The sequence below is a fragment of the Sphingomonas sp. genome (assembly GCF_965200135.1).
In the GTDB taxonomy this organism is placed as follows: Bacteria; Pseudomonadota; Alphaproteobacteria; order Sphingomonadales; family Sphingomonadaceae; genus Sphingomonas.
In genome coordinates, this window is the sequence record NZ_CBDATK010000009.1 from 1 (window position 1) to 110637 (window position 110637).

The 110637-nt window shown below is 67.8% G+C and carries 115 protein-coding genes, 2 tRNA genes and 3 pseudogenes; 81 read left to right on the forward strand and 39 right to left on the reverse strand.

What is annotated here, in order from left to right; genetic code table 11:
• Window positions 1-113: 113 nt before the first annotated feature.
• Window positions 114-1214, reverse strand: a complete 1101-nt coding sequence (gene proB, locus ACOFKS_RS11475) for a glutamate 5-kinase (protein ID WP_419809386.1) — start codon at window positions 1212-1214, stop codon at window positions 114-116.
• 159 nt (window positions 1215-1373) lie between these two features.
• Between proB and ACOFKS_RS11480 the strand changes: the two genes are divergently transcribed.
• On the forward strand, window positions 1374-1532 hold the full coding sequence (locus tag ACOFKS_RS11480; RefSeq protein WP_419809387.1) for a hypothetical protein: 159 nt from the start codon (window positions 1374-1376) through the stop codon (window positions 1530-1532).
• A 3-nt stretch (window positions 1533-1535) separates the two neighbouring features.
• On the opposite strand, the gene ACOFKS_RS11485 is transcribed toward ACOFKS_RS11480, so the two are convergent.
• The 7 genes from ACOFKS_RS11485 to rplU all read right to left on the reverse strand — a co-directional run bounded on the left by ACOFKS_RS11485 (window position 1536) and on the right by rplU (window position 5939).
• Window positions 1536-2090, reverse strand: a complete 555-nt coding sequence (locus ACOFKS_RS11485) for a Uma2 family endonuclease (RefSeq protein WP_419809388.1) — start codon at window positions 2088-2090, stop codon at window positions 1536-1538.
• A gap of 15 nt (window positions 2091-2105) precedes the next feature.
• A complete protein-coding gene (gene obgE, locus ACOFKS_RS11490) occupies window positions 2106-3158 on the reverse strand; it encodes a GTPase ObgE (RefSeq protein WP_419809389.1) in 1053 nt (350 codons plus the stop codon).
• A 50-nt stretch (window positions 3159-3208) separates the two neighbouring features.
• A complete protein-coding gene (locus ACOFKS_RS11495; RefSeq protein WP_419809390.1) occupies window positions 3209-3829 on the reverse strand; it encodes an alpha/beta hydrolase in 621 nt (206 codons plus the stop codon).
• Window positions 3830-3834: 5 nt separating this feature from the next.
• A complete protein-coding gene (locus ACOFKS_RS11500; protein WP_419809391.1) occupies window positions 3835-4422 on the reverse strand; it encodes a TetR/AcrR family transcriptional regulator in 588 nt (195 codons plus the stop codon).
• Window positions 4423-4564: 142 nt separating this feature from the next.
• Complete coding sequence (locus ACOFKS_RS11505; protein ID WP_419809392.1) at window positions 4565-5086, reverse strand: GNAT family N-acetyltransferase; 522 nt, start codon at window positions 5084-5086, stop codon at window positions 4565-4567.
• Window positions 5087-5247: 161 nt separating this feature from the next.
• Window positions 5248-5544 (reverse strand): 50S ribosomal protein L27, encoded by a 297-nt coding sequence (gene rpmA, locus ACOFKS_RS11510; RefSeq protein WP_419809393.1) that lies wholly within the window; start codon window positions 5542-5544, stop codon window positions 5248-5250.
• Between the two features lie 14 nt (window positions 5545-5558).
• A complete protein-coding gene (gene rplU / locus ACOFKS_RS11515; RefSeq protein ID WP_419809394.1) occupies window positions 5559-5939 on the reverse strand; it encodes a 50S ribosomal protein L21 in 381 nt (126 codons plus the stop codon).
• A 325-nt stretch (window positions 5940-6264) separates the two neighbouring features.
• Here rplU and ACOFKS_RS11520 point away from each other — a divergent pair, with 325 nt between their 5' ends.
• Window positions 6265-8931, forward strand: coding sequence for a TonB-dependent receptor plug domain-containing protein (locus ACOFKS_RS11520; RefSeq protein WP_419809395.1), 2667 nt, complete (start codon window positions 6265-6267; stop codon window positions 8929-8931).
• A gap of 44 nt (window positions 8932-8975) precedes the next feature.
• On the opposite strand, the gene hspQ is transcribed toward ACOFKS_RS11520, so the two are convergent.
• Entirely contained in the window at window positions 8976-9356 is a 381-nt protein-coding gene (gene hspQ / locus ACOFKS_RS11525; RefSeq protein ID WP_419809396.1) for a heat shock protein HspQ, read from the reverse strand.
• 179 nt (window positions 9357-9535) lie between these two features.
• Here hspQ and ACOFKS_RS11530 point away from each other — a divergent pair.
• Window positions 9536-9625, forward strand: a tRNA-Ser gene (locus ACOFKS_RS11530).
• A gap of 522 nt (window positions 9626-10147) precedes the next feature.
• Here the strand turns inward: ACOFKS_RS11530 and ACOFKS_RS11535 are convergent.
• Window positions 10148-11437, reverse strand: coding sequence for a chloride channel protein (locus ACOFKS_RS11535; RefSeq protein ID WP_419809660.1), 1290 nt, complete (start codon window positions 11435-11437; stop codon window positions 10148-10150).
• A 366-nt stretch (window positions 11438-11803) separates the two neighbouring features.
• A complete protein-coding gene (locus ACOFKS_RS11540) occupies window positions 11804-13669 on the reverse strand; it encodes an ABC-F family ATP-binding cassette domain-containing protein (protein WP_419809397.1) in 1866 nt (621 codons plus the stop codon).
• A 142-nt stretch (window positions 13670-13811) separates the two neighbouring features.
• On the opposite strand from ACOFKS_RS11540, the gene ACOFKS_RS11545 reads away from it, so the two are divergent.
• From ACOFKS_RS11545 to ACOFKS_RS11555, 3 genes are all read left to right on the forward strand, one after another.
• Window positions 13812-14792: an MBL fold metallo-hydrolase gene (locus tag ACOFKS_RS11545; protein ID WP_419809398.1), complete on the forward strand. Its 981-nt coding sequence runs from the start codon at window positions 13812-13814 to the stop codon at window positions 14790-14792.
• Window positions 14793-14929: 137 nt separating this feature from the next.
• A complete protein-coding gene (locus ACOFKS_RS11550; protein ID WP_419809399.1) occupies window positions 14930-16222 on the forward strand; it encodes an MFS transporter in 1293 nt (430 codons plus the stop codon).
• A 53-nt stretch (window positions 16223-16275) separates the two neighbouring features.
• On the forward strand, window positions 16276-16524 hold the full coding sequence (locus ACOFKS_RS11555; protein ID WP_419809400.1) for a glutaredoxin domain-containing protein: 249 nt from the start codon (window positions 16276-16278) through the stop codon (window positions 16522-16524).
• A 52-nt stretch (window positions 16525-16576) separates the two neighbouring features.
• Here ACOFKS_RS11555 and ACOFKS_RS11560 read toward each other — a convergent pair whose 3' ends face one another.
• Complete coding sequence (locus ACOFKS_RS11560) at window positions 16577-18142, reverse strand: Na+/H+ antiporter (RefSeq protein WP_419809401.1); 1566 nt, start codon at window positions 18140-18142, stop codon at window positions 16577-16579.
• Between the two features lie 154 nt (window positions 18143-18296).
• Between ACOFKS_RS11560 and ACOFKS_RS11565 the strand changes: the two genes are divergently transcribed.
• Window positions 18297-18512, forward strand: a complete 216-nt coding sequence (locus ACOFKS_RS11565) for a hypothetical protein (RefSeq protein WP_419809402.1) — start codon at window positions 18297-18299, stop codon at window positions 18510-18512.
• Window positions 18513-18518: 6 nt separating this feature from the next.
• Here the strand turns inward: ACOFKS_RS11565 and ACOFKS_RS11570 are convergent, their stop codons facing one another.
• The 8 genes from ACOFKS_RS11570 to ACOFKS_RS11605 all read right to left on the reverse strand — a co-directional run bounded on the left by ACOFKS_RS11570 (window position 18519) and on the right by ACOFKS_RS11605 (window position 28183).
• Entirely contained in the window at window positions 18519-18911 is a 393-nt protein-coding gene (locus ACOFKS_RS11570; RefSeq protein ID WP_419809403.1) for a response regulator, read from the reverse strand.
• A 57-nt stretch (window positions 18912-18968) separates the two neighbouring features.
• Window positions 18969-21308, reverse strand: coding sequence for an ATP-binding protein (locus tag ACOFKS_RS11575; RefSeq protein WP_419809404.1), 2340 nt, complete (start codon window positions 21306-21308; stop codon window positions 18969-18971).
• Window positions 21309-21440: 132 nt separating this feature from the next.
• On the reverse strand, window positions 21441-24500 hold the full coding sequence (locus ACOFKS_RS11580; protein WP_419809405.1) for a S8 family serine peptidase: 3060 nt from the start codon (window positions 24498-24500) through the stop codon (window positions 21441-21443).
• A gap of 91 nt (window positions 24501-24591) precedes the next feature.
• Window positions 24592-25860, reverse strand: a complete 1269-nt coding sequence (locus tag ACOFKS_RS11585; protein ID WP_419809406.1) for an EAL domain-containing protein — start codon at window positions 25858-25860, stop codon at window positions 24592-24594.
• 80 nt (window positions 25861-25940) lie between these two features.
• The gene (locus ACOFKS_RS11590; protein WP_419809407.1) at window positions 25941-26225 is read right to left on the reverse strand and encodes a hypothetical protein; all 285 of its coding nucleotides are present in this window, start codon (window positions 26223-26225) and stop codon (window positions 25941-25943) included.
• A gap of 66 nt (window positions 26226-26291) precedes the next feature.
• Complete coding sequence (locus tag ACOFKS_RS11595; protein WP_419809408.1) at window positions 26292-26846, reverse strand: fasciclin domain-containing protein; 555 nt, start codon at window positions 26844-26846, stop codon at window positions 26292-26294.
• A 99-nt stretch (window positions 26847-26945) separates the two neighbouring features.
• Window positions 26946-27653 carry an anti-sigma factor gene (locus tag ACOFKS_RS11600; RefSeq protein WP_419809409.1) on the reverse strand — a complete coding sequence of 236 codons (708 nt, stop codon included), beginning with the start codon at window positions 27651-27653 and terminating at the stop codon, window positions 26946-26948.
• Window positions 27650-28183, reverse strand: coding sequence for a sigma-70 family RNA polymerase sigma factor (locus tag ACOFKS_RS11605; RefSeq protein ID WP_419809661.1), 534 nt, complete (start codon window positions 28181-28183; stop codon window positions 27650-27652). The genes ACOFKS_RS11600 and ACOFKS_RS11605 overlap by 4 nt, the downstream gene beginning before the upstream one ends.
• Window positions 28184-28373: 190 nt before the next feature.
• On the opposite strand from ACOFKS_RS11605, the gene ACOFKS_RS11610 reads away from it, so the two are divergent.
• From ACOFKS_RS11610 to ACOFKS_RS11625, 4 genes are all read left to right on the forward strand, one after another.
• Window positions 28374-29459, forward strand: a complete 1086-nt coding sequence (locus ACOFKS_RS11610) for an alpha/beta hydrolase (RefSeq protein ID WP_419809410.1) — start codon at window positions 28374-28376, stop codon at window positions 29457-29459.
• A 14-nt stretch (window positions 29460-29473) separates the two neighbouring features.
• A complete protein-coding gene (locus ACOFKS_RS11615) occupies window positions 29474-29953 on the forward strand; it encodes a DUF4142 domain-containing protein (protein ID WP_419809411.1) in 480 nt (159 codons plus the stop codon).
• A 347-nt stretch (window positions 29954-30300) separates the two neighbouring features.
• Window positions 30301-31140 (forward strand): DUF2171 domain-containing protein, encoded by an 840-nt coding sequence (locus ACOFKS_RS11620; protein ID WP_419809412.1) that lies wholly within the window; start codon window positions 30301-30303, stop codon window positions 31138-31140.
• A 72-nt stretch (window positions 31141-31212) separates the two neighbouring features.
• The gene (locus ACOFKS_RS11625) at window positions 31213-31788 is read left to right on the forward strand and encodes a PRC-barrel domain-containing protein (RefSeq protein WP_419809413.1); all 576 of its coding nucleotides are present in this window, start codon (window positions 31213-31215) and stop codon (window positions 31786-31788) included.
• Window positions 31789-31801: 13 nt separating this feature from the next.
• On the opposite strand, the gene ACOFKS_RS11630 is transcribed toward ACOFKS_RS11625, so the two are convergent.
• Window positions 31802-32143: a DUF6496 domain-containing protein gene (locus ACOFKS_RS11630; protein WP_419809414.1), complete on the reverse strand. Its 342-nt coding sequence runs from the start codon at window positions 32141-32143 to the stop codon at window positions 31802-31804.
• A 48-nt stretch (window positions 32144-32191) separates the two neighbouring features.
• On the opposite strand from ACOFKS_RS11630, the gene ACOFKS_RS11635 reads away from it, so the two are divergent.
• The 18 genes from ACOFKS_RS11635 (at window position 32192) to ACOFKS_RS11720 (ending at window position 51284) form a co-directional block, all read left to right on the forward strand.
• A complete protein-coding gene (locus tag ACOFKS_RS11635; protein ID WP_419809415.1) occupies window positions 32192-33316 on the forward strand; it encodes a DUF47 family protein in 1125 nt (374 codons plus the stop codon).
• Window positions 33317-33332: 16 nt separating this feature from the next.
• On the forward strand, window positions 33333-34331 hold the full coding sequence (locus tag ACOFKS_RS11640) for an anion permease (RefSeq protein ID WP_419809416.1): 999 nt from the start codon (window positions 33333-33335) through the stop codon (window positions 34329-34331).
• Between the two features lie 10 nt (window positions 34332-34341).
• On the forward strand, window positions 34342-35739 hold the full coding sequence (locus ACOFKS_RS11645) for an RNB domain-containing ribonuclease (protein ID WP_419809417.1): 1398 nt from the start codon (window positions 34342-34344) through the stop codon (window positions 35737-35739).
• A gap of 44 nt (window positions 35740-35783) precedes the next feature.
• On the forward strand, window positions 35784-37607 hold the full coding sequence (locus ACOFKS_RS11650) for an alkyl/aryl-sulfatase (RefSeq protein WP_419809418.1): 1824 nt from the start codon (window positions 35784-35786) through the stop codon (window positions 37605-37607).
• 84 nt (window positions 37608-37691) lie between these two features.
• A complete protein-coding gene (locus ACOFKS_RS11655; protein WP_419809419.1) occupies window positions 37692-38774 on the forward strand; it encodes a CgeB family protein in 1083 nt (360 codons plus the stop codon).
• Window positions 38775-39512 (forward strand): sugar phosphate nucleotidyltransferase, encoded by a 738-nt coding sequence (locus ACOFKS_RS11660; RefSeq protein ID WP_419809420.1) that lies wholly within the window; start codon window positions 38775-38777, stop codon window positions 39510-39512.
• A complete protein-coding gene (locus ACOFKS_RS11665; RefSeq protein ID WP_419809421.1) occupies window positions 39509-40294 on the forward strand; it encodes a PIG-L deacetylase family protein in 786 nt (261 codons plus the stop codon). Before ACOFKS_RS11660 ends, ACOFKS_RS11665 begins: the two co-directional genes overlap by 4 nt.
• Before the next feature lie 165 nt (window positions 40295-40459).
• A complete protein-coding gene (locus ACOFKS_RS11670; protein ID WP_419809422.1) occupies window positions 40460-42184 on the forward strand; it encodes a DUF1800 domain-containing protein in 1725 nt (574 codons plus the stop codon).
• A gap of 1 nt (window position 42185) precedes the next feature.
• Complete coding sequence (locus ACOFKS_RS11675; protein WP_419809423.1) at window positions 42186-43571, forward strand: DUF1501 domain-containing protein; 1386 nt, start codon at window positions 42186-42188, stop codon at window positions 43569-43571.
• 64 nt (window positions 43572-43635) lie between these two features.
• A complete protein-coding gene (locus tag ACOFKS_RS11680) occupies window positions 43636-44724 on the forward strand; it encodes a catalase family protein (protein ID WP_419809424.1) in 1089 nt (362 codons plus the stop codon).
• Window positions 44725-44865: 141 nt separating this feature from the next.
• A complete protein-coding gene (locus tag ACOFKS_RS11685; RefSeq protein WP_419809425.1) occupies window positions 44866-45645 on the forward strand; it encodes a metallophosphoesterase family protein in 780 nt (259 codons plus the stop codon).
• A gap of 35 nt (window positions 45646-45680) precedes the next feature.
• On the forward strand, window positions 45681-46952 hold the full coding sequence (locus ACOFKS_RS11690) for a glycosyltransferase 87 family protein (RefSeq protein ID WP_419809426.1): 1272 nt from the start codon (window positions 45681-45683) through the stop codon (window positions 46950-46952).
• Window positions 46952-47866, forward strand: coding sequence for a UbiA family prenyltransferase (locus tag ACOFKS_RS11695; protein WP_419809427.1), 915 nt, complete (start codon window positions 46952-46954; stop codon window positions 47864-47866). Before ACOFKS_RS11690 ends, ACOFKS_RS11695 begins: the two co-directional genes overlap by 1 nt.
• Window positions 47867-47936: 70 nt before the next feature.
• On the forward strand, window positions 47937-49223 hold the full coding sequence (locus ACOFKS_RS11700; RefSeq protein ID WP_419809428.1) for a hypothetical protein: 1287 nt from the start codon (window positions 47937-47939) through the stop codon (window positions 49221-49223).
• Window positions 49220-49930 (forward strand): lysozyme inhibitor LprI family protein, encoded by a 711-nt coding sequence (locus ACOFKS_RS11705; protein ID WP_419809429.1) that lies wholly within the window; start codon window positions 49220-49222, stop codon window positions 49928-49930. The genes ACOFKS_RS11700 and ACOFKS_RS11705 overlap by 4 nt, the downstream gene beginning before the upstream one ends.
• A gap of 41 nt (window positions 49931-49971) precedes the next feature.
• Window positions 49972-50463, forward strand: a complete 492-nt coding sequence (locus tag ACOFKS_RS11710; RefSeq protein ID WP_419809430.1) for a PaaI family thioesterase — start codon at window positions 49972-49974, stop codon at window positions 50461-50463.
• Window positions 50464-50613: 150 nt separating this feature from the next.
• A complete protein-coding gene (locus tag ACOFKS_RS11715; protein WP_419809431.1) occupies window positions 50614-50826 on the forward strand; it encodes a hypothetical protein in 213 nt (70 codons plus the stop codon).
• Between the two features lie 2 nt (window positions 50827-50828).
• Window positions 50829-51284, forward strand: coding sequence for an SH3 domain-containing protein (locus ACOFKS_RS11720; protein ID WP_419809432.1), 456 nt, complete (start codon window positions 50829-50831; stop codon window positions 51282-51284).
• A 58-nt stretch (window positions 51285-51342) separates the two neighbouring features.
• Here ACOFKS_RS11720 and ACOFKS_RS11725 read toward each other — a convergent pair whose 3' ends face one another.
• The 3 genes from ACOFKS_RS11725 to rpoB all read right to left on the reverse strand — a co-directional run bounded on the left by ACOFKS_RS11725 (window position 51343) and on the right by rpoB (window position 61167).
• Window positions 51343-52284 carry a PEPxxWA-CTERM sorting domain-containing protein gene (locus ACOFKS_RS11725; protein WP_419809433.1) on the reverse strand — a complete coding sequence of 314 codons (942 nt, stop codon included), beginning with the start codon at window positions 52282-52284 and terminating at the stop codon, window positions 51343-51345.
• Between the two features lie 312 nt (window positions 52285-52596).
• Window positions 52597-56898, reverse strand: coding sequence for a DNA-directed RNA polymerase subunit beta' (gene rpoC, locus ACOFKS_RS11730; protein WP_419809434.1), 4302 nt, complete (start codon window positions 56896-56898; stop codon window positions 52597-52599).
• 87 nt (window positions 56899-56985) lie between these two features.
• Complete coding sequence (gene rpoB, locus ACOFKS_RS11735; protein ID WP_419809435.1) at window positions 56986-61167, reverse strand: DNA-directed RNA polymerase subunit beta; 4182 nt, start codon at window positions 61165-61167, stop codon at window positions 56986-56988.
• Window positions 61168-61766: 599 nt separating this feature from the next.
• Here rpoB and ACOFKS_RS11740 point away from each other — a divergent pair.
• Complete coding sequence (locus ACOFKS_RS11740) at window positions 61767-62561, forward strand: hypothetical protein (RefSeq protein ID WP_419809436.1); 795 nt, start codon at window positions 61767-61769, stop codon at window positions 62559-62561.
• Window positions 62562-62798: 237 nt separating this feature from the next.
• On the opposite strand, the gene ACOFKS_RS11745 is transcribed toward ACOFKS_RS11740, so the two are convergent.
• The 3 genes from ACOFKS_RS11745 to rplJ all read right to left on the reverse strand — a co-directional run bounded on the left by ACOFKS_RS11745 (window position 62799) and on the right by rplJ (window position 64349).
• Window positions 62799-63167 (reverse strand): hypothetical protein, encoded by a 369-nt coding sequence (locus ACOFKS_RS11745; protein ID WP_419809437.1) that lies wholly within the window; start codon window positions 63165-63167, stop codon window positions 62799-62801.
• Window positions 63168-63406: 239 nt separating this feature from the next.
• Window positions 63407-63784: a 50S ribosomal protein L7/L12 gene (gene rplL, locus ACOFKS_RS11750; RefSeq protein ID WP_419809438.1), complete on the reverse strand. Its 378-nt coding sequence runs from the start codon at window positions 63782-63784 to the stop codon at window positions 63407-63409.
• Window positions 63785-63833: 49 nt separating this feature from the next.
• Window positions 63834-64349, reverse strand: a complete 516-nt coding sequence (gene rplJ / locus ACOFKS_RS11755) for a 50S ribosomal protein L10 (RefSeq protein ID WP_419809439.1) — start codon at window positions 64347-64349, stop codon at window positions 63834-63836.
• Window positions 64350-64732: 383 nt separating this feature from the next.
• Here rplJ and ACOFKS_RS11760 point away from each other — a divergent pair, with 383 nt between their 5' ends.
• From ACOFKS_RS11760 to ACOFKS_RS11785, 6 genes are all read left to right on the forward strand, one after another.
• Window positions 64733-67276: an alkaline phosphatase PhoX gene (locus ACOFKS_RS11760; RefSeq protein ID WP_419809440.1), complete on the forward strand. Its 2544-nt coding sequence runs from the start codon at window positions 64733-64735 to the stop codon at window positions 67274-67276.
• Between the two features lie 147 nt (window positions 67277-67423).
• Window positions 67424-67909, forward strand: a complete 486-nt coding sequence (locus ACOFKS_RS11765; RefSeq protein ID WP_419809441.1) for a hypothetical protein — start codon at window positions 67424-67426, stop codon at window positions 67907-67909.
• Window positions 67906-68292: a hypothetical protein gene (locus ACOFKS_RS11770; RefSeq protein ID WP_419809442.1), complete on the forward strand. Its 387-nt coding sequence runs from the start codon at window positions 67906-67908 to the stop codon at window positions 68290-68292. The genes ACOFKS_RS11765 and ACOFKS_RS11770 overlap by 4 nt, the downstream gene beginning before the upstream one ends.
• A gap of 149 nt (window positions 68293-68441) precedes the next feature.
• On the forward strand, window positions 68442-68639 hold the full coding sequence (gene secE, locus ACOFKS_RS11775; RefSeq protein ID WP_419809443.1) for a preprotein translocase subunit SecE: 198 nt from the start codon (window positions 68442-68444) through the stop codon (window positions 68637-68639).
• A gap of 22 nt (window positions 68640-68661) precedes the next feature.
• On the forward strand, window positions 68662-69201 hold the full coding sequence (gene nusG / locus ACOFKS_RS11780) for a transcription termination/antitermination protein NusG (RefSeq protein ID WP_419809444.1): 540 nt from the start codon (window positions 68662-68664) through the stop codon (window positions 69199-69201).
• 190 nt (window positions 69202-69391) lie between these two features.
• A complete protein-coding gene (locus tag ACOFKS_RS11785) occupies window positions 69392-70681 on the forward strand; it encodes a glycoside hydrolase family 130 protein (RefSeq protein ID WP_419809445.1) in 1290 nt (429 codons plus the stop codon).
• Here ACOFKS_RS11785 and ACOFKS_RS11790 read toward each other — a convergent pair.
• Window positions 70678-72708: an HAD-IIIC family phosphatase gene (locus tag ACOFKS_RS11790; RefSeq protein WP_419809446.1), complete on the reverse strand. Its 2031-nt coding sequence runs from the start codon at window positions 72706-72708 to the stop codon at window positions 70678-70680. The two genes, ACOFKS_RS11785 and ACOFKS_RS11790, sit on opposite strands and share 4 nt — an antisense overlap.
• Window positions 72709-72992: 284 nt before the next feature.
• Here ACOFKS_RS11790 and rplK point away from each other — a divergent pair, with 284 nt between their 5' ends.
• Both rplK and rplA read left to right on the forward strand, forming a co-directional pair.
• On the forward strand, window positions 72993-73424 hold the full coding sequence (gene rplK / locus ACOFKS_RS11795) for a 50S ribosomal protein L11 (protein ID WP_419809447.1): 432 nt from the start codon (window positions 72993-72995) through the stop codon (window positions 73422-73424).
• A 2-nt stretch (window positions 73425-73426) separates the two neighbouring features.
• Window positions 73427-74113, forward strand: a complete 687-nt coding sequence (rplA, locus tag ACOFKS_RS11800) for a 50S ribosomal protein L1 (RefSeq protein ID WP_419809448.1) — start codon at window positions 73427-73429, stop codon at window positions 74111-74113.
• 87 nt (window positions 74114-74200) lie between these two features.
• Here rplA and ACOFKS_RS11805 read toward each other — a convergent pair whose 3' ends face one another.
• Window positions 74201-74896, reverse strand: a complete 696-nt coding sequence (locus ACOFKS_RS11805) for a hypothetical protein (RefSeq protein ID WP_419809449.1) — start codon at window positions 74894-74896, stop codon at window positions 74201-74203.
• 33 nt (window positions 74897-74929) lie between these two features.
• Window positions 74930-75006: transfer RNA gene (locus ACOFKS_RS11810), tRNA-Trp, on the reverse strand.
• Window positions 75007-75223: 217 nt separating this feature from the next.
• Between ACOFKS_RS11810 and rpsL the strand changes: the two genes are divergently transcribed.
• The 32 genes from rpsL to ACOFKS_RS11970 all read left to right on the forward strand — a co-directional run bounded on the left by rpsL (window position 75224) and on the right by ACOFKS_RS11970 (window position 95144).
• Window positions 75224-75595, forward strand: coding sequence for a 30S ribosomal protein S12 (rpsL, locus tag ACOFKS_RS11815; RefSeq protein WP_029936467.1), 372 nt, complete (start codon window positions 75224-75226; stop codon window positions 75593-75595).
• 44 nt (window positions 75596-75639) lie between these two features.
• On the forward strand, window positions 75640-76110 hold the full coding sequence (gene rpsG / locus ACOFKS_RS11820) for a 30S ribosomal protein S7 (RefSeq protein WP_419809450.1): 471 nt from the start codon (window positions 75640-75642) through the stop codon (window positions 76108-76110).
• 83 nt (window positions 76111-76193) lie between these two features.
• A complete protein-coding gene (gene fusA / locus ACOFKS_RS11825; protein WP_419809451.1) occupies window positions 76194-78290 on the forward strand; it encodes an elongation factor G in 2097 nt (698 codons plus the stop codon).
• Window positions 78291-78366: 76 nt separating this feature from the next.
• Window positions 78367-79560, forward strand: coding sequence for an elongation factor Tu (tuf, locus tag ACOFKS_RS11830; RefSeq protein WP_419809452.1), 1194 nt, complete (start codon window positions 78367-78369; stop codon window positions 79558-79560).
• A gap of 153 nt (window positions 79561-79713) precedes the next feature.
• Window positions 79714-80022, forward strand: a complete 309-nt coding sequence (rpsJ, locus tag ACOFKS_RS11835) for a 30S ribosomal protein S10 (protein ID WP_033921125.1) — start codon at window positions 79714-79716, stop codon at window positions 80020-80022.
• Between the two features lie 275 nt (window positions 80023-80297).
• Window positions 80298-81047 (forward strand): 50S ribosomal protein L3, encoded by a 750-nt coding sequence (rplC, locus tag ACOFKS_RS11840; RefSeq protein WP_419809453.1) that lies wholly within the window; start codon window positions 80298-80300, stop codon window positions 81045-81047.
• Between the two features lie 2 nt (window positions 81048-81049).
• Window positions 81050-81667 carry a 50S ribosomal protein L4 gene (rplD, locus tag ACOFKS_RS11845; protein ID WP_419809454.1) on the forward strand — a complete coding sequence of 206 codons (618 nt, stop codon included), beginning with the start codon at window positions 81050-81052 and terminating at the stop codon, window positions 81665-81667.
• On the forward strand, window positions 81660-81977 hold the full coding sequence (locus ACOFKS_RS11850; RefSeq protein WP_419809455.1) for a 50S ribosomal protein L23: 318 nt from the start codon (window positions 81660-81662) through the stop codon (window positions 81975-81977). Before rplD ends, ACOFKS_RS11850 begins: the two co-directional genes overlap by 8 nt.
• Window positions 81977-82816: a 50S ribosomal protein L2 gene (rplB, locus tag ACOFKS_RS11855; protein ID WP_419809456.1), complete on the forward strand. Its 840-nt coding sequence runs from the start codon at window positions 81977-81979 to the stop codon at window positions 82814-82816. Before ACOFKS_RS11850 ends, rplB begins: the two co-directional genes overlap by 1 nt.
• Window positions 82817-83092: a 30S ribosomal protein S19 gene (gene rpsS / locus ACOFKS_RS11860; protein WP_419809457.1), complete on the forward strand. Its 276-nt coding sequence runs from the start codon at window positions 82817-82819 to the stop codon at window positions 83090-83092.
• Window positions 83092-83469: a 50S ribosomal protein L22 gene (gene rplV / locus ACOFKS_RS11865; RefSeq protein WP_419809458.1), complete on the forward strand. Its 378-nt coding sequence runs from the start codon at window positions 83092-83094 to the stop codon at window positions 83467-83469. Before rpsS ends, rplV begins: the two co-directional genes overlap by 1 nt.
• Complete coding sequence (rpsC, locus tag ACOFKS_RS11870; protein WP_419809459.1) at window positions 83469-84182, forward strand: 30S ribosomal protein S3; 714 nt, start codon at window positions 83469-83471, stop codon at window positions 84180-84182. The genes rplV and rpsC overlap by 1 nt, the downstream gene beginning before the upstream one ends.
• A 10-nt stretch (window positions 84183-84192) precedes the next feature.
• Window positions 84193-84627, forward strand: a complete 435-nt coding sequence (gene rplP / locus ACOFKS_RS11875) for a 50S ribosomal protein L16 (protein ID WP_419809460.1) — start codon at window positions 84193-84195, stop codon at window positions 84625-84627.
• A 1-nt stretch (window position 84628) separates the two neighbouring features.
• The gene (gene rpmC, locus ACOFKS_RS11880; protein WP_419809461.1) at window positions 84629-84838 is read left to right on the forward strand and encodes a 50S ribosomal protein L29; all 210 of its coding nucleotides are present in this window, start codon (window positions 84629-84631) and stop codon (window positions 84836-84838) included.
• Window positions 84839-84850: 12 nt separating this feature from the next.
• Window positions 84851-85141 carry a 30S ribosomal protein S17 gene (gene rpsQ / locus ACOFKS_RS11885; protein WP_419809462.1) on the forward strand — a complete coding sequence of 97 codons (291 nt, stop codon included), beginning with the start codon at window positions 84851-84853 and terminating at the stop codon, window positions 85139-85141.
• Window positions 85142-85221: 80 nt separating this feature from the next.
• The gene (gene rplN, locus ACOFKS_RS11890; protein WP_174291909.1) at window positions 85222-85590 is read left to right on the forward strand and encodes a 50S ribosomal protein L14; all 369 of its coding nucleotides are present in this window, start codon (window positions 85222-85224) and stop codon (window positions 85588-85590) included.
• Complete coding sequence (gene rplX / locus ACOFKS_RS11895) at window positions 85590-85907, forward strand: 50S ribosomal protein L24 (protein ID WP_419809463.1); 318 nt, start codon at window positions 85590-85592, stop codon at window positions 85905-85907. The genes rplN and rplX overlap by 1 nt, the downstream gene beginning before the upstream one ends.
• A 13-nt stretch (window positions 85908-85920) precedes the next feature.
• Window positions 85921-86487: a 50S ribosomal protein L5 gene (rplE, locus tag ACOFKS_RS11900; RefSeq protein WP_419809662.1), complete on the forward strand. Its 567-nt coding sequence runs from the start codon at window positions 85921-85923 to the stop codon at window positions 86485-86487.
• A gap of 26 nt (window positions 86488-86513) precedes the next feature.
• Complete coding sequence (gene rpsN / locus ACOFKS_RS11905; protein ID WP_419809464.1) at window positions 86514-86819, forward strand: 30S ribosomal protein S14; 306 nt, start codon at window positions 86514-86516, stop codon at window positions 86817-86819.
• A 10-nt stretch (window positions 86820-86829) separates the two neighbouring features.
• Window positions 86830-87225 carry a 30S ribosomal protein S8 gene (gene rpsH / locus ACOFKS_RS11910; RefSeq protein WP_419809465.1) on the forward strand — a complete coding sequence of 132 codons (396 nt, stop codon included), beginning with the start codon at window positions 86830-86832 and terminating at the stop codon, window positions 87223-87225.
• Window positions 87225-87758, forward strand: coding sequence for a 50S ribosomal protein L6 (rplF, locus tag ACOFKS_RS11915; RefSeq protein WP_419809466.1), 534 nt, complete (start codon window positions 87225-87227; stop codon window positions 87756-87758). Before rpsH ends, rplF begins: the two co-directional genes overlap by 1 nt.
• Window positions 87755-88105, forward strand: coding sequence for a 50S ribosomal protein L18 (gene rplR / locus ACOFKS_RS11920; RefSeq protein ID WP_419809467.1), 351 nt, complete (start codon window positions 87755-87757; stop codon window positions 88103-88105). The genes rplF and rplR overlap by 4 nt, the downstream gene beginning before the upstream one ends.
• A 4-nt stretch (window positions 88106-88109) precedes the next feature.
• Complete coding sequence (gene rpsE, locus ACOFKS_RS11925; protein WP_419809468.1) at window positions 88110-88925, forward strand: 30S ribosomal protein S5; 816 nt, start codon at window positions 88110-88112, stop codon at window positions 88923-88925.
• Window positions 88926-88930: 5 nt separating this feature from the next.
• The gene (rpmD, locus tag ACOFKS_RS11930; RefSeq protein ID WP_419809469.1) at window positions 88931-89110 is read left to right on the forward strand and encodes a 50S ribosomal protein L30; all 180 of its coding nucleotides are present in this window, start codon (window positions 88931-88933) and stop codon (window positions 89108-89110) included.
• A gap of 91 nt (window positions 89111-89201) precedes the next feature.
• On the forward strand, window positions 89202-89732 hold the full coding sequence (gene rplO / locus ACOFKS_RS11935) for a 50S ribosomal protein L15 (protein WP_419809470.1): 531 nt from the start codon (window positions 89202-89204) through the stop codon (window positions 89730-89732).
• 93 nt (window positions 89733-89825) lie between these two features.
• A complete protein-coding gene (secY, locus tag ACOFKS_RS11940; RefSeq protein ID WP_419809471.1) occupies window positions 89826-91196 on the forward strand; it encodes a preprotein translocase subunit SecY in 1371 nt (456 codons plus the stop codon).
• A gap of 31 nt (window positions 91197-91227) precedes the next feature.
• The gene (locus tag ACOFKS_RS11945; RefSeq protein WP_419809472.1) at window positions 91228-91893 is read left to right on the forward strand and encodes an adenylate kinase; all 666 of its coding nucleotides are present in this window, start codon (window positions 91228-91230) and stop codon (window positions 91891-91893) included.
• Between the two features lie 214 nt (window positions 91894-92107).
• Window positions 92108-92476, forward strand: coding sequence for a 30S ribosomal protein S13 (rpsM, locus tag ACOFKS_RS11950; RefSeq protein ID WP_419809473.1), 369 nt, complete (start codon window positions 92108-92110; stop codon window positions 92474-92476).
• Between the two features lie 59 nt (window positions 92477-92535).
• Window positions 92536-92925 carry a 30S ribosomal protein S11 gene (rpsK, locus tag ACOFKS_RS11955; RefSeq protein WP_419809474.1) on the forward strand — a complete coding sequence of 130 codons (390 nt, stop codon included), beginning with the start codon at window positions 92536-92538 and terminating at the stop codon, window positions 92923-92925.
• A gap of 89 nt (window positions 92926-93014) precedes the next feature.
• The gene (locus tag ACOFKS_RS11960) at window positions 93015-94082 is read left to right on the forward strand and encodes a DNA-directed RNA polymerase subunit alpha (protein ID WP_419809475.1); all 1068 of its coding nucleotides are present in this window, start codon (window positions 93015-93017) and stop codon (window positions 94080-94082) included.
• A gap of 391 nt (window positions 94083-94473) precedes the next feature.
• Window positions 94474-94899: a 50S ribosomal protein L17 gene (rplQ, locus tag ACOFKS_RS11965; RefSeq protein WP_419809476.1), complete on the forward strand. Its 426-nt coding sequence runs from the start codon at window positions 94474-94476 to the stop codon at window positions 94897-94899.
• Window positions 94900-94952: 53 nt separating this feature from the next.
• Window positions 94953-95144 carry a hypothetical protein gene (locus ACOFKS_RS11970; RefSeq protein ID WP_419809477.1) on the forward strand — a complete coding sequence of 64 codons (192 nt, stop codon included), beginning with the start codon at window positions 94953-94955 and terminating at the stop codon, window positions 95142-95144.
• Between the two features lie 12 nt (window positions 95145-95156).
• On the opposite strand, the pseudogene ACOFKS_RS11975 reads toward ACOFKS_RS11970, so the two are convergent.
• A pseudogene (locus tag ACOFKS_RS11975) lies at window positions 95157-96100 on the reverse strand (IS630 family transposase).
• A 320-nt stretch (window positions 96101-96420) separates the two neighbouring features.
• Here ACOFKS_RS11975 and guaA point away from each other — a divergent pair.
• On the forward strand, window positions 96421-97977 hold the full coding sequence (gene guaA, locus ACOFKS_RS11980; protein WP_419809478.1) for a glutamine-hydrolyzing GMP synthase: 1557 nt from the start codon (window positions 96421-96423) through the stop codon (window positions 97975-97977).
• A 313-nt stretch (window positions 97978-98290) separates the two neighbouring features.
• A pseudogene (locus tag ACOFKS_RS11985) lies at window positions 98291-99008 on the forward strand (integrase arm-type DNA-binding domain-containing protein).
• Here ACOFKS_RS11985 and ACOFKS_RS11990 read toward each other — a convergent pair.
• The 4 genes from ACOFKS_RS11990 to ACOFKS_RS12005 form a co-directional block, all read right to left on the reverse strand.
• The gene (locus tag ACOFKS_RS11990) at window positions 98986-99294 is read right to left on the reverse strand and encodes a helix-turn-helix transcriptional regulator (RefSeq protein WP_419809479.1); all 309 of its coding nucleotides are present in this window, start codon (window positions 99292-99294) and stop codon (window positions 98986-98988) included. The pseudogene ACOFKS_RS11985 and the gene ACOFKS_RS11990 overlap by 23 nt on opposite strands.
• An 89-nt stretch (window positions 99295-99383) precedes the next feature.
• Window positions 99384-99725, reverse strand: coding sequence for a hypothetical protein (locus ACOFKS_RS11995; RefSeq protein ID WP_419809480.1), 342 nt, complete (start codon window positions 99723-99725; stop codon window positions 99384-99386).
• Window positions 99722-100315 (reverse strand): SOS response-associated peptidase, encoded by a 594-nt coding sequence (locus tag ACOFKS_RS12000; RefSeq protein ID WP_419809481.1) that lies wholly within the window; start codon window positions 100313-100315, stop codon window positions 99722-99724. The genes ACOFKS_RS11995 and ACOFKS_RS12000 overlap by 4 nt, the downstream gene beginning before the upstream one ends.
• A gap of 187 nt (window positions 100316-100502) precedes the next feature.
• The gene (locus ACOFKS_RS12005) at window positions 100503-101420 is read right to left on the reverse strand and encodes a LysR family transcriptional regulator (RefSeq protein ID WP_419809482.1); all 918 of its coding nucleotides are present in this window, start codon (window positions 101418-101420) and stop codon (window positions 100503-100505) included.
• A gap of 135 nt (window positions 101421-101555) precedes the next feature.
• On the opposite strand from ACOFKS_RS12005, the gene ACOFKS_RS12010 reads away from it, so the two are divergent.
• From ACOFKS_RS12010 to ACOFKS_RS12030, 5 genes and pseudogenes are all read left to right on the forward strand, one after another.
• The gene (locus tag ACOFKS_RS12010) at window positions 101556-102539 is read left to right on the forward strand and encodes an aldo/keto reductase (protein ID WP_419809483.1); all 984 of its coding nucleotides are present in this window, start codon (window positions 101556-101558) and stop codon (window positions 102537-102539) included.
• Between the two features lie 18 nt (window positions 102540-102557).
• Complete coding sequence (locus ACOFKS_RS12015; protein WP_419809484.1) at window positions 102558-102956, forward strand: cupin domain-containing protein; 399 nt, start codon at window positions 102558-102560, stop codon at window positions 102954-102956.
• Window positions 102953-103822: an aldo/keto reductase gene (locus ACOFKS_RS12020; RefSeq protein WP_419809485.1), complete on the forward strand. Its 870-nt coding sequence runs from the start codon at window positions 102953-102955 to the stop codon at window positions 103820-103822. Before ACOFKS_RS12015 ends, ACOFKS_RS12020 begins: the two co-directional genes overlap by 4 nt.
• Before the next feature lie 235 nt (window positions 103823-104057).
• Window positions 104058-105013 (forward strand): annotated as a pseudogene (locus ACOFKS_RS12025) (aldo/keto reductase).
• Between the two features lie 101 nt (window positions 105014-105114).
• Complete coding sequence (locus ACOFKS_RS12030; protein ID WP_419809486.1) at window positions 105115-105597, forward strand: flavodoxin; 483 nt, start codon at window positions 105115-105117, stop codon at window positions 105595-105597.
• 159 nt (window positions 105598-105756) lie between these two features.
• Here the strand turns inward: ACOFKS_RS12030 and ACOFKS_RS12035 are convergent, their stop codons facing one another.
• The 4 genes from ACOFKS_RS12035 to ACOFKS_RS12050 form a co-directional block, all read right to left on the reverse strand.
• On the reverse strand, window positions 105757-105975 hold the full coding sequence (locus tag ACOFKS_RS12035; protein ID WP_419809487.1) for a DUF2842 domain-containing protein: 219 nt from the start codon (window positions 105973-105975) through the stop codon (window positions 105757-105759).
• Window positions 105972-106502, reverse strand: coding sequence for a 5-formyltetrahydrofolate cyclo-ligase (locus ACOFKS_RS12040; protein ID WP_419809488.1), 531 nt, complete (start codon window positions 106500-106502; stop codon window positions 105972-105974). Before ACOFKS_RS12040 ends, ACOFKS_RS12035 begins: the two co-directional genes overlap by 4 nt.
• Window positions 106503-106871: 369 nt before the next feature.
• Window positions 106872-107195: a cell division protein ZapA gene (locus tag ACOFKS_RS12045; RefSeq protein ID WP_419809489.1), complete on the reverse strand. Its 324-nt coding sequence runs from the start codon at window positions 107193-107195 to the stop codon at window positions 106872-106874.
• Window positions 107195-107371 (reverse strand): hypothetical protein, encoded by a 177-nt coding sequence (locus ACOFKS_RS12050; protein WP_419809490.1) that lies wholly within the window; start codon window positions 107369-107371, stop codon window positions 107195-107197. The genes ACOFKS_RS12045 and ACOFKS_RS12050 overlap by 1 nt, the downstream gene beginning before the upstream one ends.
• Window positions 107372-107551: 180 nt before the next feature.
• Here ACOFKS_RS12050 and gap point away from each other — a divergent pair, with 180 nt between their 5' ends.
• The 4 genes from gap (at window position 107552) to ACOFKS_RS12070 (ending at window position 110611) form a co-directional block, all read left to right on the forward strand.
• The gene (gap, locus tag ACOFKS_RS12055) at window positions 107552-108559 is read left to right on the forward strand and encodes a type I glyceraldehyde-3-phosphate dehydrogenase (protein ID WP_419809491.1); all 1008 of its coding nucleotides are present in this window, start codon (window positions 107552-107554) and stop codon (window positions 108557-108559) included.
• Between the two features lie 4 nt (window positions 108560-108563).
• On the forward strand, window positions 108564-109055 hold the full coding sequence (locus ACOFKS_RS12060) for an MOSC domain-containing protein (protein ID WP_419809492.1): 492 nt from the start codon (window positions 108564-108566) through the stop codon (window positions 109053-109055).
• Window positions 109052-110239: a phosphoglycerate kinase gene (locus tag ACOFKS_RS12065; protein WP_419809493.1), complete on the forward strand. Its 1188-nt coding sequence runs from the start codon at window positions 109052-109054 to the stop codon at window positions 110237-110239. Before ACOFKS_RS12060 ends, ACOFKS_RS12065 begins: the two co-directional genes overlap by 4 nt.
• A gap of 90 nt (window positions 110240-110329) precedes the next feature.
• Window positions 110330-110611 carry a ribbon-helix-helix protein, CopG family gene (locus tag ACOFKS_RS12070; RefSeq protein WP_419809494.1) on the forward strand — a complete coding sequence of 94 codons (282 nt, stop codon included), beginning with the start codon at window positions 110330-110332 and terminating at the stop codon, window positions 110609-110611.
• Window positions 110612-110637: the final 26 nt, after the last annotated feature.

Below are 110637 nucleotides of genomic sequence, written 5' to 3' on the forward strand. Positions count from 1 at the left end.
CTCGCGCGCTGGTTGCGGCCGGCGGACGAGCGCGCGCACCATGTGGCCCTGCGCGCGCAGCAGGTCGAGCGTGACGCGCCCGACGAAGCCCGTGGCGCCGGTGAGCGCGACGATCACAGCAGCGCCAGATGGTTGCGGTGGACCAGCGCGGCGCGGGGCGCGTAGCCGAGGATCGCGGCGTGTTCGTCGGAGCGGCGGCCGAGCAGCCGCCGCGCGTCGGCGGCGTCGTATTCGGCGAGACCGCGCGCGACGCTGCCCTCCGGTCCCTCGACCGTCACCAGGTCGCCGCGCATGAAGCCGCCCTCGGCCGCGGTCGCCCCGGCGGCGAGGAGGCTGCCGCCCTTTCGCAGCGCGGTCGCGGCGCCGGCATCGACGCGGATCACCCCCTTGGCGGTCAGTCCACCCGCCAGCCACGCCTTGCGCGCGGTCGCGGTGCGCTCGGCGGCGAAGAGCGTGTGGCGCGCCGTCGTCGACAGCGGCCGGTCGACGCGGCCGGAGGCAATCGCCAGCGGGATACCGGCGGCGGTGGCGATGCGCGCGGCGGCGAGTTTCGATACCATCCCGCCCGACCCCATGCCCGACGCGGAGCCCGCATCCGCCATCGCCAGCACGCCCGCGTCGATACGCTCGACGACGGCGAGGTGCGCCGCACCGGGCAGCGCGGGGTTGCGGTCGTAGAGGCCGTCGACGTCGGACAGCAGCACGACGCCGCTCGCGCCCGCCGCCTGCGCGACGCGGGCCGCGAGGCGATCGTTGTCGCCGAAGCGGATCTCGGCGGTGGCGACGCTGTCGTTCTCGTTGAGCACCGGCACCGCGCGCAACGACAGCAGCCGGTCGAGTGTCGCGGCGGCGTTGAGGTAGCGCCGCCGGTCCTCCAGATCGTCGAGCGTCACCAGCATCTGCGCGGCGGTCAGCCCCTGCGCGGCGAGCACCTCCGTCCACACCTGCGCCAGCGCGATCTGTCCGACCGCGGCGGCGGCCTGCGCGTCCTCCAGGCTGCCGCGGCCGCCCTTCGCCAGCGCCAGCCGTCGCGCACCGAGCGCGATCGCGCCGGAGGAGACGATCGCGATCTGCTGGCCGGCGCGGGCGCGGTCGGCGAGGTCGGCGGCGACGCCCTCAAGCCATGCCCGACGCACGCCGCCATTGGGATCGACAAGCAGCGCGGAGCCGATCTTGACGATCAGGCGGGGGCAGGAGGCGGGCGGAAACAGCACGGACACGGCCTTACCGCGGACAGGTCGAGAGGCCAAACCGGGTCGGGCTGTGGATGGAATCGGCGGGCGCTGTGGACAAGTTCGGCTGGTCGCAGACGAATCGCAGCTCACCGGGTCAAGGGCTGCTAACAGATAATTTACCGTCGTAACGCAACCGTCATGGACGACGCTCTTCTGCAGGTCAGGCGCGACATCGCGCGCGCACAACGGATCGCCGGCGGGCTGTCCGACGACCACAGCCGCCGCATCCTGCGCGCCTATATCCGCGAACTGGAAGCGAAGGTCGCGCAGGCGCAGGTGACCGGGCTCGCCGCCTGACGCTCAGCGGGCGAAGATTTCCGCGTGGGGCAGGGTGATGCCGAGCGCGGGCAGGGGCACGTCGAACGGATCGTCATGCTGGTCGTCGTCCCAGCGCTTGGGCCCGGTGCGCTGCACGACGCGCACGCGCTCGATGGCGGTGTCGACGAAGATCACGGTGTCGACGCTGGGTAATGCCTTATATTCGGGAAGCTTGACGCGGAGATCGGTGCGCGCGTTGCCCGCCGACAGGACCTCGATCAGAATACGCGGGTCGTCCCATGCCTTCAGGTCGTCGTTCTCCGGCCCGTCGCGGCCGCAGAAGACCGTCACGTCCGGGTAGCGGATCGACAGGTCGTGGGTGCGCGTCGCCATGTCGGAGTTGTAGGGTGTGCTGCCGGTGCCCTGAAGACGATTGCCCAGCGCCCGCATGATGTTGAAGGCGATGCGCGCATGTCGTCCCGATCCACCGGCCATCATCCGAATGACGCCGTTGTCCAGCTCCGCCTTGCGATCGCCGAAGTCGATCTGGAGGAACTCGTCGGCGGTCAGCAGCGGATAGTGTGGTTGCGTCGCCATCGGCGTCGCATACACCTAAATCGGCGACCACTCCACCGCGTCCTCCTCGCCCCAATCGTCCCTGGCGGCCGCGCCGGGGGCGGGGGGGAGGGCGTCGAGCAGGCGGTCGAGCACCCAGTCGACGCCGGTGCCGGCGGCGGACGACAGCGGGATGACGGGGTAGCCCGACGCCTCCTCCAGCTCGGCCGACAGTGCGGCGATCAGTTCGTCGTCCAGCGTGTCGATCTTGTTGAGCGCGAGGACGACCGGCTTGTCGGTCAGCCCCGCGCCGTAATTTTCCAGCTCGTCGCGGACGATGCGATAGCTCTCCGCGACGTCGTCGTCCTGCGCGTCGACCAGATGGAGCAGGACGCGGCAGCGCTCGATATGGCCCAGGAAGCGGTCGCCGATGCCCGCGCCGTCCGCCGCGCCCTCGATCAGGCCGGGGATATCCGCGACGACGAACTCGCGGCTGTGATGGCGCACGACGCCGAGCTGCGGGCGGGTGGTGGTGAAGGCATAGGCGCCGACCTTCGCCTGCGCGTTGGTGACGGCGTTGATGAAGGTCGACTTGCCGGCGTTGGGCAGACCGACCAGCCCGGCGTCGGCGAGCAGCTTGAGGCGCAGCCACACCCACGCCTCCTGCTCGGGCCAGCCGGTGCCGTGCTGGCGCGGTGCGCGGTTGGTTGAGGTCTTGTAGCTGGCATTGCCGCGCCCGCCGTCGCCGCCGCGCAGGAACATGACGCGCTGGCCGACCTCCGTCAGGTCGAGCAGCAGCGTTCGCTCGTCGTCGTCGGCAAGCACCTGCGTGCCCACCGGCACCTTGACGACGAGGTCGTCGCCACCGCCGCCGGTGCGGTTCGACCCGGACCCGCCGGAGCCACGCGGGGCGCGGAAATGCTGGGTGTAGCGAAAGTCGATCAGCGTGTTGAGCCCGGCGACGGCCTCGAACACGATGTCGCCCCCCTTGCCGCCGTTGCCGCCGTCGGGACCGCCATATTCGATGTATTTTTCGCGCCGGAAGGACACGGCGCCGGGGCCGCCGGTGCCGGAGCGGCAGAAGATCTTGGCTTGGTCTAGGAAGTGCATGGCGCGTGCAGTAACGCTTTAGCGCAACCAAGGCGACGCTTCAGAATCTGCTATCGCCTCGACCATGCCAGCGCGGGCGCGACCCAGTCGTCGAGCGGTCGATAGATCAGGCCGTGACCCAAGCCGGTGTGGAGCGCGACCTCCCGGAATCGCGTTACCGCCGGCGATCGTTCGACGAGCGGCCGGCAACTGCCGCCGATCTCGTCGGATGTCTCGTAGATCGACAGCACCTCGCCCGAGAGGTGCGGGTCGAACTCGCGGATCAGCCAGTCATTGCAATCGGCGACCAGAACGTACCGGATGCCTCGCCGCGCCAGCCGCGTCGACACCAAAGTCGCGATCACCGATCCTTTGGATGCGCCGATAACCGTGACATGGGACGGCGGCACTCCAGCCGCGAGCCGGGCACGGATCTCGTCGACCACCTTGTCGGCATAGGCGCGTGCGTCGGTGCCTGCCGGCCTGGCCTCGCTGACGACGGTAGCGCCGTCGCGTCCCAGCGCAGCGACGATGCCGGCATAATCATACGCGCCGAAGCGTGGGCTGATCCCGCGTGGACCGGCATCCTCCACGATCTTGCCATGGAGGTAATAGATAAAGCGCGGCGGCGGCTTAGTCGCTCCCAGCGCGATGCAGGCGGCGAGTACCAGCAGCGGTCGGAACGTCGGCATGCCGATCAGGTCCTACCCTGGAGCAACATCTCCCGCGCCAGCACCCGCGCCCGCTCGCGCGGCACGCCCAGCGCGCGCGCGAGTGCGCCGCCGAGGAGCGCGTCGCCCAGCGCCATCAGCACCAGCGTCAGCGTCTCGTCCGCCAGCGGCTTCGCGTCGCGGTGATCGGCGGCGAGGTCGTCGACCAGATCGTGGATCGCGGTCAGGATCGGGTCGAGCGCATCCTCGTTGCCCGACAGGATCATCCAGCTCGCCAGCGCGCCCGCGCCGCCGGTGTCGAACGCATCGAAGGCGAGGTCGACCACCTCGCCGGGGTTGGGATCGGGGGAGGCCCGCTGGCGCAGCACCGCCTCGCGGATGGTCGAGGTGATGAACCCCGCCATGCGTGCGATCAGCGCCTGTTGCAGACCATAGGCGGAGCCGAAATGGTGGAGCAGGTTGGCGTGGGTACGACCGATGCGCGCGGATACCGCCTTGAGCGTGACGGCCTGCGGGCCGCTCTCGACCAGCAGCGTCTGCGCCGCGTCGAGCGCGGCGTCGCGGGATTCGGTGGGCGACAGGCGGCGGCGGACGGGGAGGGGGGTGACGGACATGCGTGCCGCTTGTTGGACGGAATGGACGGGGAGGCAACCGACTTCCTACCCTCTCCCTGCAGGGGATAGGGACAGCCGCGCAGCGGCAGGGTGAGGGGCCGAAGCGGGCAGCCCCTCACCCTGGCTCGCAGCGCTCAGGCCGTCAGAGCGCCAGCTCGAACGTCGCGCAATCGACCTTTTCGCCGCGTGCGAGGCAGTCCCGCCGTCCCACGCCGGTCTGCGCGAAGCCGAGTTTCCTCAGGACGCGGCCCGACGCCGGATTGTCGAGGAAATGCCCGCTGACCAGCCGCTTCCGCCCGAGCGCGTGGCGCGCCATGTCGACGACCGCGCGCGCCGCCTCGGTCGCATAGCCGCGGCCCCAGGCGTCGGGGGTCAGCCAATAGCCGATCTCCAGCTCCCCTTCGTGATCCGGGCCCGCCGGGTGCAGACCCGCGCCGCCGACCAGCACCGGTTGGTCGCCGCGGTCGTGTGCGAAGATCAGCAGCGGGTGGTCGTCGCCACCGTGCGGAGTCTCCAGCCACCAGCGAGCATGGTCGATCGTGTAGGGCCAGGGCAGCCTGGCGAGCCGCATCGCCACGCATTCATGCGCGATCGCATGCGTCAGCGCAGGAGCGTCCTCGGGCCAGCCGGGGCGCAGCGTCAGTCGGGCGGTACGGGCGAACATGCTCCCTCCTCCTCGCCGCTTGCACGTCACTCATGACTTGGCGGCGACATTTCGCGTGGAGAGAGCAAGAAAAAAGGGAGCCGGGGCGGACCCGTCTCCCTTGTGTGGCTGGTCCTGCTGGACCCGGGTCGCCCTGGTGGGCAACCCGTCCGGTTACCCGATTATTCGGCCGCGATCGCCATCGGCTCGGTGGTCGTGTCGTTCGCCGGGGCCAGGACCGAACAGAACTTTCGGCCGAGCTTGCCTTGCGCGAACGTGACGCGACCGTCGACCAGCGCGAACAGCGTATGGTCCTTGCCCATGCCGACGTTCCGGCCGGCGTAGAACTTGGTGCCGCGCTGACGCACGATGATGTTGCCGGCGACGCACTCCTGCCCGCCGAACAGCTTTACGCCGAGGCGACGACCGGCCGAATCGCGACCGTTGCGCGAGGAGCCGCCTGCTTTCTTATGTGCCATGGTCCGTTAGCTCCTTACGCCTGAGCGACCGCAGGGGCGGTCTCGCTCGAAGTGTCGTTGACGGTCGCGTTCTGCGCCTGCGTCCGCTGCTCGGCGGTCTGGCCGCCGACCGACACGATCTTCAGGATCGTGTGCAGCTGACGATGGCCGTTGCGACGGCGATAGTTGTGCCGGCGACGCTTCTTGAAGACGATGACCTTGTCACCTTTCGCCTGCGCGATGATCTCGGCGGCGACGGTGACGCCGCCGGCGTCGCGCAGCTCGGAGCCTTCGCCCGCGAGCAGCACGTCGAGGGCGATCGAGGCACCTGCCTCGCCGTCCATGCGATCGACGACGATCTTGTCTCCGGCGGCGACGCGATATTGCTTGCCGCCCGTACGCACCACTGCGAACATGGCTGAGTTCTCTTCTTCAAACATTTGTGCCCGTCCGGGCAAGCCCGTCGGGAGAAGGGCCAGCTAAGGAAATGCGCCCGCCCTGTCAACCGTCGACCGCAACGGGGGGTGATCGCACCGCCCGCTAATTTACGTCCGATCCGGCTGTAGCATTTCGGCAACATAGCTTGTGAAATGCGGCGACGCAGCATTCCCATGCAATTGTCTTCTTGCCCAACTCGTGTCCTCTTCGCGCTGCACCCGAGCTGGGACGCGAGAGGCCGAAACGGCAATCGCGGCGACGGTTTCGGGCGCCTGGATCGGCAATGCCAAGGGGGCGTCAATAATGACCAAGACTTTCAGTTCGACGATCGCGATCGCAACGGCGCTGCTGGCGACGTCCGCCGTCCAGGCGCAAACGGTGCCGCAAGCCGAATCGACGACAGAACCGTCCGTCTCCGAACAGACCACCACCGATGCACAGGACGTGCTCGTGGTCGGCACCCGACGCACCGACCGCACCTCGGCCGATTCGGCCTCTCCGGTGGACGTGATCGGCGCCGAGGAGCTTCAGTCCCAGCCTGCGGCGAACATGCTGGATATCGTCCGCAACATCGTCCCCTCCTTCTTCGTGCCGCAGAACACGATCTCCGACGCCTCCACCTTCGTCCGTCCGCCGTCGCTGCGTGGTCTCGGCGCCGACCAGATCCTGGTGATGATCAACGGCAAGCGCTACAACCGCTCCGCGCTGGTCCAGGTCTATTCTGGCGCGGACACCGCGCTGTCCTATGGCTCGCAAGGGTCCGACATCGGCAACATCCCGGCGATCTCGGTGGGCAACCTGCAGGTGCTGCGCGACGGCGCGACGGCGCAGTACGGATCGGACGCGATCGCGGGCGTCATCAACTACCAGCTGCGCGAGGACCAGGGGTTCGAGATGCAGGCCAGCTATGGCCAGACCTATCGCAACGACGGCGACCGCTATCAGATCGCGGCGTTCGCAGGCGTCAAGCTCGGCGAGCGCGGCTTCGCGAACGTCTCGGGCGAATATTTCGACGAGGACGGCACCAGCCGTGGCGCGACGCGCCCGCTCGCCGTGGTATTGGCGCAGGTCCAGCCGGGCGTCGTCGGCCGCATCCCCAACTATCCCGGCCCGGTGCAGAACTGGGGTTCGTCGCCGTCGCACGGCTATAAGGTATTCGGCAACGCGGCCTACGAGGTCGCCGACGGCGTCAAGCTCTACGGCACGATCAACTATGCCCACACCAACGCCAACCAGAGCTTCAACTATCGCTCGCCGATCACCTCGCCGACCGCGCTGACCGTCGACCTGGGCAACGGCACGACCGGCACGCGCACGCCGGGGGCCAACGGCTCGTTCAACACCATCTACACGACGCCGTGCCCGGCCGGCACCGCCACCTGCCCGGCCGGCGGCTTCGTCCGCAACGGCGGCGGCACCTTCAACTTCACCTCCATCTATCCCGGCGGCTTCACCCCGCGCTTCCTCGGCGAGGTCCAGCAGCTCTATGGCACGGCGGGGGTCAAGGGCGATCTGGGCGGCTTCACCTACGACCTGTCGGGGACGCTGGCGCGCAACTCGCTGTCGCTGTCGATGTACGATTCGCTGAGCGCCTCGTTCGGGCCGCAGAGCCAGACGCGCTTTTTCTTCGGCGATCTCATCCAGCGCGAGCAGAACGCCAATCTGGACCTGACCTATCCGCTCAACGTCGGCTTCGCGAGCGTCGTCACGCTGTCGGCGGGCGCCGAGTTCCGGCGCGAGGAATACGAAACGACGGTCGGCGACCTGCAATCCTACGCCGCCGGACCCTATGCCCGGCAGCCGCTGTACGACCTGACCCCCGCCGGCTACGTTCCGGCGCTGAATGCGGCGGGCGCGCAGATCGTGGCCACCCAATCGCCTGCGGCAAGCGGCTATGGCGGCACCAGCCCGACTTTCGCGGGCAAGAACAGCCAGAAGAGCTATGGCGTCTATGTGGGCGCCGAGACCGATATCGTGGAAGCACTGTCGGTCGGCATCGCCGGGCGCTACGAACATTACGAGACGTTCGGCGGCCGTTTCGTCGGCAAGGCGAACTTCATCTACCACATCACCGATGCCATCGCGGTGCGCGGCACGGCGGGCACCGGCTTCCACGCGCCGTCGCCGGGGCAGAACAACACCCAGATCCTGACCACCAACTTCCTGGGCGGCAATCAGGTGCAGACCGGCACCTATCCGGTGACCAGCTCGATCGCGCAATTCTATGGCGCGACCCAGCTGCAGCCGGAGAAGTCGACCAACTTCGGCGCGGGCCTCGTCCTCGAACCCTTCCGAGGCCTGTCGCTTACGATCGACGGCTACACGATCAAGGTGCGCGACCGGATCGGCATCTCGCAGAACTTTACCGTCACCGCGGCCAACATCGCCGCGCTGCCGGCGCTCTCGACGGTCGGCGTCGGCGGCGTGGTGAACTATTTCACCAACGGGTTCGACACGCGCACCAGCGGTGTCGACGTGGTCACGACCTATCGCACCCGCGTCATGGACAATCCGTTCAGCGTGACGCTCGCATATAATTACAACAAGAGCACGGTCACCGATTTCGACCCGGCGGTCATCAGCCCGGAGCAACGCTTCAACATCTCGAACCTGCCGCCGAAACATCGCGCCAACCTGTCGGGCAACTATCAGGTCGCGGGCTTCACGCTCAACGCGCGCGAGAACTTCTACAGCAGCTGGGCCAACCAGCTCGAATATCCGGGCCAGCGGTTCGGGTCGAAGTTCCTGACCGACGTCGACATCAGCTATACGCTGGCGGAGCGCTATACGATCACGGTGGGCGCGAACAACGTCTTCAACACCTATCCGGACAAGATCGCCGCCAGCACCACCAACCCGATCTATGCGCTGACCAACAGCCTGGCCGACGGTCAGATCTATCCGCGCTCGGGTGGGCCGTTCGGCATCAACGGCGGCTTCTATTACGCACGGCTGCGCGTGAAATACTGACGGGACTGAAGGGGGCTGCGTCGCCGACGCGGCCCCCTTTCCACTCAGTGGCGGTGCTCGGCCTTCAGTCGGTAACGCCCGTCCTCATACCCCGTGAACAATCCGGCGATCGCGGGATGGTCCACCGGCTCGTCGCTGTCGTCGGGGATCAGGTTCTGCTGGCTGACATAGGCGGTGTAGCTCGACTCCGCGTTCTCGGCGAGAAGGTGATAGAAGGGCTGATCCTTGCGCGGGCGGATGCCCTCGGGGATCGCCTCATACCATTCGTCCGAATTGGCGAAGACCGGATCGACGTCGAAGATCACGCCGCGAAAGTCGAACATGCGGTGCTTTACGATCTCGCCGATGCCATAGCGCGCGGCGGCGATCGGGGGCGCGGCGGGATCTGAACGGGTCGGCTGACCGGCGGTCGGGTGACGAGGCATGGCTCCTATGTAAGCGGCGCCATGGGCGGGGCAAGCACGAGCTTGCGCGCGGCCGGGCGCTGGCGTGGGGGGAGGGCTGGTTCGGGTTCCCGATCTCGCGCTTGCGCGGCTGGCGACCATGCGATAGGGCGCGCGCTCGACCGGCCGGACGGCTCCTTCGGGGCCGAGACGTCCTCTGCGGAGAGGTGGCAGAGTGGTCGATTGTACCGCACTCGAAATGCGGCGTGCCCTCACGGGTACCGTGGGTTCGAATCCCACCCTCTCCGCCACTTACCCTACGTAAACCCGCCGAAAACAAGCTGAAGCCGCAGAAATCGTAAGGGGCAAGTTGGACAAGATATGCCCGGCTCCCCGGCAGGTGGCTGGCAAGGTCAAGCATCACGCCGCCCCGCCTTGGGCTGACGTCCCCGGCATCGTGGCCAAGCTGAGGGAGCGCGATAACATGTCGGCGCCGGTCCTCGGGTTCGGCGTTCTGACCGCCGCGCGATCTATGGAGGTGCGCGGCGCCGGATGGGGGGAGGTAGACCCAGAGCGCGCCCTTTGAGCCATTCGGGGTTGGTTCGGCTCCTACGCCATCCGCCCGGTCGACGCGCTCCTCGCCGGCCATTTTTTCACGGCGCTGCTGAACGCCGCTGGCGCGCTTCGCGATTGGGCGGATACCGACTCGATGTAACAAGTCGCGATGCATTTCATGCCGATGCTGCGGAGCGGCAACCCTAATCAGCCGCCTAGCGGCTGTGACCTGGGTCGCTCCATCGCTATCCAGATTCGTCTTCGCCGATCCAGTGACGCTAGTCCCGCTGCTCGCGGAGGAAGGGCTTGGCGAGGCCGTGATAAAGCCGCTCGGGACAGACCAGGGCGCTTACCAGATCCGCGATCAGGGCGGCCGCGAAAAGCGGGATGATGAGGCCGCGGCTCGCGGTCGTCTCGCTGATGATGATCACGGCGGTGAGCGGCGCCCGGACCACGCCGACGAAATAGGCGATCATCCCGAGCAGCACGATCGCGCCGGGTGAATCGTGCGGGAACAGGAGGGTGAGGAGATTGCCGATCCCGGCTCCCACCGACAGCGACGGCGCGAACACACCGCCCGGAGCGCCGCTCAGCGTCGTGGCGAGTGCGGCAACGAACTTCGTCGGGCCGAACCAAAACGGCTGGCCGTGACCTTCGACCAGCTGCCGCGTTGCCTCGTACCCAGTGCCCCAGGTAGCGCCCCCGCTGACCAGGCCGAGCACCGCGACGACCAGCCCACAGCCGGCCGCGAACGCAACGGGGCGGGTCTTCAATCGACCGAGCCAGGCGGGTGACGGTGCGGCGACGGCAAGAACTATCCGGCTAAACAGGCCGCCCGTCAGTCCGCCGATCACACCCGCGACCGGCGTCACGATCAGGATGGCGCGGAAGCCGAGCGACTCTCCCATCCGGCCGAAATAGATGTAGTCGCCTGCCACGCCGAGGCTGACCAAACCAGCGATCATCACCGCGGCCATGACGAGTACGGCCACTTTCTGTTCATAGGCGGCGGCAAGTTCCTCGATCGCGAAGGCGACGCCCGCAAGCGGCGTGTTGAAGGCGGCGGCGACACCGGCCGCGCCGCCGGCGATCAGGACGCCGGCGCTGATCGGCACGCGCAACAATCGATGAACCGCGACCATGATCGCGGCGCTCAGTTGCACGGTGGGGCCTTCCCGCCCGACCGAGCCGCCGCCCAGCAGCATCGCCAACGTCAGTCCGATCTTGGCCGAAGCGGTGCGAAGCGACACCAGCGGACCGACCCTCTCGAGTTCGGGGTCGCGCGCGGCGGCGATTACCTGCGGGATGCCCGACCCGCGCGCGGCGGGCGCCCAGCGGCTCGTCGCGAACACGACAGCGGCGAAGATCGCGGGCGTGAGCAGAAGGACTCCGTACGGCGAAATAGCGTCGAACCGCGCGAAGAGATGCTGCGCGAAGTCGCCGAGCTTGGCGAAGGCCAGCGCGGCCAGGCCGAGCGCGACCGCACCGACCCCCGTTGCGACCCGCCGTCGCCATAGTACCAGTGTCCGCGCGGCCTGCACCGGCAGCGCCTCGGCGGCGCCGGTCAGACGCGCGATCAGTCGATCAAGAAAGATAGCCACGCCTTCCTGTCGTCACGGAGCGTCCGCGATTGCAAGCATGACCTGAACCGGGGTCAAAGGCCGTTGGGGCTCTGTCGGCCCAGATGCACCGGCCGGTAACGGGCGGACGATAGCGGGACTGGATGTCCATATCGTGCGGTTCCGCTGCTTGGATGTCGGCGCCAGCCAAGCGTTGAACTGACAGCACCGCCACCGAATTGCTCGCATTTCCGTAGCGTAGCTGCGGTAAGGACGCGTCGGCGGGGCCGGCTCGGCTTCGACCGAGCGTCAACGACGTGGCGTTGCCGCGCCGCGCTGACTCGGGTTCGCTTAGGGCCGACCCACCAGCGACAGTCAGGCCGCGACCGCCTCCAGCGCCTCGCTCGCCTGAAGCCACGCCGCCTCCTGCACCTCGATTTGGCCCTGTAGATCGGCGCGCCGGGTCATCAGCTCGCTCATCGTCAGCGTCGCCAGTGCCCCCTCCGCGCCGGCCGGATCGAACATCGCGCGGTCGACCGCGCTGCGTTGCGCGGTCAGCTTGGCGAGATCGCCCTCGACCTGCTTGGCGCGTTTCGACAGCGCCTGGTACTTTTCGCGCGCGTCGGCCGCCGCCTTGCGCGCCGCCTTCTTGTCCTCGGGCGATTTCTTGGCGCCGCCCGGCTCCTTGGCGAGGATGAAGCCGACATAGTCGTCGACGGTGCCGTCGAACTCGCGCGCGCCGCCGGCGTCGACCAGCACCAGCCGGTCGGCGACGGTTTCGATCATGTGGCGATCGTGGCTGACGATCACCACCGCGCCCTCGAACCCCGCCAGCGCCTGGATCAGCGCCTCGCGCGTGTCGACGTCGAGGTGGTTCGTCGGCTCGTCCAGGATCAGCAGATGCGGCGCATCGCGGGTGATGAGCGCCAGCGCGAGCCGCGCGCGCTCGCCGCCCGACAGCTTGCCGACCTGCGTCGTCGCCTTGGCGCCCGAGAAGCCGAAGCGGCCGAGCTGCTCGCGCACCGCGGACTGGCTGGCGCCGCGCATCAGCGACGTCATGTGCTGGAGCGGGGTCTCGTCGCGGTCCAGCTCCTCGACCTGATACTGCGTGAAATAGCCGACGCGCATCTTGCCCGACGCCGCCATCGCGCCTTCCATCGGGGTCAGCTGCGCCGCGAGCAGGCGGGCGAGCGTGGTCTTGCCGTTGCCGTTGCGCCCGAGCAGCGCGATGCGATCGTCGGGGTCGAGCCGCAGGTTGAGCCGCCGCAGCACCGGCTTGGCGTCATACCCGACCGCCGCCATGTCGAGCGTGATGAGCGGCGGGCGCAGCGCGTCGGCGTTGGGAAAGTCGAACTGCAACGTCGGGTCGTCGACGATCTCCGCGATCGGCTTCATTCTCGCCAGCGCCTTGGCCCGGCTCTGCGCCTGCTTCGCGGTCGAGGCACGGGCGCTGTTGCGCGCGACGTAATCCTGCAACTTCTCGCGCTCGACGTCCTGCTTCGCCTTGGCGGACGCGAGCTGCGCCTGCCGTTCGGCGCGTTGGCGTTCGAAGGCGTCGTAGCCGCCGGGATAGAGCGTCAGCTTGCCCGAGCCGAGATGCAGGATGTGATCGACGACGTTGTTGAGGAAGTCGCGCTCGTGGCTGACCAGCACGATCGTCGCGGGATAGGCGCGGAGGAAATCCTCCAGCCACATCACCGCCTCCAGATCGAGGTGGTTCGACGGTTCGTCGAGCAGCAGCAGGTCGGGCTGCGAGAACAGGAGCGAGGCGAGCGCGACGCGCATACGCCAGCCGCCGGAGAAGCTTTCCAGCGGCCGGTGCTGCGCCGCCTCGTCGAAACCGAGACCGACCAGGATGCGCGCGGCGCGGGCGGGCGCGGAATGCGCGTCGATCGCGTTCAGCCGCTCGTGGACGGCGGCGAGGCGGTCGGGATCGTGGTTGGTTTCGCTCTCCGCCAGCAGCGCGGTCCGCTCCTCGTCGGCGGCGAGCACGGTCTCCAGCGGGGTCATCTGGCCGCCGGGCGCCTCCTGCGCGATATAGCCTAGGCGGCTGCCGCGCGGCATCTCGACCTTGCCGGTGTCGGGGTCGAGCATGCCGGCGATGACGCGCACCAGCGTCGTCTTGCCCGCGCCGTTGCGGCCGATCAGCCCGATGCGACCGCGCGGGGGCAGCTTCGCCGTCGCGGCGTCGAGGATGGTGCGGCCGCCGAGGCGCACGGTGATGTCGGTGAGATTGAGCACGGCGGGCGCCTAGCACCCTCCCGCGATCCCGTCAGCCGACTTCCGTTCGCCCTGAGCGAAGTCGAAAGGTGGTCCCGGTGCTTCGACTTCGCTCGGCACGAGCGGTAGGAGCGTGGGTCGCAGACGAGCCGCAGGGAAGCCGATGCCGAACAACCGCTATTATTCCGGACCACCGAGCGACCATTTCGACGGGACGCGCTTCTTCAACCCCGGCGAGCCCGATACCGACCGGTCGCTGCTGGAGGTGCTGCGCTGGAAGTGGACGAGCCGGGCAGCGACATGGCCGAAAGTGATGCCGGTCACGCCCGCCCGGCCCGAGCCGCGCGTCGCCGGGTTGAGGGTGGCGATGGTCGGGCATGCGACGCTGCTGATCCAGGCAGCGGGGTCGAACATTCTGACCGATCCGGTCTGGTCCGATCGCGCCAGCCCGCTGTCGTTCGCGGGGCCGAAGCGGGTCACGGCGCCGGGGATCGCGTTCGAGGACCTGCCGCCGATCGACGCGGTGCTGCTCAGCCACGGCCATTACGATCATCTCGACGTCGCGACGCTGCGGCGGTTGCAGGCGGCGCACGACCCGCTGATGGTGATGCCGCTCGGCAACGACGCGATCGTCCGGGGCGCCGTGCCGGGCGCGCGGATCGAGGTCGGCGACTGGCACGACCGGGTGGCGCTGGGTAGCGGCCTGAGCACGACGCTGACGCGGGCGAACCACTGGTCGGCGCGTGGGGTGAACGACCGGCGGATGGCGCTGTGGGCGGGGTTCTGGCTCGACACGCCGGCGGGCAGCGTCTGGTTCGCGGGCGATACGGGCTATGGCGACGGCGCGATCTTCCGCGACATCCGCGCCCGCCATGGCAGCCCCGACGTCGCGCTGATCCCGATCGGCGCCTATGCGCCACGCTGGTTCATGGCGGCGCAGCATGTCGACCCGGCGGAGGCGGTGCGGATCTTCGCCGATGTCGGGGCGGGTCGCGCGCTCGGCATCCATTGGGGCACTTTCCAGCTGACGGACGAGGCGCGGGAGGAGCCGGTCGAAGGGCTGGCGACGGCGCTGGCGGCGGCGGCGGGGATCGAGGCGAGCCGCTTCGTCGCGGCCGACCCAGGGAGCACCTACGACTTCTAGGCTCGCCGGTGCTCCTGCGGAGGCAGGAGCCCAGAGTGGCCAAGGGCGGTCTTTGCGGCTCCAGGCTCCTGCCTTCGCAGGAGCACCGGCAGGCGTGAGTCGCTTGCGGCCCGATGGTGTCCGCGCGACAAGGCCGCATGAATACGCCCGCCATCGCCGTCACCCTGACCACCGCCGCGCGGGTGCGGGCGATCGTCGCCGGGTCGCTCGGCAACCTGATCGAATGGTACGACTTCTACGCCTACGCCTTTACCGCGCTGTATTTCAGCGCGGCGTTCTTTCCCGCCGGCGATCGGACGGCGCAGCTGCTGGGCACGTCGGGCATCTTCGCGGTCGGCTTTCTGTTCCGGCCGCTGGGGGGGTGGTGGTTCGGGCGGCTGGCGGACCGCCACGGGCGGCGCCGCGCGACGGTGGTATCGGTGCTGATGATGGGCGTCGGCTCGGCGACGATCGCCGTGCTGCCGACCTATGCGACGCTGGGCGCCGCCGCGCCCGCGCTGCTGCTGGTCGCGCGGATGGTGCAGGGATTTTCGACCGGCGGGCAATATGGCACCGCGGCGACCTATCTCAGCGAGATCGCGTTCGACGGGCGGCGCGGGTTCTGGGCGTCGTTCCAGTATGTCACGCTGATCGGCGGGCAGCTGCTGGCGCTGGTCGTGGTGCTGATCCTTCAGCAGGCGCTGCCGACCGCCGCGCTGGAGGCGTGGGGCTGGCGCATCCCGTTCGCGATCGGCGCGCTGGCGGCGCTGACGGTGTTCTGGCTGGCGCGGGCGATGCACGAGACGGGCAGGGGCGGGCGCGACGCGGGCACCTTCGCGGCGTTGGTGCCGCACTGGCGCGCGTTCGTGACGGTGGTGATCCTCAGCGCGGGCGGATCGCTCTTCTTCTACGTCTTCACGACCTACATGCAGAAATACCTCGTCAACACCGCGCACATGGCGGCGGCGACCGCCAATTGGGTGATGATGGCCGTGCTGGTCCCCTTCGCGCTGTTGCAGCCGGTGTTCGGCGCGTTGTCCGACCGGTGGGGGCGCAAGACCAACATCGTCGCGTTCGCCGCACTGGCGACGGTCTGCACGGTGCCGCTGATGACGTGGCTGGGACGGGTGCAGAGCGCGGGCGCGGCGTTCGCGCTGGTGCTGGCGGCGCTGACGATCAACAGCGTCTACACGTCGGTCAGCGGCATCTTCAAGGCGGAGCTGTTCCCCGTCGAGGTGCGCGCGCTGGGCGTCGGGCTGGCCTATGGCATCGGCAATGCGCTGTTCGGCGGTACGGCGGAATATGTCGCGCTGTCGTTCAAGCAGGCGGGACGGGAGAGCGGCTTCTTTTGGTACGCCACCGCGATCTTCGCGCTGACACTGATCGCCGCGCTGCTGATGCGGAATACGCGCACGAACGACCCGCTGCGCGACGCGGCGCCGCGCGACTGAGGGGAACGCGCACGCCTGCCGTTCGCTCTAGCCATTCCAAGCCGGAGAGACCGATGCCCGATCAGAAGACCGCGACGCTGTACCGCATGGTGCTGCCCGACCACATCTGCCCCTTCGGCGTCCGCGCCAAGCAGATGCTTGAAGCCGCCGGCTACACGATCGACGAGCACATCCTCCGCAGCCGCGAAGAGGTCGACGCCTTCGAGGCGGAGCATGATGTTCAGACCACGCCGCAGGTGTTCATCGACGACGAACGCATCGGCGGCAGCGACGATCTGGAACGCTATCTCGCGGACGCGTGACGAAAAGCTGATCGACGACGGGGCGGGGTTGCTGGCCGCGTCCGGACCCGGTTCAGCCGCCGGCTTCGCCTAGCACGCGGCGGATCTGCTGTTCCTGCAGGTCCAGTTCCTCGCCCAGCGTCCGGTGCGCCTCGGCATCCATGTCGTCGGTGCGTTCATTGAGCTTGTTGCGCGCCGCGTCGATCGCGACCAGCCGCAGCCGCTGCTGCACCTCGAGTTCGGCGGCGCGGTGGTGCGGATGCTCGCCATCGGTCTGCGCGCGGTCGGCCTCCGCCCGGAACTGCTCGACCAGCTCGGCGGCGGCGTCGGCATGCTTGTCCTCGACATGTTCGTCGGCATGCGCCTGCACCGCGTCCAGCGAGGCGGTGGCGAGTTCGGCCCGCGCATGGGCCTCGTCCTCGTCGGACTCTCCTTCGGCTTCCTTGTCGAGGCCGAGACGGCGGATCAGCCAGCCCAGCGTCGTCCCCTGCAGCACCAGCGTTGCGAAGATCGCGCAGAACGCCAGGAAGACGATGATGTCGCGGCCGGGGAACTTGAGCGGCAGCGCCAGCGCGGCGGCGAGGCTGACGACGCCGCGCATCCCCGCCCAGCCGGTGATGAGCGTATGGCGCCAGGGCGGCAGCGGATCACGCTCGCGCAGCCCCGGAAACACGGCACGCGGCACCCAGGTGGCGGGGACGATCCACAGGAAACGGCTGACGATCAGCGTTGCCGCGATCGCCCCGCCGAGCAGCGCCAGGCCGCCGACATCATAGCCCTCCAGCCGCCCGACGATACCGCGCAGCTGCAACCCGATCAGCATGAAGACGAGCGCGGTGAGAATGAACTCGACGAAGCTCCACACCGCTTGCAGCCCGAGCCGCGACTCGCCGGTGAACTCGGCATGCTGCTTGCGCCCGAGGATCAGGCCGCAGGTCACCGCCGCCAGGACGCCTGAGGCATGGACCTGCTCGGCGGCGAGGTACGCCAGAAAGCCCGCGAGCAGGCTGGCGGTGATATCGAGCAGCGTGTCGTCGAGCCTTGCGAAGACCCAGATCGCGATCCGCCCGGCGAGCCAGCCCGCGACCACGCCGCCGATCGCGGCGCCGACGAACTGCAAAGCGCCCGCGCCGAAGCTGAAGGTGCCGGCCACGGTGGCGGTGACGGCGAGGCGATAGAGGACGAGGCTGGACGCGTCGTTGATGAGGCTCTCGCCCTCCAGCACCGTCACGACACGCTTGGGCAGGCGCACCTGCTTGAGCACGGCGGCGGCGGCGACCGCATCGGGTGGCGCCACGATCGCACCCAGCGTCACCGCCGCCCACCAGGGCAGCGACGGCACCAGCAGCTTGGCGACGATCGCGACGGCGGCGGCGGTGAAGAACACCAGCCCGATCGCGAGCAGCAGGATCGGGCGCAGGTTGAAGCGGAAGGCAGGCCAGTCGGTCCGGTACGCGCTCGCCTGCAACAGCGGCGGCAGGAACAGCGCCAGCGCCAGCTCCGGTTCCAGCTCGACCTCGCCGACGCCGGGCACGAAGGCGAGTGCCATGCCGCCGCAGACCAGCGCCACCGCCAGCGGCACCTTCAGCCGCTGCGCGAAATAGGCCAGCACCAATGCCGCCGCGACGACCAGCAGCAAAAGCTCGAAGATGTGCAGAAATCAGTCCTTTATGGTGCGATCGGCTCAACGGCGGGCTCCGTGTGGACGTTCCGTCGCGTCGACGGTCTGGACTTGCAAGCAGATGTTCCGGTAACGCCTGCGACTGCATCCGCGCGCATCCGGGCATCGTAGCTTGTCGCCAATCACCTCCGCATCAGATTTCGACGACCTGCGGGCCGAGGCGCAGGCGATCGTGCGGGCGCATGGCGACGCCGCGACGCGGTGGGTCGCGGAGCAGACGGTGGCGTCGAACCTCGCCGGGCACCTGGAGGGCGTTCACCGCTATCGCCGGATCGCGGCGTTGCTGGACGAGATGCGACCGGTCGCGGAACAGGAAACGCCGGAGTAGCGCAGCTCAGGCGAGGACGATGTCGTCGCCGGCGGTCCGGGCCATCATCCGCCCCATCGCGTCGAGCAGCGCGCCCATCGCGACCGGTTTCTGGATGACGTCGTCGGCCCCGCTGTCGAGGCAGCGCTGGCGCAGGTCGACGGCGGTGTCGGCGGTGACCACGATCACCGGCACGCGTGACTTGGCGTCGGTTCGCGCGCGGATGCGGCGGATCGCGGTGACGCCGTCCATCCCGGGCATCCGCAGGTCCATCAGCACGATGGCATAGTCCTCGCGGTCGATCATCCCGAGGCCGGTCTCCGCGTCGACCGCCTCCGCCATGTCGGCACCGACCACGCTCAGCATGTCGCGCACGACCCGCCGGTTCATCGCATCGTCTTCGACAAACAGGACTTGCATGGCTGGGCCGGGCTCCGCGTTCGCCCCGGCCATAACGGCCGGTGCTGAATCAATGGTTTAGGCGGCAGCGCGGGTCGCCGCCCCTTCGGCGGAAATGGATTGGGCGACGTCCAGGAACCCCAGCAGCCCGGCCCCGGTCACCGGCTTGAGCACCAGCTGATCCGCCCCCAGCGCCCGCACCGCGTCGACGTCGAGTTCGGCACAGGGGGCGAGGAGCACCAGGACGCGCATCCCCGCCGCGCGCCCGGCCGCGATCAGCGTCGCCAGCGAGGCGAGCGGTTCCCGGTCCGCCATCAGCGCCGACTTCGCCTCGATCAGCAATTGCCGCTCGTTGCCCGACGCGATCGCCGCCAGCGCGGAGTCGCCGCACGCCGCGATCGTCAACGTCGGAGAACGTCGCTCCAGCAGGCTCCGCAGCACGCCTTGCGTCAACGGATTGCCCTCGACCAGCAGCACGCCGTCGCGGCGTTCGCCCGGCGCCGGTGCCGGCCCCGCAACGGCATCGATCGCGATCAGCGGCAGACGCAGGGTGAACCGCGTCCCGTGGCCGACGTCGCTCGTCACGGCGATGTCGCCGCCCATCGCCGCGACGATGTTGCGGCAGATCGCCAGTCCCAGTCCGGTGCCGCCGAAGCGCCGCGTGGTGCCGCCGTCGACCTGATGGAACGGCTCGAAGATCAGATCGAGCTGGTCCGCCGGGATGCCGATGCCGGTGTCGGCGATCTCGATCGTCAGCGTGTCGCCGTCACCGTGCGCGGCGATGGCAACGGTGCCGCTGGCGGTGAACTTGACCGCGTTCGACACGAGATTGAACACCACCTGCCGCAGCCGCGTCGGATCGCAGCGGATCAGCGTCGGCACGTTCTGGACGGCGAGCGTCAACGTCAGCCCCTTGCCCTCGGCATGACCGCGCCACAGCCGCTCGGTTTCCTCCAGGATCGTGGCGACGCGGGTCGGCTCCCGCGCGACGACGATGTCGCCCGTCTCCATCTTGGCGATGTCGAGGATGTCGTCGACCAGCGCCTTCATCGTCTCGCCGGCGCCGTGGACGACCTCGATCTGGTCGCGCAGTTCGGGCGCGAGCTTGCGCCCGGCAAGCATGATCTGCGTCATGCCGAGAATTCCGTTCAGCGGCGTCCTGATCTCGTGGCTGGTGGTCGCGAGGAAATCGGTCTTCGCTTTCAGGGCGCGTTCCAGCTCGACGTTGGTGGCGCGGATCGCGTTTCGACTGCGCCGCAGCGACACGAAGCCGGCGCCGAGCAGCGCGGCGATGATCGCGACCGCGCTCAGCGCCAGGCTCTGCAACCGTCCGCGCCCCCGTTCCAGCTGCACCGCGCTTTCCAGCTGGCCCTGTTTCAACCGCGAGATCTTGTAGTTCTGGTTGGTGAAGTCGAACCGCGCCGCCGTCAGCTGCGAGGCGGCCGACGCGGTCAACGCCTGCGCCTCGCTGTCCAGCCGCTGGAACGCCTTCAGGTGCGCCAGCGCCTGCGCCTCGTCGCCGCGCAGTTCGTAGATGCGCGCGGCGGTGGCGTGATAGTCCCGGAACAGCATCTCGCTATGGGCCAGGTCGACGCCGGCGAAGGTCGTCGCGATCAGCTCGCCGGCGCGGTCGAGCCGGCCCTCGTCGAGTGCGATCCGCGCGGCGGCGCCATAGGCATAGGGTTTCCACCCCGCCGCCTCACCGTGCGCGGCAAGGCGCAATGCCTGGTCCGCCGCCGCCTGTGCAACCGTCAGATGCCCGGCTTCCGCCTCGCTGCCCGCCAGGTTGGTCAGGATGCGCGTCTGCAACAAGGGGCTTTGCAGCTTGCGCGCTTCGGTCAGCGCCGCGCGATAGGCGGCGGCGGCCTCCGGGTAGCGGTGCAGTTTGCGGAAGACCTCGGCCCGATTGTTGTGCGTGGTCAGGTTGAGGCTGGGGTCGCCTGAATAGACCTCCGCGGACTGTCCGTAATAGTCGAGCGCGCGCGGATAGTCGCCCGCGTCCCAATAGATCTGGCCAATGTCCTGCAGCGCCAGCGCCTGGCTGCGCTGAACGCCTGCCGCGCGGAATACCTCGTGCGCGCGCTGGTAGTCGCGCAGCGCCTGCAGCACCTGGCCCGAACTCGCCGCGATCGCGCCCTGCGAGCGGAGCAGGTCGCCGTGCAACTTCGTGTCGGGCGCGACTCGCTCGGCCTCGCGCAGCGTCCGTTCGACGATCGGGGTCGCTTCGGGCAGCTTGTTGAGGAACAGCAGCGCCTCGCCGTGCAGCCATTCGGCGGTTACCAACGCCACCTGCGCCTCGTGCGACGGCGGCAACCGCCGCGCGATCGCGACCGCCGCCAGCGCGGAGGCGAGCGCATGCTCGGGATCGGCCATCATCCGCTGCTTGGTCGCGTCGACCGTCGCGGTGAATGCGGCCATCGAGGCGGGTTCGGCGGCCCCGACGGGGGTAGCCGCCAGCAGCAGAAATAGGGCGAACAGCTGCTTAGGTGAGGTCCGGGCCGACATGGCGGAACGCTACATCACGCTGGTTAAGGGGGCGCCAAGACCGGATCAGAAACTGAGACGGAAGCTGCTGCCCGCGGTCAGCGCCGCCTCGCCGACGTTGCGCGCGCCCATGACGTTGACGCGCCCGAACAGGTTCACCCCGGCCGCCCCGCCCATCAGGTCGCGGCCATACAGCAACTCGCCCAGCAGTCGTCGCTCGCGGCCCTGAAGCTGGAAGGTCTGCACCACGGTGCCGAGTTCGCCGGTTCGGCGGTCGATCACCTGGACGTTCGCGACGTCGATCGACCCGTGCTCCAGATGCAGCGGCTGCGCCAGCGTCAGGCGAATGCGGTCGCCGCCGAGCACCCCGATCTTGGTCACCGCCGCCTGATAGGCACTGCTCCACAGGCCGCCGTCGGCGACTGCGATCGCCTGATGATCGAGCCCGCCCGCGCGCGTCCGGCCCCAGGTCGCGACGCCCGACAGCGCCAGAGTCGGCGTCACCGCGAGATCGACCGAGGCTGTGCCCGCGTCGGAGCGGCTGCCGCGCACGAGGTCGTTGCGGTCGACCGATTGCATGCCCAGCAGCCCCGTGCCCTCGTCGAGCAGCGTGTAGCCGAACGTCGCCGACAGCGCCGCGGAGGGCCGAAACCGCATCGATACGGTGGTCGCGCTGGCCCGGTAGGGGCTGAGCCGGCCCAGTGTCGCCAACCCGTCGAGGCCCATGCGGGTCAGGTCGCGGCGGGCGTCCTGCCGGGCGGTGCCGGTCGACAGCGTCAGGTGCGGCGTCACCGCCACGTCGACCGCCGCATAGCCGCTGCCTGACGCGAAGCCGAGGAACGGATTGGCCCCGCCCGTCGCCGGGTCGTAGTCGGACTGCATCGCGAAGCCGGCGCTGCCCAGCGCCGCGCCGCCCCGGCCGGTGCCGAAACGCAGCGTGTAGCCCCCGTCGGCGCTGGCGAGCGCGACCCCGCTTTCGTACGGCACGCCGTCCTGGCGGAAGCCGGGGCGATACGCTTTCGGCGACGCGGTCATGGTCGCGACGAAACCGCCCGGCACGGCCAGTGCGGCGCTGTAGCGCGCCGACCCGAAGGCGGCGGTCAGCCCCTTGCCGGTGCCGTACGACCCGCCGGCGACGTACCAGTCGAGGAAGCGGCCGGTCAGGTAGCTGTTGAACTGCTCGCTCGAATTGCCGACCGTCTGCCCCGCCAGCTTGGTCGACAGCGGAATGGCGAAATCGCGGTACGACGTCAGCGTGTCGTCGAACACCGTGACATAGGCGTTGTTGGCCTGCCAATAGCTGACCATGGCCGCGCGCTGGCTGGCCGTGAGGGGCAGGGCGATCGCGGTGGCCGGCGCGCCGCCGTTGATGCTGACCTTGTATTTCAGCGCCGATAGGCTGGCCGGCGACAGCGCGGCGGTCACGTCCAGCATGCCGCGGCCATAGACCGGGTCGGTGCCGGGCGCGCCGACGTCGCGCGCGGAGGAAAGGATCAGCTCGGCGGTGTCGGCCGGCCGATCGCGCAGCCAGGGCCAGCGGTCGTGGATCAACGCCACCGTGCCCGAGACCAGCGGCGCGGCGAACGACGTGCCCGACATCCGCGTGACGCCACCGGCGCCGTCCGACACCAGGATGAACTCGCCCGGCGCGACGATGAAGCGGCTCGCCAGCGTCTGGTGCTTGTCGTCGGCGCAGCTCCCGTCCTTGGCCGCCTTGCCGTCCTGCATCAGGCAGGCGGTGCCCGGCCGGTTCGAGAAATCCGAGATCGCGCCGTTCGGGTCGACGGAGCCGACGACGATGATCGCGGGGTTCTTGTCGAATGCCCAGGTCACGTTCTGCGTCTGGGTGATGCCGTCGTTGCCGGCGGCGAGCACGAACACGCGCTTCTTCGCGTCCGGCCCGACCACCGGATCGCTGAAGACGGTGTTCCAGCCGCCGTTGAGCGTCCAGCCGGGCACGCCCAGCGACATGTTGATGATGGTCGCGCCGTTCTTGACCAGATTGGCGACGCCGGCGGTGATGTCGGCCCAACCGGCGGTATAGGTCGCGTCGAACGGATTGTAGCTGACCACCGACGCACCCGGCGCGATGCCCATCACGCCGCGTCCGTCGTGCGCGGCGGTCATCAGGCTGAGCACAGCCGAGCCGTGGATGCCCGCGACCGTCGAGACGCCGCTCGCCTTGACCAGGTTGCTGGTGCCCTCGCCGGTGACGGTAAAATCGAGCAGGCCGATGCGGCTGTCGCGACCGGAGCCCAGGTCCTGGGTGACCCGCGGGGTCCAGTTCACCGCCCGCATCCAGTGATCGACCTCGTCCGCGCCCGAATAGAGCATCAGATTGTCGTACCAGTCCATCAGGAACAGCTCGTACCCGACCTCGTCCATCCCGACGAGCGACTGGGGATCGGCGAGATCGATACCGTATTTGCCGAGCATCCGGTCGGCGAAGCCCGCCTCGAACGTCTTGCCGGTCTGGGTCGTCACCGCCGCGCCCCACGCCGTCTTCGACCCCGCGACCAGCGTCGCGATCTGCTGGTTCAGCGAGGTGTAGGTCGGCGCGCCGGCCGACCAGTCGAGCAGCTGGCCGTCGAAGGTGCGGATGTTGCCGGCAAAGGTGCGGATGTTCCCCGCCATTCCCTCGAACTGCCCGGCGAAGGTGCGGATGTTGCCGGCACTGGCGCTGAGGCTCCCGCGCGCCGGATAGGCATTGCCCCAGAAGGCGGGGTCCGGCCCGCTTGCCGGCAATGTCGTCACCGAAAAGGTGCGGATGTTGCCCGCGAAGGTGCGGATGTTGCCGGCGAAGGTGCGGATGTTGCCGGCGCTGGCCGTCGTGTCACCGGAAAAGGTGCGGATGTTGCCCGCACTGCCCGACACCGACCCCGCAAAGGTGCGGATATTGCCCGCATACGGCAGAATGCCGCCGCCGAACGGCCTGATGATCCCCCCGCCGGCAAGCGGGACGAGGCGATCCTCGGCCGGAGCGGCGTCCGTCGCCGTCGCATCAGTCGCGGTCGCGGCGGGCGGCGCATCGGCGGGGGTCGTCTGCGCCCGCGCGGTCGCCGCAAATAGCATCGGCAGCGCCGTCGTGGCGAACAGCAGCCGGCCGGTGATGATGACGTTCTTCATGTAAGGCCCCTTGCGGACTTACCGCCCGCTATGGATGCCGGTTAGCCGCGTGTGGCTGAAGCGAGTCCCACCATGGCTCCCTAAAATCCGGTTAGGCTTCTTTTCTGATCCTTGCCGACGGTTGCCTTGGAAACATCGGGGTTGCGGCCCCGAACGCGCGCTGATGCTCGTCGTCGGCGAGCAGCGCGATCAACGCGGGGAGCGGGACGGGCGGCGAGATCAGGTAGCCCTGCAGCAGATCGCAGCCCATCACCCGCAGCAGCGAAAGCGCGACCGGATCGTCGACACCCTCCGCCGTCACTTCCATCTCCAGCGCGTGGGCAAGGTCGATCGAGGAGCGGACCAGCAGCGGGTCGCGCTGGCTGTTGACCAGTCCCGACACGAACATGCGGTCGATCTTCAGCTCGTGGGCGGGCAGCTGTTTCAGGTAGGCGAGGCTCGACAGGCCTGAGCCATAGTCGTCGATCGCGATGCGGATGCCGGCCGCGCGCAGGGCGTGGAGGTTGGCGAGGGCGGCGTCGGGGTCGGCAATGACGGCGGTCTCGGTGATCTCGAACCCGATCGGTGCGGCGCTGCCGGCGACGGCGGCGAGCGCGCGGGCGATGAAGGCGTCGTCGGCGAGTAGTTGGCCCGACAGGTTGATGTAGATCTCCAGCCGGTGGCCCGCCGCGGACAGGGTCGCCTGATCGGCCAAGGCGCGTGCCAACACCCAGTCCGTCAGGCGGCCGATGATGCCCGCCTGCTCCGCCAGTGCGATGAAGCGGTCGGTAGGAACGGTGCCGAAGCGCGGATGGTGCCAGCGCAGCAGCGCTTCGGCGGAGGTGAAGCGGTTCTCGCGCGCGCGTAGCTTCGGCTGATAGAGCAGCTGCAGCTCACCGCGATCGGCGGCATGGCGCAGATGGCGGAGCAGGACGACGTCGGCCGCCGTGCGATCGCCGCGATCGTCGCCGGGCGCCGCGAAGGCGACCGGGCAGCGCCGCGCGCGTGCCTCGACCAATGCGCGCGCGGCATCGTCGACCAGCTCGTCGCAGATCGACCGGCCACTCGCATCGACCGCGCCGATCAGCACGGTGACGTCGTATGCCGTGCCGTCCAGCGCGACCGGTGCCTGCACCGGCGCGACCGCAGCGCGCAGCAGCCGGTCGGCCTCGTCTTGCCCCGTCGCCATGAACGCGAACTCGATCGTCGTGCGCCCGATCCGGCCGATCTCGCCGGCCGGCAGGTGCGCGACGAGCCGCTCACCCAGCTGGTGCATCAGCGCGTCGGCCTGGCCATAGCCGATCAGCCGCCGCAACGGCGCGAACCGCACCACCTCCAGCACCGCGACGAAAGCGCCCGGCTCGCCAGGCGCGTCGCGCAATCGCGCGAAAGTCCTGGAAGGGGGCAAGGCTGCGGCCATCATCGACGCCTACGGGCACAGCCTTTAACGAACTGCCACCGTCAGGCGCGTTGGGCACGCATCCGAGCCAGGAAGTCGAAGGCACCGGGTCGATCGAGCCGTCCGAGCAGCGCGTGGATGCCGTCGCCGTCGAACCGGTACGGTGCCGCACGGCGATCGGGCAACGTGATGAAATGCTGGCTGAGCTCTGCCGGCGAGAAGTCGCTGACCATTTGAACCAGCCGGTGCAGCGGCGCTTCCGCGACGATGCTGCGGCCGCCGTCATGGATGCTCGCGTCGGTGGTGCGGATCAGCGTGGCCTGATCGTGCCAGGGAATGGGGGACACGGGAACGACCCTTGTTCGAGACGGAAGGGACGGGAGGGGAGCCGCCTCGGCGCCCCTCCCTTGCGATCACGGCATCAGGACCGTGTCGACAACGTGGATGACGCCGTTCGACTGCATCACGTCCTTGATCGTCACCATCGAGGTGCCGCCCTTGGCGTCGGTCAGCATCAGCCGGCCGCCCATCATGCGCGCCGTCAGCGGCTCGCCCTGGACAGTGGTCAGCGTCGCGGTGCCGTGCCCGGCGCGGATCGCACGCGCGATGTCGGCGGACGTCATGCGCCCGGCGACGACGTGATAGGTCAGGATGCCGGTCAGCGTCGCCTTGTTCTCCGGCATGACCAGCGTGTCGACGGTGCCGGCCGGCAGCTTCGCGAAGGCGGCGTTGGTCGGCGCGAAGACGGTGAAGGGGCCGGGGCCGCTCAGCGTGTCGACCAGCCCGGCGGCCTTGACGGCGGCGACCAGCGTGGTGTGGTCGCGCGAATTGATCGCGTTCTCGACGATCGTCTTGGTCGGGTACATCGCCGCGCCGCCCACCATCGGGTTCTGCTTGGCGAGGGCGATCGAGCTGCCGCCGGCGAGCAACATGGCTGCGGCAAGGGCGGCACGGAATGGCTTGGACATCGTCTTCTCCTCAGGCGCCGCGATGGGCGTCGAGGAAGCTACGGAGACGGACGCCTGCCGGATGCACCGGCAAGTTGATCGAGGTTATTCCGACGGGGATCAGGTAGTGGCGAGCGTGCCCTTGGCGACGACCGGCCCGGTCGGCGCACCGGTAGGCGAGCCGCCGACCGGCTCGATCGACACCGCCAGCACCGCCGCCGCCGCCAGCCGGGCACGATTGGCGGACGAGATCGCGATCGCGGTGCGGTCGCCGACGCGCAGCAACCCCAGCGAATGGGGCACACCGTCGCCGCCGATCACCCACAACTGCGCCGAGTGACGGGCGTCGGCGAGCGACACGACCGGCAGGCGCAGCGTGCCCGCGGCCGGGTCGAACACCGCCGTCAGCGGTTCGCCCGTTGCCGCAGGCACGATCGCGGCGGCCAGCAGGACGGGGTTGGTCGGCGCACGCTGGACCACCACCGGCACCGGCGCGGGTTCGGGCCGCGTGACCAGTACCGTCAGCAGCACGGCGGCCGCGATGCTGGTCAGTCCCGCCACCGACGGCCAGAACCGACCGGGCCGCACCACCGCCGCCGTCGCCGCCGGTGCATCCAGGCTCGCTTCGACCCGCGCCAGCAGGTCGGCGGGCGGCGCTACCTCGGGCACCAGCGGGAACAACAGGGCGAAGCGGGTGCGCCAGTCCTCTACCTCGCCGGCGAAACCGGGCTCGGCGAGCAGGCGGCGCAACGCGCCGGCACGCTCTTCGCCGTCGAGCAGCCCCAGCGCCAGTTCGGCGGCGGCGGTATCGTCGCGCGCGTCGGTCATGCGTCCAGGCACCGCTTCAGCGCGATCAACCCGCGCCGCACCCAGCTCTTCAACGTACCCAGCGGCACGTCCTGCCGCTGGGCCAGCTCGGCATAGGTGACGCCGTCGAAAAAGGCGGTGCGGATCGCGACCTGCTGCCGTTCCTCCAGCGCGCCGAGGCACCCGTGCAGGCGGTCGCGTTCGCCCGCCGCCTCCAGCAGGTCGCTGGCGAGCGGTGCAGTATCGACGATATCGGGCAGGTCGTCGATCGGCGCGAACTGACGGCCACCCTGCGCGCGACGCCAATCGATCGCCCGGTTGCGCGCGATCGTCGCCAGCCAGGTGATCGGGCTCGCACGGCCGGGCTCATACGCACCGGCCCGCCGCCACACCGTCAGATAAACCTCGTGCAACACGTCTTCCGCTGCCTGCCTTTCGCCACAGATACGCAGGCAGATACCGAAAAGCTTCGCAGCGGTAAGAAGATACAGCGACCGGAACGCCTCGCGATCCTCGGCACCGGTTCGCACCAACGCCTCGGTCAATCGCATTCGTGCATCGTCGGCCGTCGCGGTCACCCGGCAGAGCTAGCAAAGCGCCACGCCAGCGGCAATGCCGCCGCCGCCGTTCCGATCGGTCCGACAGCTTGATCTAGAGCAACATACGGAGATTTAAGCGGAACGTCTGACCGTTGGCGCGGTTGAGCGATGTAACAGAACGTTGCTAAATCGAGATAAATACATGCCATCCTGCAAGCTTCTCGGCGTCGCCCTTCTGCTGGGGGCCGCCGCACCGGCTGTGGCGCAGTCGTCCAATTCGCTCAACGCCGCGCCGCCGCCGCCCACGCCGATGCGCGCGCCGCTGCCACCGCGTGCCGCCCCCGACATGCAGGGAGTGCTCGACCAGCTTGCGGTTCTAGGAGCAAAGCCGATCGAGACGCTCACCCCCGTGCAGGCGCGCATCCAGCCAAGCCCCGCCGACGCCGCACGGGCGGTGATGCGCCGTCGTGGCATGTCGACCGCGCCCGATCCCGCCGTATCGACGCAGGACCTGCCCTACGGCGCCGATCCGATGCAGTTCGCGCGCATCTACAAGCCGGTGGGCGCGGGCAACGAGCCCATGCCGGTCATCGTCTATTACCACGGCGGTGGCTGGGTGATCGCCGACGTCAACACCTATGACGCGACGCCGCGCGCAATGGCCAAGCAGCTGAACGCGATCGTCGTGTCGGTCGAATATCGCCACGCGCCCGAAGCCAAGTTCCCTGCACAGCACGAGGACGCCAGCGCCGCTTATCGCTGGACGATCCAGAACGCCGCCTCCTGGGGCGGCGATCCCGGCCGGATGGCGCTGGCGGGCGAGAGCGCGGGCGGCAACCTGGCCGTCGCGACCGCCATCTATGCACGCGACAACGGTATGCCCGCACCGTTGCACATCCTGGCAGTCTATCCGATCGCCAACAGCGACATGACGCTGCCGTCGCGGCGCGATGCGGCCAATGCCAAGCCGCTCAATACCGCGATGTTGAGGTGGTTCGGCCACTATTACTCGAGGGGCATGGCCGATCAGCAGGACCCGCGCATCAATCTGGTCCGCGCCGACCTGCGCGGTTTGCCGCCGACGACGATCGTCAACGCGCAGATCGACCCCTTGCGCTCGGATGGCGAAACGCTGGCGACCGCGATGCGCGCCGCCGGTGATCGCGTCGAGCAGCGGACGTTCCCCGGCGTGACGCACGAGTTCTTCGGCATGGGGAAGGTCGTGCGCGGCGCCCTTGATGCCGAAACCTACGCCTTCGACCGCCTGCGTACCGCCTTCAACAAGTAAGAGGAGTAGCCGAGATGAACCTTCGTCTTCTGGCATTGCCACTCGCCTTCGTCGCCGCGCCCGTTCTGGCACAGGCGATGACCCCCGCCGATTACGTCAAGACCGCCGGCGCCAGCGACCTTTACGAGCGGACTTCGTCGCAGGTCGTGCTGCAGACCACGCGCGATCCCCGCGTCCGCGAGTTCGCGCGGATGATGATCTCGGATCACGCCAAGAGCACCGCCGACGTCAAGGCGGCGGCGACGCGCAGCCGTGTACGCCCGATGCCGCCGATGCTGATGCCGGCGCAGGCGGAACTGATCGCGCAGCTCCGCGCCGAGCAGGGTCCGGCCCGCGACGCGGCGTATGTCGCGCAACAGAAGGCGTCGCACAATCAGGCGCTGGCGGTGCAGCAGGCCTATGCCGCGGACGGCACCGCCCCGGCGTTGCGCCGCGTCGCCGCCGGCATCGTGCCGGTGGTGCAGCACCATATCGAGATGCTGAAGACGATGTGATACGCAGCCGGTCTCGCAGACAGCGGTGCTGTTTGCGAGACCGGCAAGTCCGGCCGGTTGGGGTGCCAAGCCCCCGTTCGACGACCCGGCTTTGCCGGGTCGCTTCGCGTTTTGATGCAGGTGTTTGATCGAGCCTGAGATCCGCCGCGGCAACGCAGCGTCGTCGACCGGATTGGCGGCTCGCAAGCCGCGCTTGTTCGTTGCGGCGACGGCTCTGCTGTCCGCTCACCCCCTTCGCGGAACTTCCGCCCTTTCCAACCCGTTCCGAACGCACGCAAATAACCGCGGCTCCGTCGCCCCGTAGAAGAGGGTTCCCCATGGTGGATACAAGCGCAATCCGGGCGCACATGCCCGTCGTCGGTTCCGACGGCGCCCATGTCGGCACGGTCGATGGGGTCGAAGGCGACCGCATCAAGCTGACCAGGACCGACTCGCGCGACGGGTCCCATCATTTCGTCCCCATGACCCAGGTCGCGCGAGTGGACGAGCAGGTCCACCTGTCGGTCCCGGCGATTTCCGCCATTCCGGGCGGGGCGGCTGTCACCTCGGCTGCGGCCGGTGTCGAAAGCCCGCTGCCGCCGGTGCTCAATCGCGCGGTCGACGGGGCGGCGCCGCGCAAGAACTTCTATCTGCCCTGGATCGTCGGGCTGGTCGGGCTGATACTGCTTCTGTTGCTGTTCAGGAGTTGTGTCGGGCACCGCGAGGAACAGGCCGTCACGCGGACCGAGACAACGACGACCAGCACATCGGTCGTCGCGCAGACCCCCAACGCCGCCGCCGCCGCCGGGGCGCTGGCCGGCGTGTCGGGGCTAGGCACCTATCTGGGCGGCACCGGCGCGACGCCGCAAACCTTCGTGTTCGAGAAGGTCAATTTCGACTCCGGCAAGAGCGCGGTCCGGGGCGCCGACCAGGCCGAGATCGATCAGGTCGCCGGCGTGCTGAAGCAATATGGCAGCGCGCGGGTCAGCATCGCCGGCTATGCCGACGCGAGTGGCGACGAACCCGCCAATGCCGAGCTGGGTCAGGCGCGGGCGGATGCCGTGAAGGCGGCGCTCGTCGCCAAGGGGATCGACGGTGGCCGCATCGCGACCACCACCGGCGGTGAGACCGACCCGGTCGACACCAACGCGACCACGTCCGGCCGGTTCGAGAACCGTCGTACCGAGTTGGTGGTGACTGCCCGCTGAGCCAGCGGCGATGCGGATGAGCGCCGCGTCCGGGACGACCGGGCGCTGCGCTCGCTATTCGGGAGTGCGACGATGACGCTTGCTGATCTGGCCGGGTGGGTGGCGCCGGCGGCGACGATGATCGCCGCGATGATGACCGCCGCCAATCTCGGCACGCGGGTGACGGGCTGGGGCTTCGTCGTCTTCACCGTCGGTTCGCTCGCCTGGGTCGCGGTCGCGGTCGCGAGCGGACAGAACAACCTGCTGCTTTCCAACGCCTTTCTGACGCTGGTCAATCTGGTGGGCATCTGGCGCTGGCTGGGGCGACAGGCGCGTTACGAGGAGGGTAGCAAGACCGCGACGCAGCGTAGCGCCGCCGCGAAAGTACCGACGTTGTTTTCCGCCGGCAGCGTGATCGGCGCGCCCGTGACGGGCCGTCACGATGCAAAGCTCGGCACCGTCGTCGACGCGATGATGCGCTGCGACGGGGCGGGACTTGCCTATCTGGTAATCGGCGCCGGCGGCGTCGGCGGCGTCGGCGAGCGGCTTCACGCACTGCCACCCGAGGACGTTCGGTTCGGCCACGCCGGCGTGGCGTGCGACCTAAGCGCCGAGGAATTGCGGATGCGGACGGTACTGGAAGACGGTGCCTGGCCGGCGACGGTTTGACCCGCGCCCAGGTTCAGCCGTCGACCGCCTTCGCCAGCGCCGCCTTGGACATCGTCGACCGCCCGGCGATGCCCTTGCGCTTCGCCTCCTCGTACAGTTCCGCCCTGGTGCCCGCGCGTTTCGCCCGATCCTCCCCGGTGTCGCCCTGCCGTTCGCGGGCCTGCGTCCGACCGGCGCGCGTCCGGTTCTCGGTGGGTGAGACACGGTCCGACTCGCCCGCCTCGGATAGCGCGATCGCCACCGCCTGCCGCCGGTTCTTCACCTTCTCGCCGGCGCTGGTTTTGAGCTCGCCATGTTTGTATTCGTGCATGACCCGCTCGACCGTCGCACCTTGCTTGCCCGAAGTCTTCGCCATGTGCCCGTCTCCCCTCGCAACAATCGTCGGCGTGCATCGGCGTTCCCGATGAGCGACCAGATCGGCGCGCTGCCCTATCGCGAACTGGGATCCGGGGGCGTCGCGGTGCTGCTCATCACCTCGCGCGATACCGGCCGCTGGGTGGTGCCCAAGGGCAACCACATGAGCGGGCTGGCGGGGCACGAAGCGGCGGCGGTCGAGGCATGGGAGGAGGCGGGCGTGCGCGGCGCGATCTGCCCCACCGCGATCGGCAGTTTCACCTACCTAAAGCGCCGGCGGCTGCGGGCACCACGCACGCTGACCGTCGCGGTGTTTCCCATGCTGGTACTCGAACAGGCGAACGAGTGGCCCGAGCGTCATCAACGTGTCACACAATGGTTCGATCTGGCGGGAGCCGCCGCGGCAGTCGCCGAGCCGGAGTTGAAGAATCTGATCGCCGGCTTCAGGCGGCCGCCCGAACGAGACCTCGTCGATCGGTTGTTGCCGGAGTTTCGAACGACCATCAGGAGACGCATGCCGATGCTGGGCTGGTTCCAGTCGCTCTTGCCCAAGCAGGGCCGGTTCTTCGACCAGTTCGAGGAGCATGCGGCGACGTTGACCGCGGGGTCGGAGGCGCTCGCGCGCTTGCTCGCCGGCGAGGGCGACCCTGCGACTCAGATCGCCCGCATCGTCGAGGAGGAGCATCGCGCCGACGCGATCACCGCCGAGGTGCTGCAGGACGTGCGGCGCATCTTCGTGACCCCGTTCGACCGCAGCGCGATCCGCGACCTGATCGGCGTGATGGACGATGCGATCGACCAGATGAACAGCTTCGCCACCGCGACCATGTTGTACGAGGTGACCGAGTTCACCCAGCCGATGCGCGACATGGCCGGCGTCATCGTCGACGCGGCGCGGGTAACGGCGGAGGCGGTGCCGCTGCTCCGCTCGATCAACAGCAACGGCAGCCGCATCACCGAACTGACCGCGCGCATGATCGAGCTGGAAGGCCGCGCCGACGAGATCCACGACGACGGCCTGAAGGCGCTGTTCAAGTCGATCGACGGCGGGCCGGACGGCGGCGCGATGCGCTTCATGATCGGGCGCGAACTCTACAACAGCCTGGAGCGCGTGGTCGACCGGTTCGAGGATGTCGCCAACGAGATCCAGGGTCTCGTGATCGACCACTCCTGACCGCCGGGCTCCGACAATGGTCTCGCTTCCCATCCTGATCGCGCTGATCGGCGTCGCGCTGTTCTTCGACTTCCTGAACGGTCTGCACGACGCGGCGAATTCGATCGCGACCGTGGTCTCGACGCGCGTGCTGAAGCCGCAGCATGCGGTGCTGTGGGCGGCGTTCTTCAACTTCGTCGCCTTTGCGGTCTTCGGCGTCCATGTCGCGGAGACGATCGGCAAGGGCATCATCGACGCGCATGTGATCGATCCCACCGTGATCTTCGGCGCGCTGACGGGGGCGATCGTCTGGAACATCGTCACCTGGGTCTTGGGCATCCCGTCGTCTTCCAGCCACGCGCTGGTCGGGGGGCTGCTCGGTGCCGGCATGGCGAAGGCGGGCAGTGCCGCCGTGGTGTGGGCCGGCGTCGTCAAGACGATCGCCGGGATCTTCGCCGCGCCGGTGTTGGGGATGGCGATCGCGTTGGTGCTGGTGCTGGTCGTCGCTTGGGCGTGCATCCGCATGACCCCGATCGGGGTCGACCAGCGGTTTCGCCGATTGCAGCTGATCTCCGCCGCCCTTTACTCGCTCGGCCATGGCGGCAACGACGCGCAGAAGACGATGGGCATCATCACCGTGCTGCTGTTCAGCCAGGGGCTGCTCGGTCCGACCTTCCACGTTCCGCTCTGGGTGGTGCTGAGCTGTCACCTCGCGATCGCGCTCGGCACCTTGTCTGGCGGGTGGAGGATCGTCCACACCATGGGATCGAAGATCACGCGGTTGACCCCGGTTCAGGGCTTCTGCGCCGAAACCGGGGGCGCGATCACGTTGTTCGGGGCGACCGCGCTCGGCATTCCGGTATCCTCCACCCACACCATCACCGGGTCGGTGATCGGCGTCGGTGCGGCGCGGCGGTTGTCGGCGGTGCGCTGGAACGTCGCGAGCAGCATCGTCGTCGCCTGGTTCATCACGATCCCGGCCGCCGGGCTGATCGCGGCAGCCACCTATTTTGTCACGGACCTGATCGCCCGCTAGACGGGACGGCGTGAAGACGATCATCGATCCGCCGGGTGCGCTGACCCCCGGCCTGGCAGCGCTGCGGACCGAGTTCGCCGTGCCGGCCGGTTTTCCGCCGCAGGTCGTGGCCGCCGCCGAACAAGCGGCGCGCCGTTCTCCGACCGAGCATGTCGACCGCACCGATCGCGCGTTCGTGACGCTCGATCCCGCTTCGTCGACCGACCTCGATCAGGCGTTCGCGATCGAGGCGGCGGGCGCCGACCTGCTGCTCCATTATGCGATCGCCGACGTGGCCTGGTTCGTGCGCGACGGCGACCCGCTGGACGTCGAGGCATGGCGGCGTGGCGAGACGCTCTATTTGCCCGACGGCAGGGCACCGCTTTATCCGCCGCAGCTGAGCGAAGCCGCCGCCAGCCTGCTCCCCACCGGTCCGCGTCCGGCGGTGATCTTCACCGTCCGCGTCGCACCCGACGGCGCGGTGAGGCTGGACGGCGTCGAACGCGCGATCGTCCATAGTCGCGTCAAGCTCGCCTATGAAACCGTCACCGACGCCGACCTCCCGACCGGCTTCGCCGACCTCGCCCGCCGCATCGCCGCTGCGGAGGACGCGCGCGGCGCCTCGCGGGTCGATCCGCCCGAACAGGAGGTCGCAGCGACCGCCGACGGCAACCACACGCTCGCGTTTCGCCCGCGCCTGACGTCCGAGGATCGCAACGCGGCGCTGTCGCTCGCCACCAACATGGCGGTCGCCGACTCGCTACAGGCGCACGCCACCGGGCTGTTCCGCGTCATGGCGTCGCCCGACGACCACGCCGTGGTCCGCCTCCGCCATACGGCGGCGGCGCTTGGCCTGACCTGGCCCGCCGACCAGCCGCTCGCCGCGTTCCAGCGTGGCCTTCGCGCGGACATCCCGGCGCAGGCGGCGTTCATGCTCGCGACGCGGCGGGCGGGGCAGGGGGCGAGCTACGTTCCTTATCGCGCCGGCGTGGTGCCATGGCACGCGGCGATGGCCGCGACCTATTGCCACGCCACAGCGCCGCTGCGGCGGCTGGCCGACCGCTATGTCGTCCAGGCAGCGCTCGCCGTCGCCAACGGCCGGTCCGTCCCCGCCGAGGTCAACGCCGCCTTCGACCGCCTGCCCCCCGTCATGGCGCGCGCCGACGCGCTCGCGGGCAAACTCACCCGCGCCGTCATCGACCTGGCCGAGGCGGTGATGCTCTTGCCCCATGTCGGCGAGCGGTTCGCGGCGGTCGTCACCGACGTCGACGAGCATGGTGCGCGTATCCAGCTGCGCGACCTGGCGGTCGTGGCGCGGCTGGCGACGCGCGGCCTGCGCCCCGGCGACGCGATCGAGGTGGTGCTGAGCGCCGTCGACCCCGAACGGCGCCAAGTGACCTTCGCCCCGGACCCGTCGCCCCGGACTTGACCGGAAGCCACGCCTGTCGCCACCGTGACGCGGGGAGATAAACGATGCGTAACGACGCCACCGCCGCCACCCGCGCCGCGCAGGCCCGCGCCGCCGCCGCGCTGCCGCCCGAGGACGACGCCTTCGACCTCGCCGACCGGGGTTTCGTCGCCACCATCGACCATGCAGAGGTGCCGGGCATCTGGAGCCAGCGCCCCTACGCCTTCGTCGACGGCGATGCGCCCGCCACCGTCCACCCCGGCCTGTGGCGTCAGGCGAAGCTCAATGGCCGCCACGGGCTGTTCGAGGTCGTACCCGGCATCTGGCAGGTGCGCGGCTTCGACCTGTCCACCGTCACCTTCGTGCGCGGCGAGCGCGGCTGGATCGTCATCGACCCGCTAACCAGCGCCGAGCCCGCCGCCGCCGCGCTCGCGCTGCTCCGCGCGCACAAGGGCGACCACCCCGTCACCGCCGTGATCTATACCCACTGCCACGTCGACCATTACGGCGGCATCGACGGCGTGCTGCCCGAAGGCGGCTGCCCCATCTTTGCGCCGGAAGGCTTCCTCCAGCACGCGGTCAGCGAGAACGTGCTGTGCGGCAACGTCATGGGCCGCCGCGCGACGTACATGTACGGCGCGACGCTGCCGATCGACGCGCAGGGGCATGTCGATTGCGGGCTGGGCAAGGCGGTGTCGCGCGGCAGCGTCGGGTTGGTCCCGCCGACCGTCAGCATCACGCGCACCGGCGAGCGTCACGTCGTCGACGGCGTCGAGATCGTGTTCCAGCTGACGCCGGGCACCGAGGCACCGGCGGAGATGAACTTCTGGTTCCCCGCCCACCGTGCGCTGTGCATCGCCGAGAATTGCACCTGTCACCTCCACAACCTCTATACCCCGCGCGGCGCACCGGTCCGCGACGCACGCGCGTGGAGCCGCTACATCGACGAGGCGCTGCGGATGTTCGGCGGCGAGGCCGAGGCGCTGTTCGCCAGCCATCACTGGCCGCGCTGGGGCGGCGACGCGATCCGCCGTTTCCTGCTCCAGCAGCGCGACCTCTACAAATGCATCCACGACCAGACGCTCAGGCTCGCCAATCACGGCCACGGCCCGGTCGAGATCGCCGAGCGGCTGACCCTGCCGCCCGCGCTGGCGGCCGAATGGCACACGCGCGGGTTCTACGGCACGCTGAACCACAATGCGAAGGCGGTGTATCAGCGCTACCTCGGCGCGTTCGACGGCAATCCCGCGACGCTCCACCCGTTGCCGCGCGTCGAGGCGGGGCGCCGCTATGTCGAGGCGATCGGCGGTGCCGACGCGCTGCTGACGGTCGCGCGGGCGGCGTTCGACGGGGGCGACTATCGCTGGGTGGCGGAGCTGGTGAACCACCTCGTCTTCGCCGATCCCACCAACGCCGCCGCCCGCGCGTTGCAGGCCGATGCGCTGGAACAGCTCGGCTATCAGGCGGAGTCCGGCCCGTGGCGCGACTTCTACCTGACCGGCGCGAAAGAGCTGCGCGCGCCGATGCCGAAGAGCGAGACGCCGCGCCAGGGCTCGCTGGGCCAGCTCCGCGCGCTGCCCGCCGATCAGCTGCTCGAAGCGCTCGCCATCCGCCTGGATGCCGCGAAAGCCGACGATGCCCGCTTCGTGCTCGGCTTCACCGACACCGGCGAGGCGTTCGAGGTGGAGGTGTCGAACGGCGTTCTCCACCATCGCCCCGCACCCGACCCGACCGTCAGCTTGTCGCGCGCGACGCTGATCGCGCTCGTCGGGAGTGGGAACGGGGTCGACGAGGTCTCGGTCGAAGGTGATGCCGCCCCGCTGACCGCGCTGCTCCGGGCGCTTGATCGCTTCGACTTCTGGTTCCCGATCGTCGAGCCGTTAACCTGAGGCAACCGGCTTTCGCTTCCTGGCGCGGACCGCGGAACGCTATGCCGGACCTCTCGTTGGCGCGACGATCGAGAGGAAGCGGGTTTGAAGATCGTCGTGTTCGGGCTGACGGTCAGCTCGTCCTGGGGGAATGGCCACGCGACGCTGTGGCGCGGCTTGATCCGTGCGTTGGCGGCGGACGGGCACCAGGTGACATTCGTCGAAAAGGACGTGCCCTGGTATCGCGACACGCGCGACCTGCACCAGCTGCCGGGCGGACGGCTGCTGCTGTATCGCGACTGGGCGGAGGTGCTGGCGCGAAAGCGCGACCTGCTCGATGCGGACGCGGTGATCGTCACCTCCTATTGCGTCGATGCGGTTGCGGCGACGCGGCTGATCGAGGCGGAAGCGAGGGGCCTGAGCGTCTTCTACGACCTCGACACGCCGGTGACGCTGGCGCGGCTCGCGGCGGGCGAGCCGGTGGACTATCTGCCGCCGAACGGGCTGGGCGGCTTCGACCTGGTGCTGAGCTATACGGGCGGGCCGGCGCTCGACGCGCTGCGCGATCGGCTCGGGGCGCGCCGCGCCGCGCCGCTCTATGGCCATGTCGATCCCGCGACGCACCACCCCGCGCCGCCGCACGCCGTCTTCGGCGGCGACCTCTCGTATCTCGGCACCTATGCCGACGATCGCCAGGCGGCGTTGACCCGGCTGTTCATCGAGCCCGCCGACCGCGCGCCGGCGCAGCGCTTCGTGCTCGGCGGCTCCGGCTACCCCGCCGACTTCCCGTGGCGCGACAACATCTACTTCATGCGCCACGTCGCGCCCGCCGATCACCCCGCCTTCTTCGGCTCGTCGCGGCTGACGCTCAACATCACCCGCGCCGACATGGCGGCGATGGGATGGTGCCCCTCGGGCCGGCTGTTCGAGGCGGCGGCGTGCGGGGTGCCGATCGTGTCGGACGACTGGGCCGGGCTCGACCGATTCTTCGTGCCGGGCGAGGAGATCCTGCTCGCCGACCGCGCGGATGACGTCCTCGCCGCGTTGGCGGTATCGGATGCCGAACTACGCCGCATCGCCGACGCCGCGCGCGCGCGGGTGCTGGCCCAGCACTCCTCCGCCGCGCGGGCGCGCGAGTTGGTGGCGATGCTCGAGGACGTCGGCCAAGCCGCCATGGTCGCCACCTAGATGTGGGGCATCATCCCCGCCGCGGGCAACGGCACGCGTATCCAGCCGCTCGCCTTTTCCAAGGAGCTGCTGCCGGTCGGCTCGTTCCGCGACGACGACGGCACCGAGCGGCCCAAGGCGGTCAGCGAATATCTGGTCGAGCGCATGGTCGCGGGCGGCGCCACCAAGATCTGCTTCGTCATCTCGCCGACCAAGTCCGACATCGTCCGCTATTATGGCGGCGGGGTGGCGGCGGGAGGAGGCAGGGTCGACACCGCCTTCGTCGTCCAGCCCCAGGCGGCCGGCTTGTGCGACGCGGTCTTCCGCGCCTGCCCGCTGGTCGGCGCCGACGAGCCGGTCTTGGTCGGCCTGCCCGACACGATCTGGTTCCCCGCCGACGCATTGGCACGTCTGCCCGATGATCGGCTGAGCTTCCTGCTCTTTCCCGTCGAGCGGCCGGAGCTGTTCGACGCGGTGGTGCTGGACGGCGACCGCGTGCGGGAGATTCAGGTCAAGCAGGCCGACGCGCACTCGCGATGGGTATGGGGCGCGTTCAAGATGCCCGGCCGCGTTCTCCACGAGCTGCACGCGCTGTGGCAGCGGCCCGACCGGCGCGACGAGTATATCGGCACGCTGGTCAATGCCTGGCTGGCGCTCGGCAACGAGGCGGTCGGGGTGAGGGCGGGCGAGAGCTATGTCGATGTCGGTACGCTCGGTGGCTACCGCGAGGCGGTCGCGCTGCTCGGCGGTGCTCCATGAACTGGCCCGCGCGTCTCGCCTCGGGCGACCGGATCGCCGAGCGGGTCGCGGTGGTCGTCGCGCATCCCGACGACGAGACGCTGTTCGCGGGCCCATTGTTGAACCGCCTCGACGATGCGATCCTGATCGACGTCACGGACGGCGCGCCCGCCGACATGGACGACGCGCGCCGCCTGGGCTTCGCGACGCGCGAAGCCTACGCCGCCGCCCGCGCCGCCGAACTGGACGTTGCGGTGGACCGGCTCGGCTATCGCGGCGAGCGGCGGGCCTATGCGGTCCCCGACAAGGAGGCGGTTTACCACCTCGACGCGATCGTGGCGCGGTTGCAGGCCGATCTCGCCGGCGCCGCCCTGGTCGTGACCCACCCCTATGAGGGCGGCCACCCCGACCACGATGCCTGCGCGCTCGCCGTCGCGCGCGCCGCACCCGCGCCGATCGCCGAGTTCGCCTGCTATTGCGCGCACGACGGCGAGCGCCACTTCGCCCGGTTCTGGCCCGGCCCGCCCGAGCACGCCCGGGCGCTGACCCCCGACGACGCCGACCGGGTCGAAGCCGCGCTCGCCGCGCACGCCACCCAGGCGTCGTGCTTCGGCAGTTGGCGACCGGCGCACGAATATTGGCGCGCCGCTCCCGTCTATGATTTCGCCGTTCCGCCGCCGCCGGCCACCACGCTCTATGACGGTTTCGGTTGGGCGCTGACTTCCACGGCGTGGCGGCGGATCGCCGACTTCAAAGCGCAGGTGACTGAAAATCAAGACACTTCCGTCACTTACAGACAGTAAAGCCGGAAAACGGTCCGCTTCGGTCGTTTCGCGACGAATGCCCCTTCCCGCAAGATGGGCGACGGGAGTTTACCTTATTTAGAAAGATTTAGTCGTTAGTCCTTAACCCATGATGAGGCGCCGCCGGTCGGGAGGGATCGGCCGGCCGGGGTGGGACGGACAACGATGCTGGACGGGAGCGACGTCGCGCAGGCGGCGGAAACCATCGGGGAGGGCGCGGTCGTGCCGGGCGGCGTGTCCTTGTCGCCGTTCGCGGTCACCGCCTCGGCGCTCGCACTGGCCGCCTGCGGCGGCGGTGGCGGCGATACGACGGGCGGTGGCGGCGCGACGAGCGGGGGAGGGACCGTCTCCCCGCCAGTGGTCGTGGTCGCGGCACCGCCCACCGACGCGCAGGCCGGGCGCTTTCTCGCCCAGGCCACGATGGGCGCCACCACCGACAGCATCGCGGCCGTGTCCGCAAAGGGTTATGCGACCTGGCTGGACGAACAGCTCGCGATGCCGCGCGCGATCAGCCATTGGGACTGGCTCACCGCCAACGGCTACAACATCGCCGCCAACATCAACAACGAGACCGGCTTCGACACCACGATCTGGCGGCAGCTGATCGCCGAGCCCGATCAGGTGCGACAGCGCGTCGGCACCGCGTTGCTCGACATGCTCGTGGTCGGGATCGGCGGCGTCAACCTGAACTGGAAGCAGTTCGCGATGGCCGCCTATGTCGACGTGCTGCTCGACAATGCGTTCGGCAATTACCGCCAGATCCTCGACGGCATCACCTACAACGCCGCGATGGCGTCGTGGCTGACCTTCATGGGCAACCGCAAGGCGAACGCGACGACCGGCGCCAACCCGGACGAGAATTACGCGCGCGAACTGATGCAGCTGTTCAGCCTGGGGTTGCAGCAGCTCAACATGGACGGGTCGGTCAAGACCTCGGGCGGCGTCGCGCTGGAAACCTATACCACCGCCGACGTCACCGGGCTGGCGCGCGTGTTCACCGGGCTCAACCTCGCCAGCGCCGACGCGACCACGCCGGCGCGCTACAAGCTGCCGCTGGTGATGACCGCGTCGCAGCACGAGACGGGCACCTCCACCTTCCTCGGCACCAGCGTCAGCGGGGAGGGGACGGCGGCGATCAAGGCCGCGCTTGACACGATCTTCGCGCATGCCAACCTGCCGCCGTTCGTGTCGAAGCAGCTGATCCAGCGGCTCGTCACCTCCAACCCCAGCCCCGCCTATGTCGGCCGCGTCGCAGCGACCTTCGCCGACAACGGCAAGGGCGTGCGCGGCGACATGAAGGCGGTGGTCAAGGCCATCCTGCTCGATACCGAGGCGCGCTCCGACGCCGCGTTGACCAGCGCCGGCGGTGGCAAGCTGCGCGCGCCGGTGCTGCGCCTGACCGGCTGGGCGCGCGCGTTCGGCGTCACCTCGCCGTCGAACGCCTGGTCGATCGGCGACACCTCGTCGACGACGTCGCGGCTCGGCCAGTCGCCGGGGCGCAGCCAGACCGTGTTCAACTTCTTCCGCCCCGGCTATTCGCCCCCGTCGACCGCGATCAGCGCGGCCGGCATGGTGGCGCCCGAGTTCCAGATCACCAACGAACAGACGGTGGTCGCCTACGTCAACTACATGAACGGCCTGATCGTCAACGGCGCCGGCGACGCCAAGGCGGACTATACCACGGCGCTCGCCAAGGCGGCGGACGCAGCGGCGCTGGTCGACTGGGCCAACATGCTGCTCGCCGCCGGCCAGCTGTCGGCCGCCACCGTCGCGTCGATCCGGACCGCGGTCGAGAGCATCGCCGCCACCACCACCTCCGGCCCGCAGAACCGGGTCAACGCCGCCATCCTCCTGACGCTCGCGTCGCCCGACTATCTGACGGTGAAGTGATATGAGCCCCTTCGAGCACGATCAGAGCCGCCGCGCTTTTCTCCGCCGCGCCGGCGCGCTCGGCCTGGCAGGCGTCGCGACGCCGTTCGCCACGTCGCTCGGCGCGATCGGCGAGGCGGCGGCGGCGACCGCCAGCGACTACAAGGCGCTGGTCTGCGTCTTCCTCTACGGCGGCAACGACTACGCCAACACGCTGCCGCCCTACGACGCCGCCAGCTACGCCGCCTATGCCGCCGCGCGCCAGAACATCGCGCTCAACCGCGACGCGCTCGCCGCGACCGCGCTGAACCCGCTCAACTCGCTCGGCGGCCGGCAATATGCGCTGGCGCCGGGCCTCGCACCGCTGATGCCGCTGTTCGCCGCCGGGAAGCTCGCGCCCGTCCTCAATCTCGGCACGCTGGTGCAGCCGACCACCAAGGCGCAGTATCAGTCCAATTCGGTCAAGCTGCCGCCCAAGCTCTTCAGCCACAACGACCAGCAAAGCTTCTTCCAGGCATCCAATCCGGAGGGCGCGACGTCGGGCTGGGGCGGTCGTATCGGCGACGTGTTCCAGGGCGGCAACGGCACCGCGTCGCTGACCTGTATCAACGCCAGCGGCAATGCGGTCTACCTGACCGGCCGCTCCGCGCTGCAATATTCGGTCGGCACCGGCGGACCGATCCCGCTGCTGTCGAACAGCGCGATGGTTTATGGATCGACCACCGTCGCCTCGACGCTGCGGTCGTTGATGACCGGCCCGCCGTCGAACATGCTCGCCGGCGAGCACGCGCGCATCTCCAAGCGCGCGCTCGACACCTATTCGCAGGTCTCGAGCGCGCTGGCGGGGGCGCCGGCGGCGAGCTTCAACCTGTTTCCGTCGGGCAACAACCTCGCCGACCAGCTCAAGATGGTCGCCCGGATGATCTCCGTATCGAGCGAACTCGGTGCCAAGCGGCAGGTCTTCTTCGTCAGCCAGGGCGGCTACGACCTCCACGACAATCTCGTCACGCAGCACCCGGTGCTGATGGGCGCGCTCGGCGGCGCGATGAAGGCGTTCTACGACACCACTGTCGCGCTCGGCGTGTCCGACAAGGTGACGACGTTCACCGGCTCCGACTTCGGGCGCACGTTGCAATCGAACGACGACGGCTCCGATCATGGCTGGGGATCGATGCACTTCGTCATGGGCGGCGCGGTCAAGGGCCAGCGGATCTACGGCACGCCGCCCGCGATCGGCAGCGGCACGGCGGACGACGTCGGGCAGGGCCGACTGCTGCCGACCACGTCGGTCGATCAATATGCGGCGACGCTCGCCAGCTGGTTCGGCGTCCCGAACGGCGACCTGACGACGGTGCTGCCCAACATGGGCAACTACAACCCATCCAGTTGGAATCTCGGGTTTGTTTGAAGCGGCGGGAACGCCGGACTTGCCTGACGGTTAACCTGCCGCATCATTTCGCAGGAGCCGTCCCATGCCGCAGCCCGTCCGCTACAGTCCGTCGATCGAAGAGCGCCAGCCGAACGAGGCGGAGACGATCGGCAAGCTCGACGAACAGTTCGCCGGCATCCAGGAAACCACCGCCGAGAATTACGGCCACGGCGTCCGCGCCGTCCACGCCAAGGGTCATGCGATCGCCCGCGGCAAGCTGACGGTCAAGGACGGCCTCTCGCCCGAACTCGCGCAGGGCCTGTTCGCCCGCCCCGGCGACTACGACGCGCTGCTGCGGTTCTCGACCCAGCCCGGCGACATCCTCGACGATAGCGTCAACTCGCCGCGCGGGCTCGCGATCAAGGTGTTCGGCGTCGAGGGCGAGCGCCTGCCGGGATCGGAAGGCGACACGACGCAGGACTTCATCCTCGTCAACGGCCCGATCTTCGGCGCGCCGACCGCGGCGAAGTTCCTCGGCAACCTGACGATGCTGGCCAAGACCACCGACAAGCTGGAGGGCGTCAAGAAGGCCATGTCGGCGGTGCTGCAACCGATCGAGACGGGGCTGAAGGCGGTCGGACTGGCCTCACCGACGCTGGAACAGCTCGGCGGTGCGGCGCCGGTTCACCCGCTCGGCGAGACCTATTTCAGCCAGACGCCGTATCGCCACGGTGACTACATCGCCAAGTGGGCGCTGTTCCCGGTGTCGAAGGAGCTGACCGCCCTGACCGGCGCGCAGATCCATACCGCCGGCCGCCCCGACGCGATCCGCGAGGCGATGAACGAAGCGCTGGCCGAACATGGCGGCACCTGGGAGGTGCGCGTCCAGCTCTGCCTCGATCCGGAGAAGCAGCCGATCGAGGACTCGACGGTCGAGTGGAAGCAGGCGGACACGCCCTTCATCACCGTCGCGACGCTGGAAATCGGGCCGCAGCCCGCCTGGGTGCCGATGGAGAGCATCGTCACCGAGGATCGGCTCGCCTTCAACGTCTGGCATGGCCTCGCCGATCATCAGCCGCTGGGCAACATCAACCGCGCGCGGCGCGAACCGTACAAGCAGTCGGCCGAGCGTCGCGGCCGCGTCAACGGCTGTCCCATGCTCGAGCAGAAGACGCTCGCCGAGGTTAGCTGACTCCGACTGGGAGAACACCGTCATCGCGGCCTTGAGCCGGGATCCCGCTTATTCTTCTTCGGCAGGAGAGTAGCGGGATCCCGGCTCAAGGCCGGGATGACGAGGTGGTCCCCCGGCAAACTCTCGGCTACCCTTGTCGCGATGACCAAGCTCTTCCACGTCAGCGACATCCATTTCGGCGCCGAGGACCCGGAGGCGCTGGACTGGTTCGCGGCCTGCGTCGCCGCCGAGAAACCGGACGCGGTGGTGATGACCGGCGACCTCACCATGCGCGCGCGCACCCGCGAGTTCGAGGCGAGCGCGAAGTGGCTCGGCAGCCTCGGCGTGCCGATGACGGTCGAGATCGGCAATCACGACGTGCCCTATTACTCCGACCCGTTACGCCGCATCCTGCGCCCCTACCATCGCTACACCGCGATCGAGCGTCTGCTGGAACGCCCGCTCGGTGTCGCCGGCGTCACCGTCGTGCCGCTGCGGACGGTGGCTCGCCTGCAATGGCGGGTCGATCAGTCCAAGGGCGTCGTCAGCCGCCGCTCGCTCGCCCGCGCGCTCGACACGATCGCGGCCGCGCCGCCGGGCGACCTGATCCTCGTCGCGGCGCATCACCCGCTGCTCGACGCCGGGTTGCAGGAATCGACCCGCACCCATGGCGGCGCCGCCGCGCTGGAGCGGCTCGCCGCCGCCGGCGCCGACGCGGTGCTGTCGGGCCATGTCCACTACCCCTTCGACGTCCCGGTCGAGCGCGCCGGGCGCACCGTGCGGCTGATCGGCGCCGGCACGCTGTCGAAGCGCCTCCGCCACAGCCCCCCCGCCTTCAACGAGATCCGCGCCGAGGGCCGCCACTTCGAAACCATCGCCCGCACCATGGACCCCGCCCCGAACGAGGTGCTCGGAGAGGGCAGGGCGGACCCGGCACCTTGAGCGTAAATTAACCCTGTTCGACCCATAGCGCCCGCATGACGGCGCGGATCGGGGCAGGGGAACGGCGCGGCGGCACGCCGATCGAGCGGGCGCTGCTACTGGTGCTGTGGGCCAGCCTGCTCAACTGGCTGGTCGATCTGCTCGCCGACCGCCGCCCGATCTTGCTCTACGACCTGCGCGAGCGGTTCGACGATTATTTCGCGTTTATCCTCTCCTTCACGCCGCATGAGCGGACCGCGCCCGCGCGATGGTTTGCGGACCGCGTCGCGCTGTCGCCGGCGCCCGGCTTTCCGAAGCTCGCCGGGCTGGAGGGCCTGCCGCACACCGCGCTGACCAACTTCTTCGTGACGCCGCTGACGACGAGTTACTGCCTCGTTACCGCGGCGCTGATGCGGATCGTCGATCCGTCGCTGCTGTATATGGCGACGCTGGCGGGGCTGGGAGCCTATTGGCTCCATCTCGTCAGGCGCTTCGGCCCGCCGGGCCAGCGCGTGATGCTCGGTCTGCTGGGTCTGCTCGCCTATCCGACGCTGCAGATAGTGACGCGCGGCAACGTCTATGCCGGGATCACCGCGCTGCTCGTCATCCACGCCATGCTGCTGGCGGTGCGTGGCGAGCGGCCGGTGCTGGCGGCGGTGCTGCTCGGCATCGCGGTCAACATCCGCCCCAACGCCGCGCCCTTCCTGCTGCCGCTGCTGGCGTTGCAGCCGCGCTGGCGCCATGCGCTGATCGCGTTCGGCGCCACCGGTGCGGCGGTGCTCGTCGCCGGTCTCGCGCTCGCGCACCGGCTATGGCCGGTCTACACGGCGCCGACCTTCCTCGCCGGGCTCGGCAACTACCATTGGCACTATGTCGAGCACGCGCATGGCGTGCCCTATGGCTCGTCGCTCTACGGCGCGCTGGTTATGCTGTTCGGCGCCGCGCCGTGGCAGGAAGCGACCGCCGCCGCCGCCGCGCTGGCGATCGTCGCGGCGGGCACGGCGCTTCACCTCAAGTGCCCGCTGCCGCCTGTGTCGCTCACCTTCCTGACGCTCGCCGCCTACACGCTCGGCTCCACGATTATCGGCGACTATCACCTGCTCGTCTTCGTCCTGCCGCTGCTGGTCGCCGGCGAGGGGACCCGCGCCGTCACCGTGGCGCAGGTCGCCGCCGCGCTGATGCTCGCTCCCAAGAACCTCGGCGCGATCGACGGGCTGTCGGTGCAGGTCGTCCTCAACCCGCTGATCCTGCTCACCGCCGCCGCTGTCGTGCTCGCGCTCGAATGGCAGGCGCGACGCTCGCCATCCCCCCGGCTGGCGCTCGCCTGATGTTCGAGAGCCCGATCGTCCTCGACCCACAGGCGAACCGCGCCACCCCGCGCGATTACCTCCGCGCCGCGCGTCCGCACCAATGGGCGAAGAACCTGCTGATCTTCGTCCCCGTCGCCACCTCGCATCGGCTGGAAGCGGCGGTCCTAGCGAACACGCTGCTGGCGACGTTGTGCTTCTGCCTCGCCGCGTCGGGCGCCTACATCCTCAACGATCTGCTCGATCTCGCCGCCGACCGCGCGCATCCGGTCAAGCGCCACCGCCCCTTCGCCGCCGGGCTGATCCCCGCGTCGCACGGCTGGTCACTCGCCGCCGCGTTGCTGACGGTCGCCGGTGCCACCTCGCTGCGGCTGCCCGGCGGAGTCGCGGCGGTGCTGGCGGTCTACGTCGCCGCCACGCTCGCCTATTCGCTCCGGTTCAAGCGCGAGATGGTGATCGACGTCGTCATCCTGAGCGGCCTCTACGTCGTCCGCGTCGTCGCCGGCACCTATGCCGCCGGCACTGCGCGCTCGCCCTGGCTGCTGATGTTCTGCATGTTCCTGTTCCTCTCGCTCGCGCTGGTGAAGCGCTGTTCGGAGCTGGTGATGGTCCGCGACCGTGGCGGCACGCAGGTCGGCGGGCGCGGTTATCGCGTCGCCGACCTGCCCGCGATCACCGCGCTGGCGGCGGCGGCGGGCTATGGCGCGGCGATGGTGTTCGCGCTGTACCTGTCCAGCCCCGAGATGGCGCGACTGTATCGCACGCCCGAGCTGCTGTGGGCGGCGTGCCCGATCCTGCTCGCCTGGATCAGCCGCGTGATCCTGCTCTCGACGCGCGGCGAGCTGCACCACGATCCCGTCGTCTTCGCGCTTACCGATCGCGTCAGCCTGCTTACCGGCCTGGCCTTTGCCGCCGTCGTGGTCGTCGCAATCTAGACGCGCCGGTCGGTGGCCGGATCGCCCGCCGGTCGTTATACCTCTGAGGAACTCTTAACAGGGAGGTCGCATGGCCACGCAGCCAACGTTACGCATGGGCACCACGCAGCACGCACGCCTGCCGGCGAAAGCGAAGAAGGGCGCGCGTCCCGTCATCCCCGTCGGCGGCACGCCCCGCCCGGTGCCGCTGCTGTCGGGCGCGGTCGGTCGGCCGCCATCGATGAACGCCGCCGCCGACGTCACCCTGGTGGAGGCCGCGTTCCAGCACCTCGCGACGCTGCGTCCCGCGCCGACCCCCGCCAGCGCCGGCGCGCCGCCGCCGAGCATGCTCGCGCTCGCCGAGGCCGTGCGCGGCTACAAGGCCGACCTGCCCGGCGCCATCGCCGCGTTCCAGCGGGTCGAGGACATCCGCGAGGACGCCGGCCAGAGCGGCATAATGGCGCCGGATAGCCTGACCTGGGAGACGCTGTTCACCTACGCGGAGATCGCGCGCGAGCTGGAAACGGTGCGCGACCGGACCAAGAACCCGATCGACTATATCCATTCGGGCGGCTTCGACACCGCCCGGTTCGAGACCGAGGCCGCCGCCGGCTTCGCCAAGAACAAGGCGGACGGCGGCCGTTTCAACACCGGTTCGTCGGCGGCGGTGCTCGACCTGCTCGGCCGCTGCGCGCGCGACCCGCGCATCGTCGACGTGCGCTGGATCGCCTATATCCTCGCCACCGCGATGTGGGAAACCAACCACCAGACCACCGTCCCCAATGCGAAGGGCAAGGGCACGCACCGCGAGTCGCGCTGGGCGGAGCCGGTGGAGGAGGGCGGCAAGGGTCGCCTCAACGCCAACGACATCAAGGACTATTACCTGCCGGTGAAGGTCACGGCGACGCCGACCGGCGCGACGGTGCTGGAACAGGACGGCGACTCGTTCGACGTCTCCACATCGGGCAAGATCACCAAGCGGTCGAAGGGCGCGACGCATGGCGCACCCGCCGCCGGGGCGGTCTCCCCCGCCTATGTCAAGGATCTGGGCATCGCCAACGCCTATTACGGGCGCGGCTACGTCCAGCTGACCTGGTGGGACAATTACGCCAGCACCGGCGCGGAGGTCGGGCTAGGGCTGGAGCTGCTGTTCCATCCCGAACGCGCGCTGGAACCGGACATCGCGTTCGAGGTGATGGTCCACGGCATGGTCTATGGTCTGGGTTTCGCCAACGGCCGGCGGTTGCAGAACTATCTCAGCGGGGCAAAGACCGATTATGTCGGCGCGCGCGCGATGGTGAACGGCACCAACGAAAACCGCGCCATCGCCGCCGTCGCGGAGGTGTTCGAGGCCGCGCTGCTGGCGGCCCGGATATGAGGCGGCTGCTGCTTGTCGCGGCGCTGCCGCTGATGCTCGCGATGGGGCCGGGCTCGCCGAGCGGCGAGTATGTGGTGGTGTCGGCGGCGCGCAATCCGGCGGTGTCGAACGCCGCGGCACGGTATCGCGCGGACGACCCCCGGCTGGTCGGGCGCATCGTGTCGTTCGCCGGTCCCCGGCTGTCGTTCGACGGCGACTACACCTTGTGCAAGCGCGCGACGACGACGACGCAGCGCACGACCGCCGGCCGTATCGTGCGTCAGGTCATGCCCCGCGGGGCAGGGGGGCGCGGCGCCACCCCCGCCGACGCCGGCCTCCGGCTCGCCGCGTCCGCGCCGGTCACCGTCACCCGCTTCCGCTGCATCGTCGCCGGGACGCACGGGGCCGACTGGGATCGCGCCGTGCTGTTCCCGATCGACGGTGGCCGTTGGGCGTTCTCTATCGCGCCCGACCATCTGATGATCCTGCAGCCTGCCGCTGGCGCGATCCGGGGGAGCTTCGCCTGCGCCCGCGCGCGTTCGCCGGTGGAGCGCACCATCTGCGGCGATCGTGTGCTCGCTGGCTGGGACCGCAGCGTCGCCGCCGCCTATGCCGGTGGTGACCTCGCCGAGCAGCGCACCTGGCTCGCCGAGCGCGACCGATGCGGTGCCGATCGCGATTGCCTGCACGAAAGCATGAGCCTGCGCGTGGAGAACCTGCTGCACTAGCGTGGTTGCGCGTGCCCGGTAGGCGTGGAAAGGGGCGGCGGATGAGCGAACAGAGCGCCACCGCCCCGACCGAGGAACGCGACAGCAGGCTGCGGCCGGTGACGGAGGGTGAGTGGGCCGGCTGGTCGCTGTGGCACACCGATGCCTTCGAGCAGCGCGCCGGTCCTTTCTACGAGCGAGTCGACGAGCATGGCGACGGCATCACCGCCTTTCGGGCGGGACCGAACCATATGAACGGCGGCGGCTTCATGCACGGGGGCTGCCTGATGACCTTCGCCGACGCCGCGCTGTTCACCATCGCGCGCCCGGCGATGGCGGGTTCGTTCGGGGTGACGGTCAACCTCGCCGGTGACTTCCTCGACGGCGCGCGGCCGGGCGAGTTCATGGAGGCGCGCGGCCAGATCACGCGCGGCGCTCGCTCGCTCGTCTTCGTGCGCGGCCTGGTTACCGCCGACGGGCGACCGGTGTTGAGCTTCAGCGGCATCATCAAGAAGGTGGGCCGCAGGCCGGACGTGGCTAGCGCCGGCGGCTGACCACGATGCGGGGCCGTCGCGTCCGACGACATCGCTTGAACGGCTCGCCGCACCGGCGGGAGTGGCTATCGAGCCCGGCAATGTCATCGTCGCGCCGTGTCCGTGAGAGCGCGGCAGGAGGCTGTGGCGTAGGACGTCGGTTTTCGCCGATTGGTTAAGCTACTTCCGGGCGTTCGGCTGAACATCGGCGGATTGGGGGTCAGTACCAGCTTTGGCGGTCCGGCGCGACCGTCAACCTCGGCCGTCAGCCGCGCGTCACGGTCGGCATCCCAGGATCGGGCCTGTCCTACAGTCGCTCGCTGCTCGGTGCCCGTAGATCGGCGGCGAAGGCGCCAGGTGCCGGAAGCATCGTCGCGCTGCTGAGCGTGGCTGCCCTGCTGTCGATCGCCATGCGCCGGCAGACCGATGAACCTGTCACTGCCCCAGCGACACAGGCCGCGTCGTACCCACCACCGACCCTGTTCGTAACGCCAGCTCGCGTGAACTGCCGCGCGGGCGCGTCGACGCGAACGCCGGTGCTGGCGCAGCTCGTCGCCGGCACCGCTATGGTCATGGGCAATGAGGGGAGCTGGCGGCACGTAGCCCATGATGGCCGGGAACGCTGGATCGCCGCCGACCTGCTGACGACGGTAATGCCGCAGAAGACCGCGGCGGCGACGTTTGCCATCGGTCCAGCCGACATGTCGCCGCCTCTCCATCGGCGCTCGATCGCGTCGAGCACGGTCGTCGGCGATTGCCCCTGCCGCACCGGCGGCATCTGCATCGGCCCTCGCGGTGGCCGATACTGCATCACGCCGGGAGGGCACAAACGATACAAATAGCGAACCGCCGCCCGAGTCTCCCCGGACGGCGGTCACCACTTCGACGGTTCCGTCGGACTCAGACGGCGAAGGCCACCTTGGTCGAGCGGCGGCGGCTACGCATCGAGCCACCCACCGCGCCGAAGCCCAGGATCATCAGCGCCCAGGTCGACGGCTCCGGCACGCCACCGGCGATCGTGCCGAGGCTGCTGACGCCGAGGAACCCGGATCCCGCGCCGAGGGCAGGATAGGACCCGGCCTCCGTGCTCTGCGCCCCGATCAGATAGTTGAGGCCCAGACCCTGCGCTTGCGCGAACAGCGCGTCGAGCTTCTGGCCCGGCTGGTTGATGCCGTAATAATAGGCAAAGGTTACCGACTGGCCGGCGGTAAGCGTTCCCAGACCCAGATCGATGCCTGCGCCATAGTCACCCGTAACATTGCAGGTGGTGCCGCACGGGTAGCTATAGCCGACAGCCGGGTTCGGGTTCTCGAAGCCGTAGTAGCTGTTCGCAACGACCGCGGAATTGCTGCCGAGCACACCGAACACGTTCTCATTGAAGGTGCTGGGCGGGATGTCGAGATCGACGTTGCGACGGAAGACCACATCGGTGATCGACGACGCGGTGGTGTTGGTCACCGTCTGCTGGATCGACAGGATATTGGGCGCGAAGAAGTTATACGCACCGGTCACCTGCAGGCCATTACTCAGCGACGACGTGAAGGTCGCGGTGTTGGCGGTCGCGGTCGAAACCGTGCTGGCAATGCCCGACGTGCCGGACTGATAGGGATCGGCATAGGCGCTGCCCGTGCTGCCGGTGATGCCCCAGCTGTCGCGCGGAGTGCCCGGACGAATATAGTCCTGGCCGGCCGGATTCTGCAGCCCGATGCCGGTCGAGTTGTACAGCGTACCGTTGACGTTGATGCCCGCCTGGTAACCCCCGGTCGCATCCGTGATGTTCCGCTCCTGCGCCATCGCAGGCGAAGCCAAGGCAGCCGCTCCCACCAGCGCGAGCGCCGTCATTCCGATTCTATTCATCGTAACCCCCAAAATTCGGCTCGCGCCGGTGACATTCCCGATCCGGCAGATGCCCGCCGGAGCGATGCCAGTCAATCGTGTCTTTATCTTTTATTAAGTGGTGCCCCGATCCGGGACGGATATCGAACGATTAACGGTCCGACGAGGTCGGTCGCCGTCGTGCGCTGAACCGGGAGGGGGCGGTCGCACATTTCCGACCTGCCGGTCGCGGCGATGACCCGATCTTCGGACGGGCGAACGAAAAAGGCCACGGCGGGTCGGTTCCGCCGTGGCCTTGCCGTCGTCAATCGCGCGAGATCAGCTGTTCAGATATTCGCCCGCATCGGCGTCCGTGCCGGTGCCCGAGGTCACGACCTCCGCCAACGGGTCGTCGCCCGTGCCGCCGGCATCGCGAGCGGAGCGGGCGTGCTCGGCGGCCCGCTCTTCCTCTGCGGATACCGGCGCCACCAGCGCCGCCGACAGCGCGCGCTGCTGCGCCCGGATCGCCGCGTCGGCCGACGTCGCCGCAACGCGCAGCCGGTTCATGCCCGCACCCGTGCCCGCCGGGATCAGGCGGCCGACGATGACGTTCTCCTTCAGGCCGGTCAGGTTGTCCTGCTTGCCCTGAACCGCCGCCTCGGTGAGGACGCGGGTGGTCTCCTGGAACGACGCGGCCGAGATGAACGACCGGGTCTGCAGGCTCGCCTTGGTGATCCCGAGCAGGATCGGCTTGCCTTGCGCGGGCGCCTCGCCCTTGCCCAGCTTGACGTTGACCGCCTCCATCTCGTCACGGTCCAGCTGCTCGCCCTTCAGCAGCGTGGTATCGCCGCCGTCGGTGATCTCGACCTTCTGCAGCATCTGACGGACGATCGTTTCGATGTGCTTGTCGTTGATCTTCACGCCCTGCAGTCGATAGACTTCCTGGATTTCGCTGACGAGATATTCGGCCAGCGGCTCGATCCCCATCGTCTCCAGGATGTCGTGCGGATCGGGGCTGCCGCCGATCAGGTTGTCGCCACGCTTGACGTAATCGCCTTCCTGAACGTCGATCACCTTCGACTTCGGGATCAGATACTCCACGACCTCGCCCTCGTCCGGCTGGATGCCGATCTTGCGCTTGGCCTTGTAGTCCTTGCCGAACACGACGCGGCCAGAGACCTTGGCGATGATCGCCGAGTCCTTGGGAATGCGCGCCTCGAACAGCTCCGCCACCCGCGGCAGACCGCCGGTGATGTCGCGGGTCTTGGCCGATTCACGCGACACACGGGCGAGCACATCGCCCGCCTGCACCATCGCGTTGTCCTCGACTGACAGCACCGCGCCCGACGCCAGCATGTAGCGCGCGGCCTCGCCGCCGGCGCCGCCGTCGTCGGCTCCGGTCAGCGTCAGGCGCGGACGCAGATCCTCCTTCGACTTGGCGGTGGTGCGGTATTCGGTGACGACGCGCTGGGCGATACCCGTCGCTTCGTCGGTCTGCTCGGTCAGCGTCTTGTTCTCGATCAGGTCCTGGTACTTCACCATGCCTGCCGTCTCGGTGATGACCGGCATCGTGAACGGGTCCCACTCGGCCATCCGATCGCCCTTTTCGACGACGTGGCCGTCGTCGAACAGGATGTAGGCGCCATAGGGCAGGCGATGCGTCGACAGTTCGCGGCCGTCCATGTCGGTGATGACGATCTCGCCCGAGCGGCTGAGCACGACCCGGCGACCGCGCTGATCGATGATCGTGCGGAGGTCGCGATAGGTGGCGGTGCCGTCGACCGGCGCCTCCAGGTTCGACTGCTCGTTGAGCTGCGCCGCGCCGCCGATGTGGAACGTCCGCATCGTCAGCTGGGTGCCCGGCTCGCCGATCGACTGCGCCGCGATCACGCCGACCGCTTCGCCGATGTTGACCGGGGTGCCACGCGCGAGGTCACGCCCATAGCACTTGCCGCAGACGCCGATCTTCGATTCGCAGACCAGTGGCGAGCGGATCTTCATCCCCTGGATGCCGATCGCCTCGATCTGCGCGACCATCGGCTCGTCCAGCAGCGTGCCCGACGGGATGACGACCTTGCCGGTCTTGGCGTCGACGACGTCCTCGGCCGTGGTGCGGCCCAGGATGCGCTCGCCCAGCGAGGCGATGGTCGACCCGCCCTGCACGATCGCCTTCATCTCCAGCATCCGCTCGGTGCCGCAATCCTCCTCGATGATGACGCAGTCCTGCGATACGTCGACCAGGCGTCGCGTGAGGTAACCCGAGTTCGCGGTCTTCAATGCCGTGTCCGCGAGGCCCTTGCGGGCGCCATGGGTGGAGTTGAAATATTCGAGGACGGTCAGCCCCTCCTTGAAGTTGGAGATGATCGGCGTCTCGATGATCTCGCCCGACGGCTTGGCCATCAGGCCACGCATGCCCGCCAGCTGCTTGATCTGCGCCTGCGAGCCGCGCGCACCGGAGTGCGCCATCATGTAGATCGAGTTGATCGGCTTCTCGCGGCCGGCCATCGCGCCGTCCTCGGGACCATAATGCCGCACCGCCCGGATTTCGCTCATCATCGAGTTCGCGACCTTGTCGCCGCACGTCGACCAGGCGTCGATGACCTTGTTGTACTTCTCCTGCTGCGTGATCAGGCCGTCCTGATACTGCTGCTCGAAGTCCTTCACGAGGCCGCGGGTCTCGTCGACCAGCACGTCCTTGTCGGGCGCGATGATCATGTCGTCCTTGCCGAACGAAATGCCCGCCTTGAACGCATGACGGAAGCCCAGCGCCATGATCGCGTCGGCGAACAGCACCGTGTCCTTCTGGCCGGTGTGACGATAGACCTCGTCGATCACGTCGCCCACGTCCTTCTTGGTGAGCAGGCGGTTGACGGTCTCGAACGGCACCTTCGACGACTTGGGCAGCGTCTCGCCGAGCAGCATCCGGCCCGGCGTCGTCTCGACGCGCTTCATGTAGGTTTTGCCCTTTTCGTCGGTCTGGGGCACGCGGCTGATGATCTTGGTGTGCAGCGTCACCGCGCCGGCGTTGAGCGCCTGATGCACCTCCGACATGTCGGAGATCATCATGCCCTCGCCGGGCTCCTTCTCCTTCATCATCGACAGGTAATACAGCCCCAGCACCATGTCCTGCGACGGCACGATGATCGGCTTGCCGTTGGCGGGCGAGAGGATGTTGTTGGTCGACATCATCAGCACGCGCGCTTCCAGCTGCGCTTCGAGCGACAGCGGCACGTGGACGGCCATCTGATCGCCGTCGAAATCGGCGTTGAACGCGGAGCAGACCAGCGGGTGAAGCTGGATCGCCTTGCCCTCGATCAGCACCGGCTCGAACGCCTGGATGCCCAGACGGTGGAGCGTCGGTGCGCGGTTCAGCATCACCGGATGTTCGCGGATCACCTCGTCCAGGATGTCCCAGACCTCCTTGCGCTCCTTTTCCACCCACTTCTTCGCCTGCTTGAGCGTCATGCTCAAACCCTTGGCATCGAGGCGCGCGTAGATGAACGGCTTGAACAGCTCCAACGCCATCTTCTTGGGCAGGCCGCACTGGTGCAGCTTCAGCTCCGGCCCGGTGACGATCACCGACCGCCCCGAATAGTCTACGCGCTTGCCGAGCAGATTCTGGCGAAAGCGGCCCTGCTTGCCCTTGAGCATGTCGGACAGCGACTTCAGCGGCCGCTTGTTGGCGCCCGTGATCGTACGACCGCGACGGCCGTTGTCGAACAGCGCGTCGACCGCTTCCTGCAACATGCGCTTTTCGTTGCGGACGATGATGTCCGGCGCGCGCAGTTCCATCAGGCGCTTGAGGCGGTTGTTGCGGTTGATGACGCGGCGGTACAGGTCGTTCAGATCCGACGTCGCGAAGCGACCACCGTCCAACGGCACCAGCGGGCGCAGCTCGGGCGGGATGACCGGCACGACTTCCAGGATCATCCACTCGGGACGGTTGCCCGAATCGATGAAGCTCTCGACGACCTTCAGCCGCTTGATAATCTTCTTGGGCTTGAGCTCGGACTTGGTGACCGCCAGCTCTTCCAGCAGCTCCTTGCGCTCGCCTTCGAGGTCCAGGTCCTCCAGCATCTTGCGGACCGCTTCCGCGCCGATCCCGGCCGAGAAGGCGTCCTCGCCATACTCGTCCTGCGCCTCGAGGAGCTCGTCCTCGGTCATCAGCTGATACTTCTCGAGCGGGGTCAGCCCCGGCTCGGTGACGATATACGCCTCGAAATAGAGCACGCGCTCCAGCTGCTTCAGCTGCATGTCGAGCAGCAGGCCGATGCGGCTCGGCAGCGACTTCAGGAACCAGATGTGCGCGACCGGCGCGGCCAGCTCGATATGCCCCATCCGCTCGCGGCGGACCTTCGACACGGTGACCTCGACGCCGCACTTCTCGCAGACGATGCCCTTGTACTTCATGCGCTTGTACTTGCCGCACAGGCACTCGTAATCCTTGATCGGACCGAAGATGCGCGCGCAGAACAGGCCGTCACGCTCGGGCTTGAACGTGCGATAGTTGATGGTTTCCGGCTTCTTGATCTCGCCGAAGCTCCACGAGCGGATCTTGTCCGGGGACGCGATGCCGATCTGGATCTGGTCGAAGGTCTCGGGCTTCGCGATCGGGTTCGCGAACGGGGTCATGTCGTTCATAGTTCAATTCCCTCTGAAGGGTGAATTCGTGCGCGGGAGCATAAGGCGAATGAGCGCTGCCTTCGAAGGGCAGCGCTCATTGCCCTATCACTCCGCCGCGATCGCGAGGCCGTCCTCGTCCTTCTCCGGCTCCATCGTCCGCAGATCGACGTTGAGGCCCAGCGAACGCATTTCCTTGACGAGCACGTTGAAGCTCTCCGGGATGCCCGCCTCGAACGTGTCGTCGCCCTTGACGATCGCCTCGTAGACCTTGGTGCGCCCAACCACGTCGTCGGACTTCACCGTCAGCATCTCCTGCAAGGTATAGGCGGCGCCGTACGCCTGCAGCGCCCAGACCTCCATCTCGCCGAAGCGCTGGCCGCCGAACTGCGCCTTGCCGCCCAGCGGCTGCTGGGTGACGAGCGAGTATGGCCCGATCGACCGCGCGTGGATCTTGTCGTCGACCAGATGGTGGAGCTTGAGCATGTAGATGATGCCCACCGTCACCTTGCGATCGAACTGATCGCCGGTGCGGCCGTCGAACAGGTCCGACTGGCCCGACGGGTCGAGGCCCGCCAGCTCCAGCATGTCGGTCACGTCCTTCTCGACCGCGCCGTCGAACACCGGCGTCCCCATCGGCACGCCCGCGCGCAGATTGTGCGCCAGCTCGACGATCTCGTCGCCCGTACGGCCGTTGATGTCGTCGACGTAATGCGACCCATAGACCTCCAGCAGCCGCGCCTTGACCGCGTCAGGCATCGCACCCGCCTTGGCGTCGGGGTTGGCCTCGCGCCAATCCTCGAGTTGCGCCGCGATCTGCTGGCCGAGGCCGCGTGCGGCCCAGCCAAGATGCGTCTCGAAGATCTGCCCGACGTTCATCCGGCTCGGCACGCCGAGCGGATTGAGCACCAGGTCGACCGGCGTCCCGTCGGCGAGGAACGGCATGTCCTCCGCCGGCAGGATGCGGCTGATGACGCCCTTGTTGCCGTGGCGGCCGGCCATCTTGTCGCCCGGCTGCAGCTTGCGCTTCACCGCGACGAACACCTTGACCATCTTCAGCACGCCCGGCGGCAGCTCGTCGCCACGCTCCAGCTTCTCGCGGCGATCCTCGAACTTGGCACGGATCAGCCCGGCGGCGTCGTCATACTGGACCTTCACCGCTTCCAGGTTCGCCTGCACCGCGTCGTCCGCGACCGCGAACTTCCACCACTCGTGGCGGTCGACCGAGTCGAGCACGTCGGCGTCGACGGTCACGCCCTTCTTGACGCCCTTGGGCACGCCCGTCGCGACCTGGTCGAGCAGCATCTCGCGCAGCCGGCTCCACGTAGCGCGATTGAGGATCGTGCGTTCGTCGTCCGAATCCTTCTTCAGGCGCTCGATCTCCTCGCGCTCGATCGCCATTGCGCGCTCGTCCTTGTCGATGCCGTGGCGATTGAAGACACGCACGTCGACGATCGTCCCCGACACGCCCGGCGGCAGCCGTAGCGAGGTGTCGCGCACGTCCGACGCCTTTTCACCGAAGATGGCGCGGAGCAGCTTCTCTTCCGGCGTCATCGGGCTCTCGCCCTTGGGCGTGATCTTGCCGACCAGGATATCGCCCGGCTCGACCTCGGCGCCGATATAGACGATGCCCGCCTCGTCGAGGTTGCGGAGCGCTTCCTCGCCAACATTGGGGATGTCGCGGGTGATGTCCTCCGGCCCCAGCTTGGTGTCGCGGGCCATCACCTCGAACTCGTCGATGTGGATCGACGTGAACACGTCGTCCTTGACGATCCGCTCGGAGATCAGGATCGAGTCCTCGTAGTTATACCCGTTCCACGGCATGAACGCGACCAGCGCGTTGCGGCCGAGCGCCAGCTCGCCGAACTCGGTCGACGGGCCGTCGGCGATCACGTCGCCGCTCTCGACCACGTCGCCCACCTTCACCAGGGGCCGCTGGTTGATGCAGGTCGACTGGTTCGAACGCTGGAACTTCATCAGCGAGTAGATGTCGACGCCGGAGCGCCCAGCATCGACGTCGCCCGTCGCGCGCACCACGATGCGGCTGGCGTCGACCTGATCGACGATGCCCGCCCGACGCGCCGAGATCGCGGCACCCGAGTCACGCGCCACCGTCTCCTCCATGCCGGTGCCGACGAACGGCGCCTCGGCCTGGACCAGCGGCACCGCCTGCCGCTGCATGTTCGATCCCATCAGCGCGCGGTTGGCGTCGTCGTTCTCCAGGAACGGAATCAGCGACGCGGCGACAGACACCAGCTGCTTCGGGCTGACGTCCATCAGCGTGATCGTCTCGGGCAGCGCGTTCAGGAACTCGCCCGCCTGACGCGCCGACACCAGCTCCTCGGTGAAGCTCTTGTCCGGACCCAGCTCGGCCGACGCCTGCGCGATCGTGTGCTTGGCCTCCTCCATCGCCGACAGATAGACGACGTCGTCCGTCACCTTGTGGTCGACGACACGGCGATACGGCGTCTCGATGAAGCCATACTTGTTGACGCGGCTGAACGAGGCGAGGCTGTTGATGAGGCCGATGTTCGGGCCTTCCGGCGTCTCGATCGGGCAGATGCGGCCGTAATGCGTCGGGTGAACGTCGCGGACTTCGAAGCCGGCACGTTCCCGCGTCAGGCCGCCCGGCCCGAGCGCCGAGACGCGACGCTTGTGCGTCACTTCGGACAGCGGGTTGGTCTGATCCATGAACTGCGACAGCTGCGACGAACCGAAGAACTCGCGCACCGCCGCCACCGCCGGCTTCGCGTTGATGAGGTCGTTGGGCATCACCGTCGACACGTCGACCGACGACATCCGCTCCTTGACCGCGCGCTCCATGCGCAGCAGCCCGACGCGATACTGGTTCTCCAGCAGCTCGCCGACCGACCGAACGCGGCGGTTTCCGAGGTTGTCGATATCGTCGATCTCGCCCTTGCCGTCCTTCAGCCCGACCAGCGTCTTGACGACCTCCAGGATGTCTTCGGTACGCAGCGTCGTCACCGTGTCCTCGACGTCGAGGCCCAGGCGCATGTTCAGCTTGACGCGGCCCACCGCCGACAGGTCGTAGCGGTCGGGATCGAAGAACAGCCCGCCGAACAGCGACTCCGCCGTCTCCAGCGTCGGCGGCTCGCCGGGGCGCATCACGCGATAGATGTCCGACAGCGCCTGCTCGCGCTCCTCGGCCTTGTCCGCCTTTAGCGTGTTGCGGATCCACGGACCGGTCGAGACATGGTCGATGTCGAGCAGCTCGACATTCTCGATCCCGCCCTTGTCCAGCTTCTCGAGGTTCTCGGGGCTGATCTCGTCGCCCGCCTCGACATAGATCTCGCCCGTCGCCTCGTTGATGAGATCATAGGCGGAATAGCGGCCGAAGATCTCCTCGGTCGGGATCAGCAGCTCGGCCAGCCCGTCCTTGGCGGCCTTGTTCGCGGCGCGGGGGGAAATCTTCTGGCCCAGCGCGAACACGACTTCGCCCGACTTCGCGTCGACGATGTCGAACTGCGGCTTGACGCCACGCCAGTTCTCGGCGGCGAACGGCACGATCCAGCCGCCCTGGCCACGCACATAGGTCACGCGGTTGTAGAAATAGTTGAGGATCTGCTCGCCCGTCATGCCCAGCGCATAGAACAGCGCGGTCACCGGCAGCTTGCGCTTGCGGTCGATGCGGACGTTGACGATGTCCTTGGCGTCGAACTCGAAATCGAGCCACGAGCCGCGATACGGGATCACGCGCGCGGCGAACAGATACTTGCCCGACGCGTGCGTCTTGCCGCGATCATGGTCGAACAGCACGCCCGGCGAGCGGTGCATCTGCGACACGATCACGCGCTCGGTGCCGTTGATGAAGAAGGTGCCGTTGCCCGTCATCAGGGGCATGTCGCCCATGTAGACGTCCTGCTCCTTGATATCGATGACCGACTTGGCCTCTGTATCGGGATCGACCTCGAACGCGGTCAGGCGCAGCGTCACGCGCATCGGCGCGGCATAGGTAATGCCGCGCTGGCGGCATTCCTCGACGTCGAACTTCGGGTCCTCGAGGACATAGTCGTCGAAGTCGAGATAGGCGGTGCCCGCGAAATCCTGGATCGGGAACACCGACCGCAGCGTCTTTTCCAGCCCCGAGACGTGCCCGGTCGACTTGTCGGACCGCAGGAACTGCTCGTAGCTCTCGCGCTGTACCTCGATCAGGTTCGGCATCTGCACGACTTCGTGGATGTTGCCGAACACCTTGCGGATGCGGCGCTTGGCCGTGCCACTCTTGCTCGCGGAGCGCGCGGAACCCGCGTCGATCGCCTTGGTCGCCATGGTCTGTCTAAGCCTCGTCAGCCGGAATGTCGTGGCGCCGGAAGTCCAGTCACGCAAAAAAGCCGAGCGCAATGATGCGTCGGCTCTCGGCGTCTGATGACCACCGTCCCCTATTCGTCCGGGCCGCTGCGCGAGGGCGACCCATGTCCCGAGGGCGGTGATGGAGATGAGATAGGGAAGGGGGGTGCCCTGGTCAAGGCCGGGCCATGGACGCCCGTAGTGCGACGCCATAAGGGCAGGGCCGCATGACCCGTCTTCCATTACCGCTCGGCGCGTCCGCGCTGCTGCTGCCCGCGAGCCTCGCGGCGCAGACGCTACCCATTCCGCTCGATAACAGCAGCATCGCGCCCCAAGCGGTTCCGACGCCGGCATCGACGCCGAGTGCCGAAGCGACGCCGGCGCCCACCGCCGCCGTCGCGCCGACTCTCCGACCGACGCCGACACCGCGCGCCACCTCGACGCCGCGTCCCTCGCCCAGTCTGACGCCCAATCCGTCCCCCAGCCCCAGGGTCACGCCCGGCCCAGCGCCGACCACCGCGGCCCCGTCGCCGAGCCCGACGCCTGCCCCCCTCGCCACCGCCTCGCCCGATCGGCCTGTCGTGGTCCCAACCCCGATCGAGACCGTGGTGATGCCGCAGTCGGCGACGGGCGTGCGGCTATGGCCGTGGCTGCTCGGTGGCGCGGTCGTGTTGCTTGCGCTCGCCGGGCTGCTCTGGCGTCGCCGCGACCGGCCGGACGAGACGTGGGAAGACGCGGCGCCCGCCGAGGAGCCACCGGTCTCCGCCGCGTCCGCCGACGTGCCGCCGCTTGCCGACGCGCCGACACCGGAACGTCCGGCGCCGTCCTTCTTCTCACCCGGCGCGCCGGCGGCGGCCGCGCCCGCGCTCGCCGGCCCGTCGACGCTCACCGTAGAGTTCCGCCCGACCCGCGCCGGGCTCAACCTCCTGACGGCTACCGTCGAGTCGGAGCTGGTCGTGACCAACACCGGCGACGCGCCCGCCAGCGGCATTCGCGTCGCGGTGCCGATGTTCGGCGCGCATCGGCCCGACGAACCCGATCTCGCCCGCATCGCCGCCGCGTCGATCGGGCGGCCTGTTGTGCCCGCGTTCTCGCTCGCGCCCGGCGAGGCGCGGCGCTTCCGGGCCGTCGCCGCCCTGCCCAACGACGCGATCGTGCCGCTTCAGGCAGGGGGCCGGCCGATGTTCGTGCCGATCGTCGTCGCGCAGTTGCGCTGGACCGATCCGGCCGGCGATCGCGCCGCCGCGCGTGCCTGGGCGGTCGGCGTCGAGCGTCCGGGTGCCGACAAGCTCGCCCCCTTCTGGCTCGACGTCGCGCCGCGCAGCTATGATGACGTCGCGGCGAGGGAGCACGGCGTCGTCGGCGAGACGCACTAGAGCAGGATGACGTCAGCCTGATCCGTTCGTGCTGAGCGACGTCGAAGCGCAGGTGAGTCTCATGCCCTTCGACATGGCTCAGGCGAACGGAAAGGGATGGACGGGTGTAACGTCATTACGTTCCAGCGTCGGCTGGCGCGCACGCCGACAAGCCCGGCCGGCGGGATGCGACCGCACCGCGCTCGACGACGCGGCCTTGCCGCAGCACTGCCGCCCCGTCCGACCGCGCCGCCGACCTCACGCGCCGATCGGATGCTCCTTCAGGCACGCCTTCGTCACCGTCTCCTGATCCGCCTGGGTCGGCCCGGCCATCAGTTCCTTGACGGACTTGGTCGCGAGCAGCTTGTCGGCCGCGCAGCTGCACAATGGCGTGAAGTTCGCGTTCGCCACCGCCGCATTGGCCTGCTTCGCCGCCGCCGCCTTGGCGCCGGCCGTGCACGAATCGACGAAACGGGTCCGATAGGACGAGCGGAAGCCCTGCTCGAAACTGGATGCCGCCGTGTTCCCGGCCGCCGTGTTGCCCGCCGCCGTGTTGCCGTCGCCATGCTTGGAGTTGCAGGCGGCGAGCAGCGCGCAGCCGGCGATGATGGCAGTGGTGTAGCGCATGAAACCGTCTCCCGTTGTTCGACGGGAGGTTAGGCGTAGCGCGGCGGAGAGGGAAGGGGCGCGGACGCGAAAAGGGCGGCCCCGCGCGAAGCGGGACCGCCCTGTCGACAAGCGCTCACGGCATAAGCCGTGAGCCTGTCCCCACGAACGGGGCTGCCGACGCTCGGCCAATGGCCGAGCCCGGTCGGCCTGGCGAGGAAGGCGGGCCAGCTACGCTACCCCACCTTCCCCGCGCCGGCTTACTTGACCTCGACCGTCGCGCCGGCGGCTTCCAGCTGCGCCTTGATCTTGGCGGCCTCGTCCTTGTTGACACCTTCCTTGACGGCCTTGGGCGCACCCTCGACCAGCGCCTTGGCTTCGGTCAGGCCGAGCGCCGTGATCGCGCGGACCTCCTTGATGACGTTGATCTTCTTGCCGCCGTCGCCGGTCAGGATCACGTCGAACTCGGTCTGCTCCTCGGCGGCCGGCGCAGCGGCGCCACCACCGGCGGCCGGCGCGGCGGCGACGGCCGCGGCGGCCGAAACGCCCCACTTCTCTTCGAGCAGCTTGGACAGGTCGGCGGCTTCGAGGACGGTCAGCGCGCTCAGGCTCTCGACGAGCGAATTCAGGTCAGCCATTTTATATTCCTTCGGTTCGTATCGATTGAGGTGAAAGTCGGGACGCGGCTCAGGCCGCCTCCTTCTCCGCATAGGCGCTCAGCACGCGCGCGATCTGCGCGGCCGGGGCCTGGGTGATGGTCGCCAGCTTGGTCGCGGGTGCGACGATCAGGCCGACGATCTTGGCACGCAGCGCGTCGAGCGACGGCAGCGTCGCCAGCGCCTGCACGCCCGCCACGTCGAGCGCGACAGTGCCCATGGCACCGCCGACGATCTCGAACTTGTCGACCGTCTTGGCGAAGTCCACCACCACCTTGGCGGCGGCGACGGGGTCGGCGGACGTCGCCAGCCCGACCGGACCCGTCAGCATCGAGCCGAGCGAGCCATAGTCGGTGCCGTCGAGCGCGATCGCCGCCAGCTTGTTCTTGGAGACCTTGTAGGTCGCGCCTGCCTCTCGCATCGCGTTCCGCAGCCGGGTCGACTGCGCCACCGTCATGCCGTTGTTGCGGGTGACGACCACCACGCCGACCGACGAGAACGTCTGCTTGAGATCGGCGACGGCCGCGGCCTTTTGAGCACGATCCATTCGCTTCTCCTTCCGTCCCGCGAGGCACCGCCGCGCGGGAAACCACTTTGATGGACGCGGCAAGGCGCCACGCCCGTTACGTCTGGTCCGGCGATGGGGAAGGGGGCGCGAACGCACCGGTGGGCCGGACAGCGCCGGCCGAAACCTTTTCCCCGTCTCGGCAGGACATTAAGCCGGGAAGCCCGGCACCTGCTGTCTTGGACGGATGCCCGAACGCGAACGCTCGGGCAGCGGCGCGGCACTACGCACCGCCGGTGCCCAAGTCAATCACGATCGCCGCCGTCACACCGCTGTCGCCGAACTGTCCCGCGCGCGTCACGCGAATGCAGCGCCCCTGACACGGTCGCCCGGCAAGCGCCCCGCAACGACGAAGGGGAATTGCAATGAAGACCGTCACGAGCGCGCTCGATCTGTACCACGACGGCGACGTCGACACGAACCGCTCCGCCAACCCGCACCTCGCCGACCTGATCGCCGAGCGCTATTCGCGGCGCCAGACGCTGTTCGGCGGCCTTCATGCGGCGGGCGCGGCGGTGTTTGGCGGCATGTTGCTGTCGGCGTGCGGCGACGGCGACGCCGGCGACACCGGTCTGGCGGTGACGATCACCAACGGTGCCGCCGTCGCGACCTCCAGCGGCCGCACGGTGACGTTGAACGGCGACGTGGCGAGCAGCGGCGCGACCGGCACCTTCACGCAGGTCGCGGGCCCCGCCGTCGCGCTGGCCACGACGGGCAACGTCGCCACCTTCGTGGCGCCCGCCGTCACGACCAGCACGCCGCTCCAGTTCTCGTTCAAGGCGACGGCCGGCGGCAGCTCGGGCGAGGCGCTGACCACCGTCACCGTCAGCCCCGCCGCGCTCGGCTTCTCCGCGGTGGCCAAGAGCCTCGCCGACGTCGTCGCGGTCCCCGCCGGGCATACCGTCACCGTCCTCTACCGCACCGGCGATCCGATCGCGTCGGGCGTCTCGGCCTATGCCAATAACGGCACCGACGTGAACTTCGCGCAGCGTGCGGGCGACCATCACGACGGCATGACCTATTTCGGCCTCGCCGCGAGCGGCACCGCGCCGAATCCGTCGAGCAACACGCGCGGCGTGCTCGCGCTCAACCACGAGAACATCGCCGGCACCGTCGCGTATCTCCACGCCGCCGGCCAGACCGGCAACGTGTCGGGCGGCACCCGGCCCGAGGCGGAGGCGATCAAGGAGATCGAGGCGCACGGCGTGTCGGTGATTGAGGTCACGCGCGGCGCCGGCAATGCCGCCTGGAGCTATGTTCAGGCATCCGCGCTGAACCGCCGCATCACGCCCAACACGACAATGGCGCTCAACGGTCCGGCGCGCGGCAACGCGCTGCTCCGCACGCTGTTCGCGCCGACCGGCGTGCAGGCGCGCGGCACGATCAACAACTGCGCCAACGGCACGATGCCGTGGCAGACCTATCTGACCAACGAAGAGAACTGGGCCGGCTATTTCCGCCGCGACGCGGGCGACGCCGCGCGCCGCACCGCCGCCGGCCGCGCCAAGGAGAACCAGTCGCTGGCGCGCTACGGCATCAACGAGGGCGCGGTCGGCAACAACCGCTGGTCCACCGTCACCCCCGCCGACACCGCGTCGACCGTGTTCGCGCGCTGGAACGCCACGGTGCAGCCGACCGCCGCGACCGACGGCACCGGCGATTTCAGCCACGATCCGTTCGGCATGGGCTGGGTGGTGGAGATCGACCCGTTCGATCCCGCCTCGACCCCGCGCAAGCGCACCGCGCTCGGCCGCATGAACCACGAGGGGTGCCAGATCGGCCGCACGATCGCGGGCGTCCGTCCCGCCTTCTACATGGGCGACGACGCGCAGAACGAGTATATCTACAAGTTCGTGTCGAACACCGCCTGGGTGGCGGCGGACGCGACCGCGACGGACCGGCTCGCGATCGGCGACAAGTATCTCGACGCGGGCACGCTCTACGTCGCGCGCTTCGCCGCCGACGGCTCGGGCCAGTGGCTGCCGCTGGTGTTCGGTCAGAACGGGCTGACCTCGACCGCCGCCTATCCCTTCGCCGATCAGGCGGACGTGCTCATCAACGCCCGCCTCGCCGCCGACATCCTTGGCGCGACGCGGATGGACCGGCCGGAGTGGACGGCGGTCAACCCGGCGACGGGCGAGATGTACTGCACGCTCACCAACAACTCGTCGCGCACGCCGGCGACCACCGACGCGCCCAACCCGCGCGCCTATGTCGATCCGAAGCTGCCGCAGGGCGATGTCGTCAACGCCGACCCGCCCACCAGCGCGCAGGCGACGCGCGGCAACGCCAACGGCCACGTCATCCGCCTGCGCGAGACGGGCGACACGTCGGAGGCGACCGGCTTCGCGTGGGACATCTATGCCTTTGGATCGGGCGCCGATCTCAATGCGGCCAACATCAACCTGTCGGGGCTGGACGCGACCAACGACTTCTCGTCGCCCGACGGGCTGTGGTTCGGCGTGGCGAGCAACGTCACGGGGCAGGCGACGCCGCTATTGTGGATGCAGACCGACGACGGTGCCTATACCGACGTCACCAATTGCATGATGCTCGCCGCGATCCCCGGCACGGTCGGCGACGGCGGCACCCGGACGGTCGCCAATACGCTGACGACGGCGGCGAACGCGACCACGACGTCGTCGGTGACGACCCGCATCGGCAAGGCGCCGGGCACCGCGCTGCGCCGCTTCCTGGTCGGGCCGAAGGAGTGCGAGATCACCGGCATCCACTCGACCCCGGACGGCCGGTCGCTGTTCGTCAACATCCAGCATCCGGGCGAGAACGGCACCGCCGCCGCGCCGTCGTCGAACTGGCCCGCCAGCCAGACCGCCGCCGCACCGGGCGTCCGCCCGCGCTCGGCGACGATCGTCATCACCCGCGACGACGGGGGGATCGTCGGCCTGTAAGCCGCCGCGAGCACACGCGCTGCTGAGGCTGCGCGTGAGACGCGCCAGGCCGGCCGGGCTCGGCGACGGGATTGCGACCACGCGCGCCGGCCGCCCTTCCACGGTCGTGGAGCCCGGCTTACGCTGCGGCAAAACAGAGGAGTCGCAATGCCACGCACGGTTACCCAGGCCATCCTCGACGACTATGTCGGCAAGGGAGTGGACAATTTCTGCGCCAACGGTTTCACCACCGCCGCGCAGAACCATTGCGCGCATTTCGTCAGCCATGCGCTGGAGTTGCAACACGGCGTCCTGTGCGGCGACATGAAGTACGACACGCGCCACACCGGCGCCAGCATGCGGTGCAACGAGCTGTATAACGCCCTGACGCAGCGCGGCGCCTGGGCCGATGCGCCGGGGATTCAGGACGGCCTGCTGCTGTTCGTCACGCTGACCAGCAACGTCAGCGGCGACACGATGGGCAGCGCGCCCAAGAAGCATGTCGGCATCGTGTTCGGGGGCAAGGTCTACAATTTCGGCAACACCGCGCACGTCGTCCGCTGCGAAGCCACGGTCGACGCCTTCAAGACCCGGATGGGCCATGCCTATGGCGGCATGGACAAGGTCAGCTTCTTCTACGCGGTGCCGCAATGAAGTCGTTGGCGTTGCTCGCCGTCGTGCTGCTCCAGGCCGCCGGCGGCAACGGCACGCCGCCGCGCGCGCCGGCGCCGCTGAGCGACACCGGCACGGCGGTCGGCGTGCTGCTGGCGGCATCCGCCACCCCGATCGCGCGCGGCTCGTCGTGCGACGCGGAGATCCGGGGCAAGCCGCGCCGGACGCTGGGCGACGTCATGGCCGACAAGCTCGCGGGTTTCGCCGAAGGCAGCAACCAGATCGCCGGCGGCTGCGCGGGCGGGCAGTGTCGCGTGGTCCTGACGCATCGGGGCGGCGAGGAAGACCTGTTCCAGTATGAATATCGTTTCCGCGTCGCGCGCGGGCGGCTCGTCCCGGCGAGCCTCAGCTGCTTCGGCTCCTGAGCTGAGGGCCGTCGTCGCGGGACTTGCCCGCGCGGCGGCGCTTCGCTATCTGCCCACCTCATCCGACAGCGAGGATGTGTCTTCGCCCGGCCTTCTACCGAAGGTGCGGGCGGCGGACCCATGTCTCCGATAAGGCGAGTGCAGCAGCCGTGGCGAAGACGACCCCGCAGGAGTTCATCCGACAGGTCCAGGCCGAGACCAAGAAAGTCGTGTGGCCGACGTGGAAGGAAACGTGGATGACCGCGGCGATGGTGGCGGCGATGACCACGATCCTCGCGATCTTCTTCCTGGGCGTCGATTCGCTGTTCGACGCGCTGGTCGCGTCGCTGCTCAAGCTCGCGCAATAGAACGACTAGAGGAATACGACAGATGGCGCGCTGGTACATCATCCACGCCTATTCGGGCTTCGAGGGCAAGGTCCGCGACGCGATCATGGCGGAGGCGACGCGGCTCGGCCTCGATCGGCTGGTCGAGCAGATCGAGGTCCCGACCGAGACGGTGACGGAGGCGCGGCGCGGCAAGAAGATCGCGGTCGAGCGCAAGTTCATGCCCGGCTACGTCCTCGCCAAGCTCGACATGAACGACCAGGTCTATCACCTCGTCAAGAACACGCCCAAGGTCACGGGCTTTCTCGGCCCCAACGGCAAGCCGCAGGCGATCAGCGAGACCGAGGCCGGCCGCATGCTCCACACCAAGGAGGAGGCCGCCGCCAACGCACCCAAGCAGAAGATCAAGGTCGACTACGAGATCGGCGACGCGGTCAAGGTGCTCGACGGCCCGTTCGCGAGCTTCAACGGCACTGTCGAGGAGCTCGATTTCGACAAGGCCAAGGTCAAGGTTTCGGTCAGCATCTTCGGCCGCGCGACGCCGGTCGAGCTCGACTTCGAGCAGGTCGAACGAAGCAAGTAGGCCATCGGCCTACTTGCTGACCGCACCTGAATAGCTTGCTGTTCAGGAGACGGCGGAGACCGGCCGGGCTCGGCGCAGCCGAGCTTCGACGTCACGCGATTTACTCGCGTGACCGGCTCCGGCACATTCCTGAAAGAATGTCGACGCAAGACTATTGCGCCCGCGTCCCGCTGCCGTCACGCCCTGCGGCATGAACGCAGCCGACGTCTTCACCAAGCTCGACATCGAGCTAAAGCCAGACCCCGCGCGCACGGTGCTGCGGCCCTTCGGCTTCGGCTACCCTGCCGCCTTCGCCGACGAAGGGCGACCGACGCGGGCGCAGGCGGTGGCCGGCCGCTTGATGGCGCTCGACCCCGAGATGCGCGGGCGTATGCTCCGCCTCCTCCATGAGTCGATGGAAACCCGCCATCGCAACGTCGACCACGTCTTCCGCCGACGCTTCGACGAGGTCCGGGGCGACCTCGGCGAGGTCACGATCGAGGACGAACGCGACCGGTTGCTGGTCGGGGCGTATTTCAGCCAGGAATACGCGTTCGAATCAGCCGCTTTGTTCAACCCCAGCATCGTCGGCGTGCCCGATCAGGACCCGAACGACGACAGCATCCGCTTCATCCTGTCGCTGCGCGGGGTGGGGGAGGGGCATATCTCCTCCGTCACCTTCCGCTCGGGCACGTGGGACGGTGCCGACGGCCTCGTCGTCGACCAGGCCAGCGATCAGGGGGTGCCGCCGCGCATCGAGAGCGACGACGAGGGCTGGGTCCGGCTACGCTCGGACGACGCCAACGACATTTCCGAAACCGTGATCTTCCCGATCCTGCCCAGCCAGCGCCAGGGCGTCGAGGATCTCCGCCTCGTCAACTTCACCGATCATGACGGCGTTCAGAGCGTGATCGGCACCTATACCGCCTTCGACGGCAAGGACGCCCGCGCCGAGCTGCTGCGCGGCGTCGACCTCCGCACCTATGAGATGCGCGCGCTGACCGGCGCGATGTCGGGGTACAAGGGGATGGCGCTGTTCCCGCGCCGCATCGATGGCCGCTTCGCGATGCTGGGGCGGCAGGACAGCGAGAACCTCTGGCTGCTCTATTCCGACGACCTCCACGAATGGGAAACGGGCACGCGGCTGATGGGGCCGAAATACCCTTGGGAGTTCGTGCAGATCGGCAATTGCGGCTCCCCCATCGAGATCGATGAGGGCTGGCTGGTCTTCACCCACGGCGTCGGCATGGTGCGCGGCTATTGCGTCGGCGCGTGCCTGCTCGACAAGGCCGACCCGTCCAAGGTCCTCGCCCGCACGCCGTCGCCGCTGCTGTTCCCGACCAACGAGGAACGCGGCGGCTATGTCCCCAACGTCACCTACAGCTGCGGCGCGCTGCTCCACAAGCGCCGCGTCCTGCTGCCCTATGCGATCGGCGACGAGTACACCGTCTTCTCGTCGGGCAACGTCGACGACCTGCTCTCGGTGATGGAGCCCGCCTAGGCCGCGAGCCGCTGCTCGTCGCGCGCGCCTTCGTACCAGGCGTCGATCACCCCCGAGATCCGCCTCAGTGCTGCCGGCGTGTAGTGATGCGCGTGGATCAGTTCGTCGGCCGACAACATGTCGCCCAGTTCGACCAGCGCGAAGTTCCCCGGCCGTCGTGCCGCCACCGCGCGCCAGTGATCGTTCAGCACCGGGTGCAGCGCGCGCGATCGCGGCGGCACACAGCCGGCGTGAAGCTCGTACATCGCCACGTCCAGCCCCTGCGGCGGCAGGAACAGGAGGCAGCGTTTGTCCTCGCGCACGACCATGTCGACGAACAGGTCGGCGCATTCCCGGAACAGCGCGACGTCGATCTTCGGCGCGAATGCCGCCCAGCGCCAATCGATGTAATCGGTCGCCGCCGTATAGACGAGATGCCTGGGCCAGCGTTGCTCGCGCCACGCCCCCGTCTTCATCTGCGGCAGGCTGAACAGGCGGGGATTGTTGTCGAAGTCGATCACCTCGCCGAACCGGCTGTAATGGTGGAACGCCCCCGACTGGCAATCCGCCATGATCCGCATGTCCACCGCCGCCTCGTCGCGCGGCGCCTCCGCCGCCAGCACCCGCGCGCGCACGGCGGCGTCGCTGAACGGCAGCGTCGTGATCGCATCGGCCGATTGCGGCGGCAGCGGCTTGCGGAAATCCGGACTGGCGCTCAGCCGATAGCCGCGCTCGGCCAGCATCCGGATCGTCGCGTCCTCGACCCCCATGTGCATGATCCGGCAGGAGAAGGCGAAATGCTCCAGCCTGCGCGTCCGGAATGCGTACACCGCGACGCCGACCAGCCCGTAGTAGCCATAGCGGTCCCACACGAAGACGCCGAGCACCTCGTAATAATCGATGTCCTGGATGCGCGCGGCGACCTCCGCCTCGGTGGTGCGCGATTGCGTGTAGTTTAGCTGGTTGCTGCGGTTGATGAGCTCCGCGATCCGGCCTGCAAACTGCAGGTTGTCCATCCGATCGGTGAACGTCGCGCAGATGCCGCTGTCGCGCAGGAAGCCCCCGTCCGACATCGCGCTGTCCTCGCGCGCCGCGACGCGGCTTTCCAGCAGCCGATAGTCCGCCACCCGGCTCTTCCCCGTCGTCGCCGCCAGCAGCCCCGCCAGCAGCGTGTCGCAGTCGGGCGAGCGCGCATCGACCGTTCTGATCCCCGGTGCCGCCGCCTCGACCTCGCGCAGGTTGTGCGGGTTGTCGTCGACGAACAGCACATTGGCGGGACGCAGCTGCATGTCCTCGATCAGCCGCTTCACCGCCGCGCCCTTGGGCACGAAGGCGATGCGAGGGAATACGAAGTCGTCCCACAGGCCGTGCCGCTCCAGCACCGCCCGCGCGGCGTCATGTTCGTTCTTGGAGCATATCGCCGACACCACGCCGCGCGCATTGAACGCCCGCACCGCCGCGATCCGTCCGGCATCAAGCACCGGCACGTCGCCATCCGCCAGCGTGCCCGTCCACAGCGTGTCGTCCAGATCCCACACGATCAGCTTCAGCGTGAACGGCGCGTCCTCGACCGGCGGATAGGCCGCCGCGATCGCCGCCGCCGGCGGCGCCCAGAACGCCGCGACCCGCCCTGCGCCCGCCTGCGCCAGAAACGGCGCGACGTCCGCTCGGTTGCCGCTCGCCCCGAGCAGCACTGCCGCGCCCAGCAGCGTCGCGTCGTCCACCGTGTCCAGCGCCACCCCATCGGGCAGCCTGGCCGCGCGCAGCATCGCCAGCATGCGCCCGGCCAGCACCGGCGGACACGCCGCCACCCCCATCAGCGCCGCCTCGGCGTCACCTGTCTCGAGCGTGTCGAGCAGCAGCGCGACGACGCCGATCAGCACCGCCGCACCGTCGTCGCCGTCCCAGAACGCCGGATGCCGCGCGGCGGGGACGAATAACCCCGGCAGCAGCGTCATGTCGGCCTGCCGCAACAGGTCCGCCGCCAACGCGCCGAACGCCGCATCCGACAGGACCTCGCCCGCCCAGACACTCGTCACCTGCTCCACGCCCGCCTCCGCACCGTTTGCGGACGGATGTGACGCAGGATGGTTAACGCGGGGTGCACACCGGCATCGAAGTCATCCGCTTTCGCGGGAGAGGAGCGAGACCGGTTCCGCACGTCGCGGGGTCCGGTCGCAGCGGTGAGGGTCACTGCCCTGAGCGCAACTCGCGCGTCGTCGCGGCCTTGAGCCGCGCGCCGGCTTCTGCTAACGGCCCCCGCTTCCAAGCACATCGCTGGATATCGACCGCGGGAGGGCTTGCGCCCGTCTGGACCGCTAAGAGGAAACACATGGCCAAGAAAATTACCGGCTATATCAAGCTTCAGGTGCCGGCCGGCTCCGCCAATCCGTCGCCGCCGATCGGGCCGGCGCTGGGTCAGCGCGGGGTCAACATCATGGAGTTCTGCAAGCAGTTCAACGCGCAGACCGGCGACGCGGAAAAGGGGACGCCGCTCCCCACCGTCATAACCGTCTATGCCGACCGCTCCTTCTCGTTCGAGACGAAGACCCCGCCCGCGACCTATCTGCTGAAGAAGGCCGCGAACCTGAAGTCGGGGTCCAAGGAGCCGGGCAAGACCAGCGCGGGCACGATCAAGCGCTCTCAGGTCGCCGAGGTCGCGACCGCGAAGATGAAGGATCTGAACGCCAACGATATCGAAGCGGCGACGAAGATCATCGAAGGCTCCGCGCGCGCGATGGGCCTGCAAGTGGTGGAGGGCTGATCATGGCGACCAAGAAGCAGAAGAGCTGGACCGTCGATGCCGAGCAGCTCCACGGCGTCGACGAGGCGATCAACCTCGCCAAGACGCTGGCGACCTCGAAGTTCGACGAGACGATCGAGATCTCGATGAACCTGGGCGTCGATCCCCGCCACGCCGACCAGATGGTCCGCGGCGTCGTCAACCTGCCCAAGGGCACCGGCAAGACCGTCCGCGTCGGCGTGTTCGCGCGTGGTCCCAAGGCGGACGAAGCGCGTGAGGCGGGCGCCGACGTGGTCGGTGCCGAGGACCTGATGGAAGAGATCCAGGGCGGCAAGATCGACTTCGACCGCTGCATCGCGACGCCCGACATGATGGGCATCGTCGGTCGGCTGGGCAAGGTGCTCGGTCCCAAGGGGCTGATGCCGAACCCGAAGCTCGGCACCGTCACGATGAACGTCGCGCAGGCGGTCAAGGACGCCAAGGGCGGCCAGGTCGAGTATCGCGTCGAAAAGGCCGGGATCATCCACTCCGGCATCGGCAAGGCGAGCTTCCCCGCCGAGGACCTGCGCGCGAACTTCGACGCGCTGGTCGACGCCGTGGTCCGCGCCAAGCCGTCGGGTGCCAAGGGCAAGTACGTCCGCAAGATCGCGGTCAGCTCGACCATGGGCCCCGGCATCCGCGTCGACACCGCCGAAATCGTCGGCGCGTGATCCGATAGTCCTCTCCCTGCGGGCGAGAGGAACAGGTCGCGAAACGACAGGGCGAGGGCCCGGACGAAAGTCCGGGCCCTTTCTCGTTCACCCCGGCTTCCCTTGCGTGAAGTCGAACCTGATCCGCACCCACGCGCCGATCAGCGGCTTGCCGCCCAGACGCGGCGGCCGCACCTGGAACTGCCACGCCGCCTGCCGCAGCGCCCGCGACAGCCCCGATCCGCGCGGGCTCTCGTCCAGCTCGCGGCAGTTGCCGACATGGAACTGCGGCTCGGTCCTGCAGGCGATCGTCGCCCAGCCCGGCTGCGGCCCGCCGGGCAGGTACAGCGCCAGCGCGTTGGGCGGCGGCTCTCGATACCATTCCGCGTTGTACAGCCGCGCGCCGCCCGGCCCCTCGCCAGGCCCCGCCACCGCTGCGGTGTCGACCGCCGTGTCCGCACCGTCGGCGTCGCTCGGCGCTTTGGCCATGCGGCCGATGTCGGTCGCGGCGAAGTCGTCATGGGTCATCGCCAGCGCGGGTGCCGGCGTAGGCACGGGGATCGGCACCGGCGGCGGTGGGGCGGGGGAGGGCGGCGCGGCGGCCGTGCGTGCGACCGCCTGCCGCGCGGCTTGCGGCTTCGGCGCCGCCGCCTGCTTCTCGCCCTCCGGGATCATCGTGAAGACGGGGCGCGATTCGCGCGGCTGCTTCGGCGGCGCGACGCCCAGCCGAAGCAGCAGCAACAGCAGGATCGCGACGAACGCCACCGCCATCGCCGCCGAACCCAGCCGCGAGCGCGCGTCCACGCCGCGCCGATAGGATGTCGAATAGGTCAATGCTGGCAGGGGAGCTCGGACTCGAACCGAGGGCCTTCGGTTTTGGAGACCGACGCTCTAACCAACTGAGCTACACCCCTCCAGCCAAATTCCCCTAGCCTCGTGAACTTTACCGTGCAAGCCACCGCGACCTTGGTGGCCCGGTTGACCGACTTGGGCGCAGCGCGTATAGGCTCGCGCGTTCGCTCGCGGACACGCTTGAACATTGCTGGGTGCGCTTGCCGGGGCTCGCATGAGCCCCTTTTCGCATTCCGTGTTGGGCTCCAGCAAAGTAACCCCGAAAGGTGAAGGGCTTCAATGCCGACGATCAACCAACTGGTCCGCAAGGGCCGCGAACCGCAAAAGGCGAAATCGAAAGTGCCCGCCATGGAGCAGAATCCTCAGAAGCGAGGAGTTTGCACCCGCGTTTATACGACGACCCCGAAGAAGCCGAACTCGGCATTGCGTAAGGTGGCCAAGGTTCGCCTGACCAATCAGCGCGAGGTCATCAGCTATATTCCGGGCGAGGGCCACAATCTGCAGGAGCATTCGGTCGTGCTGATCCGCGGCGGTCGCGTTCGCGATCTGCCGGGTGTGCGCTACCATGTGCTGCGTGGCGTTCTCGACACACAGGGTGTCAAGGATCGCCGTCAGTCGCGTTCCAAGTACGGGGCCAAGCGCCCCAAGTAAGCGCCGGTTTGTCCGGACATCGCTGAAATCCGAAGGAAGAAGATATGGCTCGTCGTCGTCGCCCCGAAAAGCGCGAAATCCTCCCCGATCCCAAGTTCGGGGATGAGGTTCTGTCCAAGTTCATGAACTCCGTCATGTACGACGGCAAGAAGTCGGTCGCCGAGTTGATCGTGTACGGCGCAATGGAAGTGGTCGAGACGCGCGCCAAGCGCGATCCGCTCGGCGTGTTCCACGATGCGCTGAACAACATCAAGCCGGGTATCGAGGTCCGTAGTCGCCGCGTCGGTGGCGCGACCTATCAGGTGCCGGTCGAGGTTCGCCCCGAGCGGGCACAGGCGCTGGCGATTCGCTGGCTGATCTCCGCGGCGCGCTCACGCTCGGAGAACACCATGGCGGCGCGCCTCTCGGGCGAGCTGCTCGACGCCTCCAACAATCGCGGCAATGCGGTGAAGAAGCGCGAGGACACGCACCGTATGGCGGAGGCGAATCGCGCGTTCAGCCATTACCGCTGGTAGGCTTGGAACGACCCTCGATCTAACCTATATCGTGGGGAGCTGGCGTGGAGCCGGCTCCCCACATCGCTAAGGAAGCCCCGACCATGGCCCGCAGCCATCCGCTCGATCGTTACCGCAACATTGGCATCATGGCGCACATCGACGCCGGCAAGACGACGACGACCGAGCGCATCCTCTATTACACCGGCAAGTCCTACAAGATCGGCGAGGTGCATGAGGGCACCGCGACGATGGACTGGATGGAGCAGGAGCAGGAGCGCGGGATCACGATCACGTCCGCCGCGACGACGTGCAAGTGGCGCGCCGAAGAGGGCAAGGGCGAAGAGCACCTGATCAACATCATCGACACGCCGGGCCACGTCGACTTCACCATCGAGGTCGAGCGTTCGCTGCGCGTACTGGATGGCGCCGTCGCGTGTTTCGACGGCGTTGCCGGGGTCGAGCCGCAGTCCGAAACCGTCTGGCGCCAAGCCGAGAAGTACAAAGTGCCGCGGATGTGCTTCGTCAATAAGCTCGACCGCACCGGCGCCGACTTCTATTTCTGCGTCCAGTCGATCATTGATCGCCTCGGTGCGCGTCCGGCCGTGCTTTACCTGCCGATCGGCATGGAAGGCGGCTTCAAGGGCCTGGTCGACCTGGTCGAGAACCGCGCGATCATCTGGCTCGAAGAGAGCCTGGGCGCGAAGTTCGAGTATACGGACATCCCCGAGGACATGGTCGAAAAGGCGGCAAAGTATCGCAGCGACCTGATCGAGATGGCCGTCGAGCAGGACGACGATCTGATGGAGGCGTATCTAGAGGGCAACGAGCCCAGCACCGCCGACCTGAAGAAGCTGATCCGCAAGGGTACGCTGAACTTCTCGTTCGTGCCGATTGTGTGCGGTTCGGCATTCAAGAACAAGGGCGTGCAGCCCCTGCTCGACGCCGTGGTCGATTTCCTGCCGTCGCCGCTCGACGTTCCCGCCATCCAGGGCCTCAAGCTCGACGGCGTGACCCCGGACGAGCGTCCGTCGTCGGACGAGGCGCCGTTCTCGGCCCTCGCGTTCAAGATCATGAACGATCCGTTCGTCGGCACGCTGACTTTCGCGCGCATCTATTCGGGCAAGCTCGAGACCGCGTCGCAGGTCACGAACTCGGTGAAGGACAAGAAGGAAAAGGTCGGCCGCATGCTGCTGATGCATGCGAACGAGCGCGAGGACATCCAGGTGGCGTACGCCGGCGACATCGTCGCGCTGGCTGGCCTGAAGGATACCACGACCGGCGATACGCTGTGTGCGATGAACGCGCCGATCATCCTCGAGCGGATGGAGTTCCCGGAGCCGGTGATCGAGCTGTCGGTTGAGCCGAAGACCAAGGCCGACCAGGAGAAGATGGGCGTGGCCCTCAACCGTCTCGCGCGTGAGGACCCGTCGTTCCGCGTTTCGTCGGATGCCGAATCGGGCCAGACCATCATCAAGGGCATGGGCGAGCTTCACCTCGAGATACTGGTCGATCGCATGAAGCGCGAGTTCAAGGTCGAAGCCAACGTCGGTGCGCCGCAGGTCGCGTATCGCGAATATCTCGGCAAGCCGGTCGACGTCGACTACACGCACAAGAAGCAGTCGGGCGGCACCGGGCAGTTCGGCCGCGTGAAGGTCAAGGTCACGCCGGGTGAGCGCGGTTCGGGCATCATCTTCAAGGACGAGATCAAGGGCGGCAATATTCCCAAGGAGTATCTGCCGGCGATCGAGAAGGGCTTCCGCGAGACGGCGGCCACGGGCTCGCTGGTCGGTTTTCCGATCATCGATTTCGAGATCGTGCTTTACGACGGTGCATACCATGACGTCGATTCGTCGGCGCTGGCGTTCGAAATCTGTGCTCGTGGCGCTATGCGCGAGGTGGCGCAGAAAGCGGGCATCAAGCTGCTCGAGCCGATCATGAAGGTCGAGGTCGTTACGCCGGAAGATTATCTCGGCGACGTGATCGGCGACATGAACAGCCGCCGTGGCCAGATCCAGGGCACCGACACGCGCGGCAACGCGCAGTCGGTGGACGCGATGGTCCCGCTGGCCAACATGTTCGGGTACGTGAACGCGCTGCGCTCGTTCACACAGGGTCGCGCGAACTACTCGATGCAGTTCTCGCATTACGACGAGGTGCCCGCGAACGTCGCCGACGAGGTGAAGGCGAAGCTGGCGTAACCTCGTTCCACTCGCTATGGGGCGCGTTCGCGCGACACCGCTCGCGATCCAGACAGATTCAAGAAGGTAGGGAAACATGGCCAAGGCTAAATTCGAGCGGAACAAGCCGCATCTCAACATCGGCACCATCGGTCACGTCGACCATGGCAAGACCTCGCTGACCGCGGCAATCACCAAGGTGCTGGCCGAGACGACCGGCGGCGTCGCCGTCGACTTCGCCAACATCGACAAGGCGCCTGAAGAGCGCGAGCGCGGCATCACGATCTCGACCGCCCACGTCGAGTACGAGACGACCGCGCGCCACTATGCGCACGTCGATTGCCCGGGCCACGCCGATTACGTGAAGAACATGATCACCGGCGCGGCGCAGATGGACGGCGCGATCCTGGTCGTGTCCGCTACCGACGGTCCGATGCCGCAGACCCGCGAGCACATCCTGCTCGCGCGTCAGGTCGGCGTGCCGGCGATGGTCGTGTTCATGAACAAGGTCGACTTGGTCGACGACGCCGAGATCCTCGAGCTCGTCGAGCTGGAAATCCGCGAGCTGCTGTCGTCGTATGAGTTCCCCGGCGACGACATCCCTGTGATCCAGGGGTCGGCGACCGCTGCGCTGCAGGACAAGCTGCCCGAGATCGGCAAGGAAGCCGTCCTGAAGCTGATGCAGGCGGTCGACGACTACATTCCGCAGCCTGAGCGTCCGCTGGACAAGCCGTTCATGATGCCGATCGAGGACGTGTTCTCGATCTCGGGTCGCGGCACGGTCGTCACCGGGCGCGTCGAGACCGGCATCGTCAAGGTTGGTGAGGAAGTCGAGATCGTCGGCATCCATCCGACGGTCCGCAAGACCACGGTCACGGGCGTCGAGATGTTCCGCAAGCTGCTCGATCAGGGCCAGGCCGGCGACAATGTCGGCGCGCTGATCCGTGGCGTCGCGCGTGACGAGGTCGAGCGTGGCCAGGTGCTCTGCAAGCCGGGCACGATCAAGCCGCACACCGACTTCAACTCGGAAGTGTACGTGCTGTCGAAGGAAGAGGGCGGCCGTCACACGCCGTTCTTCGCCAACTATCGTCCGCAGTTCTATTTCCGTACCACGGACGTGACCGGCACCGTCGAGCTGCCCGAGGGCACCGAAATGGTGATGCCGGGCGACAACGTCGCGCTTGGCATCAAGCTGATCGCGCCGATCGCGATGGACGTGGGTCAGCGGTTCACCATCCGTGAGGGTGGCCGGACCGTGGGCGCAGGCGTCGTCAGCGGCATCTCCAAGTAAACCGACTTTCGATCGGATGGCCGCCCGGCTCCCTGTAAAAGGGTGCCGGGCGGTTGCTTTTTGTGAAGGGCTCTGCCACAGGCCGCGCCTTCGCCAGTTCCAGACAGCAAGAGCCCGCCAACGGGTCCGCTCTTTCACATCGGTAGGGTTTCCATGGACAACAACATCCGCATTCGCCTGAAGGCGTTCGACCATCGCGTGCTCGACCAGGCGGCCGGCGACATTGCCGACACCGCGCGTCGCACCGGCGCGCTGATCCGTGGCCCGATCCCGCTGCCCACGCACATCGACAAGTTTACCGTCAACCGTGGCCCCCACATCGACAAGAAGAGCCGCGAGCAGTTCGAGACGCGGACTTACAAGCGCCTGCTCGACATCGTCCAGCCGACCCCGCAGACGGTCGATGCGCTGATGAAGCTGGACCTCGCCGCCGGCGTCGACGTCGAGATCAAGCTCGCCTGACGGTCATCGGTCGACCTCGCAAAAGCGGGGTTGGCCTGTTGACGCGGCAGGCAAGCTGGCCTAATGGCCCTACTCCCGCGGTCGAACGCCATGGTTTCCTTGGCGGTCCCATGGGGGCAACGACATCGAGATACCGCCAGCCTTTATAGCTGGGACAGCGTCTCCCGTTTACGTCCGGTTTGCCGGGCGCCCAGCCCGGGACGGGGGCTCGCTTCGCTTTTCCGGGCTGACACGCACGTCGGATTTCCTGCCGTGCCTCTGTGAGGAGTTTGGTCATGCGCACCGGCGTGATCGCGAAGAAAATGGGCATGACCCGCCTGTTCCGGGACGACGGTCGCCACGTGCCCGTCACCGTCCTGCAGCTCGACGGGCTTCAGGTCGTTGCCCGCCGCGAGATGGACAGGGACGGCTACACCGCCGTCCAGCTTGGTGCGGGTAGCGCCAAGGCAAAGAACGTTGCCAAGCCGCAGCGCGGCCACTTCGGCAAGGCCGAGGTCGAGCCCAAGGCGTTCGTGGCCGAGTTCCGCGTGACCGAGGACAATCTCCTCGACGTCGGCGCGGAGCTGTCGGCCGAGCACTTCGTGGCTGGCCAGTTGGTCGATATTCAGGGTCGTACGCAGGGCAAGGGCTTTGCCGGCGGCATGAAGCGCTGGGGTTTCGGCGGTTTGCGCGCGACGCACGGCGTGTCGGTCTCGCACCGCTCGCTCGGCTCGACCGGTCAGCGCCAGGATCCGGGTCGCGTCTTCAAGAACAAGAAGATGGCCGGCCACATGGGCGACCGTAACCGCACCCAGCAGAACCTGGAGGTCGTTTCGACCGACGCCGAGCGTGGCCTGATCTTCGTCAAGGGCTCGGTGCCCGGATCGAAGGGCGGCTGGCTGCTCGTCAAGGATGCGGTCAAGGTGCCGGCGCATGCCGACGTGCCGACCCCGGCTGGCTTGAAGGCCGCCCACAGCAACGAAACGCCGGTTTCTTCCGCCGATACCGCTCCGGCGGTCGAGGCTGATGCCGGCCAGGAGGCTTAATCGTGCAGGTCAAGGTTCAGTCCCTTGCCGGTGACGCCGGCGCGGCGGACATCGAGCTCAACGACGAGGTCTTCGGCCTCGAGCCGCGTGCCGACATCCTTCACCGTGTCATCACCTGGCAGCTGGAGAAGCGCCGGGCGACCGCGCGCGGCACCCGCGAGCGTGCCGACGTGGCGCGTACCGGCAAGAAGTTCGGTCGTCAGAAGGGCGGCGGCACGGCGCGTCACGGCGATCGTCGCGCACCGGTGTTCATCGGTGGCGGTAAGGCGCACGGCGCCCGCGTCCGCGATTTCGACCCGTCGCTGAACAAGAAGGTTCGTGCGCTGGGCCTGAAGATGGCGCTGTCGAGCCATGTCAAGGCAGGCTCGCTGATCGTGCTCGACGGCTTCTCGGTCGCCAAGACCAAGGAGCTCAAGGGGCACTTCGCGACGCTGAACGCCGGCAAGCGGACGTTGGTCATCGACGGGACGACGAACGACGGGTTCCTCGCCGGTCGCAACCTGGTCGGTGTCGATCTGCTTCCGGCGGTCGGTGCCAACGTCTACGACATCATCAAGGCCGACACGCTGGTGCTGACCCGCGCCGCCGTCGAGCAGCTGGAGGCCCGCTTCCATGGCTAAGGACAAGACGGCGGTCGAGAATCGCCACTACGACGTGATCGTCGCGCCGCACATCACCGAGAAGGCGACCATGCTCTCCGAGCATAACGCGGTCGTGTTCAAGGTATCGAAGGATGCGTCGAAGCCCGAGATCAAGGCGGCGGTCGAAGCCATCTTCAGTGTCTCCGTGACCGGCGTGAACACGCTGGTTCAGAAGGGCAAGACGAAGCGCTGGAAGGGCAAGCCCTACATTCGCTCCGACATCAAGAAGGCGATCGTCACGCTGGCCGAGGGTCAGTCGATCGACGTCACCGAAGGGGCGAAGTCGTAATGGCGCTCAAGCAATATAATCCGACCAGCCCCGGTGTCCGCGGGCTGATCCTGGTCGACAAGTCGCAGCTCTGGAAGGGCCGGCCCGTCAAGGCGCTGACCGAGGGCAAGAACAAGTCGGGTGGCCGCAACAACAAGGGTCATGTGACGTCGCGCGGCATCGCCGGTGGTCACAAGCAGAAGTATCGGTATGTCGACTTCAAGCGTCGCAAGTGGGACGTCGAAGGCACGGTCGAGCGGATGGAGTATGATCCCAATCGTACCGCGTTCATCGCGCTGATCCGCTACGCCGACGACGAGCTTGCGTACATCATCGCACCTCAGCGCCTCGGCGTCGGGGACAAGGTGGTCGCGGGCAAGAAGACCGACGTGAAGCCCGGCAACGCGATGGAACTGTCGCAGATGCCGGTCGGCACGATCGTTCATAACGTCGAGATGAAGCCCATGAAGGGCGGCCAGATCGCTCGGTCCGCCGGCACCTATGTCCAGGTGGTCGGTCGCGATCGCGGCATGGTGATCGTGCGGCTCGGCTCGGGCGAGCAGCGCTACATTCATGGCGAGTGCATGGCGACGGTCGGCGCGGTCTCGAACCCCGACAACCAGAACCAGAACCTCGGCAAGGCGGGGCGTTCGCGCTGGATGGGCAAGCGTCCGCTGACCCGCGGCGTCGCCAAGAACCCGGTCGACCATCCGCACGGCGGCGGCGAAGGCCGCACCTCGGGCGGCCGTCATCCGGTCACGCCTTGGGGCAAGCCGACCAAGGGTGCCCGTACCCGTCACAACAAGTCGACCGACAAGATGATTATCCGGTCGCGTCATTCGACCAAGAGGAAGGGCTAAATGGCTCGTTCAGTCTGGAAGGGCCCGTTCGTCGAACTGAGCCTGCTCAAGAAGGCCGAGACGGCGCAGGACACCAATGCGCGCGGGGCGATCAAGACTTGGTCGCGCCGTTCGACGATCCTGCCGCAGTTCGTCGGTCTGACCTTCAACGTCTATAACGGCCGCAAGTTCGTGCCCGTGTCCGTCAACGAGGACATGGTCGGCATGAAGCTGGGCGAGTTCGCGCCGACCCGGTACTTTCCGGGCCACGCCGCCGACAAGAAGGGCAAGCGCTGATGAGCAAGCAGGCGAACCCCCGTCGCGTTGGCGACAAGGAGGCGTTGTCGGTCGGCACGCAGATCCGTGGCTCCGCGCAGAAGCTGGGCCTGGTCGCGGCGCTGATCCGCGGCAAGAAGGTCGGCGATGCGATGAACATCCTCGCTTTCTCCACCAAGGGCATGGCGGTAGACGCCCGCAAGGTGCTGGCGTCGGCCATCGCCAATGCGGAGAACAATCATAATCTCGACGTCGATGCGCTGGTCGTGTCGGAAGCGAGTGTAGGCAAGTCGATCGTGATGAAGCGCTTCGCGACGCGCGGTCGCGGCAAGTCGACCCGCATCCTCAAGCCGTTCAGCCGTCTGCGTATTGTCGTGCGCGAGCAGGAAGAAGCCTAATGGGTCAGAAATCCAATCCCATCGGTCTGCGCCTGCAGATCAACCGTACCTGGGACAGCCGCTGGTTTGCGGAGGGCGCCGATTACGGTCGCCTGCTGCTCGAAGACCTGCGGATGCGTCAGTACATTATGAAGACGCATCCTCAGGCGGCGATCTCCAAGGTGGTGATCGAGCGCCCGGCGAAGCTGTGCCGCATCTCGATCTATGCCGCGCGCCCGGGTGTCATCATCGGCAAGAAGGGCTCGGACATCGAGAAGCTCCGGCGGACGCTGGGCGCGATGACCAAGTCCGACGTGTCGCTCAACATCGTTGAAATCCGCAAGCCGGAAGTCGATGCCCGTCTGGTCGCGCAGTCGATCGCCGATCAGCTGGAGCGCCGCATCGCGTTCCGTCGCGCGATGAAGCGTGCGGTTCAGTCGGCGCTGCGGCTTGGTGCCGAGGGCATTCGTGTCCAGTGCGGTGGTCGTCTGGGCGGCGCGGAGATCGCGCGCACCGAAAGCTATCGTGAGGGTCGCGTGCCGCTCCACACGCTGCGGGCGAACATCGATTATGCCGAGGCCGAGGCGCACACCAGCTATGGCGTGTGCGGCGTCAAGGTCTGGGTCTTCAAGGGCGAGATCCTGGGTCACGATCCGATGTCGACCGACCGGCTCATGATGGAGGCACAGACCTCCGGCGTGCGTCCGGCGCGCGACGACGATCGTCGGCGCTGAGGAATAAATCATGCTGCAACCGAAAAAGACCAAGTTCCGCAAGGCCTTCAAGGGCCGCATCCATGGCGACGCCAAGGGCGGCGCGACGCTCAACTTCGGGTCCTATGGCCTGAAGGCGATGGAGCCGGACCGGATCACGGCGCGCCAGATCGAAGCGGCTCGCCGCGCGATCACTCGCCACATGAAGCGCCAGGGTCGTTTGTGGATTCGCATCTTCCCGGACGTGCCGGTGTCGTCGAAGCCCGCCGAAGTCCGCATGGGCAAGGGCAAGGGATCGCCGGAGTTCTGGGCGGCGCGGGTCAAGCCGGGCCGCATCCTGTTCGAGCTGGACGGTGTCGACGGCAAGGTCGCCGCAGAGGCGTTCGAGCGGGCGGCGATGAAGCTGCCGATCAAGACGAAGGTCGTGGCGCGCCTCGGCGATACCTCGCACCTTGGAGGCGAGTGAGATGGCCAAGACCGAGATCGACTTTCAGGGTTCCAGCGACGACCAGCTGTCGGAGAAGCTCGGCAATCTGAAGCGCGAGCAGTTCAATCTGCGCTTTCAGGCCGCGACCAACCAGCTGGAAAAGCCGAGCCGCGTGCGCGAGGTCCGCAAGGATATCGCCCGGATCAAGACCGCCCAGGCGCAGCGTACCGCTGCGGCCTCGGCCAAGTAAGGACAAGGGCACATGCCAAAGCGCGTGCTGACCGGGCTGATCGTCTCCGACAAGGGCGACAAGACGGTGGTGGTGAACGTCGAGCGCAAGGTGAAGCACCCGCTCTACGGCAAGATCATCCGTCGTTCGAAGAAGTATCACGCCCATGACGAGGCGAACGAGTTCAAGGCGGGCGAGACGGTGCGGATCGAAGAGACCGCGCCGATCAGCAAGCTGAAGACCTGGAAGGTGGTCGATCGGGTGAACACCCACGCGACGCCGGAGCGGGTCGAACTGTCGGGCGAAGAGGCCGCGGCTGCGTAATCTCCGCTCTCGTTTCGGCGGGAGCAATGTTGAGGCGGGGCTGGGTCGGTATCCACCCCAATTAGAAGGACTGGTTCGATATGATCCAGATGCAGTCCAATCTCGACGTCGCTGACAACAGCGGTGCCAAGCGGGTGCAATGCATCAAGGTGCTGGGCGGCTCGAAGCGTCGCGTGGCCGGTGTCGGCGACATCATCGTCGTTTCGATCAAGGAAGCGCAGCCGCGCGGCCGGGTCAAGAAGGGCGACGTCCATCGCGCCGTGATCGTGCGTACCGCCAAGGACATCCATCGCGCGGACGGCTCGACCATCCGTTTCGACAGCAACGCCGCCGTCCTGGTCAACAAGAACGAGGAGCCGATCGGCACCCGTATCTTCGGCCCGGTGGTGCGCGAACTGCGTGGCAAGAAGCACATGAAGATCATCAGCCTTGCGCCGGAGGTGCTGTAATGGCGACCGCTCGCATCAAGAAAGGTGACCAGGTCATCATCCTGTCCGGCAAGGACAAGGGCAAGACCGGCACCGTTACGGTCGCCATGCCCAAGGCGGACAAGGTCATTGTCGGCGGCGTCAACGTCGCCACGCGGCATCGCAAGCCGTCGCAGGCCGACCCGCAGGGTGGTCTCGAAAAGATCGAGGCACCGTTGCATGTCAGCAAAGTCGCGCATGTGACCGCCGACGGCAAGGCGACGCGCGTTCGCTTCGAAACCAGGGACGGCAAGAAAGTCCGCGTTGCCGTGAAGACCGGGGAGACGATCAGTGGCTGATTACAAGCCCCGCATGAAGGCGATGTACGACGACAGCATCGCCGCGGCGATGACGGAGAAGTTCGGCTATGCCAACAAGATGGAAGTGCCCCGGCTCGACAAGATCGTGCTCAATATGGGCGTGGGCGAAGCGACGCAGGACAAGAAGCGCGTCGATCAGGCCGCGTCCGAGATGGAGCTGATCGCGGGTCAGAAGCCGGTCGTGACCAAGGCGAAGAAGTCGATCGCGCAGTTCAAGCTGCGCGAGGGCATGCCGATCGGTGTCAAGGTGACGCTGCGTCGCGAGCGCATGTACGAGTTCCTCGACCGCTTCATCACCATCGCGCTGCCGCGCGTGCGCGACTTTCGCGGGCTGAACCCGAAGAGCTTCGACGGCCGTGGCAATTACGCCTGCGGGATCAAGGAGCAGATCATCTTCCCCGAGATCAACTATGACCGCATCGACAAGGTGCGCGGCATGGACGTGATCGTGACCACCACGGCGAAGACGGACGACGAGGCGCGAGAGCTGCTGCGTCTGTTCGGCTTCCCCTTCCCGCAGGTCGAGGACGCCGCCGAGCCGCAGCGTCGGGCCGCGTAAGCGACTAGTAGAGAGAGCTTAAGTCCATGGCGAAACTGAGTTCCATCAACAAGAACAACAAGCGGCGTGCGCTGGTGAAGCAGTACGCCGGCAAATATGCGAAGCTGAAGGCGACGGCAAACGACAAGTCGCTGGACGAGGGTGAGCGGTTGATCGCGCGCCTGAAGATGGCCGAGCTGCCGCGTAATGCCAACCCGACCCGCATCCGCAATCGTTGCGAGCTGACCGGGCGCCCGCGCGCTTACTACCGCAAGTTCCGTCTCGCTCGCGTCATGCTGCGCGATCTGGCCAACAAGGGCCTGATCCCCGGCGTCGTGAAGTCGAGCTGGTAAGGACCGCATCATGCCAGTGACCGATCCCCTGGGTGACCTGCTCACCCGTATCCGCAACGGCCAGCGCGCGAAGAAGGACTCCGTCCTGTCGCCCGCATCGAAGCTTCGTGTCCATGTCCTCGACGTGCTCCAGCGCGAGGGTTATATCCGTGGTTACTCGGAAGAGCAGATGGGCCCGGCCGCCGGCGTCCGCATCGAGCTCAAATATTTCGAGGGCCAGCCCGCAATTAAGCATGTCGCGCGCGTCTCCAAGCCGGGTCGCCGCGTCTATAGCGGCTCGCAGGAGTTGCCGCGCGTGATGAACGGCTTGGGCATCACGATCGTCTCGACGCCACGCGGCGTCCTCTCGGATGCCGAGGCGCGCGAGCAGAACGTCGGTGGCGAAGTGCTGGCGGAGGTATTCTGATGAGCCGCATCGGCAAGAAGGCGGTCACGGTTCCGGCCGGCGTCACCGCGACGATCGACGGCGGCATGCTGAACGTGAAGGGGCCGAAGGGCACCCAATCGTTGCAGCTGCGCGACGAGATCAGCTACACGGTCGAGAGCGACGGCATCTCGGTGCAGCCCGCCAACGACACCAAGCAGGCGCGGGCGTTCTGGGGAATGCAGCGAACGCTGGTCCAGAACCTGGTGACCGGCGTGACGGACGGCTTCACCAAGAAGCTGCTCATCACCGGTGTCGGCTATCGCGCCGCCGCGCAGGGCCGTAACCTGCGGCTGCAGCTCGGCTACAGTCACGATGTCGACGTCGCGGTGCCCGAGGGCATCGAGGTGAAGACGCCCGACCCGACTACGGTCGAGATTTCGGGTTCCGACAAGCAGAAGGTCGGCCAGCTGGCCGCCGAGATCCGTCGTTGGCGCAAGCCCGAGCCGTACAAGGGCAAGGGCATCAAGTACGACGGTGAGTTCATCTTCCGTAAGGAAGGAAAGAAGAAGTGAGCAAGGGTCTTTCGCTGTTCGAGAAGCGGCGTCGCCGCAACCGCACGACGCTGCGGTCGCGGGCCGGTACGCGGCCGCGCCTGCACGTCCATCGTTCGGGCAAGCACATCTATGCACAGGTGATCGACGACGAGGCGGGACGTACCGTCGCCGCCGCTTCGACGCTGTCCGCGCATGACGGCGCGACGGCCAACGTCGCGGCCGCGACGGCGGTGGGCAAGCGCGTCGCCGAGGCCGCCAAGGCGGCGGGCGTGACGCAGGTCGTGTTCGATCGCGGCGGCTTCCTGTTCCACGGTCGCGTCAAGGCGCTGGCCGAAGCCGCGCGCGAAGCCGGATTGGAGTTCTAAGACAATGGCCGACAACGATATCCAGCAGCAGCCCGTTTCGGCTGATGCTCCCGCCGGTGACGCCGGCGCTAACACCGGCCCGAGTGCCGGTGGCGGTTATCAGGGCCAGGGATCGGGTGGTCCCGGCGGCGGTTATGGCGGTGGCGGTGGTCGCGGCCGTGGCGGGCCCGGCGGCGGCGGCGGCGGTGCCGGCCGTGGTCGCGGCGGCCCCGGCGGCAACCGTGGCGGCCGCAACGACAACCGCGCGCGTCGCGATGGCGGGGGACCCCGCGACGACGGCGGCGAGGAGCTGATCGAGAAGCTCGTCCACATCAATCGCGTATCCAAGACGGTGAAGGGCGGCAAGCGCTTCGGTTTTGCGGCGCTGGTCATCGTCGGCGACGGCAAGGGTCGCGTCGGCTTCGGTCACGGCAAGGCGCGCGAGGTGCCCGAGGCGATCTCCAAGGGCACCGCCGCCGCCAAGCGCGCGATGATCCGTGTGCCGTTGAAGGAAGGACGCACGCTGCATCATGACGCCAACGGGCATTTCGGGGCCGGTCGCGTGACGTTGCGTGCGGCACCGCCGGGCACCGGCATCATCGCCGGCGGTCCGATGCGTGCGATCTTCGAGTCGCTGGGCGTCGCCGATGTGGTGACCAAGTCGGTCGGCACGTCGAACCCGTACAACATGATCCGCGCGACGTTCCAGGCGCTGGGCGATCAGACCAGCCCCAAGGCGGTGGCGCAGCGGCGTGGCAAGAAGATCGCCGACCTGCTCGGCCGAGGCCACGGCGCCGACGCGCAGACGGCCGAGGCGGAAGCCCTGGCGGTCGTGGAGTAAGCGAAATGGCGACGATCAAGATCAAACAGACGGGTTCGCCCATCCGCCGCACCGGCGATCAGCGCGCGACGCTGATCGGCCTGGGGCTCAACAAGATGCACCGCGTGTCGGAGCTGACGGACACCCCCGAGGTCCGCGGCATGATCCGCAAGGTGCAGCACATGGTCGAGGTTCAGGAGGGCTGAGCCCTCCACCTGACCGGTGACAAACACGGGGGAGGGGGCTATCGGCCCCCTTCTTCATTCAGCGCGACAAAAGCGAAAGCGAGTGCATATCATGAAACTGAACGAACTCCGCGACAACGACGGTGCCCGCAAGTCCAAGATCCGCGTTGGACGCGGCATCGGTTCGGGCAAGGGCAAGACCGGCGGTCGTGGCCAGAAGGGTCAGAAGAGCCGCGAAGGCGTCTCGATCGCCGGCTTCGAGGGCGGGCAGATGCCGCTCCACATGCGGCTGCCGAAGCGTGGCTTCAACAATATCTTCGCCAAGGACTATGCCGAGGTGAACCTGGGCGCGATCCAGAAGGCGATCGACGCGGGCAAGTTGACGGGTGCCGATCTGGACCATGCCGCGCTGAAGGCGGCGGGTCTCGCGCGCGGCGGCAAGGACGGCGTCCGGCTGCTGGCGAAGGGCGAGCTGACGACTGCGCTGACCATCACCGTCGCTGGCGCCAGCGCCGCAGCGCGTGAAGCGGTCGAAAAGGCGGGTGGCACGTTGACCATTCCGGTCGTCGTCCCGGCGGCCGAAAAGGCCGCGGCGAAGAAGGGCAAGGTTCGCGCCGAGCGCCTGGCCGCTCGCAAGGCCTGACACCCACCCATTAGACAAGGCGCCTCGCGCGCCTATATGAGCGGCGGGGCGGGGTAAGACACGCCCCGCCGTTCATGTTTCCGGGACTATTTCATGGCATCCGCAGCCGATCGACTTTCCCTTGGTCTCAGCCCAGGCAAGCTGGCGCAGGCGACCGACCTCAAGAAGCGGCTGTGGTTCACCATCGGCGCGCTGATCGTGTTCCGCGCGCTCAGCTATGTCCCGCTGCCCGGCATCGACCCGACCGCGCTCGGCCTGCTGTCCGACAAGACGGCGGGCGGTGTGCTCGATTTCTTCAACACCTTCTCGGGCGGTTCGCTGAAGCGGATGAGCCTGATCGCGCTTGGCGTGATGCCGTACATCACCGCCTCGATCGTGGTGCAGCTCGCGACGTCGCTTTCCCCGCAGCTCGCGGCCATCAAGAAAGAGGGCGAGAGCGGACGCAAGAAGCTCAACCAGTACACCCGCTATGGCACCGTGCTGCTGACCGCGATCCAGGGGTATTTCATCGCTCGCGGGCTCGAGACGATCGGTGCGAACAACGGCATCCAGGCCGTGGTCGAGCCCGGCATGCTGTTCCGGGTCGCAGCCGTCGTGTCGCTGGTCGGCGGCACGATGTTCCTGATGTGGATCGGCGAGCAGATCACCAGTCGTGGGATCGGCAACGGCGTGTCGCTCATCATCATGGCGGGCATCGTCGCCAACCTGCCGACGACGCTGGTCAACCTGCTGGAGGGCGCTCGCTCCGGGCAGGGTAACATCGGCGGCGGGCAGCTGATCGGCATCATCGCGGCGGTCGCGGCGCTGATCCTGTTCATCTGCTTCATGGAGCGCGCCCAGCGCCGCATTCTGATCCAGTATCCCAAGCGGCAGACGCAGCGCGGGATGCAGGCGGAGCGCAGCCATCTGCCGCTCAAGATCAACACCGCCGGTGTCATTCCACCGATCTTCGCGTCGTCGCTGCTGCTGATGCCGCTGACCATTTCGCAGTTCGCCGGCAGCCATGTCGCGGGGGAGAGCCGGTGGGGTGACTTCATCCTGACGCTGAACCAGTATCTTCAGCATGGCAGCCCGGTGTACATGGGGCTGTACGCGGCTGGCATCATCTTCTTCTCGTTCTTCTACACCGCGGTTGTCTTCAACCCGGAGGAGACGGCCGACAATCTGAAGCGCTATGGCGGCTTCATTCCGGGCATCCGGCCGGGCAAGAACACCGAGACGTATTTCGACTACGTGCTCACCCGTATCACCGTGATCGGTGCGGCGTACCTGACGGTGATCTGCCTGTTGCCGGAGTATCTGGTGACGGCGCTGAGCATCCCTTTCTATCTGGGGGGCACGTCGCTGTTGATCGTGGTCAACGTCACGATGGATACGGTGACGCAGATCCAGAGCCATCTGCTCGCGCATCAATATGGCGACCTCATCAAGAAGTCGAAGCTCAAGGGCGGGCGCCTGCGCTAAGTTGGCATACGAACGAACAGGGAGCGTTCGCGTGAATATCATACTTCTCGGCCCGCCGGGCGCCGGCAAGGGCACGCAGGCGAGCCGTCTCGTCGCGGAGCGCGGCATGGTGCAGCTGTCAACCGGCGACATGCTGCGCGCCGCCAAGGACGCGGGCACGCCCGTGGGCCTGCAGGTGCGCGACATCATGGCGCGCGGTGAACTCGTCTCCGACGCGATCGTCTCGGCGCTGATCGGCGAGCGGCTGGACTCCTTGAAGGAGGAAGCGGGGGGCGATACCGGCCCCGGCGTCATCTTTGACGGCTTCCCGCGTACCGCCGCGCAGGCCGAGGCGCTCGACCTGTTGCTAGCCGAGCGCGGGCAGCAACTGGATCATGTCGTCGAGCTGACGGTCGATGAGGCGGCACTGACCGAGCGGATCGTCGGACGGTATACCTGCGCCAAGTGCGGCGAGGGCTATCACGATCGCTTCAAGCAGCCGGCCGAGGCCGGCGTCTGCGACGTCTGTGGCTCGACCGAGTTCAAGCGTCGTCCGGACGATACCGCCGAGACGATCGCGACCCGGATGGCGATCTATCGCGGCGAAACCGCGCCGATCCTGCCGTTCTACGACGCCCGTGGGCTGGTGGCGCAGGTCGATGGGATGGCCGAGATCGGTCAGGTCACACAGGCAATCGAGTCGATCCTCGACAGGTAAGGTGCGTGCCGGGCCGACTAGCACGCATATCGTCTCCGATGGTTCCGGCGTCGTGTTGACAGCCGCCACGCACGTCCCTAATTAGCCATATCCCGAACACACCGGTTCCGGCGGCGCATGTTTGCGCTCGCCGTTGTCGTGCGTTTCGGATTTGAACGCGATGAGATGGGCCTCGTGCTGCCATGCCGGGCCTGTGGAGCAGAAGGAGTATATCATGGCACGTATCGCGGGGGTTAACATCCCGACCAACAAGCGCGTGGTCATCGCGCTGACCTATATTCACGGGATCGGCCCGAGCAAGGCCAAGGCGATCACCGACAAGCTGAGCATCGCGCCCGAGCGTCGCGTTCAGGATCTGACCGATCAGGAAGTGCTGCAGATCCGCGAGACGATCGATGCCGACCATTCGGTCGAGGGCGATCTGCGTCGCGAGACCGCGATGAACATCAAGCGTCTGATGGACCTCGCCTGCTATCGCGGCCTGCGTCATCGCAAGGGGCTGCCGGTCCGCGGCCAGCGCACTCACACCAATGCCCGTACCCGCAAGGGTAAGGCGAAGCCGATCGCTGGCAAGAAGAAGTGAGCTTGAGCTGCGCGTGAGCGCAGTCCGCCCATAGCTTCTCAAGTATCAGGATAGAATAAATGGCTCAGGCACCGCAGCGTATCCGTCGCCGTGAACGGAAGAACATCACTTCCGGCGTGGCGCATGTCAACGCATCGTTCAATAACACGATGATCACCATCACCGACGCGCAGGGAAATGCGATTTCCTGGTCGAGCGCCGGGATGATGGGGTTCAAGGGTTCGCGCAAGTCGACCCCGTACGCGGCACAGGTCGCGGCGGAGGACGCCGGCAAGAAGGCGGCCGAGCACGGCGTGCGGACGCTGGAAGTCGAAGTGAAGGGTCCGGGATCGGGGCGCGAGTCGGCGTTGCGCGCGCTGCAGGCCGTCGGTTTCCAGATCACCTCGATCCGCGACGTAACGTCCATTCCGCACAACGGCGTGCGGCCGTCCAAGCGGCGGCGGGTCTAACCTATACCGACCCCCGGCGGACGCGCCGGGGTCGTTTCTTTTCTTGGCTGGAGGCGCCCCCTCTTCCGGCCCAACACCGGGGACTAACCTTGGCCGTCAACGCAAAGAACTGGCAGGAACTCAAGAAGCCCACCGCGCTGGAGCGCAAGGCGGGCGGTGACGGCAAGCGTCGCGCGACCTTCGTCGCCGAGCCGCTGGAGCGGGGCTTCGGCCTGACGCTGGGCAACGCGCTGCGCCGCGTGCTGCTATCGAGCCTGCAGGGTGCCGCCGTCACCTCCATCAAGATCGAGAACGTGCTGCACGAGTTCTCCAGCCTGGCGGGCGTGCGCGAAGACGTGACCGACATCGTCCTCAACGTGAAGCAGATCGCATTGCGGATGCAGGGCGAAGGCCCCAAGCGGCTGCAGCTGTCCGCGACCGGCCCGGCGGACGTCAAGGCCGGCGACATCGCGGTGTCCGGCGACATCGAGGTCCTGAACAAGGACCTGCTGATCTGTCACCTGGACGAGGGTGCGACGCTGAACATGGAGCTGACCGCGGACACGGGGAAGGGCTATGTCCCCGCCACCGCGAACCGTCCGGCCGACGCGCCGATCGGGTTGATCCCGGTCGACGCGCTTTATTCGCCGGTGCGCCAGGTCAGCTACAAGGTCGATCCGACCCGCGTCGGCCAAGACCTGGATTACGACAAGCTGACGCTGACGGTCGAGACGGACGGCACGGTGACGCCGGAGGACGCGGTCGGCTATGCGGGCCGCATCCTGCAGGACCAGCTGGCGCTGTTCGTCCAGTTCGACGAGGGTGCGCTGCCCCGCGCGTCGGCGCCGATCGGCCAGGCCCAGCCGGTGCAGACCACCGAGATCACCGGGGATACGCAGCAGATCAACCGCTACCTGCTCAAGAAGGTCGACGAGCTGGAGCTGTCGGTTCGCTCGGCCAATTGCCTGAAGAACGACAACATCATCTATATCGGCGATCTGGTCGGCAAAACCGAGGCCGAGATGTTGCGGACGCCGAACTTCGGTCGCAAGTCGTTGAACGAGATCAAGGAAGTGCTGTCATCGATGGGGTTGCGGCTGGGGATGGAAATTCCGGGCTGGCCGCCGGAGAACATCGAGGAAATGGCGAAGAAGCTGGAACAGGAAATCATGGGGTGATTGCCGCTCGCGGGTAGCGCGAGCTATTCGCGAGATGGCGTAGACCGACGGGCGGGAGAGCGGCGCATGCCGTGACACCGACCCGATCGGCGTTGGAGCCCCGGCATTGCCGGGGCTTTTTTGTAGGCCGGACCGTGACGGTGCAGCATTTAGGTGCCGTCGATCCGCGGTATCCGCTTGCCGCCGGGCTAACTACCGACAGGGTTCGGCTCGCCTCCCTGTCTAGAGCGCTCAGCCTGCGATTCGGACGGTGTGCGGCATCAAGGCCGAGTTGCGACAGCTTGACTTTTCGGGGTGACTGCGGTTTGGGACGCGCTCTGCCGGGCGGGTTCCTTCCGCCTGGGGTCGCGTACCTGACACGGCGCGGCCACGAACCTGAAAGGACCTACCCATGCGTCATCGCGTCGGCGGCCGTAAGCTGCAGCGTACCTCCGCCCACCGGACGGCTCTGTTCCGCAACATGGCGGCGGCCCTCATCAAGCACGAGCAGATCACCACCACCGTCGCCAAGGCGAAGGAGCTGCGGCCCTATGTCGAGAAGCTCGTCACGCTGGCGAAGAAGGGCGGCCTATCGAACCGCCGCCTGGCGCACGCGCGGTTGCTGGACGACGTGCAGCTGGTGAAGCTGTTCGACGTGTTGGCGGGTCGCTATGTCGAGCGCAACGGCGGCTACACCCGTATCATCAAGGCCGGCATCCGGGCCTCGGACGCCTCGCCGATGGCGATCATCGAGTTCGTCGATCGCGACACGAGTGCCAAGGGCCAAGACAGCGGCCCGGTGATGAGCGACGACGAGGATTACGACCTGGCGGCGTAAGCCCGGCCGTTTCACGGTCGTTGCACAAGCGTCTCAGATTGCCGACAGCCCAAGTGCGTGATGATCTGTTCCTAATTGGTGCGGATCATCACGGATCGGCCATAAAGGCGCTGATGGGTCTAGCGCTAGCGGGAGCAGCGGTTCCCGGAACGGCGCGTGAGAACACCGACAGCAAGACGAGTCCCGTGGTGAAGATCATGGCCGCGTCGGGCGAAGCGGCGGGTTCCTGCGTCTATCCGATCTAGAGCAGATTCCGTTCAGTATGCATCGTATCCGGCGGCGGCGAAGTAGTTGGCGCACTCCGCTGGCGTGAAGGTAGCGATGGCGGCGCCGATCGCGCGGGAGAGGTCGTCGACGGTGCGTGCGGCGGCCTTGCGCAGGAGCGCCTTGAGCTTGGCGAAGGCGTTCTCGATCGGGTTGAAGTCGGGCGAGTAGGGCGGGAGGAAGAGCAGCCGGGCGCCCTGCGCCTCGATCGCCGCGCGCGCAGCAGCGCTCTTGTGGGCAGGCAGGTTGTCGAGGATCACGACGTCGCCAGGCCTGAGCGTCGGGGCAAGAGCCTGGGTAACCCAGGCCTCGAACCAGGTTCCCGTCATCGGCCCATCGATGACGAGCGGCGCTGTCATGCCCGAGAGCCGCAGCCCGCCGACAAAGGTGGTCGTCATCCAATGGCCGTGGGGCACGGCCATGCGAAGCCGCTCGCCGCGAGGAGCGCGTCCGTACCGGCGGCCATCTTGGTGCTGGCCCCGGTCTCGTCCACGAAGATCAGCGTTTCGGGATCGAGGTCGAGCTGGCCGTCGAACCACGCCTCGCGCGCGCTCAGCACGTCGGGGCGATCCTGCTCCTGCGCATGACCGGTCTTTTTTTGCGCGTGTGGTGGTGACGCGCGAAGAAGCGCCACAGCGTCGACACCGCGATCGACCCCTTCGGCAGCCAGCGCCGCGCGCAGCTCGGCAAGGGTGATGTCGGGGGTGGACTCATACAATGCCCATATCCGCACCGCCTTGGCCTGGGTCGCCGTCGAGCGCGTGTCGCCGCCCTGCGGCTTGGCCGCGGGCTTGCCATGGTCACGCTGAAGCATCGCCCACCTCACCGCGCTGGCCGCGCTCACCCCGAAGCGCTCCGCCGCCGCGCGACGCGACATCCCTCCCGAGATAGCGCCCACCACACGCTCGCGCAGATCCATCGACAACGGCTTGCCCATATGTCCCGGCCTCCCGTCACCGGAGACCAGGCTGAATCAGACTTCAACCCGCTTGGGAATCCCGAAACGATTCACGTCGCGCGGAAACTGCTCTAGCCGCAGGCGCGGGCCACAGCGCCGTCATCGGTGGTGACGGAGGTCCGTTCACGTCGCTATTTCGGGCGGTCGGCCCCCGGTGTCGGGATGTTGAATGAGCGGTCGGCACCGACCCTAGCGCAACCGGCCAGGACCTTCGTTGGGTAGGCCTCAGGACCTTCCTATTGCGCTCCTGCTGCGGACTTCCGGCTGACTCGCGCCGGGCGCGCTGCTAAAGGCCCGGCATGCAGCACCCCAACACCATCCTGATCGTCGATTTCGGCAGCCAAGTAACGCAGCTCATCGCGCGGCGCGTGCGCGAGGCGGGGGTGTACAGCGAGATCGCGCCGTTCACGCAAGCCGCCGAGGCGTTCGCGCGGCTGCGGCCGCGGGGGCTGATCCTGTCGGGTGGGCCGGCATCGGTGACCGCGGACGACAGCCCGCGACTGCCCCAGCACATGTTCGAGGCTGGCATACCGGTGCTGGGGATCTGCTATGGCCAGCAGCTGATGAGCGCACAGCTCGGCGGCAATGTCGTGATATCGGGCGACGGCGGCGAGTTCGGCAAGGCATTCGTCGAGGTGGCGGCCCCCTGCGCGTTGTTCGACGGGCTGTGGGCGGCGGGCGAGCGGCACCAGGTGTGGATGAGCCACGGCGACAAGGTCGATGCGCTGGCGCCCGGTTTCGTGCCGGTAGGGACGTCGGACGGCGCGCCCTATGCCGTGGTCGCCGACGAGGCCCGGCGGTTCTACGGCGTCCAGTTTCATCCCGAGGTGGTGCACACACCGGGCGGCGCGAAGCTGCTCGCCAACTTCGTGCGCCATGTCTGCGGCTGTGCCGGTGAATGGACGATGGCGGAATATCGCGCGGCGAAGATCGCTGACATCCGCAAGCAGGTCGGCACGGGCCGCGTGATCTGCGGATTGTCGGGTGGGGTGGACAGCGCGGTCGCGGCGGTGCTGATCCACGAGGCGATCGGCGAACAGCTGACCTGCGTATTCGTCGATCACGGGCTGATGCGGTCGGGCGAGGCGGATCAGGTCGTGTCGCTGTTCCGGGGACATTACAACATTCCGCTCGTTCACGTGAACGCCGAGACGCTATTCATGAACGGGCTGGCCGGGATCACCGACCCGGAGGCGAAGCGCAAGTTCATCGGCAAGACCTTCATCGAGGTGTTCGAGGCAGAGGCGAAGAAGATCGGCGGCGCCAAGTTCCTGGCGCAAGGCACGCTCTATCCCGACGTGATCGAGAGCGTCAGCTTCACCGGCGGTCCGTCGGTGACGATCAAGAGCCACCACAATGTCGGCGGCCTGCCGGAGCGGATGGACATGCAGCTGGTCGAGCCGCTGCGTGAGCTTTTCAAGGACGAGGTCCGCGCGCTGGGCCGCGAGCTGGGCCTGTCGGAGTCTTTCGTCGGGCGGCACCCGTTTCCGGGGCCGGGCCTGGCGATCCGTATTCCGGGTGAAGTCACCAAGGCGCGGTGCGACACGCTGCGCAAGGCGGACGCGATCTATCTGGAGGAGATCCGCAACGCCGGGCTGTACGATGCGATCTGGCAGGCGTTCGCGGTGCTGTTGCCGGTGCGCTCGGTGGGCGTGATGGGCGACGGCCGAACCTACGACAACGTGCTGGCACTGCGCGCGGTGACGTCGACGGACGGGATGACGGCGGAGTGTTTCGAGTTTCCGGGCGGGTTCCTGGCGCGGGTGGCGACGCGGATCGTCAACGAGGTTCGGGGCGTGAACCGGGTGACGTACGACTATACCTCGAAGCCGCCGGGGACGATCGAGTGGGAATAATTCCCGGTCGTTCGGCAGCTATCGCAGGCAATCGGTTTATGCCCCATATCCCGTCATAGGTCAGTGACTTAGCGCTCGCCACCTATCGCTGGCAATTGCGGGTAAGCGATACCACCTGACGGTATAGCTGACGGTACTTTTTTGTGGCTCACCAGCCTCGAATGCCGCGGCGCAAAAACTGATTGTCAATCGGATTTTCCGTTTGCCCGTATCCTGCTGTTGTTACTACCAAATTGGAAAGATTGACGGTATAATTTCTGACGGTAAGCTTAGGTCGACGAAGGCCGAGTTTTACCGTCAAGAGCCTCGATCCATGCTCACCGACCTCGCTCTCAAGCGCCTCAAACCACAGGAAAAAACGTACAAGGTCGCTGACCGTGACGGTATGTACGCGGCGGTTTCGCCTACAGGCCAGATTGCCTTCCGCTATGACTACCGGCTGCACGGACGGCGCGAGACGCTGACCTTCGGCAAATATGGCCCCGGCGGGCTGTCCCTTGCCGAGGCGCGGGAACCCTGCATGACAGCCCGCAAGCTCGTCGCCGAAGGGAAGTCGCCTGCGCTGGAAAAGCAGCGGGAGAAGCGGCGCGTACCTGTCCCAGCAGGCGCTCGACATCATGATCGCGCTCAAGGCATGTGCCGGCAATTCGAGCTACCTGCTGCCGTCCCGCTACGATGCGGACGCGCCCATGTCCCGCGCGACCGTCAACCGGGTCACCTACTCCGTTGTCGATGCGGCAAAGACGAACGGGCAGGCGTTGGCGCCGTTCACGGTCCATGATCTACGACGGACGGGATCGACGCTGCTCAACGATCTCGGGTTCAACCGCGATTGGATCGAGAAGGCGCTCGCGCACGAAGACTCCAGATCCTCCCGCGGCGTCTACAACAAGGCCGAGTATGAGCCGCAGCGACGGCACATGCTTCAGGAGTGGGCCAACATCGTCGACGCGTGGGTGGAGGGGCGAACGTACACGCCCAAGCTCTATCCGCCGTCGCTGGAGCTGCTCACCCCTGAGACGTCCGCATAGGTCTGGAACGACGCAGCCGCACATCTGGCGCCGTCGGCACTTCCGAGGTCCGCCGACGCGCCTCGAGCCAGGCCTCCACTTCATCGAGGTCCCACGCAGCGCAGCGGGGTGTCAGGTAGAATCTGCGGGGAAACTCGCCTCGCTGCTCCATCTCGTAGATCGTCGTGTCGGCCAGCGGAACGATGCGGCGAAGTTCTGAACGCCGTACGGTGCGCTTCATGTAGCTGGCCGATGCGCCCGGTTTCGCCGGCACCGCCGCAACAGGCAAGCTATGTAGATCAATCATCTCAGCCTCCGTCGTGAGCTATCGCCACCAAACGGCAGCTCGTTCGTCCCGGGAAGGCCAAGGTGATCGTAGAAGTGCAGCGGGAAACGCTAGCGTGCAAAAGGGCGGCCCTGATCCGTCGGGTCCAGCGCCGCAGCCCAATCCGCATACGGCGTCGTTCTTGCCGTGTGCCGGTTGTAATCGGGCGCGCCGTCGTCCCACCACACGGGGCCTCGCTCGCCCAGCGCGACCTTGGCTGCATCGACGGCTGCCCGCGCCGATGCGGTTTCGGCAGGCCTGCCGGCGGTGTCACGCACGGCTCGCCGGGCCGCCATCAGCTCGCCCACGAGCCGTTCCCGCTCGCGTTCCGGAAGGTGGGGATTGCTGGTCCTCCAGAGGCGCGCCCGGACGACGAAGTAGCGACCATCAGGCGTACGCGGATACTCGGTCACGTCGTGACTGCCCGAACCGTCTCAACGGTCAACGCGCCGGCGGGAAGCGGCCGCAGCAGGTCTGATTCGGGGCGACCGAGGTCGATCCATGCGGACCAATCCTCAGGCCGGAGCACCACGATCTGACGGTTATGATACGGCGCCACGTCCGGCCCGGGGTTCGTCGTCAGCATCGTGAAAGCGGCCGGCTGGGTCCCGTCGCCTTCGCGCCACAGGCCCGCGATGGCCATGAACGGTGCGTCGCTCAGCGTGAATCGATGCTTCGCCTTCGGATATTTCGAGCCGGTGAACTCGAAGAAAGCCGATGCAGGGATCAGGCAGCGGTGGCTCTTGTCGAACCTCCGCCCTTCAGACCGGAAGTTGAAGACCGGACCGCCCTTCGGAGCCGATGGCGGAAAACCGAACCGCATGGGTGCCAGCTCGATCCCGTTTCCGGCCGCGCGCATGACCGGTCCGACGTCGTTGATCCTTATGTCGCCGGCTTGCGGAAGGTCGCGCTCGGACTGGTCTGTAGGTGTGCCCAAGGCGAGCGCCTGCATCATGTCTTGATACTCGCGCCACTTCACGTGCTGTTCGTAGTCGTTGCACATCCACTGAATCCTTTCACACCAAAACCCGGCCTCTGTGACAGGACCCGGCGGAGGTGCGCTTCAGCTCGTCGAGGCGGAGCGTTTCCTTTGACACTAAAACCGGACCTGCGTGGCACGGGATAGCGAACCTGCCCGTCGGCAGTCGGTTCACAGATTCGTGAAGCAGATGGTCAAGCCGCCGGGCTACTCAGTTTCTGACCGACGCGCTCCGTGTGCCGGTGAGACGGAGCGCATCCACCACGACCGCGAACGCCGGAGAGGCGTGCCGCCGGCTAGGATAGTAGAGGTGGTAGCCCGAGAACGGTGCGCACCAGTCCTCCAGCACCCTCATTAGGCGCCCGGAGGCGACATGGTCGACGATCTGGTCCTCGGGCACGTAGGCCAGGCCGAGGCCGTCGAGGACGGAGGCGAGCCGCACCGCTCCGTGGTTGACCACCACTTGCCCTTCGACCCGCACACGAAGCTCGCGACCGTCGCGTTCGAACTCCCAAGCGAACAATCCCCCATAGGTCGGCAGGCGGATATTGATGCAGTTGTGTGCGGTCAGGTCCTGGGGCGTCTCGGGGCGCGAGCGCGCCGCGAAATATGCGGGCGAGCCGACCACGGCCATCCGCATGTCGGGGCCGATCCGCACCGCGATCATGTCCTTGGCGACCTGCTCGCCTAGCCGCACGCCGGCATCGTAACCCTGCGCCACGATGTCGGTCAGCCCGTAATCGACGACGATCTCAACGTGGATGTTCGGGTGGTCGGGCAGGATGCGCTGGAGGGCGGGTTGCAGGATCGAAACCGCCGGGTGCTCACCGGCGGTGATCCTGACCGTCCCCGCGGGCTTGTCGCGCAGCGCGCCGAGCGCGCCCAACTCCTGCTCGATCTCCTCGAAGCGCGGCGCCAAGGTGCGCAGCAGCCGCTCGCCCGCTTCCGTCGCCGACACGCTCCGCGTGCTACGCGCCAGCAGCCGCACGCCCAACCGCGCTTCCAAGGCCTTGATTGTCTGGCTCAGCGCCGATTGCGAGACACCCTGCTTCGCTGCGGCGCGCGTGAAGCTGCGTTCCTTCGCGACTGCCACGAAAGCGGCAAGGTCGTTGAAGTTCTCGACACTCATTGATTAGCTGACCTTATCGCGGCTTCCCGATTGCAGGCTCTAATCGATAACAGTCGGGATCGCTAGTTCTCGTAAGCGTAGGGACGGCCCCTTGTCCGGCACAACGCGCCATTCCGCCAACCAAGGAATTAGATGATGCAGAAGCGACAACTCGGCCGCTCCGAACTTGAGGTCTCAGCGCTTGGCCTTGGCTGCATGGGCCTGAGCTTCGGCTACGGTCCGGCGACCGACCGCAGCGAGGCGGTGGCGCTGATCCGCGCGGCGCACGAGCGCGGCGTCACCTTCTTCGACAGCGCCGAGGCTTATGGTCCCGGCGACAACGAGGAGGTGGTCGGCGAGGCGCTGGCGCCGGTGCGCGACCAAGTCGTGATCGCCACCAAGTTCGGCTTCGTCAACGGCGTGCCGGCGCAAGGGCTGGACAGCCGCCCCGAGCGCATCCGCCAGGTGGCTGACGAGGCCCTTATGCGGCTTCGCACCGACCGCATCGACCTGCTCTACCAGCATCGGGTCGACCCGAACGTGCCGATCGAGGACGTCGCCGGCACGGTAAAGGAGTTGATCCAGGCAGGCAAGGTCAAGTATTTCGGGCTGTCGGAGGCCGGCCCCGACGCGATCCGCCGCGCCCATGCTGTGCAGCCGGTCGCCGCACTTCAGAGCGAATACTCGATGTTCTGGCGCGAGCCGGAGGCGGAGATCCTGCCGCTGCTGGAGGAACTCGGCATCGGCTTCGTGCCATTCGCGCCGCTCGGCAAGGGCTTCCTGACCGGCAAGCTCGACCCGAAGACAGTGTTCGGTAAGGATGACTTCCGCAGCACCGTTCCCCGTTTCCAGGCCGACGCGATGGCCGCCAACCAGGCGCTGGTCGACCTCGTCGGCACGATGGCCTTCGAAAAGGGCGCGACGCCTGCGCAGGTCGCGCTCGCTTGGCTGCTCGCGCAGCGGCCGTGGATCGTGCCGATCCCCGGCACCACCAAGCTTCACCGGCTGGAAGAGAATCTGGGCGGCGCTGACGTCGTCCTGACCGGCGACGATCTCGCCCGCATCGAACAGGCGCTCGACGGCATCAAGGTCGTGGGCGAACGCTACCCCGCCTCGCACCAGAACCTCATCAACCGTTGACGCTAAGGAGAAACGAACATGGAGATCAAGCGCAGCGGCGCGCAGCCCTCGGCCCAAGGGCCAAGCGAGTGGTTCACAGGCACCGTGCGGATTGACGCTCCGTTCAGCGGCAGCGGCGCGATCAGCGGGGCGACCGTGACCTTTGAGGCTGGCGCCCGCACCGCCTGGCACACGCACCCGCTCGGCCAGACCCTGCTGGTGACGACAGGTCTCGGCCGGGTCCAGCGCGAGGGTGGCGCCGTCGAGGAGGTGCGACCCGGCGACATCGTCTGGTTCGAGCCGGACGAGAAGCACTGGCACGGCGCCTCGCCCGGCTGCGCGATGAGCCACATCGCCATCGCCGAGAAGAAGGACGGAGCGGCCGTCACCTGGATGGAAAAGGTAACGGACGCACAATTTTCAGGAGATCGAGCATGAGCCAGGATAGCAATAGCAACATGCCGACCGTGACGCTGAACAACGGCGTCGCCATGCCGAGCCTCGGCTTCGGCGTTTTCCAGGTGCCCGACCCGGCCGAGTGCGAGCGCAGCGTCCGCGATGCGATCGACGTGGGCTACCGCCTGCTAGACACCGCCGCCTCCTACGGGAACGAGGAGGCGGTCGGCGCCGCGATCCGCAACCACGGCATCGACCGGGGCGAGCTGTTCGTCACGACCAAGCTTTGGATCGAAGACGCCAGCTATGAGGGCGCCAAGGCCGCGTTCGAGCGCTCGATCAACAAGCTCGGCCTCGATTATCTCGACCTCTACCTGATCCATCAGCCCTATGGCGACGTGTATGGCGCATGGCGGGCGATGGAGGAGCTGCACAAGGCTGGGCGCATTCGCGCGATCGGCGTCAGCAACTTCTACCCCGATCGCCTCGCCGACTTCGTGCTCCACAATGTGATGACGCCAGCGGTCAACCAGATCGAGACGCATCCCTTCCACCAGCAGCACGAGGCCGAGGCGATCCTGGCCGAGTACAAGGTCCAGCAGGAAGCCTGGGGACCGTTCGCCGAGGGCAGGAACGGGCTGTTCTCCAATGAGGTGCTCGCCGGGATCGGCCGCAAGCACGGCAAGAGCGTCGCGCAGGTGGTGCTGCGGTGGCTCAACCAGCGCGGCATCGTCGCCATCCCGAAGTCGGTGCGCAAGGAGCGTATGGCCGAGAACTTCTGGATCTTCGACTTTGAGCTCGATGGCGATGACATCGCCGCGATCGCCGGGCTCGACCAGAAGGCCAGCAGCTTCTTCGACCATCGCGACCCGGCGATGGTGAAACGGCTCGGCACCCGCAAGCTCTAGGTTGGCGACCGCCATGCACACCGACCAGATTGAGGAAGCGAGCGCGATGAATGGAGCAGCATCAGGACAGGTGAGCAGGCGCAGCCTGCTCGGCGCCGCGGGCGTCGGGCTGGCCGCCGCATCGCTCGGCGCGGCACATGGCGCCACTGCCGCGCCGCCCGCGGCCCGGCGCGACGGCGGGCGCCGCAAGCTCGGGTCGCTGGAGGTCTCCAGCGTGGGGCTCGGCGTGCAGAACATGCATCGGACCTATCAAACGACGATCCCCGATCGGGCGGAGATGATCCGCATCATCCGTGCGGCTCACGAGCGAGGCGTCACCCTGTTCGACACGGCTGAGGCTTATGGCCCGTTCGAGGACGAACTAATTCTGGGCGAGGCCGCGCAGCCGTTCCGAAACCAGGTCGTCATCACCTCCAAGTTCGGGTGGAACATCGGTCCGGACGGCAAGCGGGTTGCCGGCGACCCGCTCGATAGCCGTCCGGAGCACATCAAGGCGGCGGTGGAAGGATCGCTGAAGCGGTTGCGGACCGATCGCCTCGACATGGTGTACCAGCACCGCGTCGATCCGGCGGTGCCGATCGAGGACGTCGCCGGCGCGGTCGGAGACCTGATGCGCCAGGGCAAGGTGCTCCACTGGGGTTTGTCCGAGATGGGGCTGGGCACGCTGCGCCGCGCCCATGCCGAGCTGCCCCTGACCGCCGTTCAGAACGAATACTCGATGCTGTGGCGCGGTCCGGAAGCCGAGGTGCTGCCGCTGTGCGAGCAGCTCGGCATCGGCTTCGTTTGCTGGAGCCCTCTGGGCGTGGGCTTCCTGACCGGCGCGATCGACGTACAGACCGCCTACGCGCCCGGCGACATCCGCGGCGGCGAGACCCGCTTCGCGCGCGAGAACGTCACGGCCAACCTGGCGCTGGTGACGTTGCTGAAGCGCTGGGCGAGCGCCAAGCGGGCGACGCCCGCTCAGATCGCGCTCGCCTGGCTGGTCGCGAGCGACCCTGGATCGTGCCGATCCCCGGCACTACCCAGATGGCGCACATGACCGAGAACACGGGCTCGATGGCGGTCCGCTTCACCCCCGCCGAGCTGCGGGAGCTGAACGCGGCCGTCGCGGCGATCGCGGTCAAGGGCGATCGGCTGCCGCCGCCGGTGCAGGCCTTTTCCGGGGTCGAGGCACCGCCGAGGCGGTCGTGAGCGGGCCGGACGGGCTGTCACGCCGCGCCCTACTCGCGGCGCCGGCGATCCTTGCCTTCGCAAGCGCGTCGGCCTGTGCCCAAGATAAAGGATCAACACCGATGACTGGCGCCAAGACGCTCGTCGCTTACCTGACGCGGTCGGGCAACACCCGGGTGATCGCCGAGACGCTGCACCGCCAGCTCGGCGCCGACCTGTTCGAGATCAGGCCGGCGCGACCATATCCCGCCGACTACGAACAGCACGTCGCGCAGGCGAAGCAAGAACGCGACAGCGGCTTCGAGCCGCCGCTCGCCGCCGAGGTCGACAATATTGCTAAGTATGACGAGATCTTCCTCGGCTTCCCCATTTGGGGCGAGACCACACCGCCGCCGATCCGTTCGTTTCTAAAATCGCACGATCTCAGCGGCAAAACGCTGCGCCCGTTCATCACGCACGGCGGCTACGGCGTGGGCGAGGCGCCGTCCGTGCTCGCCCGACATGGGGCGGCTGCACATATCGAAAGAGCCTTCGTGCTGGAGGCCGATCAGGAGCGCAGGACCTTGAACCAGGTACGCGATTGGCTTGGGCGTGTTCACGCGTAAATCAACAGGGGTATAACTTAGCTCAGCCGCCAAACTGTCCAAGAAGGCGGAACCACCTCAGTCCGCTCGGCCTGCTGAAGCTATATTCGATGCTCGCTATGCTGCGGGTTGCGACCTTGCGGGCTGGTCAGCGAGGCTCCGCTTGTTCATGAACCATCCCTACCGCCAGCGACCGGTCTCCATCCACAGCAGCAGCGGCTTCAGCGGCATGATCCAGATGATGCCGGTCACGACGTAGAACACCAGCTGCGCCGGCCACCACCATTCGCCCACGTAGCGCGACAGGCTTGCCACCAGCACGCACCAGACCGCGATCAGGAGCAGGATGGCGAGCGCGCCGGCGGGTTTGCGCCAGGAGGGGATGGCGGGGTCGTTCACGGGGTTATCCATTCCTGCTCGGTGGCGATGGCGTGCAGCGGCACGTCCCACACGTCGGGGGTCAACGCCTCGACCTGCTGAATGGCCCATGCCACCCCGACGCGCCAGGCAGTGGGGTGTTCGCCGAACGCGCGGTCGTAATGTCCCGCGCCCTGGCCGAGGCGGTTGCCCTGCCGGTCGAACCCGACCAGCGGCGTGATGATGATCGCGGGCGCCAACTCGGGGAGATCGGCGGCGGGCTGGCGCAGGCCGAACGGGCCCGCGACCAGCGCCGCGTCGCCCCGCCAGGCGAGAAAGCGGAGCGGGCTGGCGCGATCGATGACGTGAGGAAGCGCAAGGCGGCAGCCGGCGGCGAGCGCGGCGGCGACGAGGGGGGCGGGGTCGGCTTCGTTGCCGGCCGGGATGTAGCTGGCGACGACTTGGCCGGGGGCGAGGCGCTCGACGAAGGCGGGGTAGGCAGGGATGGGAGGCCCGTCCGCGGTGCCGCGGACCGCGCGAAGTTTCGCGCGCAGGGCGGGTTTGGTCATCGGTGCCCTCCTCCGCGAAGGCCCGGCCGCGCCAAGACCGGTGACCGTGACTCGAGCCGCTTCGGAAAATGCGCTGCTGCAAGGAAGGGGGTGAGGCGCGCCGCGGCAAAGCCGCGTCGTCGGACGGGAGCGCTGACGCTTCCCGCCGGCCGCGCTTGCCGGTCTCGCACGCAGAATTGCTGCGTGCGTGCCGGCGGCGCGGTGGCGGGCCCACCATGGCCGTATGCCGGGTTATCCACTGACGCACGGTACGTCAGGTGGGGACCATATACGTCGGACCAGGGTCCGGGCAGGGACAGCCCCCTTTGGATGATGAATAGCCTCAGGGATAATAAAGGCTCGTACCGGGCAGAACCCGCCAATCGCTATCTAGGCGCTTGCCGCCCCACCCTCAAGAGGCGTCTGCTCGAGGGCATGCGCGAGCCGTTCCAGCCGGTCGGCGACGCGGGCGAGCGCGGTCTCGCTCATCGCGGCGCCCTCGGGCGGTCGATGCAGCGTCTCGTCGAGCGTATCGGCGAGCATCAGCGCCACGAAGAACATCGCGCGTTCGGTGTTGACGCCGCCGGCGGCGCGTTGCGCGGCGGACCAGCGCTCGTCGAGCAACGCGCCGAGCATCCTGACGCGCGCCTCCTCGCCGGCATGACAGGCGACAGCATGGGTGCGGCCGCCGATCTGGAGCAGGACCTCGGCCATCAGGCCGGACCCCGCGCGATGACGTCGTCGAGGGCGGCGACTGCCTCCGCCATTCGCGCCTTCAGCGCGGCGTGACGTCGGGACAGCACGTCGCCCGCGGCCGCGCGGGCGGCGAGGGCGGCGTCGATGCGGGAAAGGGCGGCGTCGATGCGGTCGGCGGCGGGGGGCTCTGCCATGGCGGCGGCGATAAGGCCGTGTGGCGGGAGCGGCAAGGGGGGCGTGCGGCGGTTGACAGCGGGCGTGCGGCTGGCGAAGGCGACCCGGCATCATCCATTTCGGTGGCAGGTCGCGCGTTGCGCCGCCGTTGCGCGCCCGCATCCAAGGCTCGCGGTCCACCCCATTCGAGGGCAGTTCACATGGCGGTCAAGGTTGCGATCAACGGCTTCGGGCGGATCGGCCGTCTGGTAGCGCGCGCCATGTTGGAAAATGGTGGCGACTCCCTGGAACTGGTGACGATCAACGACCTCGCTGACGCCAAGTCGAACGCCTGGCTGTTCAGCCGCGACAGCGTCCACGGGCGCTATCCGGGCGAGGTCTCGGCCGAGGGCCAGGATCTGGTCGTCGACGGCAAGCGCATCCGCGTCACCGCCGAGCGCGACCCCGCGAACCTGCCGCACAAGGAACTTGGCGTCGATCTGGTGCTGGAATGCACCGGCTTCTTCACCGATCGCGAAAGCGCGCAGAAGCACATCGACGCGGGCGCGAAGAAGGTGCTGATCTCCGCGCCGGCGAAGGGCGTCGACCTGACCGTCGTCTATGGCGTCAACCACGACAAGTTGACCGCCGACCATCATATCGTCTCCAACGCCAGCTGCACCACCAACTGCCTGGCGCCCGTCGCCAAGGTGCTGAACGACAGCGTCGGTATCCAGCGCGGGCTGATGACGACGATCCACGCCTATACCAACGACCAGAAGATCCTCGATCAGATCCATCCCGACCTGCGCCGCGCGCGGGCGGCGGCGATGAGCATGATCCCGACCACCACCGGCGCGGCGCGCGCGGTGGGCGAGGTGCTGCCGGAGCTGAAGGGCAAGCTGGACGGCTCCGCGGTGCGCGTGCCCGTGCCGGACGGCAGCCTGATCGACCTCACCTTCACGCCGGGGCGCGACACCACGCGCGAGGAGATCAACGCGCTGCTCAAGGCGGCGGCCGAGGGTCCGATGAAGGGTGTGCTGGACTATTCCACCGACCCGCTGGTCTCGATCGACATCGTCCACACGCCGGCGTCGTCGACGATCGACAGCCTGGAGACGGCGGTGCTCGACGGCAAGCTGGTGCGCGTCGTCAGCTGGTATGACAACGAGTGGGGCTTCTCCAATCGGATGGTCGACACCGCCACCGCGATGGCGCGGTTCGTCTGACGCGGTGACCGCGCCGCCGCTCGATTTGCCGGTTGCGGTCGGGACCGGCGTGCTGGCGGGCATCGCGCGCAAGGCAAGGCCCAAGGCACCGATGGAGGTGCTCGACCGCGCCGAGGTGACGTGCGAGCGCGGCGTGGAAGGCGACTTTCGCGGGCTGTTCAGGCCCGGCGGGCGCAACCGGCGCCAAGTGACGCTGTTCGAACGCGGCGACTGGCTGGCGGCGTGCGCCGAGGTCGGCGTGGAGGCGCCGTGGTGGCTCCGGCGATGCAACCTGCTGGTCGACGGTATCGACCTGCCGCAGCGACCGGGCGCGTTGCTGCGGGTCGGAGAGGCCTGGTTCGAGGTAACGGTCGAATGCGATCCGTGCAGCCGCATGGACGCGGTCGCGCCGGGAATGTTCAGGGCGCTGGTGCCGGACTGGCGAGGCGGCGTCTGCACGCGCGTCGTCTCAGGCGGGGCGATCGTGGTCGGTGACACAATTGAGGTGGTGGGATGAGCAGGCCATTCAAGACGCTGGACGATATGGGCGACGTCCATGGCAAGCGCGTGCTGGTGCGCGAGGACCTGAACGTGCCGATGGCGGACGGGCAGGTGACGGACGACACCCGGATGCGCGCAACGGTGCCGACGGTAACCGAGCTGGCGGATCGCGGCGCGATCGTGCTGGTGCTGGCGCATTTCGGGCGTCCCAAAGGCCCGGCGCCCGAGCTGTCGCTGGCGATGCTGACGCGGCCCTACGAACAGCTGCTCGGGCGACCAGTGCGCTATGTCGATTGGGAAGGTGACGCGGCGGCGGTGGCGATGTTGCAACCGGGCGACATCGCGCTGCTGGAGAATACGCGCTTCTTCGGGGGCGAGGAAAAGAACGACCCCGCCGTCGTGGAGCGCATGGCGGCGCTAGGCGACCTGTACGTCAACGACGCCTTCTCCGCTGCCCACCGCGCGCACGCCTCGACCGAAGGTCTCGCGCACGCTCTGCCGGCATTTGCGGGGCGGCAGATGGAGGCGGAACTGGACGCGCTCGACAAGGCGCTCGGCAGCCCCGAACACCCCGTCGCGGCGGTGGTCGGCGGCGCGAAGGTATCGACCAAGCTGGACGTGCTCCAGCATCTGGTCGCCCGCGTCGATCACCTCATCATCGGCGGCGGGATGGCCAACACCTTCCTCGCGGCGCGCGGCGTGAACGTCGGCAAGTCGCTGTGCGAGCATGACCTGGCGTCCACCGCCGAGGCGATCATGGCGGCGGCGGACCGCGCGGGCTGCACCGTCCACCTGCCCTATGACGTGGTCGTCGCGACCGAGTTCAAGCCGAACCCGGCGACGCGGACGGTCAACGTCCACGAGGTCGGCGCCGACGAGATGATTCTGGACGTCGGGCCTGCGGCGACGGAGGCGCTGGGCGATGTGCTGAAGAATTGCCGCACGCTGGTCTGGAACGGCCCGCTCGGCGCGTTCGAGACGCCGCCCTTCGACGCGGCGACGGTCGCGCTGGCGAAGACGGCGGCGGCGCTGACGCAGGACGGCAGCCTGGTGTCGGTCGCGGGCGGCGGCGACACGGTGGCGGCGCTCAATCAGGCGGGGGTGGCGGCCGATTTTACTTTCGTCAGCACCGCTGGCGGCGCGTTTCTGGAATGGATGGAGGGCAAGGCGCTGCCCGGCGTCGCGGCACTCGCTCGATAGGGTCGAGCGGTGGAATGTTGCCCCGCAGAGCAGGCGGGCGTTGAACTTTCGCACGGATCGCGTGAGTTAACGTGTTAAACGGAGCGCATCATGCTGGGTGTCAGGTTGGATGGCGAACTGGAGCGGCGCCTGACCAGCGTCGCGCGGAGCCAGGGTCGCAGCAAGAGCGACATCGCGCGTGACGTGATCCGCCGCTACGTGGATCAGAATGACGCCGCTTTCCTCGCGGAAGCGAAGCGGCAATCGCTGATGGCCGCGGCGCGTGGTTGGACGGAGGAGGATCGGGTGTGGGAGGCATTCGCGGCTGCCGATGATGATTTGAGCGATCTCGCCGCCCGGCCCGTCGCGACCGTAGCCAGAGCACCGGAGTGAACCGTGGCAATATCGTTCTCACCGTT

Bases quoted from the DNA above. Each gene is read 5' to 3' on its own strand.
- ACOFKS_RS11520 (WP_419809395.1), top strand. From the start codon at position 6,265: ATGACCAAGACTTTCAGTTCGACGATCGCGATCGCAACGGCGCTGCTG.
- ACOFKS_RS12030 (WP_419809486.1), top strand. From the start codon at position 105,115: ATGACTGGCGCCAAGACGCTCGTCGCTTACCTGACGCGGTCGGGCAAC.
- gap (WP_419809491.1), top strand. From the start codon at position 107,552: ATGGCGGTCAAGGTTGCGATCAACGGCTTCGGGCGGATCGGCCGTCTG.
- ACOFKS_RS11650 (WP_419809418.1), top strand. From the start codon at position 35,784: ATGCGTAACGACGCCACCGCCGCCACCCGCGCCGCGCAGGCCCGCGCC.
- ACOFKS_RS11545 (WP_419809398.1), top strand. From the start codon at position 13,812: ATGCCGAACAACCGCTATTATTCCGGACCACCGAGCGACCATTTCGAC.
- rplF (WP_419809466.1), top strand. From the start codon at position 87,225: ATGAGCCGCATCGGCAAGAAGGCGGTCACGGTTCCGGCCGGCGTCACC.
- ACOFKS_RS12045 (WP_419809489.1), bottom strand. From the start codon at position 107,195: ATGGCCGAGGTCCTGCTCCAGATCGGCGGCCGCACCCATGCTGTCGCC.
- rpsN (WP_419809464.1), top strand. From the start codon at position 86,514: ATGGCGAAACTGAGTTCCATCAACAAGAACAACAAGCGGCGTGCGCTG.
- obgE (WP_419809389.1), bottom strand. From the start codon at position 3,158: ATGCACTTCCTAGACCAAGCCAAGATCTTCTGCCGCTCCGGCACCGGC.
- rpmC (WP_419809461.1), top strand. From the start codon at position 84,629: ATGGCCAAGACCGAGATCGACTTTCAGGGTTCCAGCGACGACCAGCTG.
- ACOFKS_RS12010 (WP_419809483.1), top strand. From the start codon at position 101,556: ATGCAGAAGCGACAACTCGGCCGCTCCGAACTTGAGGTCTCAGCGCTT.
- ACOFKS_RS11675 (WP_419809423.1), top strand. From the start codon at position 42,186: ATGAGCCCCTTCGAGCACGATCAGAGCCGCCGCGCTTTTCTCCGCCGC.
- ACOFKS_RS11770 (WP_419809442.1), top strand. From the start codon at position 67,906: ATGAAGTCGTTGGCGTTGCTCGCCGTCGTGCTGCTCCAGGCCGCCGGC.
- ACOFKS_RS11635 (WP_419809415.1), top strand. From the start codon at position 32,192: ATGAGCGACCAGATCGGCGCGCTGCCCTATCGCGAACTGGGATCCGGG.
- rplV (WP_419809458.1), top strand. From the start codon at position 83,092: ATGAGCAAGCAGGCGAACCCCCGTCGCGTTGGCGACAAGGAGGCGTTG.
- rpsG (WP_419809450.1), top strand. From the start codon at position 75,640: ATGGCTCGTCGTCGTCGCCCCGAAAAGCGCGAAATCCTCCCCGATCCC.
- ACOFKS_RS12070 (WP_419809494.1), top strand. From the start codon at position 110,330: ATGCTGGGTGTCAGGTTGGATGGCGAACTGGAGCGGCGCCTGACCAGC.
- ACOFKS_RS12020 (WP_419809485.1), top strand. From the start codon at position 102,953: ATGAGCCAGGATAGCAATAGCAACATGCCGACCGTGACGCTGAACAAC.
- nusG (WP_419809444.1), top strand. From the start codon at position 68,662: ATGGCGCGCTGGTACATCATCCACGCCTATTCGGGCTTCGAGGGCAAG.
- ACOFKS_RS11500 (WP_419809391.1), bottom strand. From the start codon at position 4,422: ATGTCCGTCACCCCCCTCCCCGTCCGCCGCCGCCTGTCGCCCACCGAA.
- rplJ (WP_419809439.1), bottom strand. From the start codon at position 64,349: ATGGATCGTGCTCAAAAGGCCGCGGCCGTCGCCGATCTCAAGCAGACG.
- rpsS (WP_419809457.1), top strand. From the start codon at position 82,817: ATGGCTCGTTCAGTCTGGAAGGGCCCGTTCGTCGAACTGAGCCTGCTC.
- ACOFKS_RS11705 (WP_419809429.1), top strand. From the start codon at position 49,220: ATGAGGCGGCTGCTGCTTGTCGCGGCGCTGCCGCTGATGCTCGCGATG.
- ACOFKS_RS11595 (WP_419809408.1), bottom strand. From the start codon at position 26,846: ATGTCCAAGCCATTCCGTGCCGCCCTTGCCGCAGCCATGTTGCTCGCC.
- rplC (WP_419809453.1), top strand. From the start codon at position 80,298: ATGCGCACCGGCGTGATCGCGAAGAAAATGGGCATGACCCGCCTGTTC.
- ACOFKS_RS11765 (WP_419809441.1), top strand. From the start codon at position 67,424: ATGCCACGCACGGTTACCCAGGCCATCCTCGACGACTATGTCGGCAAG.
- ACOFKS_RS11710 (WP_419809430.1), top strand. From the start codon at position 49,972: ATGAGCGAACAGAGCGCCACCGCCCCGACCGAGGAACGCGACAGCAGG.
- rplQ (WP_419809476.1), top strand. From the start codon at position 94,474: ATGCGTCATCGCGTCGGCGGCCGTAAGCTGCAGCGTACCTCCGCCCAC.
- rpoC (WP_419809434.1), bottom strand. From the start codon at position 56,898: ATGAACGACATGACCCCGTTCGCGAACCCGATCGCGAAGCCCGAGACC.
- rpsQ (WP_419809462.1), top strand. From the start codon at position 84,851: ATGCCAAAGCGCGTGCTGACCGGGCTGATCGTCTCCGACAAGGGCGAC.
- ACOFKS_RS11555 (WP_419809400.1), top strand. From the start codon at position 16,276: ATGCCCGATCAGAAGACCGCGACGCTGTACCGCATGGTGCTGCCCGAC.
- rplU (WP_419809394.1), bottom strand. From the start codon at position 5,939: ATGTTCGCAGTGGTGCGTACGGGCGGCAAGCAATATCGCGTCGCCGCC.
- ACOFKS_RS12050 (WP_419809490.1), bottom strand. From the start codon at position 107,371: ATGGCAGAGCCCCCCGCCGCCGACCGCATCGACGCCGCCCTTTCCCGC.
- rplA (WP_419809448.1), top strand. From the start codon at position 73,427: ATGGCGACCAAGAAGCAGAAGAGCTGGACCGTCGATGCCGAGCAGCTC.
- tuf (WP_419809452.1), top strand. From the start codon at position 78,367: ATGGCCAAGGCTAAATTCGAGCGGAACAAGCCGCATCTCAACATCGGC.
- ACOFKS_RS11760 (WP_419809440.1), top strand. From the start codon at position 64,733: ATGAAGACCGTCACGAGCGCGCTCGATCTGTACCACGACGGCGACGTC.
- ACOFKS_RS11695 (WP_419809427.1), top strand. From the start codon at position 46,952: ATGTTCGAGAGCCCGATCGTCCTCGACCCACAGGCGAACCGCGCCACC.
- rplB (WP_419809456.1), top strand. From the start codon at position 81,977: ATGGCGCTCAAGCAATATAATCCGACCAGCCCCGGTGTCCGCGGGCTG.
- ACOFKS_RS11570 (WP_419809403.1), bottom strand. From the start codon at position 18,911: ATGCAAGTCCTGTTTGTCGAAGACGATGCGATGAACCGGCGGGTCGTG.
- ACOFKS_RS11575 (WP_419809404.1), bottom strand. From the start codon at position 21,308: ATGGCCGCATTCACCGCGACGGTCGACGCGACCAAGCAGCGGATGATG.
- ACOFKS_RS11610 (WP_419809410.1), top strand. From the start codon at position 28,374: ATGCCATCCTGCAAGCTTCTCGGCGTCGCCCTTCTGCTGGGGGCCGCC.
- rpsH (WP_419809465.1), top strand. From the start codon at position 86,830: ATGCCAGTGACCGATCCCCTGGGTGACCTGCTCACCCGTATCCGCAAC.
- fusA (WP_419809451.1), top strand. From the start codon at position 76,194: ATGGCCCGCAGCCATCCGCTCGATCGTTACCGCAACATTGGCATCATG.
- ACOFKS_RS11615 (WP_419809411.1), top strand. From the start codon at position 29,474: ATGAACCTTCGTCTTCTGGCATTGCCACTCGCCTTCGTCGCCGCGCCC.
- ACOFKS_RS11850 (WP_419809455.1), top strand. From the start codon at position 81,660: ATGGCTAAGGACAAGACGGCGGTCGAGAATCGCCACTACGACGTGATC.
- ACOFKS_RS11725 (WP_419809433.1), bottom strand. From the start codon at position 52,284: ATGACGGCGCTCGCGCTGGTGGGAGCGGCTGCCTTGGCTTCGCCTGCG.
- ACOFKS_RS12065 (WP_419809493.1), top strand. From the start codon at position 109,052: ATGAGCAGGCCATTCAAGACGCTGGACGATATGGGCGACGTCCATGGC.
- rpsL (WP_029936467.1), top strand. From the start codon at position 75,224: ATGCCGACGATCAACCAACTGGTCCGCAAGGGCCGCGAACCGCAAAAG.
- rpsC (WP_419809459.1), top strand. From the start codon at position 83,469: ATGGGTCAGAAATCCAATCCCATCGGTCTGCGCCTGCAGATCAACCGT.
- rplN (WP_174291909.1), top strand. From the start codon at position 85,222: ATGATCCAGATGCAGTCCAATCTCGACGTCGCTGACAACAGCGGTGCC.
- rplE (WP_419809662.1), top strand. From the start codon at position 85,921: ATGAAGGCGATGTACGACGACAGCATCGCCGCGGCGATGACGGAGAAG.
- secY (WP_419809471.1), top strand. From the start codon at position 89,826: ATGGCATCCGCAGCCGATCGACTTTCCCTTGGTCTCAGCCCAGGCAAG.
- ACOFKS_RS11605 (WP_419809661.1), bottom strand. From the start codon at position 28,183: ATGCGATTGACCGAGGCGTTGGTGCGAACCGGTGCCGAGGATCGCGAG.
- ACOFKS_RS11990 (WP_419809479.1), bottom strand. From the start codon at position 99,294: ATGATTGATCTACATAGCTTGCCTGTTGCGGCGGTGCCGGCGAAACCG.
- ACOFKS_RS12000 (WP_419809481.1), bottom strand. From the start codon at position 100,315: ATGTGCAACGACTACGAACAGCACGTGAAGTGGCGCGAGTATCAAGAC.
- ACOFKS_RS11785 (WP_419809445.1), top strand. From the start codon at position 69,392: ATGAACGCAGCCGACGTCTTCACCAAGCTCGACATCGAGCTAAAGCCA.
- ACOFKS_RS11505 (WP_419809392.1), bottom strand. From the start codon at position 5,086: ATGTTCGCCCGTACCGCCCGACTGACGCTGCGCCCCGGCTGGCCCGAG.
- guaA (WP_419809478.1), top strand. From the start codon at position 96,421: ATGCAGCACCCCAACACCATCCTGATCGTCGATTTCGGCAGCCAAGTA.
- rplK (WP_419809447.1), top strand. From the start codon at position 72,993: ATGGCCAAGAAAATTACCGGCTATATCAAGCTTCAGGTGCCGGCCGGC.
- ACOFKS_RS11690 (WP_419809426.1), top strand. From the start codon at position 45,681: ATGACGGCGCGGATCGGGGCAGGGGAACGGCGCGGCGGCACGCCGATC.
- rplP (WP_419809460.1), top strand. From the start codon at position 84,193: ATGCTGCAACCGAAAAAGACCAAGTTCCGCAAGGCCTTCAAGGGCCGC.
- ACOFKS_RS11745 (WP_419809437.1), bottom strand. From the start codon at position 63,167: ATGCGCTACACCACTGCCATCATCGCCGGCTGCGCGCTGCTCGCCGCC.
- rpsK (WP_419809474.1), top strand. From the start codon at position 92,536: ATGGCTCAGGCACCGCAGCGTATCCGTCGCCGTGAACGGAAGAACATC.
- rpoB (WP_419809435.1), bottom strand. From the start codon at position 61,167: ATGGCGACCAAGGCGATCGACGCGGGTTCCGCGCGCTCCGCGAGCAAG.
- rpsJ (WP_033921125.1), top strand. From the start codon at position 79,714: ATGGACAACAACATCCGCATTCGCCTGAAGGCGTTCGACCATCGCGTG.
- ACOFKS_RS11700 (WP_419809428.1), top strand. From the start codon at position 47,937: ATGGCCACGCAGCCAACGTTACGCATGGGCACCACGCAGCACGCACGC.
- ACOFKS_RS11620 (WP_419809412.1), top strand. From the start codon at position 30,301: ATGCCCGTCGTCGGTTCCGACGGCGCCCATGTCGGCACGGTCGATGGG.
- ACOFKS_RS11625 (WP_419809413.1), top strand. From the start codon at position 31,213: ATGACGCTTGCTGATCTGGCCGGGTGGGTGGCGCCGGCGGCGACGATG.
- ACOFKS_RS11670 (WP_419809422.1), top strand. From the start codon at position 40,460: ATGCTGGACGGGAGCGACGTCGCGCAGGCGGCGGAAACCATCGGGGAG.
- ACOFKS_RS11685 (WP_419809425.1), top strand. From the start codon at position 44,866: ATGACCAAGCTCTTCCACGTCAGCGACATCCATTTCGGCGCCGAGGAC.
- ACOFKS_RS11640 (WP_419809416.1), top strand. From the start codon at position 33,333: ATGGTCTCGCTTCCCATCCTGATCGCGCTGATCGGCGTCGCGCTGTTC.
- ACOFKS_RS11480 (WP_419809387.1), top strand. From the start codon at position 1,374: ATGGACGACGCTCTTCTGCAGGTCAGGCGCGACATCGCGCGCGCACAA.
- rpsE (WP_419809468.1), top strand. From the start codon at position 88,110: ATGGCCGACAACGATATCCAGCAGCAGCCCGTTTCGGCTGATGCTCCC.
- ACOFKS_RS11580 (WP_419809405.1), bottom strand. From the start codon at position 24,500: ATGAAGAACGTCATCATCACCGGCCGGCTGCTGTTCGCCACGACGGCG.
- ACOFKS_RS12005 (WP_419809482.1), bottom strand. From the start codon at position 101,420: ATGAGTGTCGAGAACTTCAACGACCTTGCCGCTTTCGTGGCAGTCGCG.
- rplO (WP_419809470.1), top strand. From the start codon at position 89,202: ATGAAACTGAACGAACTCCGCGACAACGACGGTGCCCGCAAGTCCAAG.
- ACOFKS_RS11680 (WP_419809424.1), top strand. From the start codon at position 43,636: ATGCCGCAGCCCGTCCGCTACAGTCCGTCGATCGAAGAGCGCCAGCCG.
- rpmD (WP_419809469.1), top strand. From the start codon at position 88,931: ATGGCGACGATCAAGATCAAACAGACGGGTTCGCCCATCCGCCGCACC.
- ACOFKS_RS11630 (WP_419809414.1), bottom strand. From the start codon at position 32,143: ATGGCGAAGACTTCGGGCAAGCAAGGTGCGACGGTCGAGCGGGTCATG.
- ACOFKS_RS11495 (WP_419809390.1), bottom strand. From the start codon at position 3,829: ATGCCGACGTTCCGACCGCTGCTGGTACTCGCCGCCTGCATCGCGCTG.
- ACOFKS_RS11600 (WP_419809409.1), bottom strand. From the start codon at position 27,653: ATGACCGACGCGCGCGACGATACCGCCGCCGCCGAACTGGCGCTGGGG.
- ACOFKS_RS11485 (WP_419809388.1), bottom strand. From the start codon at position 2,090: ATGGCGACGCAACCACACTATCCGCTGCTGACCGCCGACGAGTTCCTC.
- ACOFKS_RS11660 (WP_419809420.1), top strand. From the start codon at position 38,775: ATGTGGGGCATCATCCCCGCCGCGGGCAACGGCACGCGTATCCAGCCG.
- ACOFKS_RS12040 (WP_419809488.1), bottom strand. From the start codon at position 106,502: ATGACCAAACCCGCCCTGCGCGCGAAACTTCGCGCGGTCCGCGGCACC.
- ACOFKS_RS11665 (WP_419809421.1), top strand. From the start codon at position 39,509: ATGAACTGGCCCGCGCGTCTCGCCTCGGGCGACCGGATCGCCGAGCGG.
- rpsM (WP_419809473.1), top strand. From the start codon at position 92,108: ATGGCACGTATCGCGGGGGTTAACATCCCGACCAACAAGCGCGTGGTC.
- ACOFKS_RS11550 (WP_419809399.1), top strand. From the start codon at position 14,930: ATGAATACGCCCGCCATCGCCGTCACCCTGACCACCGCCGCGCGGGTG.
- rpmA (WP_419809393.1), bottom strand. From the start codon at position 5,544: ATGGCACATAAGAAAGCAGGCGGCTCCTCGCGCAACGGTCGCGATTCG.
- hspQ (WP_419809396.1), bottom strand. From the start codon at position 9,356: ATGCCTCGTCACCCGACCGCCGGTCAGCCGACCCGTTCAGATCCCGCC.
- rplL (WP_419809438.1), bottom strand. From the start codon at position 63,784: ATGGCTGACCTGAATTCGCTCGTCGAGAGCCTGAGCGCGCTGACCGTC.
- ACOFKS_RS12015 (WP_419809484.1), top strand. From the start codon at position 102,558: ATGGAGATCAAGCGCAGCGGCGCGCAGCCCTCGGCCCAAGGGCCAAGC.
- rplX (WP_419809463.1), top strand. From the start codon at position 85,590: ATGGCGACCGCTCGCATCAAGAAAGGTGACCAGGTCATCATCCTGTCC.